Genomic DNA, 115,343 nt, shown 5'->3' with positions numbered 1-115,343 from the left:
ATTGAATTCACCTTTTCTTCTTCTTTCTGCGTATTTCAAACCATGTTTGTCCATAACAGTCGTAAGAAACCTCAATACGGTCTCATCTCTTCTGAAATTTATCTCATACTTCTGAATTGCAGATGGATCAGCTTTGTACTCAACCAATACATAAAATCCGGTAGTTTTCTTTTGGATAGGATAAGCCAATTTTTTTAGGCCCCAGTTCTCAACATTTACTACCTCTGCTCCCAATTCCTTTAACAAGCCTACATACTTGTCTACGGTATCCTTCATCTGAACTTCAGACAAAACGGGAGTAAGGATGAATACCGTTTCATAATTTTTTTGGAACATTCTTTTTAACTTTTGTTTAATAATTTAAAACAGTTTGCAAAATTAAGCTAAATGCCCAAATAATCAAAAAAATACGCTTTTATTTTATTTCAAAACTACTTTCACCTATTTCCCAACCATCGGAAAAAATTTTGACCACATAGTTTCCCTTGACATAATCGGACCCTTTCTCATAAAAATAAGTCAATTGCTGTTGGGTATTATTAAAAACAAAATCTTGCTTCAAAGTATAAAAATGCTCTTTACCATTTAACTCAAAGGTACCCGAACCCTTGGCTATGTCAAATATCACTTGCCCATTGGGAGACAAAACCTGAATGAAAACATCTCTCATACCGGTTTCAGCCACTTTATTGTCTGAAATATTAAAAGAAACCTTCAATTTTGAAAGTTGTCTGTTCCTAAATTCTCCTTCCCTCTCTCTACCCCTGGAATTTACAGCAGCCACAACAATGTTTTCGGCTTTCAGTTGAGAAGCAAGATTCACTTTTTTTTCAAGATCATCTGTCTTCTTGTTTATTTTGGCCATTTCCTCCTCAATCTCAAACTTGTCTGATTTTAACTCTTTATTCTCAGAAAAAAGCTGCACATTTTGGGCTTTCAATCGAACAATATCTGCATCCTTTTCTTCCAATAAGGTTAAATAACTATCGATTTGAGCATTCAACCTGGCAATATCATTGGCGGACCTGTTTTTATCTAGCTTTCGCTCTCTTTCCAACTGCTGTTTGACCTTAACCAGGGCTTCAACATCCCCATTAAGGCTGATAATTTCGTTAATTCTAACATCCAATTCTCTTGTAACAGAATCAAGTCTGGTATTCAACTGATTGTTTTCTTCAGTCAAATGAGTTACCTCTTCATTGATTCTAGATTTTTCACGGTGATCATTTAAAAGTCTCCACCCACTAAGAATTACTAAAATTACCAAAACGATAATTAGAATATTTTTTCCTTTGTCTACATTTATACTGCTTTTATTATTATTCTCTCCTTCACTCATACAAATAAAAACACTTTACAATTGCATACTTCATTTTTACCGCGACATTTACTTACGTTCATATATCTTACTAAGCCTATCAATTATCAGACCAATATTTTTTTCGCTTTCTGCTTTAAATATTCCTCATAAATCAACATCAGCCTCTTTTTATCCTTACGATTAACCAGCAATTTACATGGCATATCAAGGAATCAAGCTAAATGACCAAATTATAATGTTTTTACAAAGTATGCAACCCAATAGCATGGTAAAAAAAGCTGGCATTTTTTTACCATGCCTAAAGGTTCATAGATTACTAAAGTTGATTTCCACTGCTACATTAAAACAATAATACCAACTAGCAACCAAGGACTTTAAAATCATCCAGATTTGACTAAAATTGAAAAAAGGATGAATTAGGCATAGAAAACCAAGTCAAGTTTTACCTATACCTAATTTAAATATTTAGGATATAGTCATTTCTAACTCCATGCTTACCAAAAAATAATACACCACAGTCAAAAAAATCAATGCTTTCGGTTACAGATGGGTAATTTTTTAATTCTTGCCAGGCTTTTTTCATCTGCTTCGACCAGTGGATGTCTGCAATTACCAAAATACTTTCCGCATGTAATTTCGGTACTATTTGTTTAAAATAATCTATTGTGGGAACATACCTATGGTTGGCATCTATCAAAACAAAATCTACGCTATTCAAGGCCAATAAGGACATCCTAAGGGTCTCATTTAGATTCCCTGTCACCAAGTTTATATGGGATTCTTGGGACAGGTGCTCACGCGCCAACCCCGTCAGTATGGGATCCCCTTCATAGCTATACAGTTCCCCTTTGCAAACAGCTGCGAGGTAAGCCGTATTGATCCCCAAAGATGTTCCAAGTTCCAAAACAGTATTGGCCGGACTAAGTTTACAAAGAAACTGATACAAAAGTGAAAATTTCAGAGGGCTACTTACATGTTTTGCAATAACAGCCACTTTTTGCTTTTGTCCCTTACTCCACCTGGATCCTGCACCATAATCGGTTCGAAGAATTTCTTGATTAGAGGAAAGAAATTTCTTTCTTAGTCTTTCAATTTTCGGGTTACCGCTTTTATTTTCTTTCAGGTAAGATTTTAAATCTTTATACAAATTAAAATAATAAGGTGAATGTAAGCTGTGTTGATCTTCTTTGTGCAAAAAATAAAGAAAATACTCCCGAATGTGGAAAAGCATTATTGAAAGATCAATTGTTGAAAATATTGGCGATAAGTTGGAATTCCGGAATGGTTACAGTTAGCATTTTACCATCGTTTAATTTTTCAACATAAAAATTACCTTTCATTTTACCCATTCCTGATTTGATTGTACATCCAGATAAATAGGTATGCGTATTTCCGGGTTCCAATACAGGCTGCTGACCAACCACACCTTCTCCTTCCACAAGCTTAAGACTTTCTGCAGCATCATGAATTTCCCACCTTCTTCGAAGCAATTGTACCGTAAAAGGATTGCAATTTTGAATGGTCACCTTATAGGTGAACACAAAATGATGCATATTAGGGTTCGAAAACTCTTTCTGGTAGCTTGCTTCCACACTTATTTTTATCCCTTCTGTTATTGCAGTTGCCATTTAGTTTTTTTAATACAAAACTTATCCGAAATTTGAATCCTTAATTCAAATATACCAATAGAAAACCTATTTATGAACGTCAAAATAGAAAATAGTTGGAAACAATTAATGGGAGATGAGTTTTCAAAGCCTTACTTTGAATCATTGGTGAATTTTGTTAAAACAGAATATGAAACCAAAACGATCTATCCCAAGGGTGATTCCATCTTTAAAGCTTTTGACTTGTGTCCGGTAGAAAAAGTCAAAGTAGTTATTCTAGGGCAAGATCCTTATCACGGTCCCGGACAGGCGCATGGTTTGGCATTTTCTGTGAAGGAGGGAATTCCCTTTCCTCCATCACTGTTGAATATTTTTAAGGAGCTAAAGAGTGATCTCAATCTACCTTTTCCTTCCAATGGGAATCTGGAAAGATGGGCTAAACAAGGGGTCTTATTGCTGAATGCTACACTTACAGTGGAAGCACACAAGGCGGGGAGCCATCAGAAAAAAGGCTGGGAAACCTTTACTACTGCGGTGATTGAAAAATTGGCTGCACATAAATCCAACCTAGTGTTTTTGCTTTGGGGGGCTTATGCCCAAAAGAAGGCAGTAGTCATACCCGCTGATAAACACTTCAAATTACAATCTCCGCATCCAAGTCCATTATCTGCTCATAGGGGATTTTTAGGTTGCAAACATTTTAGCCAAACCAATGCTTACTTGACTAAAAATGGAGTAGCCCCAATTCAATGGTAACCCATACTTTTGATAATAATGATTAAAACAAAACAGCCAATATGATTTAATTAACTAAAAACCAGCTATTTACCTCTTTTTTACAATTTCACCATAGCAATGCTATGCTATAATCCCTATACAGCTGATTTTCTTGTGATTGCAACCCTCCCCTTAAGAAAGTTCAGCAGATATCATTAACACTATGGCTTAATCCGGGTTTAATAGACGCTAAACACAAAATCCCCAGACCATTGTATCGTCCGGGGATTTGTTTGTTGTGAACTAGCAATTTATTTTAGAATTGAACTTTTAAATTGCTACACCAAGATATATTATCAATTAATGGGTTTAAAAAATCTGTCCCATCTGATTTTGTTAAACATGGTTTTGTGTTTTTCTAAAGACAACCAGAGGAACCAGGCCTTTCCTACTACGTGATCTTCAGGCACAAATCCCCAAAACCTTGAATCTAGGGAATCGTGTCTGTTATCTCCCATCATGAAATAATAATTTTGATTAAAGGTATAGGTCTGTTGTTCCACCCCATCGATAAACAATTTATTGTCTTCTACAGTAACATTTTCATGCCCTTCAAACTTTTCAATGGTAAAAGAGTATTTCCTAACATTCTCTTCATCAAGGGTGATGGTTTTCCCTTTTGCCGGTACTTCTAGGGGACCAAAATTATCCTTATTCCATTTAAAGTAGGCTCCATCGGGGAATATATTGGCATCCCCTTGCCCCGGTTTACTGATCCTTTTTTGAATGGAAGATATGGCCGGAGATTGTTCAAGCTCCTTGATCATTGCATCTGTAGCAAAGACAAAATAGCCAGAATTATCAGAAAATGGATAGTAGCTATCAGGGTTAATGCCATACCTGTCAAAAAACTCCGCATTCAAAGGTCTATTGACAATGACATCATATGAAAACTGCATTTCTTCCGGGTTTTCACTGGCCTTTCCATTGACATACAATTGCGCTTCCTTTATTTCCAGGACATCTCCCGGAATAGCCACAGCCCGCTTGATATAATTGGTCTTCAAATCCACGGGGTATTGAAATTCCTCCGGAAAGTTAAATACCACCACATCATTTCTTTTGATGGAAGTAAAGCCGGGTAACCTGTAATAGGGCAATTGAATGGCTTCAGAATAAGACTTTAGCTCTGTACCCCAAATTTTTTGGTGGGTCAGCGGAACTTGAAGAATGGTTTTCGGTACCCTGGTACCATAGTGCATTTTACTTACAAATAGAAAATCCCCCACCAACAGAGATTTTTCCATTGAAGCTGTGGGGATGGTAAAAGGTTCCAATAGCAACCACCTGATTAAACTTGCTGCAATAACGGCAAAAAGCAATGCATCAATCCATTCTCTGGAAGCTGATTTTTTGTTTTTTTCTTGACTCATTTTTTATTAATTAAAAATCCAAAAAATCATTCATTGATAAAACACCTTTATTACCGGGTAGCCATTCTGCCACCAATACAGCCCCCAACGCGAAACCTTTTCTATTGTGTGCGGTATGGTTTATGGTAATATCATCAATTTCGGACGTATAGGATACAATATGTGTTCCCGGAGCCGGGTCAATTCTTTTAGAAGTAATGGGCAGCACTCCTTCATCAGTTTGGCCATCACCTTCTTTTAATTTCCACTTGGAATATCTTTTGTTATTATTGATCAATCCTTCAGCCAAGGTTATGGCAGTACCGCTTGGCGCATCTTTCTTTTCTGTATGATGGATTTCTTCCAGGTCGGCTTGATATGCTGTCTGATCATTCATCAATTTGGCAAGGAAGGCATTGACCTTAAAAAAGATATTTACACCTATGCTGAAATTTGAAGCATAGAAGAGAGCGCCGTTCTTTTGGGCACATAGCTCAGTCATCGCCTCTTTCTCATCCATCCACCCTGTTGTTCCCACCACCACCGGCACATGGTGTTGCATGCACCAGGTAATATTACCTACTGCAGAACTTGGTTGGCTAAATTCGATGGCAACATCTATTTCATCTGTATTCAAATGATCCAGATCTGCCACATTTTCAATATTAATTTTGGCCACAATACGATGGCCTCTTTCCTCAGCCATTTGGGAGATAATTTTCCCCATTTTTCCGTAGCCTAATATCAGAATATTCATATTAAAATTTTATTTTTAATGAAAGCCCAATGGCATTATTATTGGCCAACATGGGCTCCATACTTGGTTCAAGATTGAAGGTAAGGTCATCACTAACATCGAATCCCGAGAGATGGGCATCTACAAAAGCATCTACAGCCCCTAAAGCATATATGGCTCCAAAAACCATGTACATGGCATCTCTGTTTCTCCTCCAGTAATTGACATTTCTTATAATTCCATCTTCATTTAAATTGGGAAAAGGGTTGGTTTCTGTACCCTCCCTTACTATCTCCAAGGCAGCAATAAATTCTTTGTACCTTCTATTGTTAAAGTTCAAAAAATAAATTGCCGTAGAAACGCCACTGTAAAGTAAAGGTAATTTCCAGACTTTTTCATTATAAACCTGACCTGCTCCAGGGAAAATTAAAGACAAATAGATCGCTTTTTTAGGATCTTTAACATTTTTAGGCGCTTCAATACCTATAGAGTCGGTCAGGGATGTATTGCTATCTATTTCTTGAGCATTTACAGAATGAACCAGAAAAAGACACAAAAATCCTAAAACAATATGCAATTGGTTTGTTTTAGGATTAATTTTATTTGCCATAATGAAAAATCGGCATTTCACTTAGATCAATTCTAAAATTTCCAAGATCCTGTTAAGGTCACTGGTAGAGTGAAAGGGAATCTTAATTTCACCCTTGTCTTTTTTGTCGGACTTTAAAGAAACCTTGGTACCAAAATGTGAAGCCAATTTCTGCTGAAGCTTATTGATCTCATATTTTTTTACAGGATCTAAAGCTTCTTTCTCTTTATCTGCTTTTTTAGGGGATCCATCATTCAATTCCTTAACCAAGGCTTCCACCTTCCTTACACTCAACTCTTCTTCCACCGTCTTTTTAAAGATGGCAAGTTGTTTGTCTACATCCTCAATATTAATCAATGCCCTGGCATGACCCATACTGATTTTTTGATCCCTAATACCGGCTTGAATATCCGGTGGCAATTTCAATAAACGAAGGTAATTGTTTACGGTAGTCCGATTCTTACCTACCCTATCCCCAAGTTGTTCTTGTTTAAGTTCACATTCTGCCAATAGTCTCTGGTAGGAATGCGCAATTTCCAAGGCATTAAGATTTTCCCTTTGAATGTTTTCAATTAGGGCCATTTCCAGCATTTGCTGGTCATTGGCTGTCCGAACGTAGGCAGGGATCTGTTTGAGTCCGGCGAGTTTGGAAGCTTGAAACCTTCTTTCCCCTGAAATCAACTGATATTCATTATCAGCAAGTCTTCTTACAGTAATGGGCTGAATAATCCCTTGTACTTTTATAGAGTCCGACAGCTCTTCTAAGGCCGTCTTATCAAAATGGGTTCTAGGTTGGTAAGGGTTTACCTGAACTTCTTCTAAAGGCACTTCAAAAATTCCTGCTACAGGGTTTTGTTTTTCACTATTGTCGCCACTTTTCTCCTTTCCGGGAGAATCTTTCAACAAGGCACCCAAACCTTTACCCAAGGCACCTCTTTTTTTAACATTTGATTTATTAACAGCCATTGTTATTATTTATTCAATTTTCTTTCGCCATACCATTTTTAATGGCAATTTCATTGGCCAAATTTAAGTAGGCAACAGCTCCTTTCCCTGTGGCATCAAAAGCCACTACCGGCATACCAAAGCTAGGTGACTCACTTAATTTAACATTCCTAGGAATAATGGTATCGAAAGTCATGTCCTTAAAATGCATGCGTACTTCTTCCACAACTTGGTTGGATAGTCTTAGTCTAACGTCATACATTGTCAATAGTATACCTTCAATCTCAAGTTCTTGATTTAACCTGGTTTGAATAATTTTGATTGTATTCAATAATTTACCCAAACCCTCCAATGCAAAGTATTCACATTGAACAGGTATTACTACAGAATTTGAAGCGGTCAATGCATTGATTGTGATTAGCCCTAGAGAGGGTGAACAATCGATGATGATGAAATCATATCGATCCCTTACTTCCTGAATCACACTCCGCATCTTCTCCTCCCTGTCCTCCAGGTTTACCATTTCCACTTCCGCTCCTACCAGGTCTATATGTGAAGGCACCAAATCCAAATGATCGATTTCAGTAGATATAATGATTTCATTGATATCACTTTCATTGACCATACATTCATAAATGCTTGTTTCTATTTCCTTAGGATCAAAGCCTAGCCCAGACGTGGTATTGGCCTGGGGATCTGCATCGATCACCAAGGTTTTGTACTCTAACACAGCCAAACTGGCTGCAAGATTCATGGCAGTAGTGGTTTTTCCTACGCCTCCTTTTTGGTTGGCTATTGCGATTACTTTTCCCATTGTCTTTTATAGCGAAATACTTTCTCCTATGTTTAGCAAAATCAATTCTTTCCCACTTTTTTCTGCCTCTCTTTTTACTTTAATTTTATCTATTCTAATTGGTTCAAATGTATCATAGTGCATGCCAATAATTTTATCGGTCCCAACAAATTCAGCAGCCTTTAATGCATCGGTAATACCCATGGTAAAGTTATCCCCAATTGGTAAAATTGCAAAATCAATGTCAAATGATTCTCCAATTAATTTCATGTCATAACTCAAAGCGGTATCACCTGCGAAATAAAAGGTGCCCTGCGCCGACTCAATTACAAACCCACCGGGATTTCCACCGTATGAACCATCCGGAAGGGCGCTGCTATGGATGGCATTCACATACTTGACATTTCCAAAATCGAATGCCTTGGCCCCACCATGATTCATCCCCCATACATTTTTGACTCCTTTGTTCTGATACCAGGTTACGATTTCAAAATTTGAAACCAATGTGGCCTTGTTGTTTGTAACAATTTTTTCCACATCGAAAACATGATCTTCATGTCCATGACTGACCAAAACATAATCTGCTTTGATCTTATCAATTTCAATGTTGGAGGCAAGGGAATTGGGTGAAATAAAGGGATCAAATATCAGTGATTTCCCTCCTATTTCCACCAAGAAAGTCGAATGACCAAAATACTTCAGTTCAATCATAGATTATTTTGAATTTCGATTTTTCATGCGATTACAAATATATCATTTTAATCCGAACTATGACCAGCCAGCCCAATGGATCCGAAAGTTAATAATAGATAAAAAGGGAAAGAATCTTAACAACAACCCTATTAAGCACTTAATTATTAACTCTTTACAACAAGCATTAAAGAATTACACAGAAGGCGAAATTGCTAAGACTTTGAGCGATTCTATTGAAGCTCATTTTTAATCAACAATTGCACCCGGAATCAATTCTAGAACATCCATATGGGTTAAAGTTTATTGTCTAAAACTTGAATCCTGATCAAAAAGCTATTTTTATTCTGTAACCAATAATGTCCAATCCTATGTAAAAAAATTCTAGATAAGAAAATCCGGCCATGGATACAACAAAAAAGGCATGGAATAAACCATGCCTTATTGAAATATAGTTGAGAAATTGCCTTTTATTTTTTTCCTTTTTTCTTCTTGGTTTCAGTCTTATTATTTTCTGCGGCTTTCATGGCCTGCTCTATTTTCATCTGAAACTTGGATTTTTTCTTATTTGCATTTTTAAGTTTGCTTTCTTCCACTTTAGCTCTGATTTTATCATCATCCACAAACTGTTTGATCAAGTATTGTTGACCAAAAGTAACCATGTTGGATACAAAATAGTAGAAACTAAGTGCTGCAGGGAAAGAGTTTAAAACAAACATAAAAACCACAGGCATTACATAACCAATATTTTTCATAGGCCCTTGCGCAGTCGTCAACTGATTGTTGAAGTGCGTATAGGCTATTTGAGAAACGGTCATTAATAAAGTAAATAAACTTACATGCGAGCCATAAAATGGTATGGTAAAAGGCAGGTTAAGTATTGAATCATACGTAGAAAGATCATGTGCCCATAAAAACGATTCCTGTCTCAATTCAATAGAATTTGGAAAGAAAAAGAACATGGCCAATAAGAAGGGCATTTGTAACACCATAGGTAAACAACCTGAAATAGGACTCACCCCGAGTTGACTAAAGAGCTTCATTTGCTCTTGTTGCATCTTGGTTTGATCTTCTCCGTATTTTTCCTTTAACTCATCAATTTCAGGCTTAATCACCCGCATCTTAGCCATTCCAATGTAGGACTTATAAGTCAAAGGCAACAAGAACAACTTAATGATGAATACGATCAATATGATGATTACTCCATAGTTATTGAAGAAATTCTCAAGCCAGTGAAACAAGTTTACAATGATGTATTTGTTTACCCAGCTAACAAAAATATAGCCCATGTCTACATTTTTATCAAACTCAGGCGTCACATTTTTAAGCACCTTATAATTATTAGGGCCGAAATAATAACTAACTTCTCCATTTATAGGGAGTTGTAAGGTAGCCGACATGTTTTTCACATAAGATGAATCTATGGGAGTTTCTTGGGCAAGGTTACCGCTGTTAAATTGCTCCTTTGCAATTATACCGGAGGTAAAAAACCGTTGTTTGAAGGCCACCCATTTTATAGGTTCACCTACTTGTTCCGAGTCATCACCTTCCCCGGTTGATAAATAATCATAGGTTTCATCTGAAGTATAGAAATTCATATAGGTTTTCCTTCGGGACTCTCCCATATCTTCCTCTAACCTTTTGAGTTCACTCTGCCAATTGATGGTCAAAACTTCCTCATTAACCAAGTTGGCCAACCTATCACCCTCGATTTTATGGGAAAGCTGATAACCTGATGATGGCAATTGGTATTTTCTTACTATACTACCCGAACCGGCATTGGCTGTAAAAGTTACGGTGCTTACCTGCACCTCGTCTACAACTTCACTAGATTCATTTACTTCAAAGAAAAGATCATTTAAGCTTAATTCACCATTGGTAGCCTTAATTTTATAATCTATTGCACCTGTTTCGCTATCAAAAATAATGAGGGGTTGTTGGTCATAGGTTTTGAAACCTTTGACTTCGACTTTTTGAATTTCCCCACCTTTATTAGATAGTGTGATTTTTACATCATCATTCTCAAGTATTGTTTCACTTTCCTGTCCATTGACAAGGCCTGAAAAGTCACCGTATTTCTGCTTGGCTGCAATATTTTGTAGACTATCAGTATATACACTTTCAACTTCTTGTGTGCCTTGCTCAGCCTCATCCGCACTAGATTGTACTTGTGTACTTCCATTGCTTGTTTGGGGTTCGATAACTGGCTGGGGATCACTCGCAAAAAAGAGCGAATAAACCAAAATTACCGCCGCGAAAAGAATTAGTCCTGTCGCTTGATTTTTATCCATAATTCAATCGGTTGTTTGATACAGGCTTAAACCTGTCACTAAATAATAATTTTATGATTTATTCCTTTTATTGTCACTAACTGCCTTGATAAATCGCACAAACAATGGGTGGGGATTTAAAACAGTACTTTTGTATTCCGGATGAAATTGGGTACCAACAAACCAAGGGTGATCTTTCAATTCAATAATTTCTACCAAGCCTTTGTCAGGGTTTTTTCCGGAAGCAACCATTCCATGGTCTTCAAACTCCTTGAGGTACTTGTTATTGAATTCATATCTGTGTCTATGCCGCTCTGTTACCTTTGGTTTTCCATAGGCTTTATAAGCTTTGGAACCTTTTTTCATCTCACAAGGATAAGCACCTAGACGCATGGTTCCTCCCATTTGCTTGACACCTTTTTGCTCTTCCATAAGAAAAATTACCGGATCCTTACAATCAGGTTCTAATTCACCGGAAGAAGCGTCAGCTTTGCCCAAGACATTTCTTGCAAACTCAATGACAGCAACTTGCATTCCTAAACAAATACCAAAGAAAGGAATTAAATTCTCCCTGGCATATTTGGTGGCAATTAGTTTTCCTGCAAGTCCCCTAACTCCAAAACCAGGTGCTACCAAAACACCATCCATTAGTTCAAGTTTCTTACCAATATTCCCTTCGTTTAATTCCTCAGAAGAAACCAAATGTAAGTTTACTTTGCATTCTAAAGAAGTGCCTGCGTGAATAAAAGATTCAATTATTGATTTATAGGCATCAGGAAGTGAAACATATTTCCCAATAAGCGCTATATCCACCTCCATGGTTGGGTTTTTGAGCTTACCCAAAAATTCTTTCCATTGTTCCAATTCAGTATTGGTCTTAGAGGATATTTTTAATTTGGTCATCACCCGCTCATCAAGACGTTCTTTTTTCATCAATAGCGGAACATCGTAAATTGAATCAGCATCCATTGCTTCAATGACACAATTCAATTGTACGTTGCAGAATTGGGCAATTTTCTTTTTGACATCAACAGGTAAATGGTGTTCTGTCCTGCAAACTAAAATATCAGGTTGCACCCCAGCCTCCAATAATTGCTTAACCGAATGCTGAGTTGGCTTGGTTTTCAACTCCTTTGCAGCAGAAAGAAAAGGAATTAAAGTGAGATGGATCACCAAAAAGTTATTGGGACCTAAATCCCACCTTGCCTGCCTCACTGCTTCCACAAATGGCAGGGATTCAATATCACCCACGCAACCACCAATTTCAGTAATGATTACATCATACTTACCATCATTACCAAGTTTGTAAAAGTTGTTTTTTATTTCATCTGTAATGTGAGGAATTACCTGCACAGTTTTACCTAAAAATTCACCATTTCTTTCTTTGGTGATGACATTATTGTATATCCTTCCTGTGGTTACATTGTTTCCCTGAGAAGTAGTTGAGTTTAAGAATCTTTCGTAGTGCCCTAAATCCAGATCAGTTTCTGCGCCATCCTCAGTAACATAGCATTCGCCATGTTCATAGGGGTTCAAAGTTCCTGGATCAATGTTTAGGTAGGGATCAAATTTTTGGATGGTGACAGAAATTCCTCTTGATTGAAGAAGCTTGGCCAATGAGGCAGCTATAATTCCTTTTCCAAGTGAGGAAGTAACTCCTCCGGTAATAAATATATGTTTTGTAGACGCAGCCATAAGAATGGTTATATGAAATTTTGTTTATATTCTTATGGGATTCAAAATTAGGTAAAATAATTGACTTGAAGGCTTTGAATTGCTTTAAAATTTTGATTTCAAAAGTGATTTGTTAGTCACATAAGATTAACTAGCCCACTAGCAAAGCTTTAGCAAAAGGCACATCAATCAAACTTCATTTTCTTGATTTTTATTCTACAGGGTTTATTAAGGTACCTATTCCACTAATCTGAATTTTAACTACATCTTTAGAGGCTAGAGTGAAATCGTTTCCCGGTACAATTCCTGTTCCTGTCATTAAAAATGACCCTGAATGGAAATCGTACTCTGCATACAAGTAAGTAACCAACTCCTTGAGTTCCCTTTTGATTTGATCTATGGTGATGGTATCACTAAAAATCAAATTACTACCTCTGATAACTTCTAGTTTTATTTCTGTGTCTCTCGGTAGAGGTTGATCGGTGACCAGTATGCATGGACCTATAGCAGCACTTCCTTTGTAAACTTTAGCTTGAGGGAGATACAATGGGTTCTCCCCCTCTATACTCCTGGAGCTCATGTCATTCCCTATGGTATAGCCTAAGATTTTTCCGGAAGAACTTATCAGTAAGGTTAATTCCGGTTCAGGTACATCCCAAGTAGAATCTTTTCTAATTCGCACCTTTTGCAAATGCCCCCTAACATTGGGACCTGTAGCTTTCATGAACAATTCCGGTCTGGCAGCATTGTAAACCTTTTCATAAAAGGTCCCTCCGCCACTGTCCTTAGATTCTTCTTGTCTTCCCAATTTACTTTTATAATAGGTCACACCACTAGCCCATACTTCCTGATTCTCAACAGGCGCCATTAATCCTTCCTTGATCCAATGGTGCCCATCCTCAGAGATATTAGATGATTGGGTAATGTTTTGGACCTTATTATACAAGTTGTCGTCATTAATAAACGCATCCCAATTTTCATCGGGTAAAGTATAAAAATGATTGCTTTCTTCTATTACAATACCTTTCTTGGTTCTATAAACTTTCATAAGGAACAAACTTAAAATATGTAGTGTAAAAAAGCGAATTTAAATTGATTTATACCATGCCTTATTTATTTTTTATCTCTTACTGCTCAGTCCTGTAGATGCTATTTCAGGCCAGTGTGTATTTTTAATTTAAAATAAGCAAAAAAATGTCCCGTATTTTAACGAGACATTTTTTTGTAGATTGCTGAATAGATAATTAAGGATTAACGATAAGCCTTTGCTTACTGATGATTGACTTTTCGTTGCTAATACTTACAAGGTAAACACCTTGAGACAGATTATCCAGAGGAATATTAAACTGATTGTCGGAAGTTTTAATGCTAGCCAAATCAAAATGGCTAACCAATTGACCATTCATATTGTGGATCAACACTCTTCCCAATCCAATTTCAGCATTGAGTTCTAAAGTAGCTCTTCCTTTGGCTGGATTTGGAAAAATTTTAACTTCCTCCTGAGCAACAGTTTCAGTATAAACGTCCATTTCTTTATAGCCTCTTTCTTTCATTTCTTTATACCCTCTTGAAACAGTTCTTAGGTTTGCAGCGACTTCACCACCCTTGGCAGCACTACCTACAATTGCAATTCCTGAGATACTTGCATTGTTTACAGATGCATTCAACGCTAATGTCAACTGACCATTGGTAACTTGAATGTTATCGAAAGACAACATGGTTGGAGCATTTTTATTTTCAACAAATAAATCAAAGTCATTTTTCAATACTTCACCTTGCAAAGCGATATCGTAAACTCTTTTTCCGGCTTTGGCAGTACGTCCTCCATATCCAAACCATACTTCATGATGCATGGTAAATACGGTATAAGTTCCATTGGGAACAGGAATGGTATATACCAAGCTTTTTCCACTTCTTTCTGTTTGAAATAGTCTTTCAACATCTGCTTTCGTGTTGTTATATCGACCGGTACCATCATTAAAATATTGATCTGTTTTTGATTCTGCCAGATATGTGATGCCACCCAAAGTTGCATCCGAATCACTACCGGTATTTAAGAAAAACAGGTGATCAGAACCGGCAGTTTGGTTTGAATTGTTGCCCTCTTCTATAATAGAAATCCCTGAGATGGAAGCATTGTTAGCACTTGCACTTAAATCGAGGTTTAAAACTCCATCTTTTACTTCAATCCCTTTAAAGGTAAGAATGGTTTGGTTATTATTATTGTATTCATATATGTCAAAGTTATCAGCTACTAATTGATCTTCTAAAAAGATGTCATACACCCTTCTTCCTTCTCTAGCAGTAGCGCCTCCTTTTCCAAAATACAACTCATTGTGGTAAGTTTTAATAGTATAAGTTGCGTTCTCTACAGGGATTTCAAAAGTTAATTCTTTGGCATACCTCTCAGATTGGAAGATTTTTTCATTACTTGCCTTAGTATTGGTTGAAGTATTGCTACTTGAAGAACTGATGTATTTGGCACTGGAAACAAAACTATTTTCTTGATAAATAACTTCGTTTTGATTCGTTGTATTAAGATGCAAAACATATCCTACCTCGCCAAGAGAAAGTGATGTATCAGGAATAATAGCTATCGCAGAAATCAATGCATTATTGGACGAAGCCTTAAGATCCAGATTCAAATAACCATCAGAAATTTTAATTGATTTAAAAGTAAGCTCAGTTTCTTGATTATTGTATTCCAGATAAAGGTCCAGGTTATTTTTTACTACTTTACCTTCAATGCTAATGTCAAAAACACGTTGGCCGGCTTTTTCAGCCCTTCCATTTTCTCCAAAATACAATTCATTGTGATAAGTAACTACTGTATAGGTTCCATTTTCCACAGGAATTTTGAATAAAAGCTCGTTATCGAACCTTGCAGATTGAAATAATTTTTCCTCGCTACCTTCCTCATAAACGGAAACATTTGATCCTGATGACACTAAAAAATCTCGATTTAAATTAATAAATTCTTTTCCTTTGTAAGCGATATTACCACCATAACCTAAATGGTAATATTGTCCTTCCAGCACTTCAATAGGACTTTTCTCTATTGAGGTGCTTCCCTCTTCTATAGCCACATTTTTGCTGGCAGTAAATTCAATTTCTTCAGAAGTGTTAACATTTCCATTTTTATCTGTCACAGTAGCCCACACATAATTATCTCCTGAAGGAATTTCGTCAATAACAGCTTGAAAAGGTTTTTCAACACAGGTTCCAACCAATTTTAAACCACAATAGAACTCAACTTTTTCAATATTATCATCCAGGTTGGTAATTTCACTAAGCAAGGTAAGCTGGTCCCCTTCGGTTAGTTGAGAAGTATTCTCTATGGTAGATATGTTTATGCTAGGTTTTAAAATCTCTTTATTTTCTCGAATAATGGCAATTGCAGATATCGAGGCATTGTTAACAGAGGCTTTGAGGTCAAGGTTTAAATAACCGTCATTTACAATAATTTCATTAAAGGAAAGCGTAGTTTCTTGATTTCTATTTTCCAAATAAAGGTCAAAATTATCTTTTACTAATTCGCCTTCTAAAATTATATCATATACCCTTTGCCCGGCTCTTTGAGACCTTCCGTTTTGACCATAATACAACTCATTGTGATAAGTCACTACAGTGTATCTACCATTTGCTACAGGTATCTTAAACAATAGTTCATTGTCAAATCTTTCTGATTGGAACAAGGTCTCTTCACTGGCACTTGGTTCATTAGAAACATTGGAACCTGAAGATAAAAAGAATTCAGAATTTAGTTTCTCAAATACATTTCCGTTATAAGTTACAGGACCTTTATCCCCAAAATGGTAATACAAAGCTTCGGTCTCTTCTGTAATATTTTCTACCTTCTCAACATTATCAACCAGCACATTTTTGGAAACACGAATTAGCACTACAGAACCATAAGCAGGAATAGTAACTGTTCCGGAAAATTTTTCAAGTTTGGCATTAACATATTCACCTGACAAAGCAATAGTCTTGCTGTTTTTGGTTGGGTTGAATTCAAAAACAATTTCTTCATTGGGATCGATAAATGATGCTTCAACTTCTACAAACTCTAAGTCGTCCATCCAGTACGTGAAATTATCTTCAGAAGCTGTGACCAAAAGGGATACTTCCTCAGCATCTACAAATGGAGACACCAATACCTCATAAGTATCCAGCTCTTTCTTAATCTCGAATGTGGTCACTCCTGATAATTTCTCCCAAGGAGTTCCTGTGTACCTTAAATAGGTTTGGATATTTGCTTCTTTACTGCCTAAAGCTTTAAACTTTAATAAGTAAGTCTTATCTTTCTTTAATTTGCCTAAATTCATTTTTAGAGCGCCATTTCCTGAATTGGTAACTTTAATGCTTCCACCATTCATTTTACTATTTGTATCCCATTTCTGAGAGCAATTGCTGCAAGAAATACCATTCGTATTCTTATCAAACGAAACGTTTGGATAAAGACTAGATCCAATTTTTTTATCAATGGTATATGTGGCCAAGTCTATGGAGTTACTAACAGAGTTTTTGTCCTTACCAAATTTCTCAGTCCATTGCTTCAGGTTGTCAATGGCTGCGATGGACTTTCCGTATTTTGAATATTCATTAAATATACTGAACTCATCTCCCAATGGTCTGAAAAAATAGTTGTGATCAAACTCAGCCATAATTTCTATATCATCTTTGTAAGTATTGATATTATAGGTATTCTGATTTGCAGTTTTAGCAAAAAGTTGGTTATTGTTTATTGTAACTTCTCTGGTATCCTCTCCAATGACATTATTACCTAATGTAATGGATGTATGTGAGTTAAAAAATGTATTGTTTTCAACATGTATATTATTAACATTTGACATTTTCAAGCCATTGTTCTCGGTATTGGCCACTGTATTCCCTATAATCTCAATATTATTAGAGTGGTCATCTAGAAAAATACCTTCTGCCAAAGGTCTATAGTTTACGCCTTTGTCGGGAATACCACCTCTACTACCAATACTGTTAACCACAATATTTCCTTCAATTTTCCTTCCTTTAAACCCTTGATATTTAACACCACCAAAAGTATAAATTCCTCCTCCATCACCTTTAATCTGGCAAAAGGTATCTATATAATTATTTTTAACTACCGAGTAGTTTCCACTAAATTGTATTCCATTAAACCCTGAATTGATTACCACGTTGTTTTGAACCAAAACTTTCTCCCCATAAGCAAAAATACCGATTCCTGCAGCATCCTGATTTTGTGTCCTTCCCGCAATTAATGCAGTCTTTCTAATTTCATTGTCCTTAATGATTGCATTGTCATTTCCATAGCGAAGATACATGCCATTGTTGTAAGTGTTATTGAAGTTATTTCTCTCAATTTTTAAATCAACCACACTTAAAGCAAGGATTCCATTTACACCCACAAAATTTATTTCAGAATCGAGGATTTTAATGTTTTTACCTCCTTCTAGCCTAATGGCATCAGCATTTACTCCTTTAAAATTAATATTCTCGACTGTTATATTTGTATCCCTATAATCTTTAATCAACAGGTTATCAAGTGTACTTACTTCTACCTTCATGGAAGAAGGATTCCGGTTTCCAAAGTATATATTTATTTTCTTTGTGGATGGATTAAAATACCATTCTCCAAAAGTATCAAGGGTTTTGATATGGTTTTGGATGAAAAAACCAAAGTCCTTCTCAACCGGATAGGCACTATTACTGGCATTAAATTTTACTTGCCCCCCACTGTGTGAAGTAATTTCATGTGTATCAATAATCCATTGATTCTTCTTTATAACAACCTCTCCACCATTCCAATTTGGTGAACCACCTAATTCGCTGCTGGAAAGCAAGTAATTTCCTTTTACGCTTTCTATTTTTAAATACCCTTCATTAGCTATATCACTATTTGGATACCTTCCCAACTCATAAATTTCCCCATTAATTAAAACCACTTCAATAGATTTAGTATCTATTGTTTTGGTGCTTTCATAAACTCCGTTCCCTAAGGATCTCCAACCACTTACAGTTTTCAGTGAAGTAATGACCGGTTTTGAACCGGAGCCGTAAGCTCCAATTCTAATGGGAGAAGTAGTAGACCCAGAAGATTTAATATGTAATGTACCATAAAAAACTTCTCCTCTATTAAATAAGACAGCATCACCTGGCTTTAAATAATTAAATATAGAATTAACTTTATCAATTGATTTCCATGGAGTGCTTGGGTTTTGCGCTTCTTTATAAGTCCTGTTGTCATTTCCTCTTTCTTGAGAAACATAATAATTTGCAGCATATCCCTGACTAAACGACATTGCTAACGAAAACAAAATAATGAGAGTAAGAAGTGAAGCTTTCATGGTAATTTATTTTAAAGTTTATATTTCTTCATGTTTCAGGATTCGCCTTGTTATTCAAAGCTCTGTTCATTTTATCCTACTTTTTTTGATTTATGAATTCTCAAAACGGTATTTCAATTAAAAGAATCTTGTTTTTTGATTTTCATATATATCAAAATGAAATTCTAAATATGAATCTCATTTCAAAAATTAACGATATATTATACTTAAAAACAAATACTTATCGGATCACAAATCTTGTGAAAAACTGCAGCTGGTTGAACAATTTCAACAGGTAAATGAGATATTGTTTTTGGAAACCCAAATTTTGCAGGTAGTCTTAAAAAAGAGTGATAAAAAAAATTGAAAAAAAATTAAAATATTTTACAAGCAGTGTTATAAAACATATTACTCATAAATATTAGGATCTATAAATAGATGATAAAAAATATATAAATCAGTCATTTTCAAAACAAATAAAAATTTATATAACAAATTAGATACTTTTTTAATTATACAAAAAGCAATTCATTTTTAGGTTATGAATGAAGATGTATTATATACCCAAATAATTGTAGTAAAAAGAATTATAGCTAAAAAACTCGGTTGATTTGGACACCAGAACTACAACCCAAACTTGGGATTGAACCCTAAGGCTGATACAGCAACAAAAAACCAGAACCCATTTGGCAGGTAGAGGTTAGTGCTTATTTTTTAAAACTAAAAGGGAAATAGCTCATTAAATATCAATGAAAAATAAATGAGTAAGGATAAAAAAAAGCTCCGAACAAATGTCCGAAGCTTTCTGAAATGGTCCTTAATCTATCCTTTTAATGAATAAAAATCTTTTTGGAAATTATTTTATCTCCGTTATTGACATGAATCAGATACAAGCCCGATCCAAAAGGCTCAAAATTAAAGCCTGACGTATTACCCTTCTGGGAGCCATGAATCAGTTGCCCATTGCCTTTGTAAATCATTATCATTTCATTTTCACTGATATTGGAAGGGTAGATGATATGAACGTAGTTTTTGGATGGCTGGGGATAAACGATAAGCTCTTCGGTCAAAACCCTATTTTGAAAATCACTTTCAATAATGTCCCCCTCTTCCTGATTAAGAGACCCACTAATAACTCTCAAATTTTCTCCAATATCATAGCCAACACTAAAGTTAACCGTAAAGGATTGCCCCTTTTCATTATTACTATTATAAGGAGTCACTATTAAATTGTACAAACCTTCCTTGAAGTATTTACCATTATAATCGACACCTTGTGCGTCACCAAAAATGGCATATGGGGCCTTTCTTTCTGTCCAAGAATAATTCTTTGCTCCCGATAACTGAAAGGCCATGGCAGCTAAGTGCTCCCCTTTTCCCTCAGCTCTAATATTTAACTTTACATCCTCATATAGGTTTAAGTCAATGTAACTTCCTTCCACCAATGGCATAACATCCTCCTCGGTATCAGCATTTACTAAAGTCAGCTTATCCACTCTACTGTTATGAATTACGCTAAAATTAATGGTATAAGGTTCCCCTCCTATTCCTCTTGTACTGCTGGATTGAAAGGGGTAAGCCCTTGCGGATATAGTATATTCTCCTTCAGGTAAATCTTTTCCTGAATAATCACCGCCAACATCCGTAAAAAGCGCCAATGGCTCAACTTTTTCAAATTGAGAAAATGTAACAGGCCCATCAATGAACATGCCTACACCTCCTTGGGTTTGGTTGTTTGGCACATTGGCTCTGATATTGAATTTTTTACCTTTATAAGTTGACAAATCAATCGTAGCCCCGTCTTTTATTGTTATAATATCCTTGTTATCTGTTGCATTGACAAGCGTGAAACTTTCTATACTACTTTCATAAAAGATTTCAAAGTTGATAGAAGCCTTTACTCCCTGATTACCTGTTTGGCCTCTAAATTCATATGGAGTGGCAGTTAACTTATAATCACCCGGAAAAAAATTATACCCAAGGTAGTTGCCTTTAATATCCCCAAAAAGAGCGAAAGGCTCTACATTTTCAGTAATATCATGAAATGTTTTAGGACAGGAACTACATTGCGTTAATGATTCCAACTCTAAATTAATACTACCGACATTTTCAGGATCTGGAATTGCAATAATAGACAATTTCTTATCCTTGATGGTACCGTAAGCAAGTTTATCATTATTCTTGATTTCTCTTATCGTGGTATTTGTACTTGCATCTATTAACAAGAACCTGTCAATTAATATACTTTCTAAAATAGCAACAACCGAAATGGTTGCTTCAGCATTTGTGTTTTCATCAATATAGGCCTTTACTTCTAAATCTCCTTCTTGCTTAGGCAATTGGCAAAATGTAATTTTACCGTCTTCATCTGATATGATTTTATTAAAAAAGGTTCCATTAACATCAAAGGAAACCTCAGCATTCCCAATTGGAATTCCAAACTGATCCAATACAGTCGCATTCAAACAAGTTTCTTCACCTACTATTCCATTCACAACATAATCGAGAAAAGTAATCGTTGCAGGCACGGGCTTATTGCTGTCCACCTCTATTGTATCTATAATGGAAGGACCCACACTTGCAATTACTCTATCAACACCTTTGTTACTTGCATCAAAGCAAAAATGGGCCATACCATTTTCATTTGTAATACTGAAACCATTTTGTTGATTTGGCCCTTGAACTTCAAAATCTACTTTAACACCGAAAAGCGGATTTTCCTTTCCATCAGTTAATAGGGCTTTTACGCAATAGGTAGATTCTTTTTGACCTTCTTCGTTAATTATAAGTTGTAGATTTTGAATTTCAGCAATTTCCCCCAAGCCCTGGCCTACTGGGTTACCATATGCATTAAAACTACTAAACCCATACATTAATGCTGCAAAAGGTAAGTCTGATGAAATATGATGACTTCCTTCTGTAACTTGAATTTGAGCTCCTGCATAACTGCTATTTGGTATATCAACAAAAATTGAGGATCCCATAAGACTTCCATCTATTCGTACTTTATTTTTTTGTGAAATAGGTACAGCGATATTTATAAAATGATTTTCAAACTCGGTTTGGAGCGTGCTTACCTGATACTGATTTTGGTATTGTTCTACAGGAGGAACTAGCATTAAAAAAGGATCCGCAGATACGTTGTCTGTGGCCTGACCTTTTGAAAGTTGGGCCACCATTACTGAATAATTGGATTCAATTTGAGTATAAACATTACTTGGAATATTTAATATTTCAAAATCCCCTTTGTCAAGAGTAAACTCCTCAGAAAACCCATTGGTCCCTTCAACTTTTATATAGGTATCATCCATTGTGGCTAGAACTCTAAAAACATCTCCCTCCTCTCTGGATGCTAAGGGAACAGTAATGAATTTTTTACCCAAAGTAGTCACAGGAGGCATCTGTTCAATCATTTGATCACAACCATTTGTGAAAAGTGGTACATTACCGCAAGTATGCCCACTAAATACAGCAACAGGATTATTTGAAGTGATAGAAGTTCCGGTGAGATCTGAAAAATAAGCATCTGCTGTCAACTGATAAGATTCTCCTTTTTGCAAAAGTATTTGATATGGTATGCCGGATTGTCTGTTTTGAGTGGTTGTGGTTGGAAGAATCGTTATTTCCGTATTGTCCATAGTCGCTACTACTCCAAAAACAGGGGAAGCCGTGCTGTTTGGTGCATAGGAATTATTTGCCATCACTATGTATTCGTTTCCCAACACATCAATAGGGAGCGCTAAAAAGGAATCTGTTGAAGAGGACTTTTGATTGAGCCCATAAACCGACACCTCTTCTTCTGCTACAATTTCAATCCCATTTTTTTCAACCCCATCTTCCTCTGAAGCTATGAAGGTATCGGGAATCAAAACAGAAGTAGTTTTATTAGGTAGAACTTCAAAATTTATAATGCTGCTATCCGGTAATTTTACATAACCAGAGGTTTCAATTGTACCGGTAATAAATAGTTCTAATTTGACATCAACATTGTCATTGTTTCGATTGAACATCAACCAAAATTCTTTGCCCTTATTGTCCGGAATATCATCCTGGGCCATAGATTTATTAAAAGGAAAAGCAATAAGTGTAAAAATTAAGCATAAAACAAAGCAGACATTTTTCATAAAAGGCAATTTTTTGAATATTTAATGCACAAATTAACTTGTATAAATTAAATATCACAACAAATCTTCCTGTAAGCTTCAGTTATTTTTAAATATACCTGATTGGTCATACACCTTACAATAATTAAGACAGGTTGAAAAAATATTTCTTTCAATTAAAAAAACACACCAGCTTCCTTTCAAATAAACAGTCCAATCTAACGGTATTGCTAGATTAATTATTCTGGCTGATAATACAATTAAAACATCCTTCAAGAATAAACTTGTGGCTAATACATATAATATTATTCTATCAACGTGTCGGTAACAATTTCTTCTAAAAAGTAAAGGCGAATAACGAAATCCTCAAAAAATCCTTTGTGATGAGGTTCTTAAATAAGTTCAATTTCACCAATAAGAAAAAAAGCTCCGAACTAATGTCCGGAGCTTTAATTGAAATATTAAATAAATAACAAGCTAATAAATAAATACTTTCTTGGAAATTATCTTGTCACCATTGGATACATGGATAAGGTACAAACCGGAACCAAAGCTTCCGAAATTGAAGCTAGGGGTATTGCCTAGTTGGGCTCCATGAATCAACTGCCCGTTGCCTTTGTAGATCATAACCCTTGCATCTTCTCTCATAGAAGATGGATATAGGAAATTCACTACATTTTGAGAAGGTTGAGGATAGACTTTTAGGTCTTCCACTAAACTTCCATTATCGGCTACACCATTTGAGGAACTGGCCTCTAATTGATCTAGGGATGCATTAGCAATCCTTAAATTTTCTCCATTATCAAAGCCGGCCATAAAATTAACGGTCAAACTTTCCCCCATAGTATTGTCAGCATTATAAGGAGTAACCATCAATTTATAATTACCTTCATTGAGGTACTTGCCTGCATAATCATTGGCAGGTAAATCTCCAAAAATGGCGTATGGTGCTTTTCTCTCTGTCCAGTTGTAATTCTTAGCGCCGGACAATTGGAAAGTCATGGCTGCGATATGATCTCCTTTGCCATCTGCTCTAATATTCAGCTTGACATCTTTGTACAGATTCAAATCAATAAAGCTACCTTCCATAAGCTCCATAATATCTTCATCGGTATCTGCATTTACCAGCGTAAATTTATCAATTTTACTATCATGAATCACCTCAAAATTCACTGTAACTGTCTTTCCACCGATACCTCTATTTGCACTAGACTTAAATGGGAACGAGGTCGAAGATAGTTTATAGAATCCTTCCGGTAAATCTTTACCAATATAATCACCGTTATTATCTCCGAATAAGGCCATAGGCATCTCTTTCTCAAATCTTGAGAAGTTTACAGGCCCTTCAATCATCATGTCTAGTCCACCTTCTTGTTCCCATGGCACATTGGCTCTAATGTTGAATTTGACATCTTTATATTTTGAGAGATCAATTACATCTCCATCCTTAATTTCACGGATATCTGTATCATCAGTAGCATTGACCAAGGTAAAGCTGTCAATCGTTCCTTCAAATTCTATTTCAAAGTTAACCATTGCCATTAGACCTTTATCACCAGCCAAATGTTTCATTTCATAAGGAACAGCACTAAACATATAAGAACCCGGTAAAACCTCTTTACCTGTGTAATCTCCATTTATGTCACCAAATAAAGCATAAGGGATTACATTTTCAGTATTTACCCTAGTATCCCAAGCACAAGTAGAACATAAGGTCAAGGATTTCATCTCTAATTCAACACTACCTACCTTTTCAGGATCTGTGATTACCATAAAGTTTACCATTTTACCTTTTACTGTAGCGTATGGAATTTTATCTCCATCCATTACTTCTCTGATTACAGTGTTCGTTTCAGCATCAACAAGCCAGAAACTCTCAATTGCCAATCCCTCATTTTCAGCTACAACCATAACAGTTGCCTCCGCTTCATCTCCACCTTCATAAATGGCAGTAACCATTATATCACCTAGCTCATCTGGCATTAGACATAACTCTACCCTACCATTTTCATCTGTGATACCTTTTCCATAGTAAACACCATTCACATCAAAAGAAACTTCCACACCTGCTAGAGGCATTCCGAATTGATCCAGGATAGTGGCTGCCAAACATACTTCTTCACCTAGCACTACCTCCACTTCGTTTTCTTCAAATGAAATAATGGTAGGGATTGGGACATTGTCTGTAACGGTGATCATGGCGGTAACTATATTCTCGATTGTATAATAAAATCCGAACTCAAAATCACCTTCCATATCCGGATTGAAGCAATAATTCAATATTCCGTCCTCATTAGTCATCATAGAACCGGCGGGTTCTCCATTTTTGGTAATGAATACTTCTATGGCTCCGACAGGATCATCGAATTGATCCAATACCTCTACTTCCAAACAGGTTTCCTCATTAAGGACTACTTCTGCCTCAGATGGATTTACCGAAATGGTGGTAGCTACCAATACCACTTGAATGACCTTAACCGTACCTGTAGCAGGTGTTCCTCCTGCATAATTTACAGCAAAACTTAAATCACCTAAATCTTCAGTAACAATACAATAGGCTACAATTCCATTTTCATCACTCATCAAGGTGGCAACAACTTCTCCATTGATTTCAATTGTTACTTCTGTATTTGGAAGGGGATCACCATTTTGATCCAATACCAGAGATTCTATACAGGCTTCCTCCCCAAGATTGACTTCAGTAGATATATTGGTGATTGAAATGGCACTGGCAACGAGGTCACCACCTCCGCCTCCGTCTCCGCCGCCTCCGGAATTGAGGACTTTAATATTGGTTGAAGCAGGGCCTCCTCCTCCGATATAATTGACTGTGAAAATCAGCAGTTCACCATCTTCGGCTTCAGCAGTCTTACAAAATTCAGCCACACCATTTTCATCCGTCATCTCCGAACCGGCTGGCTTTCCATTGATTTCCAGTTGGACCTCTACCCCTTCCATTACTTCGCCAAACTGATCTTTAACTGTAGCAGTCACACACACCTGTTGGCCTAGATTGACTTCATTAGATCCCGCATCAATACTAATAGCGGTAGGAACAGAGGCAGGAACCTCTACCATAACGGTAGTTTCGGTTTTATCTCCACCCTCATAATAACTATTAAATAAAAGGTCTCCACCTTCTTCCGGTGTGAAGCAATATTCAACCATTCCGTTCTCATCAGAATCACCGCTATAGATTATATTGTCCATATATTCAAAAAACAGCTCTTCACTCTCCATAGGATTACCAAATTGATCCAAAACCTGACTGGTAAGGCATATCTGTTCTCCCAAAGTCACCGATTCAGGCAAAGCGGAAAGCAGCACCTGATCAGGTCTAGGAATAGTGGTGGTAACTGTAGCTTCTGCAGTAGTACTTCCAACTGAAGCCATAATTTTATCGGTTCCTTCATTGATAGCATCAAAACAGAAATTGGCAATACCCTGCTCATCCGTCACTGCAAAGCCTATTTTATTATTGACACCTTCCACTTCAAAGTCTACCCTAACACCAAAAATAGGCACCCCTTCATCGTCAGTAACCGTAGAGTTAAAACAATAGGTAGTTCCTTGCTGAATTTCTTGCTCCAAATCCAAATTAATATTTCGCACTTGCTCCACGCTAGCCAGTGCCTGACCACCGGGGTATCCATAGGAATCATAGCTACCAAAGCCATACATAAAAGCCCCAAAAGCCAAGTTTCCAGAAATATTATGCGTTCCTTGATCAACTTCTACCTGTGCCCCCGCAAAAGTAGATCCGGGTATATCTGTAAAAATACTTGGATCCAACAAACTTCCATCTACGTTAATTTTACCCTTTTGAGAAATAGGGACAGCAAGGTTAATAAAATGCTTATTGAAACCAATAGAAGGTGTACTTACTGTATATTGATTTTGAAACTGTTCAAAAGGTGGTATCAGCATCATAAATGGATCTGAAATCACACGATCTGAGGTTTGACCTTTTGAATATTGGGCTACCAAAATTGCCTGATTGGACTTTATATTTGTATAAACATTGCTGGGAATACTTAATTCCTTAAACTCCCCTTTAGAAATTGTAAAATTCTCAGAAAATCCTTGAGTTCCTACCACTGATACATTTGTTCCATCTTTAGTCGCTAAGATTCTAAAAATATCACCGGACCTTCTCGTTGATAAGGGTGTAGTAACAAAACTTTGCCCCAGAGAAGATACTGGTGGAATTTGTTCAATTAAGTGGTCACAATAAGTTGTCCCAAAAGGTACATTACTACAAGTGTGTCCACTAAAAACAGAAACAGGAGCATTAGATTTAATGATAGTACCTGTGAGATCATTTCCATTGATCGCAGCCGCTAACTGATAAGTTTGACCTTTTTGTAAAGTAATTTCATAGGGCACTCCTGCGGATCTTAACCTGGTTCCATTGGCTGGAATTATTGTCACCGTAGTATTATCTTCTGTTGCTACTACCCCGAGAACGGAAGCTAACGTAACTGTTGATCTCCAGGAAGTATAGGACATAATAATATATTCATTGCCTAGAATATCAATGGGTAGTCCCAAAAAGGCATCCGTTGAAGCAGACCTTTGGTTTAGACCGTATACAGTAATTTCTTTCTCAGCTATGATGTGTACCCCTTTATCACTAATCTCATCGTCCTGATTAGCCAATAAGCTTGTGGGTAAATCAATCTTGGTAATCTCACCAGGTGTTACTGAAAAATCTATAACAACATTATTGGGCAAATTTACCTTTCCATTTGTTGGTACATCACCTGATATAAACAGGTCTAAATTAACTCCTGAGTTATCATTATTCCGGTTAAACATTAACCAAAATTCCTTTCCCTTATTATCGGGAATCCCATTCTGAGAATATACTAAGCCCATTGGCAGTATAAATAGCAGAAAAATAAAGCTTAAAACACTGTAGGATTGTTTCATAACATACATATTTATGGGTTATATATACATAAATATATATTTAAAATTTAATATAACAAACTCAACCTACTAGTTTTTAATTAATTACATAAAAATAATGGAAATAGTAAGAACAATTAAAAATCCTGTTAGGGATATTATTGTTTCTAATGTAGTCCAGGTCTGTAAGGTTTCTTTTTCACTTATATTTAAATATTTCTTAACCAACCAAAACCCAGAATCATTAACATGAGATAATATACACGCTCCTGCTGCTATAGCAATCCCAATTAAAGCTTTATGGGGATCAGACATGTCCATATCAATTATTATTGGAGAGATCATACCTGCAGCGGTAACCATGGCCACAGTAGCCGACCCTTGAATGATCCGAATAATGACCGCAATCAGATAAGCCATAACAATGGGAGCTACATTATAGGCTATAAATACTTCTGCAAGTGCTTCTCCTGCACCACTTTGCACCAAAATCTCTTTGAACATCCCACCAGCACCTGTGATCACAATAATAAGTCCTGCCGGAGCAAGGGCCCTGTCCGAAAATTCAAGCAATTGCTTGGCCTTGTAACCTTTTCTATACCCTAAAAAATATAGGGCCACAAGCGTTGCTATGGTCAAGGCAATAAATGGATGTCCTAAAAATTGGGCTATTTCTAGCAAATAATTATCTCCCTTAATATAACCCGTCTCTACTAATAAATTGGAGGTGGTAGCAATTAAAATTAATATCAATGGCAGAATAATTATAAATGCTATTAAATAAAAGTCACTTTTAGAAGCATTACTTGTCGCTTCATCCTTAAACTCTATATGTGATGGAACAGGTACAAATATTTTCTTAGAAATATACTCACCAAAAATAGGCCCTGCCAATATCGCACAAGGCAAGCCCACGATCACCCCAAAAATTATCATCCAACCTAAAGGAGCATTTAATATTTCCGCAACAGCCACCGGCCCGGGAGTAGGTGGTATAAAAGCATGTGTAACAGCCATTCCTGCTAATAGAGGAATGGCATAATGTAATAATGAATTCCCTGATTTATTGGCTAAGGCATAAACCAATGGAATTAAGATAATAAAGCCTACATCCAAAAATACCGGTATAGATACAATAAAACCCGTTAGCATTAATGCCCAAGAAGTTCTCTTTTCCCCAAACCCTTTAATTAAAAAATGAGCCATGGTTTGTGCACCCCCGGAGACCTCTAACAATTTACCTAAAATAGCTCCAAGGCCAACAACAATGGTTATAAAACCTAAAATATCACCCATGCCTTTTTGAAGACTACCTATAAGTTCCATAAATGGCATACCTGATGCCAAGCCTACAAAACAACTGGCCAATAATAAAGAAATAAAGGCATGCACCTTTAATTTCATCACTAATACCAACAACAACAATATAGACAAAGAGGTAATAATAAATAGATAGAGCGTTTGATCCATGGGTTTATTAAATAAAATATAATGGGGGAAATATAAAATAGCCGAAATAGTAGAATTAATTCGGCATATTAATCAGTATCCTGATAGGCTTTTAAAAATTGACTTAGGTGTTTTTTAAGACCTTCCCAATCTTTGTTCTGTAAGAAAGATTTTGGCACCACTGCACTGCCAACACCTACACCAGATGCACCTGCTTTAAAATAGGCCGAAATATTGTCCTTACTGACACCACCGGTAGGCAACAATTTAATAGTATCCAAAGGTCCTAATAAGTCCTTGATATAACTCGGCCCTAATGCGGAAGAAGGAAAGACCTTGACCATATTGGCTCCTAATTTCCATGCTTTATAAACTTCTGTGGGGGTGAAAGCTCCCGGGAATACCGGAACCTGATTGGCCACGCAATATTGAATTACCTCTTGATCTAATATTGGAGTAACGATAAACTGAGCCCCTGCACCTAAAGCAGCATGCAAGTCATTGATATCACAAACGGTTCCAGCCCCTATATTTAGTTCATCGCCGTATTCATTGACCAAGCGAGTGATATCCTCTGTGGCATTTTTCGAGTTCAATGTGATTTCCATAGTGGAAAGGCCTGAAACTTTAAAACATTCAGCGACCTGAAGCAAATCATCGCTATCTAAATTTCTGAAAATGGCTACGATGGGAGCTTTATCAAAAGCTTCCCAGGAAAATGTTTTTTTCATTGTTAATATTTTGATTCAATATTTGAATTTGACCATGAATGACTGATTTGCGAACCCACTCTCGAGGTAAAACTTCAGCTTTGATTCCCAATGTTTCCATTCCAATCGCATAATTTGAATGCAATCTACCCTCGGAACAGAGATAAATACTGGAATCCTTTTCTTCCACCAAATTACTCAGTTCATTTCCAATCAACAAACCGCTTAAATAATGAAAGTTTTCTTCTTTGGTATAGCGGCCAAATAATTCGTTTGTTCTCGTCTTAAAAAACACAGATAATAAAGCATTTGAAGCACCCTCTTCAACGCCAACTTTAAATACCTCTTCGTAACTTTCATTGGAGTCGGTTTTTACACTTTTTGATAAAATACTTTGATAAGCCATTAACTGAAATACTTCCCCAGTCATATAGGTTTTGAAATCGCTTACCTTATAGTCTTCTACCCTAATATGCTTGGAATGAGTCCCCGGAAAAATAAAAACACCCTCGCCTGAGAAATTTTCCAACTGCCTCACCACACCTATCAGTTGGGTCTCCTCCCCTCTCATAACATTGTCCGAACTCCTTAGCCCGGACACCAACAGCAAGGAATGGTCAAAATCATTAGAAATAGGAAAGTAATCCAACCCTACCGAATTACCTTTAACATCAATTGGCAAATCTGCATAAGGCAGTTCTTTAAACCCTATACTTGAAGAGGCCATACCCGAGCAAACGATCAACATACCTTCTAAATTGACATGAAGATTTTCACCCATTTGCTTAATCTCCTTTTTTAATTGGTCGAAATAAAATTTAACTCTATCGACCTCTTTACCAGCTTCTAAGAACTTATGATAGGTAGCTTGTATGCCCATTTCATTTAAATGCTCACCTTCTATACTTCCATCATTTAGATTGACAATCCGTAACCTAAAAGAACTTGTTCCCCAGTCACAACTCAAAAACCTCATCATATTTTATCAAAATTTATCTTAACTCAGATTCATCAATACACCTTCAATCTTCTACCCGATCAAGGTTTTAACAATAAGAAATATGTCGATTGACGTTTAAAATTAGGTAAAAATATTATTTATTACTTGAAAAATATAATCATTAATAGACCTTACCCAAAAAACTCTTAATCCTGATATAATTAAAATATTGCCTATGCCTAATTGTTAATAAATGCATGTACCTGTTTATAAAACTAAATTGTATCTGATAAGCAATACAATTAGCAATGGAGGAAACAGTTAAAAAATGGTTTCTCTGACAGCAATGAAAAATTATACAATTCTTAATTTTCACTATCCCCCTTAAATATACCTTCAAAAAAGCCTGTACTACTTTCCTTTTCCTCAATATTATTTAAATTAATAGACTGCTCAATTGATGGCCTTAAAGCTTGAACAAAAGCATTTCTCAATATTATCATTATGGCCTGACCGGTATGAATGTCGGGATTCTCGAAGGTATTTTCTATGGTGATTTTCGAACCCAATTGATCTTCTTTCTGGTTTTCAAATAGTTCTGCAGCTCCCGCAACGAGGGTCTCCCACAAAACTTGAAGCATATTCCCCTCTTCTTTGTTCCATTGTACCACATTCAAATCTTTTATTAATGGCTTTACATAGCCTTTAAAGTTACCATCCTTAGCAGCAAACTCTGTGAAAACATTGAACTCTCCTTTTTTCACATCAAAATTTCCATAAGCTCTCAAAAAATCATTCAATCCGACCATATCCACTTTTTCAATTTCAGCATTCATATCAAAAGTAGGCTGATCTGCTAAGGCATTTAATTTCACATCTAAATTGAATACACCACCATATGTACTGCCATTTGCATTCAGGGAAGAGGGTAGAGAATCTCCTTCCACCGGATTATTGGTTAAATGAGTTGCAAGAATATTTAAATCTGAAATAAATACATCCACTTCCGGTTTAGATAAGTTGTCTATATAGTGAACTTCTGCTTGTTTGATCTCAAACCGGTTGATATCCAAAGGCATCAATTCCCTGATTAAACCTCTCAAGTCGGAAGTATCTTGCTTTACTTCGGGGTCAACACTTGGGGTATGCACAAAATTTAACTTGGGTTGATTCACCAAAAGCTCACCTACTATTTTCCCTTCAAACAAAGCCTTCCAATGAATTGATAAATCAATATTTGGACATGAAAAAAAGGGTACGGTGTCTACAGCTGCTGTTTGACCAGTGTCTCTTTTTAAGATTTCAATTCCATCAATGACATAAGCACCTCTGATTAAAGCAATATCTATGTCCTCCACTTTACCGGTATATTCGTCCATATCCTTCAACTCTTTATTGACGAAATGAAGTACAATGCTTGGTAGAAACAATCTTAATATGAGTAATAAACTAATAATTATCCCTATACTGATTATCGTTTTTTTTCGCATTTGAGTTATTATTTTGAATATATAAACATTACCACTTGGGGAACTTCGTGAAAATAAAGTTTTTTATTTACTAAAAATTTAATTGAATCTAACCTAAGCCATTCAAAAATTTACTTCACGCAAACGTCTAAATCCAAACCTCTTTAAACCCAAACTTCCCCCAACTCTGAACATTAATTGGCTTCCTTACCACTTTCAACGTTAAGCCCTAAAAGGATTTGGATTTATATTCCCTTAATGAACTTTTAAGGTTTATCCAAATATCATGCCGAAAGTTACATGTATCATATTTGGATTATCCCACAACCGTTTAGATTAAATTTTGAAAAAATATGTACAAAATTTCCACTTATCTTTATTTGTCATTATAATAAAAAAATAACATATTATTAAATTATATCAATACCAATTAAATTTTTACTATTGTTATAATTATAAAATAATTGTTTTATTAAAAAATCAATAAAACAATTGGTTCTCAAAAACTAAAAAATTCAGCTTTTCAATATTATCAAAATCATTACACCTTTTTTATTTTAAATTATTTTTTTATAATTACCTTTTAATCTAGTATTAATTTTCCAACTAATCATTGTACTTAAACACTAAATTCAATTTTAACCATATACCAAATAACTCATTTTGTGAACGTTACCATCATATAATATAGAAATATATTGGTGAAGAATATTCCAATGATTATAAAAAATAAGTAATTAAAAATATCCGATACCATTTATCACATAACAAACTGATATTCATGTAAATATTATAACATCAAATTTAACTATAAACCCAAATGCTATGAAAAAAAGTATACCTCTACGGTGCATAGGACGTAGAAATTTATTCACAGGCCTCCTACTGGCCTCATTAACCGGTAGCACGATGTCTCTTAATCCGGCATTAGCAAAGCCAGATTTTAGTTCATCTACCACAATTAGTAAGGAACATAAATCATTGTACAAATTCCTTTTAGCCGATATAACCATAAAGGGAGTTGTAACAGATCCTGACGGCGAACCATTGCCTGGAGTAACAGTATCTATACCAGGAACTTCTGTAGGCACTGTTACGGACATTGATGGGAGCTATTCAATGTCTGTACCCGAAAATGCCACTTTGGTTTTCTCATTTATAGGATTTGAAAAACAAACCATCGCAATCGGAAGTCGTACCATACTGAATGTTACATTAAAGGAAAACATATCAGCACTTGACGAAGTAGTGGTAATTGGTTATGGTACACAGGAAAGAAAAGATATTTCTACTGCTATCTCCTCAGCATCCGCAGAAGATCTTAAAGACCGACCTTCCTCCAATTTTGTACAATCCTTGCAAGGAAAAATGCCGGGAGTGAGAATATCCAACAATAATTCGGCACCGGGAGGGGGATCCAACATTGTGATCAGAGGAGTAAGTTCAATTAATGCGAGCAACAGTCCTCTGATTGTAATTGACGGCTTTCCAATTAAAGATGGCTACAATAAATCTGAAAACCCATTAAATTCAATTAATCCTGCAGATATCGAATCCATAGAGGTATTAAAAGATGCTTCATCAAGTGCCATCTATGGTACTCAGGCTGCCAATGGTGTCATCTTGGTTACTACTAAAAAAGGTAAATCCGGTAAGCCCAGCATTTCCATCAATGCAACATCAGGTATTCAATCCATGCTAAATAAAGTGGAAGTATTGAATCGGGATCAATTTTTACAAATGATGGATGAATCAAGGGCAGCTGCCTATGTAATCGAAGATCCTAATTTCGGTACCAATGACCCCGAGGCTCCGCTTTGGCAATGGACAGATTCTGATGAAACAAGGATCAGTAATTGGACCAATTACTCTCAGTATTCAGCAGGAATGCAGGACCCATATCAAATGTTTTACCGGTGGATTACGGTTACGGATACCACAAAAAACAGTCCTCACAATACCGATTGGCAGGATGTAATAAGTCAAATGGGTAAAACAAATGATATTCAACTTTCTGCATCCGGGGGAACAGAGGATATCACTTATCGGGTTTCAGGAGGTTACTTTAACCAAGAAGGAATTGTAAAATCCTCAGGTTACGACCGTTTTTCTTTCCGAGCCAACGTGGATATGAAAGTCAATAATTACCTAAAATTGGGTTTGATGTTGGCCCCTTCACTGGAAAACACACAAGTATTGGCCAATACCGAAGGCGGAGGTACAAGAAACCCATTTTACAACGCTTTAGGATTGCCTCCGATTTGGGCACCTACAGACGAAAATGGGGTCCCTCACTATTATGGAACAGAGGCTACCTATGAGAACCCATGGTTTTGGAACTTGGATTTTGCAGTCAATCCTTTGGCGAATTTTCAAATTGAAGACAAGCGAAGAACAGTTAAGAATTTAGCCACTTTGTATACGGAAATCAATTTAATGGAAGGTTTAACATTTCGTTCAGAATTTCATACACAATTTAGATTTTGGGAGAGAAACTACTTCCTTCCTAACTCCATGCCTACAGTTTCACAGCCCTTTTCAAGGTCAAGAGGGATTAATCAGGTCACCTCAAGCTTTAATTGGAATTCTCAAAACTTCCTGACTTATACCAAAAATTTTGATGCCCACTCTTTAAATGCAATGGTGGGGTATTCAGTAGATGAGGCCAGTTATAGAAGTACTTATATCAACAAGTACGATTACCCCACAGATTTAATTCCTACATTGAACCAAGGGACGACCATTGTAAATGCACAAAATGATGCGCGAACGAATCGTTCCAGTGAATCCATGATCGGTAGTTTTGCACGTGTAATCTATAATTATGACAGTAAATATTATTTTACCGGTAGTATCAGAAGAGATGGCTCATCAAAATTCGGTAAAGACAACCGATGGGGTATTTTTCCTTCCATGTCTGTAGCTTGGAGAGCATCCGATGAAAACTTCTTTGAACCTTTCAGAGCTGTAGTGAATGATCTTAAAATCAGAGGAGGTTGGGGAGTAATCGGAAATGCAGGCATAAGTAATTATCTCGCACTTAGCACATTGAATTCAGGAGCCTATGTCTTTGGTGCCGGATCAACACTCGCACCTTCTTATGTGGATGGAAAAGTAGCCAACTCTTCTTTAGGATGGGAAGAAACCACAGATTTCAGTTTGGGTACGGATGTAGAGTTCTTCGATAGCAGAGTGATGTTAAGTGTTGACTATTTCCATAGACTTACTGAAAACATGCTATTTAACCTCCCATTACCGGTGGTTACAGGTTTTAGTTCTTTTATGGCCAATGCGGGCTCCATGAGGAACAGAGGATATGAATATGCTATTTCAACCAGAAATATTGATGGGATTTTCACTTGGAGTACATCGGCCAATCTCTCCTACTACCGAAACCGAGTACTGGATATAGGCAAAGATAAACGACCTATCATTAATAATAATGGTTATACCGCGGAGAACAGACCATTGGCCGGAATCTGGGGCTATTCAAATCTTGGTGCATTCGATGACTGGGAAGATGTAAAAACATCCCCTATTTTCAATCCACACCAGGCCTTATGGAGCAAACGTTCCAATCCCGGCACACCAAAAGCCGCAGACGTCAATGGTGATGGTATTTTAGATAGCAATGACCAAACTGTAATCGGACAAAACAACCCTTCATTTGTATGGGGAATGACCAATAACTTCGGTTACAAAGATTTTGATTTTTCTGTTCATGTGAATGGGGTACAAGGAGGAGACCTGTCCATGGTTGAATTTGAAAGTATGCTTGGAAGAGGAGGAGGAAGAAGGAGTATGACAACTGAGTATTTTAATAATTACTGGACTCCTTACAGAACTGACGGAGCCTATGCTTCTCCAACCAGGAAAAGTGCGGATGGTTCCAGTGTCTCCGGTAGCTTGGTTTTTAAGGGAACTTATGTAAATATCCAAAATGTGGTTTTGGGCTATACCTTACCTAACGAAATTGCAAGTAGAGCAAACATAAATAATTTGCGCGTTTATTTGAGTGTACAGAATGCTTTCTTCTTTACCAAATACCCTGGATACAATCCAGAGGTTAACTACCGAGGAAACTCTGCATTGTCTCAAGGCATAGACAGGGGAGCCTATCCTTTGGCCAGGACCATCAGTTTAGGAATCAACTTAGCATTGTAAAAAACTCTAAATCATGAAAAAAATATTAAACCTACTTATAATAGTTAGCCTCCTCTTCTCTTGCTCGGAAGAATTTCTTGACAGGCAACCTGAGGATGCACTTTCAACAGGAGCATTTTATAACAACCCTTCAGAAATAAAAGCCGGTTTGGCAGCTTGCTATGCACCTTTTCAAAATATATACTCCCGGAATCAGGTTCCTCAATATTTGGAAATCTCTTCTGACGATGGAAAAGATGTGTTATGGCAGAGCAATGACTACCTGATGAAAAAGAATACAGGAAATTCTCGTTCCAATTTTTGGAGAGACCATTATAAAGTCATTGTCAACTCTAATAATATTATTGACATAATTGACAATTATACCCCATTGAATACTGATGAGGAAGAGTTGGTTAAAGTCTACCAAGCAGAAGCTAAATTCCTGCGAGCTTTGGCTTATTTTAACCTAGTTAGGCTTTATGGAGATGTTCCAAAAGTAGTGGAAAGATTAGACGACCCAAACCAGGCCATCGGTATAGGAAGGACTTCAATAGACGAGATTTATTCTTCTGTGATTATTCCTGACTTGGAAGCAGCCATTGCCGGTTGTTTGAAAAAGGATGACGTTGGTTTGCAAGGAGAAGAAGCCAGGGCTACCAAAGGAGCTGCTATGACAATTTTGGGAAAGGTTCATTTAACGATGAATAATCCTACACAAGCTGAAGCCGTATTGAAAAGACTGATCGTAGACAAAGAGGCAGGCAATTATTCTTTATTAAATGATTTTGATGCCATTCATAAGCCGGATAACAAATTCAACGATGAATCCATTTTTGAGATCAATTATAATGCGACTTTGGGTCAACCTAACTTTCTCTTTAAATGGATGACCAACGAAAATGGATACCTGTACGGCATTGCTTCAGGGGGTGGGCCAATTGTTATGTTCAATTTTATGCAAGAATTTGTGGAAGACAATGACTGGATTGATGAGCCTGATTGGACAAGATACAATACTACCTTAGATTCAGGTAAACTGGAAGGGGGAAGCCCAGAATTACAACCTTGGCCTAAAAAGTTTACCCCGGAAACAAGCACCTTAGCACAATACAACATCACAGGTACCGATTTTAATTATATGGTCACAAGATATGCAGATGCATTATTGATGTATGGTGAAGCCTTGGTAGCGAATAATAAAGCAAGTGAAGCCCTACCCTACTTTAACAGGGTAAGAGAAAGAGCAGGTTTGAAAGGTTTGACTGTGGACCAACTCGATATTGAACAAATCTTACATGAAAGAAGGGTTGAATTGGCATTTGAAGGACATCGGTTTTTTGATTTGGTAAGAACCGGAAAAGCAGTAGAAAAAATCTCCTGGGCACTAATGAATGTGGTTGGTTTTGATGCCAGAATATTTACTACAGAACCAATTGAAGAATACCAGCTTTTGTTACCTATCCCGGTTACTGAGATTCAAAAGGATGCTTCACTTAATCAAAACCCAGGCTACTAAATAAAATATAAGAAAATGAAAAAGACATATAATTTAATCCTCATGGGCATGCTTGCCCCATTGGTTCTTTTTTCCTGTTTACAGGAAGACATTGTGCCCAATCCTACCGTTCAAAGCGTAGAAATGTACATGATGGATATAGAAGGAAATGATTCTTTAATCACTCAACCTACGGTGAACAAAGCCTTCCGTTTTGTAGTGAATACTGATGCGGACATTGCTACAGTTTGGCCGGGGGGAGAACGTAGAATCGTAAAGAAAGTAAATACGGAAACAGACTCTTTGGATATGTTCGGCAATCCCGTGCTAATTGTAAGTGATTATTACTCTGATTATGGACTCGTAAAAGCAAGAGGTTTTAAAACCGCTTTGGGAGAAACCGGTTGGTACACTTCCTATACCTATAAAGAAGTTGGAGAATTTGACTTAACGATTCTGGTAACCAACCATGGGTACAATAGTGCAGATTACAAACAAGTGGTTTATGAGGCCGGAAAAGTAACAGTTGTAGAAGAATAAATATTTCATCAAATAGTGAACGAATAAAAAAGGACCTTTTCAAATACATAGAAAAGGTCCTTTTTATTGTACTGGTAAAATTGAAATTAAGCCTCAGGAATCAATTTAATAGGGGGAAATTTAGCTCAGGTCAATGGACAACTCTCCTCCCATCAATGGATCTGAGATACTGTCTTTTCCTAATTCTATGCGTCCACAGTACCGTCTACTAAAAGCTTTATTTCCTTGTGCAACCAAGGTAAAATCGTACCAACCTTGGCTTTTTACCGTTGGCACGCGTACAGGCTTTTTCTCTCTCGGCTTGAGGTCTATGGATTTTTCACCATGTTTGTAGGCATTATCAGTCACCTTCACTGATAATACTACATTAGAAATGTTTTCAATTTCTATTAAGTAAACACCGTTTTTACTTTCGCCACCATCTGCCGTAAACGAAGATACCAAAGACAATTTGGGATCATTTTTATTGCCCTTAAACTCTCTGAAGAAACCATTTGGGCCATATACCTGCAGATGATACATCTCTCCCCCAAAAGCATCCAAAGGCCATTCATAATCCAATACGTCCCCTGCTTTTACTGCAAAAGACCAATTCATTGCGGACTCATAGGCACTAGTTTTAGGATTTCTATATGATCCGGGTGCATAGACCAAAAACGGTGCTCCTAGCGCTTTGTCGCCAAATTTCTTTTTCGATGCCTCTAAGTTTAGCACAATGGCTTTTCGGGAACGATCAATCTCCCCTTCCACATACAATTCATAGGCAAGGGCATTGGAGGGTTTGGTTCCCGGCTCTTGCTTTGGCAATAATGGCGACTGCAAAAAGCTGTTATTGACCTGACTTATTTCACTGTCTGTTAAAATTTTAAAATTGTCAGGAATGTCTTTATAACTTGCATTAAGAATTTTCTTCACATGCCCTTCCATGGTTAGGAAATTAGGTAGATCAATTTCTTCTCCATTAAAAGGTCTAAATACTGAAGTAAGATCCCCACTTATGGTTCTTCTCCAAGAGCTGATATTCTCCTCTTCAATTTTTTTCCCAGTTTTATGGGATAAAAACTTTTCCATAAACATAATGGTGGAAGAAATATCACAAACTTGAGAATTGACCCATCCACCTCTACTCCAAGGCGAAGCCACAATTAAAGGCACCCTATATCCCAATCCAACAGGACTTTCACGCACATCTTCTACATCCATGCCTGGATAATTTTCCTCTTGTTCTTTGAATACAAATTCTGTTCTGGCGTCTATTCCATTGGAAACTTTACCTGTTGTAGGGTCATAAGGTTTTGGTGGAACAAATGGTGGTACATGATCAAAGTACCCGTCATTTTCATCATAATTCAGGATAAAAATAGTTTTTTTCCAAACTTCAGGATTTTTAGTTAGAATCTCCAAAGCTTCTGAAACATACCAAGCCCCATACCAAGGAGCACTCGGGTGGTCTGAGAAGTTTTTTGGTGCGACCAAATACGAAACTGTGGGGAGCTTACCGGAGTTTACATCCTTTCTAAATTCGTGGAAAATATCTCCTTTAGGAATTTTAGTCGCTCTTTTTTCTCCATCTTCCTCATATTCCAAGATCTCCGTTTTGTGGTAATCAGGATCTGCAATATTCGTTGTAAATGCGCGCTGATGCATTTCCTTTTCCCGAGATGTTAACTTTTCAAAAGCCTTAGGCCCAAATTTCTCTATGGACGCTTTGACAAAAACAAGGGCCTCTCTTTTGGAAGCGATTTCTTTTTTAATACCGGCTTTATCGGTTTCCACTGCTTCCTTAAGGGAAGCTTCTAACTTTGAAATTTCAGCCGGCAGGCTATTTTGTTTGTGTATTAAAAACTCATAATGTCCCGGAGTAAAGCGAACCTCAAACTGTTTGAACCATTCCAGGTTATTGTCTGTGAAATTTGCAAGCCAAGACCTATCATCACCTTCCAACATGGTAGGTAAACTTACCTCATTTTGGTATACCTTCCAAGACACGCCATTGTCTTGCAAGCGATCAGGAAAGGTTTTCCACTCCACTTCTTTTCCGTAAGTATGCTCTCCGTTTCTTACCAGAGGCTTTTCACCAACTTTCCCTACCGTTTTTCCAGCCCAGTGATAATTTCGATTGGTAGTGGTACCGGTAAGGGCTGCGCAAAAATGTTGGTCACAAACAGTAAATGCATCTGCAAAGGCATAATAAAATGGAATGTCCTGCCTTTCATAAAAACCCATGGTCATCGGTACATGTTTGTATTCTTTTCTTCCGGGTCTCTTGGCTTCAATCCAACCGTCATACTTTCCGTTATTTCGCGCATCTACTTGATTTTCCCAAGAATGAGGAATATCACTCATCCAGGTCGCTTTGGTCTCATTTATATTAAACCTAAAAGGAGTAAAAGCATTTCCTTGATTGTCTCTTTGAATCCAAACTTTGTCTTTGTTAGGCAATGAAATGGTCCTTGGGTCATTGTATCCTCTAACTCCTTTTAATTTACCAAAACAATGGTCAAAGGAGCGATTTTCTTGCATCAATAAGACTACATGCTCTGCGTCAAGATAGGTAGTTCCGGGGTCCGGATTAATGGCCATGGCTTTTTCTATGGAAGCAGGTAAAACTCCCCATAGTCCCATGCCTCCGGAAAAAAGTGCTGCTTTTTTCAGAAAATCTCTTCTGTTCTCATTCATAATTTAAATACGATATAAAACACTAATAAAATCTTAATCCTCATAGTTATACTATGGGATAATCCATCCGCTTTAGTCTCCAATTTTCTTTTGCTCAAGCGTAAAATTAAAGTTTTACGGAGCAAACCGTAGAGATAAATTATTGCCAAATGGTTAATTCTCTACTAAGCCAATAAATTAATAAAGACTGAACTTGAATGAAAATCAAAAGAATTATTACTAAAACTAAAGATTGCTAGATTTAAAGCCGGCTACCCCCTCAATTGATACGCTTTAGGCTGGGTAAATGCCCTTATGCCCATATAAGATAAGGTCACTCCCAAACCGGAATTTTTCCTCCCAGTCCAAGGGAGATTTGGGCTTACCCTATCACAACAATTGACATAGACTGTTCCTGAAGGCAAACTTTCTAACAATTGTTTGGCCCTTGGTTCATCACCTGAGAATACGGCTGCAGTAAGACCAAAAGCAGTGTCTTTCATCAATTTAAGAGCCTCTTCATCATTTTTGACTTTTTGAATGCCGATAACAGGTCCAAAAGACTCCTCTTTCATAAGCTCCATACTGTGATTGACTTCAGTCAATACCGCCGGTTCTAGGAAATACCCTTTTTCTCCCCATTGTTTTCCTCCTGTGAGTAACTTGGCACCTTTTTCCTTGGCATCAGCTATCTGAGAAAGGATGAAATTCATTTGATCTTTTCTGGTGAGTGCGCCTATAAAGGTTTCCTCTGCCAATGGATCCCCAATTTTATAAGTAGAAACCTCACTTACGAAAGCCTCTACAAATGCATCATAAATGTCTTCATGAACATATATTCTTTCCACCGCACAGCAACTTTGACCATTATTATAAAATGCTCCCTCTGCTGCATTGATGGCTGCTTGTTTCACATCCGCCACATCATTCATTACATACAAAGGGTCTTTTCCGCCGAGTTCCAACTGAACAGGAACTAGTTTCGAAGCCACTTTTTGGGCAATGTACTTTCCGGTTTTATAAGAACCTGTAAAAAAGTAACCTTCCAGGTCTGCCTCTAGCAATAACTCCCCCACTTCAGCTCCACCAATAAAACATTCAAAAGCATCCTTAGGAATGCCGGCTTCCCAAAGCAGTTCTCTAAACTTAAGCCCAGTGAGGGTAGCGTATTCTGATGGCTTATAGGCCACTGCATTGCCCGCCAGCAAAGCATATAAGAACACGTTGTAACCAACATTATAAGGGAAATTCCAAGCAGAAATATTTGCAATTACCCCCAGGGGCTCAAAAGAGATTTCTTCTCGCGTATCTCCTTCTTCAGTAATGACTTCCTTCTTGAGGTATTTCAATGCATCCTTTTGAATATGTGCGATTCGATTTTGCGCTCCTGTGATTTCATTTTTAGCTTGCTGAATAGGTTTACCTGTTTCGGAAGTTAATATAAGTGCCAATTCCTCCAAATTGTCCATCACTAGGTCACCATATTTTTTAATAATGGCAACTCTCTCTTCCAAAGGTACACGTGCCCACTTAATTTGTCCTTCTTTTAGCGCAGCAATTCTACTACTAACTTCAACGGCAGTATCTTCTTTTAAATGTTTTATAACACCTTCGGTAGCAGGGTTGATAATTTCCATTCTTATTGATTTTTAACTTTTTCTATAAAATATTCATACAGTTTTAAGGGGTCCAATAATGGAGCTCCTTTACCCACCGAAAACTCAGGGTGCCATTGCACTCCTAACACATTTCCTTCTTTGTTTTGCAGGGCTTCTATTATTCCATCATTTTTGCTAACGGCCAAGATCTCCAAACCATTCCCTATGCTTTTTACGCCTTGATGATGAACAGAATTTACAACAGCCCGATCAGTATCATCATAAATTAAATCCAAGGTTTTACCTTGTTCAAAAACAATTTCGTGAACCAAGGAATCATATTTCTCAGCATCCCTGTGCTGCATGGCCTCCGGTTTCTGCATAGAGATATCTTGGTATAAGTTACCACCAAAACACACATTCATCAACTGGAAGCCTCTACAAATTGCCAAAACCGGCTTATGATGCTTAACAGCGTATTCCATTATCCTCATTTCATAGGTATCCCTATAGGCATCACCCAGCCATTTGCCGGGTACTATAGGCGTCTCATTATAAGTTTCCGGAGCCAAATCTGTTCCACCTTGAAAAACAAATCCATCTAGTTCTGCCAAGATATCCTCTAATTGACTCATGGGTAGGTCTGGCAGCAATACTGGAAGAATACCTTTTTGTGACACATAACTGAACATATCACATTCCACATAGGCCAAATTTTTAGGACCAAACACAATCCGAGAAGGCTCCTTATACATGAAGCATGCACTTATTCCAATTTTCAACATATTCTATAGGGCACCTTTATAAATTGATTTAAAGTCAGCTTCAGTGACAGGTTTTGGATTGTTTGGATGACAGAAATCTGCAATAGCAAGTGACGCCAATGTATCAATATGATCTTCTTTAACGCCAATTGCTGAAAGATTTGATGGCAAGCCCAGGGTATTGTTTAAGTCATTGATGTATTGGATAAATTTCTTACCCTCTCCTTGTTTTAATCCAACCATAAGGCCCATTTGCTCATACCTATCCTCAAACCCTTCATAGTTGAATTCAAGTCCATAGGGTAAATTAATGGCATTTGCCAAGCCATGGTGTGTGTCTAGCAAACTGGATAATGGGTGGGCCAAACTGTGAACGATTCCCAAACCTTTTTGAAAAGCTATCGCTCCCATCATGGATGCCATTAACATCTTGCTCCTTGACTCCAAATCTGGTTTCAAGGTAGCTGTTTCTATGGATTCACCAATCAGCTTAATGCCTTCCAATGCTATCCCACTACACATAGGATTCCAATTTTTAGAGAGATAGGCTTCAATATTGTGTGTAAAAGCATCCATGCCCGTAGCTGCAGTAACAAATGAAGGCAAGTCCATAGTAAGTTCCGGATCTGCAAATACTATTTTTGCCATAAGGGTAGGTGCAAATAGTATTCTTTTCTTCTTGCTTTCATCTTCAGATATAATGGCACTTCTTCCTACTTCACTCCCAGTACCGGAAGTGGTAGGTACGGTAACAAAATGTGGAATTGGCTCGGTTACGTATTTATCTCCCCCAATTAAATCATCATAAACAAATAGATCACTATGGTGATTAATGCTTAAAGCAATTGCCCTTGCTACATCCAAAGCCACTCCACCACCAATGCCCACAATTACATCTCTATCGGTGGACTGATACGAAGTCTTACCTTTAAGAACATCTGACTTGACAGGGTTTTTATGAACATCAGAAAAAACCTCAACAGACAAACCTGATTGACTCAATTGACCTTCTATTTTTTTAAAGAAATCGAGTTCTCTAACAATTGGGTCAGTTACCAATAGTGGCCGAGACAATTGATTTTGCTTTAAATAATCAGCCAGTTCACTGATAACACCTACACCAAATCTTATGGTCGTAGGAAAACTAAAATTATATTTTTGAAGAATATCCATTATGATAAATGAAAACTATAGTGATTAAATGTATTGAAGTCGAGATTAAATAATTTCAAAATAACGTTTCCTTTCCCAATCTGTCACATTGGAGGCAAATTCGCGACATTCCCATTCGCGCGTTTTGCAAAAATGATCGACAAAGGCCTCTCCAAACAATGACTTGGCAATGCTTGAATTTTTCATGGCTTCTGTGGCTTCTTTTAGTGAGGAAGGAATTGAACCATTGGAATAATCTTCATAACCATTGCCTACGGTGGCAGGTTTATCCAAAGCCAATTTGTTCTGAATACCATATAAGCCGGAAGCCAGACAAGCTGCCATGGCCAGATAAGGGTTAACATCGGATCCTATAACCCTGGTTTCTAGACGAGTAGATTTAGCTCCACCGGAAAGTATTCTTAAAGCAGTGGTTCTATTGTCCTTTGCCCATGTCAAAGTGGTAGGTGCCCAGGCTCCCTCTACCAACCTCTTGTAACTATTGATAGTGGGGGCAAACATTGGCAAAATATAGGGTAAACATTTAAGTTGACCTGCCACGTAATGACGCATGGTACTACTCATGTTCCATTCTGCATTGGCATCATAGAACAAGTTATTCTTTAGGTCCATGTCCCAAATACTTTGGTGTACATGTCCACCATTTCCAGGCAATTCCTCAGACCATTTGGCCATAAAGGTAGCCATGACACCGTGTCTATAGGCAATTTCTTTAACACTACTTTTGAATAGTACTGCACGGTCTGCTGCCAGTAAAATATCACTGTACTGTATGGCAGCTTCATAAACACCCGGACCGGTTTCTGTGTGCAGGCCTTCCAATGGTATGTCAAATTTATGACACAGGTCAAACAAGTCATTGAAAAACTCACTTTTCAATGATGATCTTAAAATAGAGTAACCGAACATTCCCGGGGTCATGGGTTTGGTATCTGCACAATTTTTACTTTCATAACCATCGGGTGTACTTTCAAAGTTAAACCATTCAAATTCTTGAGAAAATTGAGGAATAAAACCAGCCTCTAATGCTTCCTTTTGCACATTTTTCAATAAGGTTCTTGGACAAACTAAGGCCCCATTTTCCTTGTCATTACTGAAATCAGCCAAAAAGAAGGGAAGGTCATTCTCCCATGGTATTTTTCTGTAGGTAGAAGAATCAATATTGGCTTGAAAATCGGGATAGCCGGTATGCCAGCCAGTAACAGATACATTGTCATAGGATTTGTCTTGCATGTCCCAGCCAAAGACAACCGCACAAAATCCCAATCCTCCATCCAATATGGAAAAGAATTTGTCCAGAGAAACAACTTTCCCGCGGAGGACTCCATCAATGTCCACAATGGCTAATTTTACTTTATTAAATGAACTGTTTTTTAAACTTGATTTGACTTCTTCTTTACTTAATTTCATGAAGTTTTTGTCTTGTTAAGGAATAATACAAAGAATAAATAAGCTCCTAATAGCATGGCGAAAAAAATCACGGCCAAATTAAAGTTATAAATGATCATGGCAATTAGTGAAAGACTAGCAATGATCAGGGCTATCATAGGAAACAAAGGGTAATAGGGCACCTTAAAAGGCCTTTCCAGCTCCGGTTCATTTTTTCTTAGCTTGAGAAAAGCAAGCATAGACAATATATACAAACACAAGGCACCAAACACAGCAATCGTGATTATTTCCCCGGTTTTGCCCGTAAATAAAGCAATAATCCCGATCAGCATATTAAAAATAAGGGCATTGACTGGGGTTTTAAATTTTTTATTTACCGCTCCGATGGCCTTAGGAGCATAGCCCACACGACCGAATTCAAAGGTGGTACGTCCTGCCGCAAGAATGATCCCATTAAAGGACGCCACCAAGCCGAAGAGCGCTATAAAGGCCAACAGGTGATAATAAAACTGGTTATCACCCGTGACCAATCCCATGGCCAATGGCAGGGGTGAATCAGAAGCAACTCCGGAACTATCAGGATAAACAATGGCTTCCCAGCCTCCAACACCAACGGCCGCCATAAATGTAAGCACACATAAAATAACCAATGTCAGTAAGGCAAAGCCAAAGCCTTTTAATATATTTTTTTGTGGGTTAATCGTCTCCTCGGCAACATTGGCAACCCCTTCTATGGCTAGAAAAAACCAAATAGCAAATGGAATGGCTGCAACCACTCCCATATAACCATTGGGCAAGGCATTGATTTGCAAATTTTCCATTTTGAATGCAGGTAAAGTCACTCCTGCAAAAAACAACAATCCCAATACAGCGATAATTGTTATAAATAGTTCAAAGGTAGCTGCCACTTGCAGACCTACAATATTTAATCCTGTAAAAATCAAATAGGCGACGACTCCTATCAATAAGGCGTCCAACTCAGGAAAAAATATCCCAAAATAAGCACCTATGGCAGAAGCTATTGCAGGTGGTGCAAAAATAAATTCAATATTCTGGGACATCCCTGCCAAAAAACCCAAATGTTTTCCTAAACCACGCTCAGCATATGAAAAAGCTCCTCCGGCTTTAGGAATAGCACAGGCCATTTCTGTGTAACTGAAGGTGAAAGTAACATACATGATTATGATAAAAAATATGGCGATACCCGCACCTAATGTTCCACCTTCAGCAAGCCCTAAATTCCATCCAAAATAATTCCCTGATATGACGTATCCGACACCCAAACCCCACAGCATAAAAGGGCCTAATGTCTTCTTTAATTCTTGTTCATTTCCTTTGGATTCTTGATTCATATAGTGTTTACTTTTGGATGAGAAAATGGGCCATGTCCAAACTATTTCATGACAGGAAAAAGACCAAGCTCATGCATTAAGTTTGATTTTTTTAAAAAAGGACCTCCTAAAATTAAAAATTAATTTGAAATAACATGTAATTGATCAAAATTAATTAGTGAAAAAAATGCCTTTAAAAAAAAATTAGAGGGGATTTTAAGAAATTTCGGAAGAAAAATATCTTAAACCCAACAAGCCAAGAGTTAAATGTTTTTTACCATTTACCTTCTCTAAATCAGGTATAAATATTGTATTTAAAAGGTTTAGGTAATGGAAAATTAATCGAGTATAATCAACCATTTGGATCTAGTACCCGTTGAACGATAATCAATTAATAAAATATTGGCTAGATTCCCCAAAAGTCAACAGGAAAATTCAATTTTAGATTAATTTTATGTTATGGTAATGGTATAGGATAGGGTTTATATTCAAAACAATAAAAAACAAGTAAAAATTATGCATATCGCAATCTCAGGAAATATTGGAAGTGGAAAAACCACCTTGGCATCAAAACTAGCTGCTCATTATGGTTGGCAAATTGAATTAGAATCAGTAGAGGAAAACCCTTATTTGTCGGACTTTTATGGAGACATGCCAAAATGGGCTTTTCATTTGCAGGTTTACTTCCTACATAGCAGGTTCAATCAAGTGAAAAGAATTCAGGAAAATGCAAATTCCACCATTCAAGATAGAACGATCTATGAAGATTCCCATATTTTTGCTACCAACCTTTATGAGTCAAATTTGATCAACAAGAGGGATTATGAAAACTACAGGATGCTTTACCACTCCATGGTAGATTATATCAATCCTCCGGATTTATTGATTTTTTTGAAGGCAGACATACCCAAATTGGTAGATCAAATTGAAAAGAGAGGAAGAGAATATGAACGGAGCATTCAAATTGCTTACCTAAAAAACTTAAACAACCTCTACGAAGATTGGATCTCGGGCTATAAACTCGGAAAACTCCTAATCATAGATGTGAATGACATGAATTTCGTCCATAATCCTGAAGATTTTTCCACCATTGTTGGCAAAATTGACCGGGAAATTTTTGGCTTGTTCAACTAATCCATTTTTCTAACAAGCCAAGAACCTACAGATTTTAAGGTTTCTCTGTTTGGTCGTAACAATAATTTATCGATTCGTTGCAACTTACCTCCCAACATAAGGTTTTCATAAGCAGGGATCCTTATAAGTTTGTACCCCATTAACCTGCTGATCAAGTCATATTGAAGATCATTGTATGCGTTTAACTTCCACCCTGCAGCTCCATTTCCTGAAAGGTCGGGTGATATTTCTGATTTTCCAAAGCATCTTGAGGCTATTGGTGGGCCATTCCAAATCCTGTCCTGAGCTCCTGACAAAAGACATTCTCTTTCAAAAGTTCTGCACATGCGCAAATAACTGCCATGCCAAGAAAAATTAAATGTATCGTAAACATCTGATTTTAAGGTTTTTAGCCTGTATCTGTTGAAATGATAAGCATCATCAAAAAGAAATAAAAACTTCTCTATTTTAAAGTCAAGCTTCAATTGATTCAGTAAGGGAATATCACCGGCCCCATTTAAATCATTGTATCCATCTGAAAGTAACTTTTCTCCCTTTCCTTCAATCAAATTTCTTTTAAAGGGAATATTGATATCCGTTTCACAGCGAATTTCAATCTCTTCTAAGGCATTAATTAATTGATCCGTTTTTTGTTGATGCATTAGCTAACTCTATTAATATTTAGGGCGATCCATAAAACATGGAAAGGCTATTCATTTTCAATCCTTTCTTTCAAATTAGGTTTTGAACCGGGAAATGTGGTTTTAGTGGACATATCGTAACCTATCCACAGCATAATAACCAAAAAAACGATTCCAAAAATGAGAAAAATCAACTTGTTTCTATTCATCTCTACTTTGAATTTATTTGCAAAACTAATCAAGTATTTAAATAAAAAGTTCCATACAATTACATACTTTTTGGGCAATTTAAAACTACAAACATGCAATGATTACTGTCAAACTTAAAAGTCTAACATTCGTATAATTGAAGATTATATGAAAAATTTTCTAATAAAATGTAAAATCATACCTTTCCAGCCCTATTTTTGCATTAGAGTAATGTAACTAATTATTCATTGCTTAAATTTTGGCCATCACTGCTTTCAACAGAAAAAATTTTATGTATAAACAGATCAAACCCGATATGATTTATCATTATTTCGATCAGGATATAGAACTTATCCATGAAATCATAGAGTTGGTTTTGGAACTGAATGTACAAGACTTAAGGACTTTATTGCCACTTTACGAGTCAGGGAAGTTTAATATAATCAAAAAGAAATTTCATAAGTCTAAGCCCGTATTTAGTCTACTGGGAGCCAATTTGGTAAATAAAAATATTAATGCGCTGGAAAAAGAGATTACCAATAATTTCCCTGAAATTTATCCGGAATTTTTAAAGTCTTTGGATGAACTGGAACAAGATCTACACTCCTTCCTAAAAAGTACACCACATTAATTTCCTATTTCTTCAATACAGTATATTTTTCAATAATTAATTCAATCGACAGATTTACAGTTATTAATGACAAACCTATCTTATCCATCACAAAATCAGGCCTTTATATTTTTTCTATTACTGGTATTTGGGTTTTCTTGTAAACCGCAAAAACACCAAACAGGACTATTAGTAGATAAGGCTATGGTGGTCAGTGCACACCCATTGGCTTCAGAGGTAGGCAAAACTATCCTTCTGAAAGGTGGCAATGCAGTGGATGCAGCCATCGCAGTGCATATGGCACTTGCCGTAGTATACCCTCAGGCAGGAAATATTGGAGGTGGGGGCTTTATGGTCATCAGAGAAAATGATGGTACTGTTCATTCTTTAGATTATCGAGAGAAGGCTCCAATAAATGCTGACAAAGACATGTACCTTGATGCAGAAGGCAATGCCTTACCAGAAAAAAGTCAAAATGGCCATTTGGCTTCGGGAGTACCCGGAGCAGTAGATGGAATGGTCAGGGCTTATGAAAAATTTGGTTCACTTCCTTGGGAGCAATTGATAAATCCAGCAATTAAACTTGCTGAGAAGGGTTTTGAATTATCCGAAATAGAGGCCGATTTTTTTACAGCTTATGCAAGTAAACTGAAAAAATATTCTACAATAGACCCTACTCATTTTACTGCAACTTCATTTAAAAAAGGGGATCTCTTAATCCAAAAAGACCTGGCGAGAACCCTCACCTATATCCGAGACAAAGGAAGAGATGGTTTTTATACAGGAGAAGTGGCCGATCTATTAGTAGAAGAAATGAAAAGAGGCGGTGGAATCATCAATCATCAAGATTTAAACCAATATAAGAGCAAATGGAGAGCACCATTGAGAGGCTCTTATAAAGACTATGGCATTATAACCATGGGTCCTCCAAGCGGCGGCGGAATAATATTACTTCAGATGTTAGGTACAATAGCAGATTATAAAGTTTCCAATAGCAAAGATAAATTTGTTGATTACCTACATTTAAAAACAGAAATAGAGCGAAGAATATTTGCAGATCGAGCAGCTTATATGGCCGATTCAGACTTTTATCCAGTGCCCATCAATCAATTAATTGCCAAAAACTATTTATTAGAAAGATTTAAAAATTTCAACCCTGATATGGCTACACCATCATCAGAAATTAAAGAGGGAGAAATCATTCAAGAAAGTGAAGAAACCACCCATTTTTCTATTATTGACCCGGATGGAAATGCCGTTTCAAGTACAACAACCTTAAATGGTAACATGGGGTCCAAAGTGTTGGTCGCAGGTGCAGGCTTTATCCTCAACAATGAAATGGATGATTTTTCTATCAAACCGGGATTTCCAAATATGTTTGGTGTGCTGGGAGGAGAGGCCAATAAAATTGAACCTGAGAAAAGGATGCTTAGCTCCATGAGTCCCACTATTTTAGAGAAAGATGGTGAGTTATTTATGGTTGTAGGTACGCCAGGTGGATCCACAATTCCAACATCTGTATTTCAGACCATTATCAACGTGGTTGAATTTGATATGGGAATGCAACAGGCGGTTGACGAACCTAGGTTTCATAGTCAATGGAAACCCGATTTAATCAGCTATGAGAAAAGCTTTTCTAACAAACGTTTATTTGAAGATTTGAGAAAAAAAGGCCATAGGCTTACAGAAAGAGGCTCAATCGGAAAAGTCGATGCCATTTTGGTACGTGAGGATGGCACTTTGGAGGCAGGGGCTGATTCCCGAGGGATGGATTCAGCGGCAGGATTTTAACTAGTAAACTCATTGCCAAACTCATCCTTCGCTGCTTTGAAAATAATTCATGCTTTTTTGGCGCACAATCTTACATAATGTGGGCTTTTTCCCGGAATCCTTTCAATTATATTTCTAGCCTCCAAATCCAGCTTTACCGATACCAAATACCAAGGAATTGATCCCTCAAAATCATCCTTCAAGGAGGTAATGGCCAATTCATTAAGTTCCTTATAGGAAATTTCTTTTCTGTCTTGAAGCGTTTTTAAAATAAATTCACGGATTACAGTATACTTAGAGGTCAAGATATTTACCCCTTTCTTACCTTCCGGGTGCAATGTTAATAGTCTATCTTCCATAAAAGATAAAGTTATTTCTCAGGATTTATTTAGGATTGTAATCACTTCATAAAGTTATAAAATCCTAATAATCTTTTTAGTACCCTCTATAATTTATAATGAACTATAGAGATAAAACCGGGTACTCATTCTATCCCATGTTGTTGCAATAAATAATCCAATGCCTTTTCCACAACAAGGTCTGTGTTATTATTTACAGTATATTCTGTATTCTTAACATAAATTTCAGGCACATGACCAATACCGTCTAAACTGCGTCCATTGGGTAATAAAAATTGCTGAATGGAATATACATACCTCCACCCATTGAGAAGAAATCGCATATTACTTACCGTAGAAAAGTCACCGGCTGTGGTATCTCCTATTTGAATGACCTGATCAAAAGCCTTCATATGTAGCAAGAAAACTTCACCTGCACTGATGGTTTTTCTGTCCGTAAGTACAATAACGGGCTTAGTGTATGAATTGTCACCATCAAATTGAGTATAGTATATATTCTTCTCATCAAAATCATTATAACCTTTTCCATTCCTAGTCTGTACACTATATATTTCGTGAACTCCATCAGAAAAGGCTTGAGCAATTCTTGCTGAATACCTGTCATCTCCCCCACTATTTTGTCTTAAATCCAAAATAATGGCTTCAGTATTTTCAAAGTTTTTAATTATTTCATCCATTACTGAAGGATTATCACCATCCATGGTACCCAAATAAATGTAGCCTATATTTTTGTCTTTGACTTTCCCAAAGAAGAGTTCATCTTCTGACCCCACCTCGGTTTTGTTAGCTATATACTTTGAGAGTAATAATTCAGGGCTAAATTCAGCTGTAGACTGCTCATTGAGCGCATAGCCGGATTTATACTTAATGTTTCCATTGTAGAGTGTTGTATGGCTGTCGTCTAAGTGTTCCACCATTTCCGTCATTACTTTCCAAAGTTCCTCATCAGAAAGATCATCGGTAACTTTTGGGCGATAAATTTGATACAGCTGTTTCCAATTGATCCCTCTCACCTCAAAGAGACTGTAATGCCGGTCGAAATCATTCCATAAGATTTCAAAATTTTGCAAAGGACTATTGGGTGCCTCTTCACCTAAAATTACCTCTTCACAGCTATATAAAAAAATGGAAATCATTATTAACCAAAGGTTTTGACGCCTCACAGAAGTATGATAATTAATAGTCAAGGATTTTATTATTTTCTTAATATTAACTTTAAGAAAGCCTGTCATTAGCTTAAAATTTTAAGGTTATTCCGCTTTCGGCAGACATTGTCATCCGCTTGAATGAGTGTAAATTGTTTACTTTTTGGAAGGAAATTGAATAGGCCAAGTTCCAAGCCAAACGTGGTGAAATTTGGTAGGCATAAACCAAACCCCAATCCAAGCCTAAATAATGACCTAAAGAGGCAGGTTCTCCTTGAAGCATAATTTTTACGGGATTATCCTGATTCTCTATTATAAACTCATCGATTCCATTGTAAGGAGGTCTTCCTAAAAATTGGACTATCGGTATGTCAAAAGAAGTTTGCATGCTATGTCTGTCATTAATCCTTTGGGTCAACAAACCCCTAATTGCCATTCCTTGAGTGGAAGTATAACTAAATGCATCTAAATCATTCCATTCAATAAAAAAAGCATTGGTTTCATAAGCTCCTCCCAAATAAATGTCTAAGGATTCACTATTATTTTTTATTCGAAATAAGTATTCCACGTCAATATTAATGTCTAAAAAAGTATTGGTAAATCCACTTGTTTCATTGGAACGCATCTCTCCTGCTCCATAGGCTACTGATATCCCAAAAATATTTTTACCTATTCTCCGATAAGAAAGGCCGTATTGAATTCCTGATCCTTGATAGTGTAAGGGGGATAAAGCATTGTCTTTTAGATAATTTCCTTGATACCCTGCCCTAATACTAAGGAGTTTGCCTGCAGACTCAATTAAATCCTGCGCTTTTACTATACCCCCCAATAGGAGAAAGCAAAAAGTATAAAAGAGAAACTTTTTCATTTTAGAATAGAAAGTTTTTAAAAATATTCCCGGTTAATAATAAAAAGACAACTATGAAGGGGAACACCCTTGGTCGACTTACGAAATATTTTAAAATATAGATATGGTTAAAATTAACTTCTCCTCAGAAGTAAAATACCACTTGCATTAGTTACACAAAAGAAGCTGGAAAACTATCTTTAAAAGAGGGTCAATAAAAAAACTTCAAAATGAGAAATAGAAGGCAGCTTAGAATTATTTTTTTAATAGATCATTAATGGCCTTCATCAATACCCCTTCTACTTCAGGAGCAACATTCGATGCGCGCTCACTGACCTCATACCCTCCTTTTTCATAAGCCAATGAGGTTCCAATATACCCCATACCAAGATCGCCATAAGCGGCCATGGTTACAAATAAATCCGTGCGACTTGCTTTAGCGGCAAGTTGATATTCTACAAAAAGTTCTCCGGGCATATGTAAAATTCTAGCATCATTAAGACTTAGGCAACTGATATCAATGGTTTTACCCGTCTGTGTCCTACGCAACCATGCCATTTTTCGTGCGATTCCACTATTTTTCTTTAGTAGCTCGTTGCTTAATTTTAACTCCTCTTGTATTTTAAACAAATAGGGAGCCGGAGGCAAAGCCACCTTTTCTACTGACCAAGAAACATTGGCAGCAGTTATAGGTTTTTTCTTTGTAGTCTCCCAAGCTTTTTCCATTCCATTTGCCAAACGTTGCGCAAAAACAAGTCTGTTCTCATGGGATCCATCATTGTATTTACCTGCAGCAATATTTCCTCCTGCCCCATTAAAATGTATATGAAGGGCATCAGGAACAGCCAATTGACGAAAAAATCTGGCAACCCCTACAAAATCAGGGTTAGGAATACCTGTACGGTAATAACTCTGTGGATGGGTCGCATAATAACTCATAATAGCGACCGGCTTGTTTTCATTCCAAAAACTAATAAGCGATAGTTCAGGGTCAATCAGCCCTTCAGGTTCGGCACGTATATCAGGATCTTTAGTAGTAGACATTCTCGTAACACGTACTTTACCATCATGCCCATAAATATTTCTATTTGAAGCTACTCTATCAACAATTGCTTTACCAATACCTAAATGTGTTACAGGTTGTGGAGACGATAAAGCGCTTTTAACAGCCACTGTTAAACGTCTAAGCGCTTCACGAGGAAATGTTCCATCAAAGTTGGTAGGGTTAATTATTGCCGGATCTATCCCCGCTTCCAAAAGAATTTGCTCTGCTCCTGCATCAAACCTTGGGGCATCGTGCTGATGCAAAACATTCACTGAAATCCGCTCCGGCGTAGACCCAACAGCTGCCGCCAATGCTCTCTTAAATTCATCCATGCCTTCATTACCAATGGCAAGCCAATCTATGGAACATAAAACTATAGGTAATCCAGCTCCTTGTAACACTATTCCTTTAGCCCTTAAACCTAGATCCCATTTGTTTATAGAAACATCATAAGCCAAAGGACTTCCTACCGGAGGGGTAACATCTATATCAAAAGTGGACAAACGAAGCCCTTCTTGTGGGTTTTTCTGGCATTCACTATGGCTGTAGGTTTCCCCTTCTACTTTGAGGATAGAAAGATAAAAAAGAGAAACCACCAAAAGTAATAGGGGAATACCATTATTAAAACCTTTCATACTTTCTAAGAATTTAAAATTCAATACCTTTATTTATTATAAAAAAAATGGCTACACTCTACCAAATAGAATATAAAGGGGAGAAACCTTAAGTTTCTCCCCTTTAATGTAGCATTTAATTGATTCCAATTAAAATTATCTTGGAATATAAATTTAGTAGCCGGGATTTTGAGGGAAATTAGCATCTACATTTAGATCAATCTGTGCCTGAGGTATCGGCCAACGGAAATTATGTTCCTCAATAGCTGCTCCAGGAACAAGAGGGTTATCGTTGTATTTACGAACCCTTTCTAAAAGTTTACCGGTACGTCTCAATATTAATAGCCTCCATTCTTCTCCGTACAATTCTCTTACACGTTCATCCAACAAGAAATCCATATCAATATCGGATGCAGAGACAGGAGTTGCATTGGCACGTTCTCTTATTCTGTTCACATCTGCTGCTGCCAAGGCATTATTGCCCAACTCTAAATTTGCCTCGGCTCGAATTAGCAAGGTTTCAGCAAAACGCAATGCATACCAATCTTTGTGCGTAATCCCTCCTCCTGAACGGTTAGGCTGCAAGAAATAATTTAAAGGATCAGTAAATTTAGTATGGATAGGGAAAATAATTTTAGTAGAATCCGCTATTGGGTCAGGTCTTGGTGGATCATAAAGGCTGAAGTCGATTTTTTGTTTGTCGAAAGCTGACTCAGGATTATCATAATAAAAATTGCGTTTTAAATTATGTTCAGCATTCCTGATATCAATGTCCCAATTGTCCTGCCATACTCCATAATAAACCAGACTGGTTCCTCTCCCATTTGCAGTTGGCCGACCAAGACTATCGGAATACCCCGTATACAAGCCATTATATAGTTCTCCTTGAAAACCTTTTTTTCCATCAGGTGTAAGCCCGATATCAAAATAACGTGGTCCAAAAATATAGGCACTTGCTATTTGTCCTCCGCCGATTATAAAAGGCTCCACTTGAATGACCCACATTGCTTCCTTATTTTCCGGAAGATTATGATTTCCAAAACCAAAAAGGTCAAAAAACACATCTCCGGAGCCCCATACATCGTTGCCAAGCTTTGTTCCAAAACGGCTTAACATCAAATCGTAATCATAATCTTCAATAACATTTGAAGCTGCTTCTACGGCATTTTCGAAATCATCCTGTTCAAGGTAGGTTTCTGCCAGGTAATGCCAAGCAGGTCCTTGGGTAATTCTTCCCGGAGCATCTTCTTCGCCCGGTTTAGGTAAATTATTGGCGGCATATTGAAAATCTTCAACCATCAAGTTATGAATGTCTGCTACCGGGTTTCTAATAAAATCCGCTTTAGCAGAATTGATAGGCTCTGTCAAAAGTGGAATATCTCCATAAGTAGAAACCAAATATCTGTAGGCAAAGCCCCTAAAAAAGCGGGCTTCTGCGATGTACTTGTTTTTACCTGCTTCACCCTCTGCAAACACTTCAGGATCGGCGCTTTCCACCCTATCAATCAAAACATTTGCCCATTGGATAATTTCAAAACCTACATTCCATGTAGCAATCACATTTCGCCAAACAGGAGTCATGTCAGTATAGGAATTCAAATAAGAACCTCCAGGGCCGGGGGTTTCACCATTGTAACCAATATCTGAGCCATGTGTAGCCCAATTCATCACCCCAAATTCACCAAATGAATAATAGGCAACCCGAACACGGTCATGAATAGCAGTTATACCTTGCAAGGCACCTGCTTCAGTTAAGTATGCATTGTCCGGTGAAAGAAAATCCAGTGGTTTTTCGTCCAGAATATCATCATTACAAGACGGAAATATAAACAGCACAACCGCAGCCATCAGCAAAGATTTAACTGCAAGATTTTTTATATTTATTTTCATCATTTTTTTTATATTTTTCAGGTTTTACTTAATAAAATAAGTTGAACGCTTATAGGCTAAGGTTCAAACCTAGAATGAAATTCCTCATCAGTGGGGTATCACTTACACCTGTTTCTGGATCCCAGCCTTGCCAGTTGGTCCACACATAAGGATTTTTACTGGAGATATAAACCTGTGCAGACTGCAAATTTAATTTATCCAAAAAGCTTTTATTGAAAGTGTAACCAAGAGAAATATCCTGCAACCTTACAAAACTTCGGCTTTGATAAATTCCACTTTGTCGAAGGGGTACATTGTAAATCCCTGTTGTATTGGCAGTTGGATTTCCCGGGGTCCAATAGGGGTTTACCGCTGAATTGTTTCTTCTATCAGGAAAATAAAAGAGGGGATTTATGATGTCAGCATTATTAGCTTGGTAATAGTTTTTACCGCCTTGTATTGAGTTGATAAAAACAGAGAGGGTAAAATTATTGTAGGTAAAGCTATTGTTTAAACTAAACCTGTAGCTGGGAGATTCATAACCAATTACCTTCCTATCGTTGGTAGGGTCAATTTCCCCATCTCCATTCAGATCCACATACCGAAACTGGCCCGGATACCATCCATTCAGGATATTGCCGCTAAAAAACTCTTCTTCAGTCCAAACTCCTCCAGCCATTTCATAATCATAAATCGCACTGAGTGATTCACCAACAAACCATCCATTACCAATGTCATTGTCGTCCTCTCCTCCATACAATTTGGTGATCTCATCTCTATTGAGCGCAAAAGTGAAATTGGTTTCCCACCTAAGAGGTCCATCCATATTGATCGATCGTAAATCAAACTCAATTCCTTTATTTTTCAAACCTCCAATATTTGTCCAGATATTGGCATAGCCTGCAGCCCTGGGGAGTTGTCTCAAAACCAGAACATCTGTCGTTTTTGCGGTATACGCATTGACCGTACCTGTAATCCTGTTCTGCCAGAAACCAAAGTCAAGTCCAAGGTTATAAGAAGTAGTGGTTTCCCATGCCAAGTCTACATTACCCAGGTTACTTGGATACAATCCAATGGCTGTAGATTGACCATAAACATAATAGCGCGTACCCATCCTGGACAAACTTGAATACCTACCAATTCCCTGATTACCGTTCATACCATAAGATGTTCTCAACTTTAAGTAAACATCGGTATCATTAAGGAAAGGCTCATCGGTAAGCACCCATGCTAAAGACGCTGAAGGGAAAGTTGCCCATTTATTTCCTGCCCCAAATCCTGAAAAACCATCTCGTCGAACGGTACCTGTAAACATGTATTTGGATAAAAAACTATAATTGACACGAGCCATATAGGAAAGGCTATTTTCTTCGTAAGCTGAAGAACTTCCTGTGACAACTTCTGCCAAACCAATATTATTATAACCAAGGATTTCATTTTCAAAACCGGAAGCTGAGAGGGTTGAAGCATTTCCTGTTCTACCCTCCCTGCTAAATAGGAATGTTCCATTGACTTGGTGATCTCCAAAAGTTCTAGAGTAATTGATAATATTATTAAGGTTCCAATCCCTCGATTCCGAAGGGTTTTTAATGGCTAATCCCCTGTTTGAAACTCCGGATGGGGTTGAACTCGAATGGAAGGTATTGTTGTTTCTATTGGAGTAAACGTGGGAATAATTGAATTCATAATTAAGTCCTTCTATCCAAGGAACCGAAACCTTTAGCCGACCAACAGCAAATAATTCATTGGTAATGTCTGAATTGTCAATGTATTGGTACACCAGTGGATACGGTTGAAACAACTCGCCTCCCAGGTAAATATCATAATTGGGTTCTCCTATATAATTGTTCACCAAAGGACTTGCCACCCGAGCATTGCTTAGGCTGGTTGGAATCCCTGAATTATCCCTCGTGCTGTAACTTGCATTCAAACCAAAAGTCAGCCAGTCGGTAATCTCACTTTCTACATTACTACGCAAAGTGATTCTTTTGAACTTGTCATTAATCTGTATTCCTTCCACATCAGTAAAGGATCCTGAGACGTAATAAGTAGAGCGATCCGTCATCCCTTGAAGGCTCAGGTTGTAATTTTGCATGGGCGCCTTTTGTAAGACTTGATCTACCCAGTCGATTTCGTTACCCGCCAAGTAATTCTGTTGCTCTTCATAAGTTTTCAGATAAGATCCTACTATTTCGGGGTTGCTTAAATCAGGTCTTTGGGGTCTACCTTCCGCACTGGTTGGGTCGGTTTTGTACCAAGCATAAACCTTACTTTGATGGTCCCAGTCTACTAGGCGGTTGGCAAATTCATTAGCATTCATCACCCGCATAGGATTGTTGGTCATGTCCTGAAAACCAGTGTACATTCCAAATGAAATGATAGGTTTTTCAGTTTTCCCTTTCTTGGTAGTAATCAGTAAAACACCATTGGCCGACCTGGAACCATATACTGCCGCAGCACTTGCATCCTTAAGTATATCTATTGATTCTACGTCATTTACGTTGATGTTAGAAATACTTCCATTATAAATTACTCCATCTAAAACGATCAATGGACCATCAGATGCAGATAGAGAGGTCCTACCCCTAATGGATATATCAGGCTCACTAGATGCACCGCCTCTTCCTTCAAGATTCACACCGGCTGAGGCTCCAATTAATGCCTGAAATAAGTTTACATTGGCTTGATTGGATTTATCCTCCATATTAATTCGAGCAACAGACCCTGTCAAATCACTCTTCTTTGCCGTTCCATAACCTATGACCAAGACCTCATCCATGGAAGTCACATCCTCTTCCAAAACAACATCCAATACCGTTCTATTTCCTATATCAATGTTTTGGGTAACGTACCCAATATAGGAAAAAGATAAAGTTGATCCCTCCGGTACGGTAATGGAGTATTTCCCCATCAAATCAGTTGCTGTTCCTGTGGTGGTACCCGGTACGAACACTGTAACACCTGGAATGGATTCACCGTTAGCATCAGTAACGGTACCGCTAACGGTAATGTCCGCAAAAACATTTTCACTAGTTGAAAAGCGATTGTTTTCAACCTTTTTAGAAGTTTCATTCTTTGGGTCAGACACTGGCATTTTTCCTATGCCATAAGCCGAAGACACCAAATGAAAGGAAAAAACGAGAATTATAATCCCAGCTTTCGCGATCAAAGTCTCTTGTAGTGGTCTATTCATCTTTCAGGGTTTTAGTACAACAATTTTTTATAATCATAATTAAACATATTTAATTCTTTCATTCATTAAGTTATGAAAATTATTAATTACTTAACTCAATATCAAGAGACTTATATTATTTTTATTTTAAGTGGTGAAATAGAAAGAGTTTCGGACATATATTCTTTTGAAATTTTACCTACCCTTTTGGAAAAAGGACAAAACTATCTTACCAAATTTCAGTTGCAAAGCATTTAAATACCTTGATAATATCTGATTTTATGACAATGAGAATATTGCGCAGGTACATCTTTCTAATAATAAACTGACTTTATTTAAGTTTGAACTTATCTAATTCTCCAATTCAACACCACCACTTACAATTTTAGGTGTTTTCAAATTAGAAAACATGAATCTTAATAAGAGGAATTACTTTTAATTACTGTAGTTTTGTTTCTTTCGGAATTAGTTTAGCAGAATATTCCTTACCAGCCACCTATTCCACATATTAGCTATTAAGGAATACAATCCATTAAGGAAAAATTTTCACCTTTTAATGATCTTGCCATCAAAGAAGTGTAGTTTTTTACTTGTCATACTAATAATTACCTTTTGGTTTGCCCAAAATCTTTCGCAATAGGAGGTCATTGGAAAGGTTGAGACTTACCAAACGCTATACTTTTATATCTACCTATAGGCTAAAACCGACTTTACCTTATTAAGTATAGCTTCATTAATAATAATGCCTGCTACGGTAACCAACAATTAACTTTCTTTAATGTAAAGGAAGAAGTAAAAACATTTTAAACTTTTGAGATAATACTTATAATCCTATTTGTTCGACCTTCATATCTTTCAAAAACCAATTATTAGACATTTAATACTTAAAACTGTATTTAAAATCATAATTAGATTTTTTGAAAACAAGCTTCACCCCATTAACAAGCATCCTCACGAAATAATAATTGGCGTTCACGAAAACAAAGCTATAGTGTATCTTTTTTCAATTAAAATTAAGGGAAGTAAGCATTAAAACTCGTGATTTTCAAAATATATAACGCTGATAATATTCAAGGAAATCAGCTTTTGTTTAAAACCCGATCTTAATGCGTGGCTATTACATGTTTCGCCTAAACGAATTCTAATTAAGCAAAAAGTATCACTTAAACACTAAAAAATGAAATTACAACAAGGATTAACCATGGCCTGCCTTTTCCTATACTTAAGTATTTATAACGGAAATTCGCTACTAGCACAAAGCATGACCTCAAGTATGGACACCTTGTACCACTGGGTCAATTCCAACCAGTCCATAGAAGGAAAAGTGTTAAATCTACCCCACTTACAATATGAGACCGACAATCACCTATTGACAGCCGACTCTAAAATGACAATAGACACGCTGGTGATGGGCCTTTTAGAGGTAGAAAATATCGCCATTAGCATTGAGGGTTACACGGACGATATTGGAGACGATGATTACAACTTAGAATTAAGTAAAAAAAGAGCGGAATCAGTATACAATTATTTGATTCAAAATGAAATTGTTGCTGAACGACTCAATTTTAATGGTTTTGGAAAATCTAACCCTATTGTTCCAAATACATCTCCAGAAAACAGGGCACTAAATAGACGAGTAGAAATCGTGTTGAAATTGAGAGATGACATACAAGTTGAGCAAGTTTCTCAAAAAGTATTTCTCAATAGCGGCAAGGTTATTCCAGTCAAAGAATACACCATCGAGGAGGCCTACTAATCTTATCTACAATATGGAAGCAGCTCCATAAAAACCGAACCACTGGAAAATGTAAACTATATCGTAGGCACAGATGGAACTAGAAAATATGATAACCAAATGGCAGGATTCAATGATAATGTACCTGAGCCTGCTCCTGAACCTGTGCCAGCGCCCAAAGTACCAATCGATCCTAATATTTACTCCGGTTACTATTTAGGTATTGGATCCAGATCAACTAACCTAGAGGAATCCTTGATGTGGCTTAACTATGTAGATGAAAGTCCTAGTATGGATTCCTTTCTTGGAGAGAAGGCTATTAAGGAGCAAAAATATGGAATCTCTTTTGATTTTGGTATCCAAATGGGAAATTTGAAAGGCTATCATTTTGAACTGGGAGGAAGTGGAATTACCGGATCAGTTAATTTCCTAGCCTTTCATACTGCATATGGTTATAATTTTTCACTTGGGGCATCTAAAAAAATAATTTTCAGACCAGTTCTTGGTATAGAATTCGGTAGGGCAAAGGCCCCTTTGGGAGACATCATCAACAATGATCTGTATATCAGAGTAAATGATTCAGATTTTTACAGCGATGATGTTTCAATAAAAATAATCTCTAATCAAGGGACAGTTAAACCAAGATTTGATTTTGCATTTCCTTTTCAGAAGGCTGAAGGCTATTCTATGTTAACTATAACTGCCGGATATTCATACAATATTTACTCCAATAGCCCAATGATTAAGTTTAGTGGAACAGATGAGAACAATGAAACCCTATATGCCAAAGAGAATCTAGACGAATCAAATATTGATTTTAGGTTAAATAACATAAGGAGTACAGACAAATTACCCTTTGATTTGAATGGTCCATTTATTGGCCTGGCTTTTCAATTTTAATGATGATTTGTTCTTATCTTATAAACGCCAGCTATATTAAATTTAATGAAATCTTTCAACATTATTGAATTGTCTAATCTATTATCCAAAAGTCATTAGGACATAAAAAGCCACGAAGACCAAAAGTATTTGGTTTGAAACTTAAAAAATTCCTGTAGCTAAAGGAATCTCTTTAGCTACAGGAATAAAATTGTACTTCTAACAGCAAATAAACCAGACAAAATTGAGTGCCACCTTGGACACCATTTGTTTAGAGTAAATAGCTTTATTGAAAAAATCCAAACCTTTATTACCATTACCAGCTTGTAGGCTTGTAATCTTTTAGGAATTTGCCACACCAGTGTTTACCCACATTGATTCCATCGAATAAGGGATCTAAAACCCGGGCTGCGCCATCAACAATATCTAGTGGGGGCTGGAAATCATGAATTTTTTCTTTTTTCTTGGCCAATTCAATTGGATCCTCATCAGTAACCCATCCCGTATCTACGGCATTGGTATAGATACCAAACTTGGCAAATTCTGCTGCAGAAGTTAGGGTCATCATGTTCAGAGCTGCTTTGGCCATATTGGTATGGGGATGACGAGACTCTTTGTGATATTTATGGAATTTACCTTCCATGGCAGAAACGTTGATGATGTGTTTTTGACCGGTATTTTCTTTTTTCATCAAATGAATCAGGCGGTTATTGAGCACAAAGGGGGCAATGGAATTGACAAGTTGAACCTCCAGCATTTCATTGGTAGGAATCTCACCCAACTTTAATCTCCAACTGTTAGTTTTTCTTAAATCAACTTGTTGAAGGTCAGCGTCCAGCTTCCCGGTAGGAAAAACAGCATCAGGCTCCAAGGCATGATCTATTGTATAAGGAATCTGAGATAATTTTGCTGAGGAACTCAAGCCAATCCCCAGTTGGCTCCCATGCCAGGTAACCGGTAAATTTCGGTTGGAATCTTCAATTGTAGCACTTAAGGCTCCTAACTCCTGTAAACAAACTTGATGATCTGAAAGGAGATTATTTATCAATGAAGGCAAATTGGTATGATCTGTTTCTTCATTGGATAATAAATGTTTGTAAAATCCGGCGGGACGTCTTACTGTTTGTGCTGCATTATTGATCAATACATCCAGCCTAATGTATTGGGAGGTTATAAAATTACAGAACAATTCCACACTTGGAATATGTCTCAAGTCTAATCCATGGATTTTAAGTCGTAAATCCCAGGTTAAAAAATCATCCTCCTTGGAAAAACGTAGGGCAGCATCAACCGGAAATCTTGTCGTTGCGATGACAGTGGCGCCTGCCCGTAACATCATCAGGCAAATGTGATAACCAATTTTAAGCCTCGCTCCTGTCACCAAGGCCACCTGACCAGTAAGATCTGCCGTTTGAAAACGCTTGGCATAATTGAAATCCCCACAGGCGGTGCACATGGTATCATAGAAATGGTGAAGGGAGGTAAAAACCTCCTTACAAACATAACATTCTCGAGGAGTGATTGAAGCGCTATTGCTCCTTTTTTCTTTTCCTTCATAAGTCACTATTTTTGGCGCTACAAAGACATGGGACTCTCTGGCACTACGGATACCTGTTTGATTTCGTGCAAACTTGTCTTGGAATGCTCTTTCTTTCTTGACCTTTTTCTTAGCGTTTTTCTTTCGCTTTATCAGCTCCTCTTTTTGAGGTCTAGAGAGTCGGCCTGCTTGGGTAATTAATTCAATTCTACGATCCAAAGGAATATTAAATATCTGGTCCGTATCATTGTTTAATATTTCTAAAATTGCAATGCATTGCTCAATCTGGTCTTTGCCTAGCTGACCATTGTCTTTCTTGGTTTCCATTTATGCGCTTGGTACTTGAGCGGAATAGGTAGCATCTTTGCTTGGTTCATTCCGAGCTGTAAAGGTACACCCTTTTCTAGGATACCTTTTGGAAATACCATTATACTGTCCATTGTTAATGTACAACAGGGATTTTCAATAAACGAAGGGGAATTGATCAGAATTGAACCATACCATAAAAAAATATCGAGCAAATTATAAAGTAAATACAAACTTACCTACCCCTCATATTCATCACGAAAGATTTGATGCTTATTTTTTCTTAGTTGCTTATTCCGTTGGGATTTCATTTTAGCCGAAGCTTTATTTTTATCAGATTTAAAATGCATACTCGCTTCCGATAAACTTGATCCCTGCTTGATCATCAAACCGTTATAAGGGCAGTGGTCGTAGCCACAATCGTGTTTAGAATAAGCTCCAAAATTTCTATGCTTAATTTTTTTATCTGTTAGTATTTTCTCTTGGTTGAAACGAATATCAGACCAAATTTGTCTTTCATCAGCTACTGTTAGTTCTAGCCCTAGCGTAATTAGATCAAAATAGGTTTTAGGGTCTTTTAATTGATAAAAATTAAATGTCTTTTCAAAAACCCTATTGGCATGATCTCGAACTTCAATTTGGTCCCTTAATTCAAGATTTTCATTTTCACAAATGGAACGGTACAATCCCAAGGTATTGAAATCTGAATATTTCTTATAATTATCGATAAAGTAAAAATATTCGTCCTTACTTAACTGATTGAACTTTCTGTCAATTTTCATTTATTCAAATCTAAATTAGGTTTTACCCAATTATTGATGCCCCCGGACGCCTTTTGTTTTTGGTAATCAATCCAGTACGGCTTTTCTTCAGCCAATGGAGCTTTTTCATTAACCATCAACGGCCTGACATCAGACCACCAAGCCTCATAGGCTGCTCTCATCTCTGCTATCAGTTCAGGCTGCTCCTCTACTATATTCCGTGTTTCTCCCGGGTCTTGAGACAAGTCATACAACTCACTGTTGTTTACAAATCGATACCGTTCATTTCTCACAGCAAACTTCTTGTATTTTGAATTATCCGGATTGGATGTTTCTTCAGTCCCTACCCAACGTTCTGTTCCTTCCTGGCCGGAAATATTGTTGGGATTTAAGGGCCATCTACCTCCATGAAAAAATCGAAACCTATCTTCAGATGGTATACTGTCATTTATTAAATTGGAATAAAAGCTTTTGCCATCCAAGTCAGTAATGTCGGAAATGTCGATATTGGCTATCTCAGCAAAAGTGGGAAGAATATCATAATGATTGAGCATCACATCTACCTCCTCACCTTTATTAAAAACATTTGGCCACCTGATAAAGAAAGGGACTCTGGTACCCCCTTCATTTACACTTCCTTTAAATCCTTTCATTCCAGCATTGTAGGTTTCTCCATGTACTTTATTTCGACCTCCTCCATAGGTTTTACCATTGTCCGTCATAAAAATTAAAATGGTATTGTCAGCAATCTCCCAAGCGTCTAATTTATCCATTAATACTCCTAAATTCATATCGATATTTTCTACCATCCCATAAAAACCCTGAGCATCTTCCGGATAGCCCTGATCTATAAATTTTTTCTTGTATTCCTCAGGAGCTATAAAAGGACCGTGGGGAGCATTTGTAGTGATATAAGCAAAAAATGGTTCCTCATTCAAAGATTTCTCCTTTATCCAGGACATGGCCTGCGTAAAAAACACATCGGTACAAAACCCTTCTGTTTTCAGAAAGGTACCATTGTGTTTGATCACAGGGTCAAAATACCCATTGTTAGGTACATCTGCACAAGAACCGGCATAAGCCTGGCCAATCCCGCCGGCTCCATGAATAAACACCTCATCAAATCCACGACTATCAGGTTGATACTCCTGTTCATCTCCCAAATGCCATTTACCGAAAATTCCACTCGTATAACCTCCCCTTTTTAACACCTGAGGCAAAGTAGTTAAACCCAGTGCCATTCTTTCTCTTTCCAAAATAGTATGGGTTATTCCATTTTTAAAAGGGTGTCGTCCGGTCATAAGGGCTGATCTGGTAGGCGCACAAGTAGGGCTGACCTGAAAATCTTCCAAACTAATACTCTGTGTTTTTAACTTGTCCATATTTGGTGTAGACACATCAGGGCTTCCATGGGCTGATATGTCTCCATACCCTTGATCATCTGTCATCACCAATATGATATTCGGTGGAATTGGTTCTTCCTCAATTTCCTGTTTACAACTTAGGATTAAAATTGCAAGACCAAAGAATAAAAGTAAATAATATAAGAAAGTGTTTTTCATGGTAATTACTATTAATGATTTGTTTACAATAATAGCGATAAGATGCGAAATACAGGTATATTTTGCTTTTTTACAGCAATATAGATGATGGTTAATTATTAATTGTTAATGTGAGAATGGTTAATTATTAATTGTTAATATGGGAATGGTTAATTATTAATTGTTAATGTGGGAATGGTTAATTATTAATTGTTAATGGAATAATGGTTAATTATTAAATTTTTTTTGGGGGGGGGTGAGTGAATAAATTTCAATTATCTCATTGCTAGGCATGTACTTCTCAAAGGTAAAGGTTCTTGAATTTGCTGAAGCCTCCCAATGCTTGCTGAGCCATTCTAAGCCAAAGGTTATTGAATCCAAATGTTTTGCCCCACTCATCACCACATCACAGATCACAAAATCACTTATCCCTAAATTACCGCTCAACCAATATATCATGAGGCCTGTATCCCAGTAATATAGCAGATTTATAGATTTATTGACTCTGTATTGAAAATTATAGATTAAATAACAGTAGAACCTTTTCTCTAAAAAAAATAATATATATTTTAAAGAAAAGTTATAGTAGATAGTGGCAAATTGCATGATAAGTTGTTCCCCCTACATGATGAATAATTAATAATAGATTATATGTTCAAAACCTCCTATTTTGCTGACCAAAGACTAGAGATTGTCATTTTAGGCCCAATGAGGGGTGAAAAGAATGACAGCAGTATTCAAATCAGAGATGCATTAATAGAAATTCTCCAAGAAAGGAAAAGCAGGGATTATTTAGAAAAACATGCCGTACTTGATAAAAACATCGCCATTACTTTTCCGGAGGAATGGAAGGGATCCAGCATAGAACGTGATGTTTTTTCCAAACTTGACACGGCAGATCTGGTCGTGTTTAATATTACTCCTCGAGAAGGAGAGACAAACCCATCCCCCAATGTGTTTTATGAGCTTGGACTTGTACATTCGCTGGGTTTACCTTACTTAATTTTAGTTCAAGATGAAATAGAAATTCCTTTTTATTTAAGAGGTATTCGTTGCTATGTAGTCAAAGCTTTTGAGAAGGAAAAACTTATTAAAACCCTGCATCAACCAATAGAAAACTTTCTCTCGGACAATTCTCCTTATTCCTTTACAGAAAATATTATTTCTCGCTTTTACGAGGGATTGCCCGTTGTAGACATTTCAGCTGCAGTCGGATTGGCTACCGGCTATTACATGAATTTTGTAAGGAGAATTCTAAAAGATGGTGGTTTTATTTCCCATTACCCTGATAAGATAAAAAGGCTTATTGTAGTTAGGCCCATAAGCGTCTTTAATACTTATGAAGAAGATGTAAGCACGATGAAGGAGAAGCTTAAAGCTGCCGGTTTTGAATTGGAATTCGAAAAGTTAGCCCCTATCCTTTCCGATAAAGACGGTGGAATTTGGTTTGATCATATTAATGGTACTGTAATCGATATTCCCCGTACCATTTACCCATTAAAGCGTTCTCCACGGTTACTCAGTCTCCGGAAACGAATACATCAAGACCCCAACCAACAAGATGGCCAACTAAGGGTATCCCTTCTTAATGAAGCTGCTGAAAAATTGGTAAACAAAATTGAATCCATCATCAAATACCATATCCGAAATGATTCGGAACGGGTGAGGGAGAGGTTGTTGGAATTTGTATCAGTTGATGAATTGGTAGATAAAATAAAGTAGCTGCAACATTTATCATCATAAGCCACAGCATTTCCTCAAAGTACTTGCCTAATGGTTAGGTATACTTAGACCAATTGTCCCCCTCAATTAACCTAAATGTCTTTTTCACCAAATGACATACTTAGGTAGGGACAGCCTTAGCTAGGAACAATTCTATTTAATTAAGGTTTGTTTTCCGTATTGATCTAAATTCATCAATGCAATAAAATAAGGAATCCCCTCTATTTGATGGTAATCCTTCACCTGTTCATTTTCAGGTAAATCCTTAAAGCTAAGCAATAGGTTATGAAGTTTCTGTGCTTTGTAGGTCTCTTTATAAGTTTTCCAATCTGTTCCTACAAATGGTCTCCATCCATCCAGAATTTTCATGGTATTCCATCTACGGTGTTCCACCACTCCCAGAACTTCAACCTCCCTTTTGGTCCAAAAATTTTCAAAACTTTTTTTCTCCGGAACTTGATCCGATAGCACCCACTTTTTATCGTAGGCTGTTACCTTTATCCAAAGGTGATCGGCTGCCTGTCTGTTCCCCTCCCGATCTGTTTCGGACAGGCTTTTCCAACAGTAACGCATCATATTCCCCATCCCTTCCAAAACAAAACTGTCAGTTAAAGCTTGAAACCACAGGTCTTTTAACCCCTCGATTTTGAGTTTTAATTCTTCGTCATATGGAAGTGCTTCCTTATTGGAAGCATACCCTCGCTTCAATGCGCTTACCTTTAAAATCAATTTTGTAAACCATTTTTCTACTTTAATAGAGGTCCTTACAGATCGGTTCCCAAAATCATATAGGAGGTAGTACCATAAGGCTATTTGTTTGGCCAAGTGGTCTGCTTCCTTATTTTGGATCGCCTTACAGGAAAATTCATATAGGTAATTGCCAAAGCATTTTACAGGAATATGCGGGGCCTGGGCATTGAGTTTTTGTTCCAAATAGACCTCTTCTTCCGCATCCGGAAAATTATAAAAGCAATAGGCCTGTAAATCATAAGTTGGGTTTTCAAGTTTCATTCGTTCCAAACCGGGTAATACCGAAGTTAAAATGGAAGCACTTTCCAAGCCAGAATGAAGGCATGCGAAAAACTTTAACTTTTTATAGTGATTTAAGTTTTGTATCAAAGGGCCGTGAGGATGGGTAATTTGTTGGGGAATCAATGGTAAAGGATAAAAAAGTATCCGGTCGCTTGTCCTACACTCATCCTGTTCTTCATAAAATGTCCAATCGGTAACGCTATTAAAAATGGTTTCTGTTTGATTTTCACTTTCTTTAAACAAATAAGGATATTCTTTTTTAAAATCCTCAACAGCTTTGGCATCTGAATCCGGATAAAATACCAAGATTCTGGGCAAGGGGGGTTTTGAAAAAACCATTTGTTGAATGGATTTTAATGCAAGAGACCTCCCTAGTGAACCAAATCCAACGATTAATATGGAGCAACTAAGAGGGGTTCCTCTTAACTCAGGGAAACCTGCCAACATGCGGCGAGCGGTATTGTCCGCATGGCTAAATACCGTGAGTGCATAATTGGTACGTCCACTAATAGATTGTTGCAGCAATTGCTTAAGCTTTCTGTCTTGTATATGGACAAACCAATCCTCATTTTTATGCTTTTTGATACTTGAAATCATTTGGTCCATTTCCATTACGCAACGGACGTTTGCCTCCTCTGAATCAGTCACTATAAATACTTGAGATGCTTTTTGAAAATAGGTTTTCTTTAGAGATGTGGAACTTGTAGGAATACCATCAACTATCCATACTCCCTCATTTCTGGCTAGCTCCACAAGGGCTGTTGTTGGGTCTGGGTTCAAAACCACAACTTTAACTCCTTTAGTATCTTTCGTTGAAGGATTTCTTAGGTCTTTTAAAATATCATATGCCATTTCATTGAGACCTATAACAACGGCAAAATTATTAGTCCATGTGGGACGTAATCTCCTGAAAGAAACCCACGAAATGAAATCTGAAATCACCTCTTTAAACCGGTTCCAGGCCCTAAACTTGAAAAACAAAAACCGATAAAAAACCTCCTTCCCTGAGGCAAAATATAGGGCAATGAAAAAAACTACGACTGTAAAACTACCTCCCAAAATCCTTGCTACTTCCACTTGCCAGTTGTAAGGATTATCAAAGACAGATCCATCTAAGGTGATCAAATTAGCGGAAAAAAATAAACTATTTAAAAATTCAGTCCAAGTTTTTTCTTTAATCCCATAATGTCCAATCACTCCCAAAACAAGAACAAAACACACCAATATTAAAGGAAGTAAAAATCGCAAAAAAATACCCGTTGATATAGGAATAACATTTTTAAAAAAACTGGAAATGGATTTAGTCGTAAGCAGTCCAAAATTTTTAGAATAATTGCAGCATTCGATTGTTTCCCAATCGTAATTACCTCTAGGAATAATGGGCTGATTTTTATAAGCTTGGGCAGAGGGGATCGTATTTTTTTCACGGGGAGTATATAAATGATGTAGGGTGTATTGCACTTTTCTTTTCCAAAAGATCCCCTTGGTGGATGGTTTATTTATAAAATTAGTTACTACTTGCCAGGTACCTCCAGGCTTTCCGGTGTCTATGCCATCCCATAAAGCCATTAAGTGAGTGGCGTGTTTAACCAATATTTCTTCAAGAATTTCGTAAGGGGTTTGATCTTCGAGCGATTTGGAGGGCATTAATTTAAAGGTATAACAACCTCCTTTACTCTCTAATCCCTTCGCTCGATCTAAATCACCCTGCCCAAAAGAGGGGAAGATTCCTTCGTCGATAAGTAGAAGGACTACTACAATCCCCAGACTGGCGGCTTCTTTTGCAACCAGTTCATCCGCACCCTTCGCAAAGCCGGTAATAAGAACAATTTTTTCCGGTTTCCCATTTACAATTTCTTCCAGTTTGCCTCTGACTTTTTTTTGGATCATTTGAAAATCCTTAGTCAAAATGTCTTGATGGCCGGAATGGCCGATAACAGTTTTACCTTCCAACAAATACTTGAATTCCCGAGACGATATTTGATTCATTTGTTATAACAACAAGTTTTCATTGAATTTATAATAACTATTAGTAGCTAATCCCACCGGCATTGCTTTCATCTATTTGATTAAAGAAAAAACCTATCGCCTTCACTTAAATATTTCTTATATAATTAATTTTTATTTAATGATTTACCCCTATTATTTTTTTCCAAATACACCTTTCATTTACAATAAAAATGCAACACCCTCTACTTTAATGGGTCCTTGAACATTAATAAAACTAATCTATTGACCTTATGACTCGGAAGCCGAATTATAAAATCTCCCAGTTTTTTACTAAAGTTTTATTATCTGACAAGTAGGAGCTTTCCAGAAAATAATCAAGAAATTCATTAGAAATTTTGGCAGCTCCATCTCTGCAAATCCTATAATATTTTGGATGAGGAGACAAGTCAGAACCTGTTAAGCTTTTTCCTTTATACATTCTTTCCGGACAAGTTAATGTATAAGCCAAAATAGGGTCTTTTTCATGATCATTCCAATCCAAACAAATAATCGGTATCAAATCATAGCCAACTTCGTTTTTTCTTAATTTGGCAATATCCGAAATATCAATATCGAACAAAACCCCATTAACTGTATCTGATATAGAACCTGTAAATTTAACGTTGAATAGCCCTCTAGCATTAGGCCCAGTCAATGGTTGGTATATTGGCCGATACAGTATTTCATCAGGAATATTATAATTGAGCAACCTTCTTATTCCAAAACCTATGGCTGTTTTATAGGGATAAATGGACTTAGTATTATTAGAAGGGGTATCCGAAAACATATTATGAATACTGCCATAGCTAAAAAGTTTAATCGACGTTTGCCCTTTCTCCGCAGTGAAATTTTCAATAGAGCCCCATGGGTATTCAAACATCATTTCACGTAGTGAAAACTGAATTTTATTAAATAAGTTTATACATGTTTGAGAACTAAGTTTAATTTTAGATATTGAACTAGGTGGGTTAACAACCACACCTTTTGTATAATCCTCCGACACCTCAGCTTTGGTGTTGAATTTTGTTTCCCAATGTTTAATAAGTAGAATTAAAGAAACAAAATCCTTCCTTACCTTCTCAATTTCGGAGGATTCATTAATCCCCAATTTAATTGTTAATCTTTGAGCGATAACAATGGATTCCCAAAGGAGGTCATCCTTGGATAGCTCTTTAGCAATTTTGGCCATAACAATCAAATTACAAAAATGCCGATGTTCATTAGTCGATCCGATGGCACGTTCAATAGAAATGGCATCATTGGTTTTAGCAAATGCCTTTTCTAAATTACCATTTAAAAAGTATGCCCTACCAAGGTCTCCTGAATGAAAAGCAATATTTTCCGGATAAAAGATTTTCCTTGATACTTTTTCAGCTTTTTCTAAGAATTGAATGGATTCCTGAATATTTTCTTTCCCATTATTCTTCATCATAAGGGTTCTACCCCATCCCCCATTGTTTACAGCTTCCCAATGAACCGTCCCTCTTTTATTGTGTATTTCTCCTGCTTTTTTAAATGATTCAATGGCTTCATCATATTGTCCCAAGTCGGATAAAATCAGACCTTTAGTGGTTAAATGCCCTGGTTTCATAAAATCATTGCCTATATCTTCTGCTAAATCTTGAGCACTACACATAAATTCAAGCCCTTTTTTCACTTTGCCATGATGCCAATAGGCCAAACTTTTTCTATAAAATATTTCTTCCTTTTGAATCGTATCAGCATTATCATCAGCTATTTCTTCTGCTAGTTCAAACCTTTCTAAAGATTCATCAAAAAAACCTAGTCGCTCCTTAATGCTTCCAATAATAATAAGTGTTATGGCTATATATTTTGAATCATCTAAATCCTTATACAAGGAAAAAGATTCTTCAATATAAACTAAAGCTAGGTATTTATACCCTCGTAAATTCTTCATCTTCCCTAGCTGTAAGAGTGAATGTGCCAATAAACTATTATCTTCAATTTTACGTGCTATTGAAACAGACATTTCACCAAATCTATCTCCCTCGTCATATTGCCCCCTACTTTGGTAGGCTTTAGACAACTCAATGGCCAATCGGCAACTATAATCATTATTTTTATCAATAATATTGTCATAAGAATATTTTAGTTTATCAATTCTTATAAGTTCAGGCCCTTTTATGGACAAGACGTCAGCAAAAAATGAAATGATTTCAGCAGCTTTTTTAAATGATTTGTTTTTAATCAATAGCTCTTGAATGCTAAAAATATTTTCAAGTTCTGCATGCATTCTTTTTAGTGACTTACTCGTTAATATGTTTTTTGACTTTTGATTCTCAATAATCAAAAATGAAATGTAAGTATCACCATACCGTTCAATAAGATCTGAAATATAGGCAGCATCTTTAGATTCATATAGAACTTTGTTCCCAAAATTATATACAGTTATGGGAAAACTAAATCTAGTAGGTTTACTATTAACATTCGCTTTTAAAAGACTACTTTTAACTAAGGCATCAAGGGTTTTAGTGAAATTCAGGCTATAAGTCGTATTTTCTATTATTACAATTTTCTTTGCCAATTCAGCAGTAAAACTTGTTTTAAAAATGGCTAGTTGAATAAACAAGTCCTTTTCATTATCTGTCAGTAAATTAAAACTCCAATTGACAGCAGAATACAAGCTGTGATGCTTCTTTTGTCTATCATGGGAGTAGTCTTCTAAGTCTTGATAATTGTTGCTTTTAATACCCTCAAAAATTTCTTCAATATTTAATAGATCTGATCTACTTGCAGCTAATTCTATCCCTAAAGGTATACCTTGAAGCTCGTTACATATTTTATTAATTAGTATCAGATCGTCAATGTCTTTATCAAATTCCCTATTTATTTTTGAAGATCTATTTAAAAATAGTTGAATACTTTCATTTCTTTTAAGTTCATCAGGGTCTTTTACCGAAACATCAATAGTTTCAAGTGGCTCAATCTCCACTAGATTCGCATAGGAAAGCTTTAACCTTCTTGTAGAAGTAACTAAAATTTGAGCTTTTGGTAAATGAGACAACATAAAATCTAAGGTCTCAGAGCATTCGTCAACTATTTGTTCAAAATTATCAAGAATAAGCAATACATTTTCTCTTTGCTCCAATAATAGAAGAATCGCTTCTCTTGCTGATATTTGTGAACTAGTCATTTCTTGATTAAACGCATCATAAATTGATTTAGCCACACCAGTTTCTGTTTCAGCATCCACCAAATTTACAAACCAGACCCCTCCTGAATATTTGTGATTCAATTCTTTACCTATTTCTAAAGCAAGCCTAGTTTTCCCAAATCCTCCTGTTCCTACGATCGTTACTAATCGATTCTTCTCATTAATAAGTATTTTCTTTAGTTCATCAATTTTATTCTCTCTTCCAATAAATTCCTCGCCAACTGTTTTAATATTGGTTTCATTTTTGTTTTTTAGTAGGTAATGAAGAATTCTATTTTTAAAATTGGAAAATTTAATAACTTCATATACCTTAAGAACTGGAGGAATTTCTTCTATTTTAACATCATCTGTGACCACTAAAATAATATTGCCTACCTTATCATTTTCTTTTTTATTGTTTAAGAATAATTGCCATTCATGCTGAACCCAACCAGAATTAATATTATCAATGGAACTAAAAATTAAAATAAAGTTCTTAGATATAGGTATAGTTTGATCAATTACCTTTCCATATTCTGTTTCGCCTATACGTTCTAAAGAATAAGAAGAATCAAAAACATCAAACCCTTTAGCAGTTAAAAATTGATATATTTCATCAGATAGGTGAAAGTCTTCTGTTTTCCGTGATAAAAAAACATCAAATTCATTTTTCATAATACTTCAATTTATTCATTCCCTAATATCTTTTTTTTCAATTGGCAACCCTATTTCTAAGAATTTATTTGTATAGCAATACCTATCAAATAAATATTCTATAAACAAACAGTTCGGGGTGACTAAAGCCCTTACCATTTCGATTAAATTTATTGAACTTAATATTACAGGTACTTATATTTTCCCTTAGAATATCTTGGACTACTTTTAATTAGGGATTTGTTTTCACTATGGATGCTCATTAACTAAATCAAATGACATCTTGAAAGGAAATAATAATTGTCTATTACCAAACAATTACAAATAGAATTTTCCTTAATACAATTAAAAGCAGTACTTTCTCGAAAACCTTTGGTATACTTCAGTTAAGAAAGATAGTTGGTATAATTATTACGAATAAACACTTATGGGTAAATGTTTCATTCTATTTTCAAAGTAATAAATAAAAATTAATTTTGTGAATATAATACAAAAAAAACATATGTAAATGGAAAATATAATATTCATTTTCTACTAGCTACCCATGTGGACGAATATCAAAAATGATTAACATTATATAAAATCTAAGAAGAAAATAATACGTTCACCACATCCCCCACTAACCTGCTTACCGGACCTCTTTTTCTTGCTCTTCCACTGGTAAATAAAAAAGACATCGTATATTTCCGGTAAAACTTCTAATCTTCTACTCAATCAAAACCACCATGCGTAAATCATATGTAATTGCCATTCTGATTAGCACCTTATTTATTTTTGCTGGCTTTAATAGATTAATTGATCCACCTCAGGCGGTGATTAGTAATGGGATTATTACTGCAAATCTCTACCTTCCGGACCATGAAAACGGCTATTACCGGGCCTCTAGGTTTGATTGGTCAGGAGTTATTTCAAGCCTTGAATACAAAGGACATCAATACTTTGGACAGTGGTATGATAAATACAACCCCCTGATCAATGATGCCATAATGGGGCCTGTCGAAGATTTTAGTCCCTTGGGGTATGAGGAAGCGAAAGAAGGCGGCCTGTTTGTTAAGATTGGTATAGGGGCATTAGAAAAAATTAAGGAAGAAGAGTACCGTTTCTCCCATACCTACGATTTAATAAACGGCGGGGAATGGAAAGTAAAAACCTACCAAAACCGAGTGGAGTTCAGTCATGAATTATCTGATGCGGAGGGCTATGCCTATTTATACACCAAAGTCGTGGAGTTAGTGGATGACCAGCCAATTCTTTTATTAAGCCATACCTTAAAAAACACAGGCAAAAAATCAATCAAAACAAGTGTCTACAACCATAATTTCTTTGTAATCGATCAAGAACTTACAGGGCCCAATATAAAAACCACATTCCCTTATGACATATATCTCAGCAACAGTGAAGAAAAGAGAGTGGTTAATTTTGACTCTTTAGGAATGGTTTCCGATCGTAGCATTGGCTTTAGCAGGTATTTTAACATGGGGGAAAACGTTTATACAGATGCCTTGATCGGCTTCAGCGATTCACCTGAAGATTACCAATTTTCAGTAATGAACACCAAAACCGGCGCCGGAGTAAAAATCACAGGGGACAAAAGCTTGGAAAAGATTGTATATTGGGCCAACGCAAGAACTTATTGCGCTGAACCCTATATCAGACTTGAATTGGAACCCGGAGAAACCGTCAACTGGAAAAACGAGTACAACTTCTTCACTTTTGAAAAAAAATAATATCCACGCTTGTTAAGCGTGGATATTATTTACCTTCTCCTATATCGCCAAAGTAATAAAGCATAACAACCTTTGAGTACCTCAAATTCCAAGGAGTGCTTAAAATGGTAGGAATAAAAATAGAAACATAATATACCCATAGTGGAGGATCATTAAAAGCCACATAAGTAAGGAAACCAAATATGACAAAAATGGCTACTCCTACCATATAGGTAAAAAACATGGATATTTGGTAAAAGCCGGGTTCAGGCATAAAACCAAATCCACATGTTTCACAATTTTTGTTCAACTCATTGAACTGACTAATGTTTAATGCTGAACTTTTAAACATATCCCCTTCTTTGCAAATAGGACATTTACATTGCAACATGGCATTAAATTTCCTGTTACTTTTCCCCATAGGTTTATGGGTATTTCCATGCTTAATCTCCTGACTTAAATTTTTCATTTGGGTTCATTAAGGTTTCACGAATCTAAACTTCTCCTTTGAAAGCTAAATTTAACTAAAAACCATAATCGCATTTATTACTTTAAAGTTCAGAGGTTCAAAAAATAATTAACCAATACTTAAAATAGAAAAATCCACGAGTACTAACCCGTGGATTTTCAACTAAATCAAAAAACAATCCATTAACCAAGGTTTCTGATTTTTCAAACTTTACTTAGTCCAACCTTTTACCATTTTCATCCCAGCCTAAGGAGCAAAAGTGAGACGCATTAGGGGTTTGGTAACTGACTTCTGCAAGTTGCGGTGTGTTTAACTTTTTGTGTCCCTGAATTCTTGACTCTAAGGCAAAGTCCAGAATCCCACTGCTGAGCATTGTGCGCTCAACAGGATAAGGGGGCTCTCCTGATTCAAACAAAATTTCAATGTTCTTTACAAGGCAACCGAAATGATGGTGAGGTTTTCCTTGCAAACGCATAAAAGTGGAAAATGGCTTCGGATTATCTTCCAATTCAACTGCTATAGTAAAGTCCTGAACCAAACCTGTTAAAAGGAAAGCAGCCACTTTAAGCCCGTCATTGTAATCTACCACAAATACCGCAGGAGATTTCACCAATTCCTTCATATCTCCTTCAACTTTGGTGAGACTATGTGCAATGGCTTCGTTAAACAACTTACTCGCCCATTTGTTCTTTTCCAAGAATTGCCAGCAATCCTCTCCTTCCAAACACTGAACAGATTTAACCCCTGTTTCTCCTCCTTTTCTTCGCTCTACCACTGCCTGAAGGGAATCTAACAAATGAAAACCATAGATATCCAATCCACTATAAGAAATCCCTACCGCATATTTTTGTGCTTCTCCATATGGTGTATCAATTGCGGGAATCCGCCAAGCTACCGGTACTGATGAACCTGCCAACATAGGAAAGTCAAGTTCTTTAGAAATATCTACCATCCGTTTGGCCTGTCTCCAACTGTAAGAAAGATGTTTGTCATTGAAGACTGGTACTGAAGTTTTGGTTTCTCTAAAGACATCAGTAATTTTCAAAAACATCTCAAACCTAGGATAAAGCTTTTGTAATTTTTCATTCATGGGATAGACGCCATGCTCACCTATAAGTAAAACTGCATCAACAGCTAATTCGTCACCGCCAAGGGTAAGCGCATCGGCAACTGTGCCAAATATGGGCACACCATGTTTTTTTGCCATAGCACGGCTCATGTCATTGTCCGGAACCTGCTCGGTAAAAATGGACACGATCTTTGAACGCGGATACGGGTCCATTTCATCTTGATTGTACCCCTCAAGATACTTACCAACAATCACATCTGCATGAGAATTTGGTCTGTATTCGGTAAGTATGGCAGCTATTCTTTTTGGCTTATTCAACTGTTGGGGATGATCACCTTTGAAAAAAGGACTTTCCTCTTTTTCCGGAGTCATGGATAAGAGTTGTCCAGGGAGTAGAGGTGTTATGGCTAAGTATCTAAGAAGTTCGCGACGTTTCATGTTGTGGTTGTGGTTAAATTACTGATTTAATTCTAATTGCTAGAATGCTGTGCTATGGAAAATATTTTAATGAGTATTAGGAATCAGATTGCCATAATTTTATTGGAATTTTAAAGTGCCAAAGAACTGTGGCAAATGAAAATTTGGTTTTGGATTGTCAACAAATGACCATGTTAGGAAGTTGGGGTTACTTGTCCTACTTCCTGTCTTATAAAAGTTTGCTTTCCATACCACACCTTTTTTAGGTTGGGTGACATTGGAATGCTTTTTTAGCATGGAAATTGGGATCCTGTACTCTATGGTCCATGTTGTAGGCGCCGAAATCTCAGGGTCTACCACCTCGGGCAAAGAATGAGCTATTTCAATTTGATCAATATCTTCTTTGCCTAACTTTGTGAAGTCGTCCCAAGGTTTGGTTATGTGAAAAATCAATGGAGTTCCTCCGGCATTGATTTCAAGATTAAAATAACTTAGAGGCTTCTCTGAATCCGGTGAAAAGAAAAACTCCACACAAGAATCGCCAGAAACATTGCCATTGTATTCCTGAACCACAGAACGAACATAACGGTCTTCTACTTTGAAAATCCCATAAATGTTCTTTTCGTCATACATCAATTTGGCCTGTACTTTGGGTAGAAATTTTGGATCTTTGCCCATATGGTAATCAAGAGTCACGGCTTTAATTCCTTTCCATTGTGCCTTTTCCCAATTGGCATCAATCGGATTTGGACCCTTCTTTAGCTTTTTCACCAAGTACTCAGCGTCTTCCTTGATTGGAGCTGAATCAGTCTTTTCGGGAGCTATCCCTACCCTATTTGAGAGACTGAAGAATAGCGGTAAGGTTAACAATGATAATGATAAAATTATTGCTTTCATGAAATTGATAGTTTGTGCTAATAAGGAAATTAGCTTTGGTCCTTAGACCCTTTAATTGAATAAATGGATAAGAAATTAAGTGCAATAAGCAAAATTGGGCAATTTTTCTCTTTAAACTCGAGGAAAATGGTTGTCAATATGGCTATTATTGCTTGAATATATGTAAAACTTCAAAAAGTTGGCTAAACAGTAGGCAACTTTTTGAAGTTTTATTATTTCTACGGTAAATACTGGTAAAATTTAATAAGAAAGCCTTGCGGTTTCTCTTCTTAATAGTTAAAATCATTAAAGCTGCGAATACCTCTTAATTGCCATAAGCTTCCCTACTCAAAACAAATGGAACTAAAGAACTTTCGTAATTAAGTGATGCGCTAAAAAAACTGCCCCTTTCCTAAAATTAAAGCTGTTGATCTTTTAAACCTATTGGATTAGGATAAGTTGTGGTGACTTCTAATACTAAGAATATAAGAACTATACTGCCTTGTCCAAACATTATATCGTCGAAAAATATTGAATTTTAAGGAAATAAAGGGTATAATTGATGAATTTACTTTAACACAACCACCTATTTAAGTCATTCAATAAATGATTTAAATCTTATTAAAAACCAAAATGAAAAAATCCACTTTCTTAAGAATTACTTTAGTCTTACCACTCGCGCTGCTTTTCTTATTGACAGCTAATGCACAAATAAAACCAATTATAGGGGTAGCAGGAATTGCCCACGAATCAAACTCATTTAGCAGTCAATTAACGACCCTTGATTTATTTGATTATAAACAGGGGGAATCTCAGGAAGAACTGGCCAAAAAGTTCTTCTCCTTTGCAAATTCACAAACCATAAGTTCAGGCTATATTGAAGGTTCAAAACGTTTTGGTTTAGAACTTTACCCAACAGTGGTCACCAGAGCAAGGCCTATGGGACCTGTTACAGACAATGCCTTCAATACCATAATGGATGAAATAATTAAGCAATTAAAAGCCGGACCTAAACTGGATGGTATATTGCTTAATCTTCATGGTGCAATGGTAGTTGAGAGCTACCCTAGCGGTGACGAAGAAATTGTCAAAAGGGTTAGAGAAGCTTTTGGTCCTAAAATGCCAATCATTGTTACCCATGATTTTCATGCCAATGTCACCCCTGAATTGGTCGAATATTCTAACGTCCTTATCACTTTTAAGGAAAACCCACATCTTGACACTTTTGACCGTGGATTACAAGCTGCAAAAATCATGGCTGAAATGGTAAAGGAAGGGGTTAAACCTACCCAAGCCATCGTAAAGGCCCCTATGGTATACAATATCGTATATCAAAGTACTTATTCTAACCCCTTACTTCCTATCACTACTGAGAGCAAAGAAATGGAGAAAAATGATAAAATTCTTGCCGTTAGTGTTTCAGGAGGTTATCAATACGCCGATGTACCATGGATGGGCCCATCAGTAATTGTCGTTACTGACAATGATCCAGAACTAGCACAAAAGGAAGCCCAAAGGCTATCGGATAAATTATGGGCCACTCGGCATGAAACTGTACTTGATAGCCCCCAGCCTGCAGAAGCCGTTAAAATGGCCATGGAACATGAAGGCCGTCCGGTTGTTTTGATAGATATGGGAGACAATATTGGAGGTGGATCTACTGGTGATAGTTCGTTTTTATTGGAAGAATTAATCAAGCAAGGAGCCCAAGGTTGGGTGATGGTAATAGCAGACCCTGAAGCCTATGCTGTGGCCGAAAAAGCAGGTATTGGCAATGATTTTGATTTTGAAGTTGGTGGGAAAACAGATGATATGCATGGCAAGCCTGTAAGAATCAAAGGCCATGTTCGCTCTTTAAATGTGGGGAGGTATTTGGAAACTGAAGTACGACACGGTGGTGGAAGATACTGGAACATGGGCCATACTGCCGTTATTCAGTTGGATGGGTCTACTTTGGATGAACCTAACTTGGTTTTGCTTACAACTTTGGCTTCCAGCCCTAATAGTGCCCACCAATTAATCTCTAATGGAGTGTATGTTAAGCGCCAAAAAATAATTGTAGCCAAAGGTAATATTGCTCCTAGAGCAGCCTACGAACCCTTTGCATCTAAATTAATCCAGGTGGACAGTCCGGGTTCTACCGCTGTTAACCCTTCATGGTTTACTTTCAAGCGTGCAAGAAAAGGAATGTTTGGCATGGGGGATTACTAATTGGTCTTCTTGAAGGAGATAATTTGGTAATCAACAACTATGATAATTTCTGACAGTTGAAGATGTGGGTAAACGCCCTCTTGACAGAGCCAAGAGGGCGTTTACATTTAGCAGCTTTTTAGTGCATCTTGTGACCGGTTAGGAGTTCCTTTCTTCATCACAAAATTATTCAATTGCTCCATACCATAAGTTTTTTACCAATGGATTGAATTGATTTTTAAGGCAAAACCTCGACAAAACATCCACTACCACGGACCATAGCCAAATAACAGAGCTCAGCCCTTGAATATAGCTATTTCTGGCATTCAAGCTAAATATTAAACCCTTTTCGGTAGGAAATAAAAGTGAATTTGCTTCTTTAGATTAACACTCAAGTCAATAAACATTTAAGCCATTTTTTCCTAAAAATTTAAAACCGTTACAGGCATTTATAAATCAAACTTTATTTTTCAATTTCTTTTAGAGGGTGAGGATCATCAGATGGTTTAGAAACTCCATTTTCATCGGATGGTTCGGTTCGCCACCAATTGGCAAGGAAGGAACCAGATATATCCATCCATGTGCCAAAAATTGCAGGGAAAAGCCCTAAGGTAGCTGCCTTGCCTAATTCAGAAGCTATTCCTGCAGCCATTCCTCCATTTTGCATTCCCACTTCAATGGCTATCGTTCTGCTGTCAATTTTATTCATCTTGAATAGCCTGCAACCCCAATAACCCAACACATAGCCACTTGCATTATGAATTATGGCCGCTAGCAAAAGTAAAAGACCAATTTCCAAAAGACTATCTCGACCTGCAGCTACAATCACAGCGATAATAATTACATTGGCGGCCATGGCCACAAAAGGCATGGCGGTATGCATCCACCCTGCCTTGTCTTTAAATATCTTATTGAAAACCATTCCCGCTACTATGGGAATAAATATCATTTTGATAATACTAATCATCATTTGAAAAGAGTCAATAGGAATAAATTGGCCTGCCAAGAGTTTCATTAACAATGGCGTTAAAAAAGGTGCCAATATGGTTGTAAAAGCCGTTAGGGTAATGGATAAGGCAAGATTCCCCTTGGCTAGAAAAGTGATAATATTGGAGGACACACCACTTGGTGATGAACCTATTAGGACAATTCCTGCTGCTATTTCTGGCGGAAAGCCCATAAGAAGAGCCAAACTAATGGCTAAAATAGGCATGATGGTAAACTGAGAAACCAATCCAACGATCACCCCTTTAGGCATTTTCAGAACCCCTTGAAAATCCCTTATGCCCATGGTAGTCCCCATACCAAACATGATAAGTTGTATTAAAGGAACAATAAACCCCTCTGTATCGTACCCTCCTACTTCAGTAATATAACCTGGATAAATCATGCTTATGGCCACAGCAGCAATTACCCAGACAGTAAATGAAAAGCCTTTTAAACGTGAATAGCCTTGCATCCCAACAAGCAGAAAAGTGAAAAAGGCCAACACAAATAAACCGGCCAAATCTTGGTTGGCCATTACAAGCATCAAAATAATTCCTAATAAAGATATTCCTGCCAGTACAAGTGACGTACTCCATAGTTTATGCCTATTATTCATGGTTGTTTTTCTATGTGGTTTTGAAATGGTTGTTGGTACCTTTTCTTAAATTGCACCTAAGCTTAAGGCAAATTGCCTTTTCTGTAAAGATAGAAGGGTTTTCAATAATTAGGGGCATATGCAAAACCTTTTACTTTAAAAAATTGGTTTTAAGGTAAATAATAGGGTCTTCAGGTAGGATATTGGGAAGAGTGATGGGTGAGATCGGTGATGGGCTGAGTGGGTGATTTAGTGATTGGTGATGGGGTGAGCGGGGATTGGTGTTTTTTTTGCGTATTTCGTTAATAGATCGCTTAATAACAGACGTTAATGGAAAGTTGTTGCTTTCCAGAATTCAGAAAAACATAATAGGACTCGGGTTTGGAATTTTTATTTCCACAGTAAAATTCTCCCGAAAAACCATACCCTTCCTTGGGCTTACCTAATAGGTTATAATCCATCTTTCCATTCTTATTGCTATCGTGAAAAACAGAAATCATGTATTCTCCAGGTTCCAGAGTAGGAAGATTAATATGTCCGGCGCTGATCAATGGGATTTGGATTTTCTCAATAGGCTCCAATTCCACCAGCAAATTTATGGGTTGTTTTTTAAAAACCTGCACCCGAACATCTCCTCCAAGATCTAAATTCAAATTACTTAAATTCAGGGTTGTTTGATTATAATCGTATAAAGTAAAGGAAGAGAGGATGAGGGTACAAAGGATTGTTAAGGGAATTTTCATTTTTTATCAATTAGAATTTAAGCACTTTTTATTAAATCAATATTTTATTTATACCCAACCTTTTGAAACCATACATCTGCTAGGTTTATATTTAAGACAATAGCATGGGTCGTCTCTCTGGAAAGGAGTGAAGTACTTCCTTGCTTTTCAAACTGGTATGATAAATTCAACCTTGTGAAACCTTGAATGGGAATCCCAATACCGGCAGTAAGTCCCCAGCGATTTACCGCTTGATTTTGAAATTGGTAGTTTCCGGTATCATAGTACCCTCCTAAAGCGTAACTTAATTTTTGAGGAAATCGATAGCCACTAGAAATCGGTACATACTCTATCCCTAGGTTAACTTGATGTGCAGCTACATAATCTTCCCAAGAATCAGGAAATAATTTGTAGTTATAATCTGCGGCAAAAATCCAACTTTTATTCTGATAGGATAATCCTGCTTTTATTGTCTGATAAAAATCAATCTTCTCCTTATCCCCTGAAGAATCAAACAATAAGGTATCTGAACCCGAAAGTTGAATTTCTTCAGAGATGGTTTCCACCATATATGCAGGAGCTTGGTAAACCAAGCCCATCAATAGTTTTTTGTCTTTATTTTGATAAGCTACATATTGTAAACCCAAATCCACCCCTGCACCACTATAGCTATTCTTTATGTTCAACTGAAAATCATCTATTGCCCCCTCTCCATCACCTTCTAGAGCGTAGGAATTATTATTATTGATAATTCCGAAAGCATAATATGGTCTTATACCCAAAGAGAGCCGAGGATGTAAAGCATAAACGTAATTAATATAAACTTTACTTATGTCACCATAATTTTTGGTCAATTTAGAATAAGGGTCATCAGAGCCCACAAAATAGGTGGTTTCCATAAAACTGTTGTCAACACTACTAAGAGGTGTAATACCAAAATTGATCGCAGATTTTTTTGAAAGCCGCAACCAAAAAGAAACATGAGACAGATTCGTCCTATTCACATCAATATTTTCATCAGATGTTGCGATGTTCATCATCTGATACTTTACATCTGCATCGACCATAAAATTATAACCTCCGAAAATCATAATATTAGATGCGGGGTTAACTAGATTTAGGAAATAAGGAGATTGCACTGCCACTCCGGTTCCCCCAAGCCTTGCAGCATGTCCTACATTGTCATTATTTATCAAGCCAATTCCATAGGAAGAATACAAAGAACCATCTCCCCTTTGTGCCAACAAATTTCCTGTTAGCAGTAGGGACATAAGACATAAACACAGCGATCGAATAGGAAAAGTCATTTTGAATTTTTCGGAAAGCTAGGCTTACAAAATGAATCATGCTTCTATAATAGCCCTAGAACTAATTTGTATAGATGAATTCATCTTTTTTACCGCCCAACAAGGAAAATCAACCCTATTACTACTTTTTGAAGGATCATAGATAACAAAAGGCCTTTCGTCGAGAAGATTGACACTTATGTCTATTTTATCTTATTAATCGAGGAAGATTGATTTGGTTTGAGGCAAAAATTAACGCTATGCAATCAATCTTCAGATCAATCAAATACTTCTGCATGTCTGCTTTGGCTTTATTAATGACAGGGTGTTTTGAAAATGACATCCTTGTCCAACCTGAGGTTATAAAGGACGATGATCAGCTGGATGTCAGTTTGATCGAAAGCACAGATATTCTATTGTATAGTTATTTTAAAGACAGTTTAGTAACCAATGATAGAAGTAGTTTTTTATTGGGTTCGTATGAAGACACCATTAGAGGAAAGATTGATGCAGTACCTTATATACAATTTGGTGCAGAAAGTAATATCGAGATGAACGATGAGGCACAAATGGACTCCGTAGTACTTGTACTTTTCTACGAAAGTTTTCACTATGACACTATCCCTGTTTTTGATCTCAATATTTATGAACTACAAGAAAGCCCGGAGTCTGATGATGACGGATATATTTATAATTTTCAAACATTTAGTTACGAGTCCAGTCCATTGGTAAGCAAAGCAATTCAAGCTTTGCCCCACAAAGACTCGCTTACAATCAAACTACCTTACCAGTTTGGTCTTGAGCTTTTTGAGCAATCAAAATCCAGTAGCTCTATCTTCAAAACAAACGATGATTTGGAAGAATATTTCAAAGGATTTAGACTTGAGTCAGTAGGCACAGGACCTTTGCTGACATTTGGGGAGACGTCCTATATCGGTTTTTATTATAAATCCTCAACGGACATTGCTCAAACCAATTCCTTCTTTAAAATTACAGTGCAAAGTGGTACAGAACAATTCACTAACCTGACAATAGATAAATCCTATGGGATTTTTCAAGGATTTGAAGCCTATACCAATATAAGTTCGGAGGAAACTTCAGGGACTTTAATGGTGGACCCACTCTACAATTCAGGAATAAGAATCGAGTTCCCGGAAACCCAAAGCCTTAAAGAGATTTCCGAGAGTTTCTTTATTTCTTCGGCCCTACTTCACCTACCGGTGAAGCCGGGAACTTATAATAATTATTTCAATACGCCATCCTTTTCAATCAGTGTATACGTCGTGGATAAAGACAACGATATCATTGGTTCTTTGGGTACTGTAGGCATGACCGCTTTTGATGATCAATTTCACGAAAACACCTACTTTGAAATTCCTGTAAAGAATTTTATTGACAGCCAGTTAAACACGAATTACGACAATGGAAATGCTTTATGGATTACCATCCCTCAGAGCACATCATTTACCACAAGTTATTTGGCTTTTTCTTCCCAATCAACACAACAAAAAATAAAACTAGATATTGTATTTCTTCCTTTAAATTAAATTATTATGAATAAAACACGTTTGTTAATAGGAGCTATTGTAGGAGTTTTCTTACTAGGAGGTTGTATCAGCGATGATGAAACCACTTCAGAGGGTAATTGGGTCCAGAGATCTTATTTTGAAGGTAGCAACCGCTCCAATGCTGCCTCTTTCTCAATTGATAGCAGAGCCTTTATTATGGGAGGTTATACCGGAGATGAATATTTAAATGATTTCTGGGAATACAATGCCACAGGAGATTATTGGATCAAGAAAGCAGATTTCCCAGGAGAAGCACGTAGCAATGCCGTAGCTTTTTCGATTGATGGAAAAGGCTATGTAGGAACCGGCTATGATGGCACTGATAAACTTAATGATTTTTGGGAATACGATCCGGAATCGGACACCTGGAAAGAGGTGGCTTCATTTGGAGGAACAGCCAGATACAATGCCATTGGATTTTCTCTTGTTGACAAAGGTTATATAGGGACTGGATATGATGGAAGTGAACAAAAAGATTTTTGGCAGTATGACCCTGCTACTGATTCCTGGACGCAAATAATCTCTATGGGAGGTGCCAAACGCCAAGGAGCATCTGTATTTGTAATCGATGATACCGCTTATATTGGAACAGGCATTAACAACGGGTCATATGAATATGATTTCTGGGCTTTGGATGGCAACACCTTAGAGTGGACAAGAAAAAATGACCTGGACTATAGTGATGACTATGGGATCGTAAGAAGTGAAGCCAGTGCATTTTCTATAGATTCCTATGGTTATATTGTAGCCGGATCTATTGGTTCAGTGATGGGAAGTACCTGGGAGTACCATCCTAGCGATGACACATGGGAAGAAAAAACTCCAATTGAAGCTGTGTATAGAGCCGGTGCTTCAGCTTTCTCTGTCAATAGTAGGGCGTATGTTTTATTAGGTAGAAGTTCTAGCCTTAGGTTTGATGATATCTATGAATTTCAGCCTTTTATATATTATGATGAAGAGGATTAAATTGATCAAAGCCATATAAATGCTTCAAATTGAAAAAAAAGTGATCTTAAAGACATTGGTTCATGTCTTAATACTGGGAATAATTTTATTCCCAGTATTTTTTATTATTTCAAATAAAAGTGAAGTTACCAGGCCAAACTTTCACCTTAACATTCCAAATAGCAGCATTGCTATTTTCTATCTAATAAATATTTTTTGGTTACTCCCAAAATTAATTTTTGAAAGAAAATATTTGAAATATACGCTATTTATCCTCTTTTTTTTAGCCTTATACCTAACTTTTCAATATACCTTTTTAGATTTTATTTCTTTAGAAGGTGACCGACCCCCATCAAGGTTTGATTCGAGAAGAAGTCAAATGTTTATTTTGATTCCTTCTATTTTCAGGTTTGTATTGATTATGGCTTTGGGCACGGCCATTGAACTGATTGCCAAGTTTGAACAGGAGCACAAAAGGTATGATGAATTAGAACGGCAAAAAATCATCAAGGAGCTTAGTTTTTTAAAAAATCAATTTAACCCTCATTTCCTCTTCAACGCCTTAAATAATATTTATTCACTGGCCAGTAAGCAATCCAAAAACACCACCCCTTCTATCATGCTGCTGTCAAACATGTTGAGGTATGTATTGTATGAGTCGGGTAAAGAAAAAGTACCCATTCACCAAGAAATCGATTTTATTAAAAATTACATTGACCTCGAAAAACTTAAATTTTCGGACAGTAATGCTCCACAAATTAAATGTTACTTTTCTCTATTAAATGAAGATTATGCTGTAGAACCACTGCTATTCATTACATTGATTGAAAATGCTTTCAAGCACGGGATCAGTTACGTTACCCCATCCTTTATCCTAATTTCATTCACCGAAAACAACGATGAAATACTGCTTTCCGTTATCAATAGTGTGGGTAAAAGGGATGATGAAAACATCAACACCAACAAAACCGGTGTAGGCCTAGAGAACTTAAAGAAAAGGTTGGAATTGTTGTACCCCGGTATGCACAGTTTTAAGCAAATATATGAAAACAGTACTTTCAAGTCTTTTCTAAAAATAAAGAAATGAAAATCAATTGTATAATCATTGACGATGAGGTATTGGCATTGGATATTTTGGAGGATTATATCTCTAGGATGCCGATGTTGGAGTTAAAAGGTAGATTTGACTCTCCTTTGAAAGCATTGGATTGTGTTGTCCATGATGACATCAAATTAATGTTTTTGGACATCAATATGCCCGATATCAATGGCATTAAATTTTATGAAAGCCTATCCAACAAACCCAAAGTAATATTCACCACTGCTTATAGTGAATATGCAGTGAAAGGATTTGAAATCAACGCCATTGATTATTTATTGAAACCAATCAGTTTCAGTCGGTTTTTTCAAGCCGTAAGTAAAGTAATTTATATTCCTGAAGTTCAGCCAAACCTAAGCCCCCAACCAAGTTTTCAAGAAACCCAAAATGATGAATCATCTAAGTTTATCTTTGTAAAAGTAGAGCATTTCACCATTAAAGTGGAGCTTAAAGACATTGCCTACCTGCAAGGGTATAAAGATTATGTGAAAATTTATCTGATAGGAAAAGAGCAGCCAATACTTACTCTAAATTCCATCAAGCATTATGAAATGAGCCTTTTTTCTAAAGGCTTTATTCGAATCCATAAATCCTATATTGTCTCGGTCAATCAAATTGAGATTATTAGTCGCAACAAGGTCAAACTAATTGACAAAGACCTTCACATTACCATTGGAGGTAATTACAGGGATTTTTTCTATGAACTTGTGGTCAATAAAAATATATAAGCCCTTTTCGCTCAAATTCATCAGACTAGCCTAATTTTAATTCCTTGTAAAATACCTATAAAAAGGCTTTGGCAAAAGCATAAGTATTGATGGTATACTTACCAAAAACAAAATTAAATGTCTATGAAATAATAAATGAGGATTGAAATCCGCAACGATTCCTACGGATAATATCAGTAGAGCAATGATAAAATACTTCTTATTTTCGAGTAAAAAGTGCTCAAAATTTTCTGAAATCCTAGAATTTCTATCAAAATAAAAATAAACGATATAGGGCAAAAACACTAAGACGTGAAGTGTGAAAGGTATATTTACTGTTAGAAGTACTCCTAAATGAAACATAACCGCCACTCCCACGGCTCTTAAATATACAGCCGACCAAAATATAGTGAGAATAAAACCTAGTTCAAATATCAAGGTGCTGTAATCAAACACTTTATTGATAAACAAACTGTTTATTTTAACAAACATTTCATTCAAATACAAAGGACCTGAACTTGAATAATATCTTCGCAATATAAACCCGGCTGTACTCGAATAAGATGGATCCAACCATCCACCTATCAGTTTCGGTAATCCGGCTGTAAAATAACCCCAACCCAATAAAAAGGAAAGAAAAGTCAATGGCCAACCTTTAGGTGTTATTTTTAAATTTTGTTTTCTAATCGAATCTATCGACAATGCACCACCCCAGTTGGTAAATGCCATGATTAGAGGGAAAATCACCGGAAAAATATTGTGATTTATTTTCCCATAACTATAATCATAAGTAAATCCGAACAGTAAAAGCAGGCCTAATATGATTGAGGATTCCTTCGTACGAAAACCTGCCAATACACCAACAAAAACTACTCGTGAAATTAAATCAAAAGTCCACCAAAATTCTCCCGATGTAATGGGGCCAATCAATAATGAAAGCCCAGGAGGTGGATCAAAAAACACCAAATCAAATGTAGAAATTTGGTGAAAATGTGGGAAACCAACAATAAAATAGCCCAAACAAAACAATATTCTTGTAAGCCCTAATTGAAAAAACGTGGGCTTCCAGGTATTATGAAGCCAATCTGTGACTTTCTGATTAATTTTTAACAGTATCATTAAATTTAAATTCTTTCTGTCTAACAATCTCCCTATTCTGAAACCCATCCACTAAATGATAGTATTCTTTGTATTCTTTTACAATAAAACCGGTCACGTCTTCGGATTCAAAAGGTCTCTTTTTAAAAATCACTTTAGGTACTTCATTATTTGCCCCGCCTATTACATCATTTGTAGTCCATTCCTTTAAGATTGCATGTAGCTGTACTCCCCCGGGAATTAATGCTATTATTCTTCCCTTTTGTTTTTTGGATGCCTCCAGATTTGTTCCTGCCTGATTGAAAAATGCAAAATGCATATTATTTCTATACCTAATTAAATTATTTGGTTTGACTACCTCCTTTAGGTCTCCTTTCCACACTTCCTTATCATTATTCAAATAAATGATCTCAAAATAACTTGCAGGTAAAACACCTTCATTGATACCGCTTCTTGTAAAGGCCGGCATATTTAAACTTGGATAGGGCTCTCTAACTAATCTAGCAAAGACCATAGACACAAAGAGGAGAATCACGGTAAGGTAAAAGATTAATGTGATTATATATTTCTTTATAAATTCGTACATCATTTATTTTAACAAAAATTTAAAGGCTCAATAAAACTTAAAATAAATCTTTAATGGCTCTTTTGGCCGCATAATAACCTCCCATTCCATGCACTCCTCCTCCGGGAGGGGTTGAGGCAGAGCAAATGTAAATGTTTTTACTTGAAGTTCGGTAGGGAGATATCCTTACGGCCGGTCTGGTAAACAACTGAGACCAATCCTGAACACCCGCATTGATGTCTCCTCCAATATAATTGGGATTATAATCTTCTATCTCTTTGGTGTTAAAAGTATGCTTGCCTATGATGGTTTCCTTAAAGCCCGGTGCATATTTCTCAATTTGGTTCTCAATCACCGGTGACATATCCACTTCAGAACCTGATGGTACATGGCAATAAGCCCATCCGGTATGAAATCCCTCCGGAGAGCGTGTTGCATCAAATAGGCTTTGTTGGGCTAAAAGTACGTATGGGTTATCTGTATACTTCCCTTCCCAGGTCAACCTTTCTGAATTTGAAATATCTTCAATTGTCCCTCCCAGATGAACCGTACCTGCTCCACTTAGCGCTTCTGACTTCCAGGGTATGGGCTGAGATAGGGCAAAGTCCATTTTAAATACGCCCATTCCGTACCGATAACGATTCAGCTGCCAGCGGTATAGACTTGAAAATTTCCCTCCGGCTATTTTCAACAGGTTTTTAGGGCTCAAGTCAAACATTACCATTTTGGCATTGGGGATTTGACTAAAATCAGTAATCATTTTCCCCTTTTCAATTTTACCCCCTAAGGACTCAAAATAGTCGGCCAAAGCATTGGCAAGAGATTGTGAACCGCCCTTAAGCATGGGCCAGCCTGCATGATGACCTGCAGCCATTAGTACCATTCCAATCGCTGAGGTAGTGATATTGGTCAATGGCTGTATCCCATGGGCGGCCATACCGGCCCATAGGGCCTTGGTTTTGGTCTCTTTAAATTTTTTGGCAAGCATTGTTGCTGGTTGCAAGGCATTCAAGCCAAACCGAGCAAGTTTAATTGGATTTTCTGGGATTTTAAGTGGGGACAAAAAATCGGAAGACAAGCCCTCCCAATGCGCAACAAGGGGCTTTAACAAATCTGTATAGGTTTGCTTATCTCTTCCCAATTGATCTGCCGTTTCATTCAGTGACCGATGCAAAGAAGCTACTGTCCCATCAGGCAAAGGATGACCTGCCAAGATTTTAGGATGGATATATTCAAGACCGTATTTATCAAGAGGCAAGGTCTTAAAAAATGGAGCTGCTGCTGCCATGGGATGTATGGCCGAACAAACATCGTGTTTAAAACCGGGAAGGGTTAGCTCCATGGTACGCATGCCACCACCTATTGTTTCCTTCCCTTCAATTAGAAGAACATTTAATCCATGTTTTTGTAAAACAATTGCTGCTGATAGTCCATTAGGCCCTGAGCCAACAACCACAGCATCATAAGTAGCATCCATAGTTAGTTATTTAAAGTAAAGCTACTACAAATATTAGTTCAAAAAAAGGGTAATAAACACAATTCAGTAGCCAAAGTAGAATCAGTACATTAATTTCCCTAGGAACAGAATATCATCCATAAAATTACCAACCCTAAACTGCCAAAGTTCAATCCGGTTTCAATTCTCCACATGTAATAATCAATTATAGCTAAACTAGTAAAATTTCATCCTCCCCTATAAATCGTTTTCTTTTAACCAGGTATTCATAAACCTTACTCCCTCATCCACAATTGCCTCATGGCCTCCCTCATGCAAATTTAGTTCTATTCTTTCAGGCATTTTTAATTTCTGGTAATGAACTATTGATTTGTCATATTCTTCCACTACCTGAGGCCAATGGGCTATTCCATCCTTCTTTCCATGTTGTATCATCAATGGTCGTGGAGCAATTAAGGAAACTATATCGTAATCTGAAAATTCGGATAGCCATCCAGTAAAAAAAGCATGTTCTTCCCTAGGCGAAAAGCTGGAGTAACGCTCATCCGGCACCACCATTTTGTTTCTCCTCTCATTAAACCAAGCTGAAACTACCCCCACTTTAATCCGCGATTCCAGGGGCATCCAGAACATGGTCGCCATACCACCTAAGGAAACACCCCACATACCTACTTTATCCGGCTCAATTCTTGAATCAGCAAGGACAATATCTAAAAGGTGTTGCAAACGAGCCAACTCTATTCCGGGTAAGCTTGTGCCCGCCAATCGTGCAAAACGTTCTACATTATTTCGTCTTTCTATGGATCTAAGGTTCAATGGTAATAATACAGCGAATCCGGCATTCAGCAACCCTTTGGCATATTCATGATAAGGTCCGGGAGAAAAAGGAGATTCAGGAGTACTTCCAATGCCATGTTGAACAATTATGATGGGCACTTTTTTTTGTTCACTCGCACCATCAGGAAAAGCAAGAATGGCCTCCGCGGAAAGCATTCCAAGAGGCAGCTCAAGCCACTCCGCCTGAATTTCCCTCAAAGGGTAAGGCTTTCTTTTAATTGTTCCACTCTTCACAAGCTTTGGGGGACTCAGTACTTTTTCCCACCTTCTTCGGTTTGGTTCCACGCTACGTTTCAAAGCATCAGGACTGCTATAATCCCGGTTCCATGCTTTTTCTGCTCGTTCCTCATATTCTTCTACGAGATAATGTCTGAGATAATTCTCCAGCTGTTTTTCATACCCATCAGTTCGTGCTGTTTCCACTTCAGGTGAAACAAAGTTGTTATTCTGACCTTCTACTTTCAAAGTACTTAGTAATAAGGCAAAAAAAAATAGATACCACCGGTGCTTACAAAGTTTTTTAACCATTTGTCTATGTGTTAATTAGGTTTAATTTTCTAATGTATGAAAAAACAACTTGCGGTATGCCTTAAACATACTGCAAGTCATTCAATTCTTTTAATTTAAATATAAATATTTAATCCTAGTCCCCACCTGGGTTCTGTGTTAGGTTTGGATTCAATTCTCGTTGAACCTGAGGAATAGCATCCAGATAATCTCTGCTTGTATCAAAGCCATACCCATTGGGGATCTGGTTCTTGTAAGGGGTAATTCCCACAATTCAGTATCATCCACGCAAACAGTTATTTTTTTTGAATGGCTTTTCGAGGATATAAATTTAGCAGGATAAATCAACCTATTTTCGAGGTTCTACCCTAACTCAATTGAAATAAAATTAATTAAAAGAACTGGAATACCACCAATAAAACCCCAAATCAAAGACCTTAAACTGAAATTTTAGTCCTAAAAATTTGATTATTTAAAATTTTAGGTCAAATTGAACCTATGAAAATATTCACCCATTTATTAATGGGCATACTGCTATTGTCCTCCTGTAAGCAATCTTCAACATCATCAAGTGGCGTTGATGGCTTTGACATTGCTGTTGACACTGTCATGATCAGTACCGGGGATGATATTATTAACCTGAAATGGGGGATTTATCAGTCCGGTATTAGCCATGATAAAAAATATCTTTTTATTTCCGGTGGTTTTCCCTCTAATTTTATTTAATCCATCCAAATTCTGGAAAGAATAATTTTCCCTTTATAAAATAAACTTAATTCCAAATGATCAAAGTACGTAATCTCCTGATTTTGCTATTGGTGTCGGCCTATGCTTGCACGGATGGAACCAAAACCTCCAACAGTAGCGCGGATTCCAATGAATGGGAACTTGTAATTTTGGACTCTATTCAGGTAGACTATCTAACTGAGGTAAGAGAAGGTATTTTTTCTAATGGAATAGGTCTTATTAAAACTAGCTCCAATAATGGTTTGATGAAATTTGACTCATTAGGAAATATTCTAGTGAATAAAGAATTCCCAAAAGAAGGTCCGGAATCTGTTCTATTTTTAGAAACCTTAATTGAACATAAGGGAGAATATTTTGGGACAACTTCATTTAGTGACATCTATCATTTCGATGCCAATCTTAACATAAAGGACCGTTTGAAAATGCCTTTTATGGGTGAAGCCAGAGGAGGTGCCTATAACCGAAGAAATATTGCTATCTGGAATGAGAAAATACTGCTTTGGTATCCGGGGCGAAACGGTATCAGCCCATACATTGACTATTTTTATAGGGATTACCCTCTTCTCGAACTTTATGACCTTAAAACAAAAACTTCAAAACCGGCCGTAAGAACCCCTCAGGCATCCCAATATAGCAGTGATGCATTTTTTAATAGGCCTGACATTAATTTCATTGTAGAAAAAGACAGTTTGTACCTTACCTTTTCCAATGAACCCCTCATACATGTATATGCAATGGGGGACAGTATCCTTTGGAAAAGGAGTATAGACATGAAGCCAAGTGATTTTAAATTGATACCCGGACAGAATACGCCCGTAACCTATCAAGAAAGAATAAAAATGCGCGAAGCTAGTATTGAAGGTATTTTTTCTGATCAGGATCATGTCATTGTTAATTATCAAGGTGGGATTGATGGAGATACTTTTGTGAATAATGAATTAAAGGAAAGAGAGAATTTCCCTCGCTATCCTGAATTTCTTAAAAATTATCTTAAAATCTACAGGCATGGACAAGGCTGGTCCAATGAGTTGATTATTCCTTCAAAAATCAAAATAATTCTAAATATTGAGTCCGCAGATAAGCCCTTCTACGCCCTCAGAAATGATGACTTTATTGGAGAGGAGCAAGATTTTCTTACTTTCTATAAACTTCAATTGGTAAGAAAATGAAATTTAAGTATTTAGCAATAGTTATTCTTTCAATCTTCCAAATAGCTTGTTCAAAAAAAGAAGTCTCAGATATAGCGGCTTTTACAAACGAATGGGAACTCGTGATTTTGGACTCTATCCAAGTAGACTTTTTGGGGACGGTTGATGGAGGTGATTTTCGAAATGGGAAAGGCGTGTTTTATAATTTTGAGGAAAATAAACTGATTGGGTTTGACTCTAGTGGTAAGATCAATTATGAAATTTCTTATCCAAAAGATGGACCGGAAAAAGTTCAATATCCCACCCAACTAAAATACACAGAGGATGGAAGACTTTTTGCGGCTAGTTTTATGGGCTGGCTGTATGAGTTAAATACGAATTTAACTTTGAAGCAAGAAATAAAGCTTTCATTTCTGAGCCAATCACAGGATGGAGGTGGCTTTATTAAAAATCTGGAATATTATAACGATTCATTGATCAGTTTTTATCCGGGCAGAGATGATGCCAACCCTTATGGCCCACATTTTATTCGGGACAACTTTCTGTTAGAAAAAATTGACCCAAAAACAGGAGGATCAAAACCATTAATTAAGATACCAAGTACCTCGAGGTATTCCACCAACAAATTCTTTGAAAGGCCTATAATCCAATTTGGTGTATCCCGGAATAAACTTCACCTGGCCCTAAGCAATGAGCCATTGATTCATATTTACGACTTAACAAAAGGGGGAAATTACTTAAATACTGTTGATTTTAAACCTTCTAAATTTTTAGACAATGGTGAACATCTAGAAAAAAACCAATACATATCTCATTTTAAAATGCTTGACGGAAGGATCAATCAGCTTTTTGTAACAGAAAAAGGAACAGTGGTTTATTATAAAGAAGGTATTGAGGAAGAAATTTTTATCCAAAATGAATTAAAGCTTCGAGAAAACTACCCTAATTACAAAGACTTTCAAAATCAAGTGCTGAAAATTATATACCAAGATTCTATCCTTTCCAATGAAATCATCGTCCCTTATCATATTGGCTATATTTTAAATATTGAAAACTTAGATAAGCCCTTCTACGCCCTCAGAAATGATGAATTTATCGGTGAGGAACAGGATTTTATTACCTTTTATAAACTACAACTGGAAAGGAAATAGAGGCTAATTATTCACCTTTCAGAAAAGAACCCAAGAAATATCTTTCACGGATTAAACTTAATTCTTACCCATTGCAATTAATTACATTTTAAAATTTTGTATTTGTGTGATTTGTGGATAAAAAGGTTGCTCATAAAGCCTTTTCCCTGTCGCTTTGTAAAGAGAATTTCCCAATGCAGCAAATACCGGTGGAAATAAAGGCTCACCCAAACCGGTAGGGTTCTCATTATTTTCTACAAAGTACACTTCAATATTTTTGGGTGCTTCGCTATGGCGGATCATTCGGTATTTATCAAAATTCCTTTTTGTTGGCGCACCATTTTCAAAGGCCATTTCACCATAAAATGCATTCCCTATTCCATCAACAATTGCTCCTTCTCCCATATTGGCCGCAGCGTCCGGGTTAACTACTACCCCACAGTCAACAGCAGCAAAGACATTTTCAACGACGGGCTGATTGTCAACAATAGAAATATCAATCACCTCGGCCACATACGAATTATGACAGAAATAGGCAGATACACCACGGTGAATTCCGGGTGAAGGTTTCTCCCAATTAGATTTATCCCGAACAAGTTTCAAGACTCCTGCATACCGTTTTGGATCATAATCATTATTATCACCCACAGGGTTGGTCGCTGCTTTTTCAAGCAGTTCAAGACGAAAATCGATGGGATCTTTGTCCATCACTTCCGCAAGTTCATCCAGGAAACTTTGCTCAGCACCTGCAATAAAGTTGGACCTCGGTGCACGAAAAGCTCCTATAGTTATATTCGATTCAATTTGCCAACTTTCGGCAAGGTAGTTTTCTACAGCTCCGGCAGGAAATCTATTTGCATGCAATGGAGATTCAGGAATTCCTCCTGCCTTTACATGAAATGCCAAAAGGTTGTTTTCGTTATCCAATGCAGCCTTATAGGTCGCTGAATAGGTGGGCCGGTATACCCCTGCACTCATGTCGTCTTCACGGGTATAGGTCATTTTTACAGGAGCCTGAATTTTTTGAGAAATCAATGCCGCCTCCACAAAATGATGACTATATGCCCTACGGCCAAAACCTCCCCCCATTCTGGCCAGCTTTATTTGTATATTTTCCCGAGGAATCCCCAAGCTACTGGAAAGCGTTCCCATAATAAAATCCGGCGCTTGTGTAGGCCCGTAAATGACAGCCTTGTCACCTTTCACATCTGCAAAGGCATTCATTGGTTCCATGGTATTGTGTGCCAAAAAAGGAGCGGTATAAGTACGTTCAATCACTTTAGTCGCCCGCTTGAATGCACTTTCGGGATCCCCATCTTTTCTTCGAACCTGTCCCGGATTAGCGTGATAATCGGCCATATTTTTTTTATGAATACTGGAGCTTTCCAATCCTGCCGGAACCTTCATCTCAATATTTTCTCCACCTCTACCTGCCATAGGGAAAGTACCTGTAGAAGCGGGTTCCCATCCTGCTTTAATACTTTTTTTGGCTTGCATGACTTCCCAAGTTGAGTTGCCAACAATGGCTATAAGCTCTGGAAAGGTCGTGGTATCGAAAAAATTTCTTGCATAATCATCTTTAAAAACATTGATCTTAAAGGCATCCTGAATCCCCGGCAATGAGACCACAGAACTCCTGTCAAAATCCACTAGCTTCATCCCAAATGCAGGAGGATGCACAATGGCTGCATACTTCATACCGGAAACTTTATGGTCAATCGAAAAAATTGATTTACCGGTTACAATTTTATCTCCATCAACATTCTTTTTGGATTTCCCGATGATTTTGAAATCAGAAATTTCCTTTAATTTAACGGTTTCAGGATCCGGTGTATCCAGTGTTCCAGCGAATGAGGCCATTTCTCCATACCCCGCTCTCTTCCCAGAGGTTATGTGTTTAACAATTCCTTGATTGGTAGTTATTTCACCTTCCGCCACATTCCAACTTTGGGCTGCAGCCTGCACAATCAGTTTCCTTGCAGTAGCTCCCGCTGTACGTAAAGGAATCCAACCCTGCCTTATCCCCTGACTTCCCCCTGTAAACTGCCTGTCAAACCTTTCAGGATAAAAATCTGCCTGTTCAACGGTGACCATTTTCCAATCTACATCCAACTCTTCAGCCAACAACATAGGTAAAGAAGTTTTTACATTGGAGCCAAATTCAGGGTTGGGGTTAAATAGAGTAACCACCCCATTGTCTCCAATTTTAATATAACTATTCAATTCAAACCATTCATCCGGCATGGTCAGCACATCTTCCGACTTTGGTTGACAACCCGCTAGCCAACTAAAACTAAGCATCATACCTCCTCCGGCCAAGGCAGAAACTTTCAGGAATGATCTTCTATCTAATTTATTATCTGTAAAAGCCATAATTCTAATAGTTTAAGCGATTTGGGAGGCAGTTTTAATTGCAGCTCTAATTCTCGTATAGGTTCCACATCGGCATATATTACCATTCATGGCCTGGTTAATCTCTTCATCATTTGGACTAGGGTTCTTCTTCAAAAGGGCAGAAGCTGACATGATTTGCCCTGCTTGACAATAACCGCATTGCGGTACATCATGTTCCATCCATGCTTTTTGAACGGGATGGTCTCCTTTCTCCGAAAGCCCTTCAATGGTTGTAATCTCAGCCTCTTCAACGGAAGACACAGGTAATTGACAAGCCCTTACAGCATTTCCATCCATATGAATGGTACAGGCACCACATTGGGCAATACCACAGCCAAATTTAGTTCCTACCAGATCCAAATGATCTCTCAAAACCCAAAGCATTGGTGTATTTGGGTCTACGTCTACCTGATGAAATTTCCCGTTAATTTTAAGCTTGAATTGTGCCATTAGTCTATGTATTTGGTTCTAAATTAATGCTTTACAGCATTTAAATCAAATGTATATATTTTTTTTATCAACTTATACCTGAGTTCCTTCACATTATAAAAGCTGGTTTCAGCCACGCAATTGATTGATAAATGGTTGATCATAAAACCTCTTTCCTGTAGCCTTATACAAGGCATTGGCCACCGCTGCGAAAATAGGTGGATAGGCAGGCTCACCTAAACCTGTAGGATCTTCGCCATTTTCTACAAAATAGGTGGCTATGGATTTGGGAGCTTCTTTCATTCGAATCATCCGGTATGTATCAAAATTGGATTTATTTATTACCCCATCCTCAATTCTTAGTTCCCCAAACATGGCTGTCCCAATTCCATCAATTACTGCCCCTTCACAAAGATTTCTTGCTGCATCCGGGTTTACAACAATTCCACAATCTATCACATTTGTCACCTTCTCAAAGTGAACTTCACCATTTATTATCTTCAAATCAACTACCTGAGCAGCATAACTATTGTGGCAATAATAAACTGAAACGCCTTGATGCACTCCTTCAGGGGCATTTCTCCAATTTGCCTTTTCCTTCACCATTTCCAAGACCTTGGCATAGCGGTCCGGGTTGTAATCGTTATTATCGCCAACAGGCTTATCCTTAGCCCTTTGTAGCAATTTCAATCGAAAATCTATAGGGTCCTGTCCAGTCACTTCAGCAATTTCATCTAAAAATGATTGCTCCACACAAGCCATAAAATTTGATCGGGGTGCACGGAAAGAACCGGTGGTAATATTGGAAGGAACTTCCCATCCTTCAGCTAAATAATTGGTCACAGCCCCTGCGGGAAATCTATTGGGATACAATGGATTTTCAGGCAGGCCTCCTGCATTGACGTGAAAAGCTACCAATTCATTATTGATATCAAAACCTGCCCGATAGGTGGCTTGATAACGAGACCGGTATACTCCGGCAGTCATTTCGTCCTCCCTGTTATAAAGAAGTTTTATTGGCGCGCCAGTTTTTTGGGAAATCACGGCGGCTTCAATTAACCAATGGGCATAAGATCTTCGCCCATAGCCCCCACCAAGTCGTGTCATGGTTATTTCGATATTTTCAATTGGAATCCCCAGCCTGTCTGAAAGTGTCTGTTCTGTCAATTCAGGTTTCTGTAAAGGCCCTGCACAAAACACCTTATCGCCTTGAACATGGGCAAAAAAATTCATAGGTTCCATACAATTATGAGCCAGAAATGGTCCGGAAAACCTTCGTTCAATGACCCTAGTAGCCTTTTCGAATTCTTTAGTAGGGTTACCATCCATTCTTTGTATTTGAGGGCTTAAGGCTGCCTGACTCATTTTTCCTTCCTGCTCAGCACTGCTCTCCAAGCCTTTAGGAACCACTCTAACTCCCTCTGTACCAAACATTTCGCGTTTTTCTTCAAAACCTTCCTGAATTTCCCATGAAACAGTTACGGCATTTTTAGCCTGTTGAACTTGCCAGGTACTATCCCCTACCACATCAATTAGATCTGTAAATTGAACCGTATCGAAAAAAGTCTTTTTATAATCATCCTGAATGGATTTTATTTCAAAAACATCCTTTATTCCCGGCATGGAACGCGCTCGGGAGTCATCAAAAGATTTCAATTTTTTACCAATTGCAGGCGGATGAATAATCATCGCATAAAGCATTTCCGGCTTTTTGAAATCTATGCCGAAAAGCGGTTTTCCTGTTATAATTTTATGTAGATCAACGTTCTTTTTAGAAGTTCCAATAATTCTAAAATCCTGGACTTCCTTTAATTTAACATCTTCCGGTATGGGTAAAGTGGCTGCCAATGCGGCTAAACTCCCATAGTCTGCTTTTCTTTTTCCTGAAATATCCAACACAAAACCGGAAGCTGTTTTAATTTCACTATCAGGAATATCCCAGGTTTTTGCAGCTGCTAAGATTAACATCTGGCGTGCAGTTGCTCCTGCCGTTCGCAAGGCTTTCCAACCGGTACGAATAGCCTGGCTTCCCCCAATAAATTGCCGTGTAAAATTGTCCGTATCTAAAGGGGCTTGTTCTACAATAACTTTGTTCCAATCGACATCAAGCTCCTCGGCTATAATCATCGGCATGGAAGTTTTTACATTTTGTCCACCTTCGGGATTGGGAGACATCAAAGTAATACTTCCATTTTCCCCGATTCGAATGTAACCATTCAACCTGAACCAGTTCTTCGACATGCCTAAGCTTTCTTCCTCTTTAGGTTCACATCCAACAATCCAGCTGAAACTCAAAGCCATCCCTCCTCCGGCTAAAGCCGAAACTTTCAGAAAGGACCTTCTATTGAAATTGGTGGCAGGCCTAGACATGTCTTTTTATTTTACAGATAATATAAATAATTAAGCTACTCATTATCAGCCCTAAAAACTAACTTTCCCATGACTTTTCCCCTGGGCCTTATTTTCATATAAAAAAGAAACAGAAGAGAATATTTGAAGACTATCCAACCATTGATTAACTGCTTTTCTTACCTCCATTTCTTTTTCTCCTTCCATAACATATAAAATACCATCACGCTCTATACCACCTTGAGTGGAGAAGCCTTTCAATACCTCACTGTTTGGACAAAGCCTTTTTACAGTTTCAAAACTACTTCCAATGCCAAAACCTGCATTGGTATTAAATGGAATGACGGATTTAGCATCAAAGTCATTTTCACTAAGAAAGGTTTTCATGGGTGGTGGGAGCTGCATGCCCCAGGTAGGAAAACCTACAAATATGGTCTTATATCCTTTAAGGCTAATTTTTGTTTTCAGAGGTGGCAATATATTTTCTTCATTTTCCTTTGCCACCTGAGCAACTATAGCATCATACTCTTTTGGATAAGGGGTCTCGAGCGCTAATTTTACGAGCTTTCCCCCTACTCTTTCATGAATCATTTCGGCTACAGCCCTGGTATTATTGGTCCGTGAAATATAGACAATAAGGATTTCCTCAGAATGCATTTCACCAGGATAATTTGTGGATTCCGAATAGGTTTGTCCCGAACAATTTAAAGAGCAGAACGTCAATATAAACAACAGAAACAATCTCATTTATTTAGGAGTATTAGCGGTTGGCAGTTGCCATCAATTTGGTAAATGAGAGGGCAGCCAATTTCCAGCCATCTGCTTTTTTTATATATACTTCAGTGACTTCAAACGGGTTGGTAACTTCATTCCCTCCCACTTCTGCAATCAAAGTGATCCGATTCAGCAAAATGGCCGTATCGTTTATTAATTCCACAGAAACCTTATGTATTTCGGCGTTTTTATACCAAATGCCACCACTACCAATAATACTCACTTCACGCTCCTTCCCCCAAGAACCTCCCATATGGACAAATACTGCTTTATCGTCAAAGAGTTCAGCCAATTTATCAACCTTCTTTTCTGCCATCCACTGCCATTTGGTTTTAGAAAGTTCAATGATTTCTTGTTCCGTTTCTTCCTCTTGACCAAAGGCAAATGGTGAGGTCAGCAATAGGATTATTAATCCAAAAATCGTCCTTTTCACAGATATAAAATGTAGGGTTAATGTTCAATTTCGTGGGTATCTCTAACACTGCTGAAGGTAAAAACCAGCATTTTCCAGTTTTCTCCCTGCTTTTCATACACTTCTGTTACTGTAAATTCATTTTCTACATCATTGCCTCGAACAAAAGCGGTCAAGGTGATTCTGTTCCATACTACTGCAATGTTGCCTGAAAGCTCCACAACAGAATCATGAACTTCAGCATTTTTATACCAAATGCTTCCCGTTTTGATAATCTCCAATTCACGATCTTTTTTCCAACTTCCACTCATATGGACAAACCTGGCCTTATCGTCAAAGAGGTTTTCCAGTTTCGACACCTCCTTTTCAGCCATCCATTGCCACTTGTCCATAGAGAGTTTTTTTATTTCCTGCTCTATCGCAGATTGAGCAAAAGTGATGGAATTGCATATAAAAATTAGGCCAAACAGGCATAGGTACTTTTTCATATAATTCTGGGTTTTGATGTTTAATTTTCCATTCCTGGAAATAATAAAAGCCATTCATTCATTACGAATAGACAAAAAAATATCCAAATATTTAACCCAAATCAATAGAATGCATGCTTCTCTCATCCGAATGTCAAATTTGATCTACGAATGAATATGGCTTCTATTAAAGCATGGTCGGAAGGTGTGGCCTTTACCACTTATTGGATTAAAACCACCTGCTGTAGATCAGTACTGTCCTTTGGATGATTGCTATAAAATTGTGTTATTTAAAAAGCTATATTTCCAGAATGAAAAATAATTTTATTTCGCGACCGGCCTTCTATGTGCTGCATGTCCTTTTTTGGCTATGCTATGGGACGATTCTGTACGCCTCCTTAGGCAATTGGATCAATTCTTCTCGGGAAATTTCGAGAGCGGTAGTTTCTGATGTCTTAACTTCCTCGGCTATTGCCTATTTGAATTATTACCTTCTGCTACCAAAACTTTATAAAAAAGGTAAATATACCGGATACATTTTGGCTTCCATTGCGGTGGTTGTTACCATCGTCTTATTAAGGGTAAACTTGCTCGGAATGACCCACAGGTCTGTCACCTATACCTATTTTATTAGATCAGTACCGGCTTTTGGCTTTTACCTTATTACCACCGTCGTTTGGTTTTTTGCCAATATGATATCAGCGCAGCGAAATGAAATTGAACTTAGAAACAGTCAATTAGCAACTGAGTTGAAGTTCCTAAAACTTCAATTAAGTCCACATTTTCTTTTCAACACCTTGAATAATATTTATTCAATGGCTTATTTCAAGGAAAACAATACCGCTCCGGCGATTATGAAACTCTCCGAGATGATGCGACATATGCTTTATGAAGACCAAGGCCGCTATGTATCCCTTTCCAGAGAAATCAAATTCATGGAAAATTTCATTGAGTTATGGAGGTTAAAGCTGGATGAAAAGCCACGGATTACGTTTAATTATGAAGGGGTATTGGAAAGGCATAGGGTTGCCCATTTGATTTTTTTGGTTTTCCTTGAGAATGCCTTTAAGCATGGAAATACCATAGACGGACGGATAACAATAAAGCTTAGTATAGATGCAGAAGACATCCTTCACTTTTACATTAGAAATGATGTGATCCTTGCCCGTAAGACAGCTGAGGAAGAAAGTGGGGTTGGCCTTCTGAATGTAGAAAAAAGGCTAAACCTGATTTACCCGAGCAAACACGAGTTGATATTAAATCAAAATAACACCTCCTTTGAAGTAAAATTAACCCTCGACCTAAAATGAAATACCAGATCCTTATCGTAGACGACGAGCCACCTGCCAGAAAATTACTTATGGACTATGTTTCCAAACTTGCTGATTTAGAATTGGTGGGTCTTTGCAGCAACGGTGAAGAAGCCTTAGGGGTATTAAAGAAGCATCCTGTAGATATTCTATTGCTGGACATCCGGATGCCATTGATGACAGGTATAGATTTATTGAATGATCTTAACGATAAGCCGCTAACAATTTTTGTGACAGCCTATGAGGAATATGCAGTAAAAGGCTATGAATTGGATGTGATTGATTACCTGATGAAGCCGGTTTCATTCGAGCGCTTTAAAAAAGCCATTGAAAAGGCCATTGAATACCTGTCAGTACAGAATACTACCAAGCCTGCCAAAGAAGCCACAGACTATTTTTTTATAAAGACCGATACCCGCATTGTCAAAATTAGGTACGAAGAAGTTCAAGCCATTGAAGCACAAAGAGAATACATCAAAATCATCACTCCAAACAGGAAGGTTATGTCTTTGATTTCCCTTACAAATGTGGCCAATGGCTTACCGGAGGAATTTGTCCGTATCCATCGTTCATTTATAATCAATATGAGCCAAATTGATGAAGTTCAATCCAATGAAATCTTAATAGGTAAATCCTTTTACCCCATCAGCAGAAATTACCGGGAAGCGTTTTTCAAGAAATTGGAGGAAAGGAAATTGTAACCATTTAGCATCGAAGGAGAATAATAAATCGTAGAAAAAATGTTAATGCTACAAAGGTTAATCTTGATAGAATGTATAATCAATCATATTTGCCTTATCATTATGTTTCGGCCGTTTTTCATTTTACCTGAAGTACATAACCCCTACCTCGAATATTTTTGAGTTGAATATTCGGATCTTGCAGTAGTTTTTTCCGGAGTTTGGAGACAAACATGTCCAGGCTTCTGCTCACAAATACACCCTCATCTTCCCAAATTTCTTTGAGCAAGCGATCTCTCTCAAGGGTTTCATTTTGGTGTAAAGCAAAAAGTGTAAGCAACTTATTTTCTTTTTGGGAAAGTTGGATTTCTTCATTTTCGATCTTCAAAAGCTGTTTACCGGTATACAGTTCAAACTTTCCAATTTCCACGAATTGACTATTGTCCTTGTTTTTATTCCCATTTGCCTTGGTTGACTTTTTATAGAAAAGAAATAAAAATCCAAAAGTCAAAACCCCAAAGATGATCGGTACTGAAAAGTTGGATGCCCTTATTGCGTTTTGTTCAAACCGGATTTTGATGCTATAGCAATCTTTTGGCTGCACGCGTCCCTGACAGGGAATGAGCGTTTTGTCTTTGTGATTGGACATTTGATAACTGTAAACAATCTGATTGGCCTTGCATTCCATCACATTCACCTGATACTTGTCTTCAGCTTCTTTGTTTATTAAGCCCTCCCCCAAACTCTTATGAATGACTTTAACTAAACTGTCCGGATCAAATTGGAAAGGGTTTTCAAATACGAGAATGAATTCATTCTCGCTTATTTTCTTGATTGGCAAAACCCTTGAAGTGCTATCACCTGAGGCAAGCAAGATTTGGTGCCCCACATTCCTCAACCTGATTTCCCTGTTTTCTGCAAAATCGTCTGACTTCCATGGCCACAGGAGTACCATCGTAAAAAGCATGGTAATTATTCCGATTCCGGCAGGTTGTATCAGTTTTTTCATTGCTCAAATATAAGGTTTAATACAGGTCAAATTTCAGTTTTACCTTGATTTACATTCTTTTTACATTCCATTTACCCTATTGACTTTAGATAGCTTTAGGTTTGGACATGCTTAACAAATAAAAAATGAAAAAACACCTAAGATTATTTTCCTGGCTAATGCTATTTGTTTGTATCACTTCATGTAAAGATCAAGTCAAATCTGACTTTTCAAAAGACCAATCCAATTCCCTAACCAATGAGTTTAACACTTCCAAAGCGCCTAATTCAATTGTACGTAATTTGGTGCAGGATGGTGATGGCAACATCTGGATGGCTACCTGGGAAGGAGTGTTTCGATATGATGGAAAATCTTTTACCAATGTAACAAAGGATGTAAGTTCAGCCCGCTTCTTTTCTATTTTGGAAGACAGCAAAGGCAATATGTGGTTTGGAAGTATTGGCTCAGGTGTTTATTATTTTGATGGAAAAGCCTTTCAAAATTTCACCACCAAAGAAGGACTTCCGAATAATGAGATTACCAGCATTTTTGAGGACAAAGCCGGCAACATTTGGCTTGGCACAAATGGGGGCATTAGCTTGTACAATGGGAAATCATTTCAAAATTATATATTGGCTGAAAACACCATAGTTGAAGACAATACAGGAAAAACTGTTCCAGATTTTACACGTCCCCCTAACGAGGTCAATTCCATCATTGAAGACAATACGGGTACTTTTTGGTTTGCCACAAGGGGCAACACCTATCTATATGACGGAAAAACATTTACCATTGTAAGCCAAAAGGACAAGCCGTTTACCAATGTTCGATCTATAATCGAAGATAAAAAAGGCACTATCTGGCTAGGTGGAAATGATGGCTTATGGCGCTATGACCCATCGACTTCGCTCAAGGCTGGTGAGGGTAAATTCACCAACATCAGCAAGAATTTTATTGGATACATTCATGAGGATAAGAAAGGAAATATCTGGACAAGTTCAGAAACTAAAGAAGGATCTTGGGTACTTACACATTATTATTCCCAGACCTTTTTAAATAAAACACCCGCAGCAACCGAAATAAATACCAAAGAAAGAAAGATGCTATTTGGGATTTTAGCAGCCAAGGATGGCAGTATTTGGTTCGGTTCGGATGGAGTATATCGATACAATGGAAAAACCATAACCGATTTTAGAAGCAAATAGGCTGCATCCCACCTGTGTTTAATTTACCCCCCTTCTATCCTTTCCAATTGGCTAATGAAGGATAGATGAAATTACCAAAACAGAACAAAGTAGTGATTGGAAATCCGTCTACTCAGCAGTTGCGGTAAACCTAGGTCCATCTTTTATACAGTATGTCTTTGATTCCGAAAGGACTTACTGACACACCTATAAAACTATAATAATAAGCGCCCGTTTTAGTGACTGACTTTTTGCTTCATAGTGATGAAAATCGCAACTTTTAATCCGGTAGCATGTAGGCGGGTTGGCTATTATGGTTTGGGTTGAGAGTTTGGGAACGGTTTATTGATCAAGTTTAGCTGGGTCATCTTTATTTGGCCACAAAAGCAATACTTCTAACCTTTCTGTATTGTAGCTATAAAAAAGTGTATTGTGAGGACTTAATTGGAACTTTCTTGCTCCTTCTTTTCTTTCAGATTTCTTAAAACGTTGAGGGTGCTGACTTAATTGTTTTAGTGCTTCTTCTAAACGTTTGAAGAATTTTTCTATTTCTTTTTCGGTCCAGTTTTCTTCAGATAGTCAACAATTCCGTCTAACTGGTTCTCGGCTTCTTCTGACCAAACTATTTCTAAAGCCATTTTTCATATCTTTTTCGCACCTCACTATGAGGCTTTACCTTACCTTCCCTAACTTGTTGCATAGCTTTTTCCAACTTCGCTTCAAGCTCTGATTCTTCCTTTAGCATTTCTTCTATTTTTGATAATTTCTCATCAGAAGATTGCATTACTTTTTGTATGATTTTGTATTTCCTTGTCTCTATGTTCATTGTACTGGTAATTAATAACCTATAGTAAATATAACATTTTTTATCATTTTTAAATTTAATCTCTAATAAACGCATGATATCTTTCTATCGTTTATTTGAGGCATTCGGTTTTGGCCTGATGTTACTTTTCCGCTGGGGTTAAATACTTGTAACTACCAAATCCATGGATGCCCCTCTGGTTAATCAACGTTTTCAAAAGGATGGTAAAGAAACGCTACCATTGCCAGGAAGGTATTCAACAGTAAATTAGGTGAATTTAGCTCAGGGCTTTTCTATACTTTCTCATCATTTTAACTTTTTCCAAAGAAATCCCAACCTGGGTTAGTTAGATTAATCACCCAAAACCCATGGTCCAAAGTACTGACTGCAAAAACCCATTCTTTTAAGGTATTTATAAACCAATGTAGAGGAATACCCCCACAAAACAATTTCTTGAATTTTATTTCCCCTTACAACCTTTTCCCGTACTCTACAGGTTTCCTGTTCTCTTATTTGATAAGCCTCTCCCATAACTAAAAATAGTCTATCCTTGAATGCATTACAAATAAATGCTGCCCGAGTAACTGAATAAAGTGTCGTTGATTTGGATGGGGTCTCAAATTAAAGAAAAACAGTATTCGACATTTTTGTCCATTTGTTTACTTAGAAAAGGAGGTATATCAGAAGCCATTGCAAATGGCATATAAAAGATTTCGACTTTAAGGGAGCTTAAGAATAAAAGGGTGTAGAGAATTCTACACCCAGCCGGGGTGTAGTTTGCAAAACACCCTTCTATTATTTTCAATTTGCAATTGGAATTGGACGGAATTACCAATGATCCACAGTTATCAAACCTTCTAATCCAGCATAAATCCGTGCACTCGAACACATGTAATCCTCCCGTTTTTCCAAGATTCCTGCCCTTACCGGATTCTCATGAATACAATTGAAATGTGAAAAAATAGGGCATTTCATCTGTTTCTAATTGTTTTTCAAACTTACAGGTTTATTGGAAAGTCAACCCAAATCCACAATACAAAAGATACCGTAGAAGTCTACCATTACCACAATAGAATAGCTCTGTATATAAGAAACCAATCAAAAGACTGTTACAATACCAATAGGGAACACTTTAGCAGTACACATAAAAAATACCTGGACTGGAGCCCTGACTACCTCAAGAAGCAGGCTGCTCCTCTGGTAACCAATGTAAAAGCATGTATTACCGAACTTTTTACCGAATCTGATTATCGGGGAACAGTCTACAAAAGAACCATAGAGATAATAATGCTTGTTAAACTTTATGGCAAATAAAAGTTGGACGCTGCATGTAGCAGAGCAATATACGCCAAGGCCATATCCTATTACAGGATCAAAAATAGACTTGAAAACAACCTGGATAAAATTACCACAGATGATCTGGACAATAAAGAGCCTCCTATTCCTACCCACGAAAACATCAGGGGCATCTACTTACCAATAAACAAAACAATTATGATCAGTAACCAAACAGCGTAAAATCTCAGACAGATGAGACTTAGTGGCATGGCAGAACTCCACCATCAGAACATCGGTAGCAACAGGTTTACCGACTTTACAGCCAATGAATACATCGTCCTGATGGCAGACCCTGAGTGGGAGGACCGGCAGAGCAAAAAATGGGCAGGCTGATAAAAGGGGCAGTTTTTAAACAAAAAGCTATGGTTGCAGACATCGATTACAGCCATGGGCGCAATCTTGACTAATACCTGTTCACCAAACTTGCAACCATTGATTTTATACGTAAAAAAGAAAACATCATCATTACCGGTCAATCAGGAGTGGGAAAAGTTACCTCGTTCAAGCCCTAGGTAACCAAGCATGCCTGATGGGGCATAGAACAATATACAGCAATACCTTTCAAACTCTCCAAAGTGATGGTACCTATCTCAAGGAACTGCAGAAACTCCAGAACAGAGCCGTGCTTATTCTCGATAACTTAGAGCTACAAGCTTTTGATACGGCTGCAAGAGAAATAATATTGGATATCATTGATGACAGGCTTACCGAAAAATCAACTCAGGTATCTTCACAATTATCTGTATCGAAGTGGAATGATATTATTGGATCGCTGATGCAATCCTGGACAGACTCGTAAACTCTTCTCACAGAATAGATCTCAAAAGAGAATCTTTAAGCAAAGGAATCTTGAAAAATGAATAAAATTCACCTACTTTAAATAATCTTTCTTAGAGGAACGATTTGGCCGAAATCACTGGCATGGTCAGACCGAAATAGCCAGCAAAGAAGCGAACTCTTTTTCAGTTGGGAGCGAACTCACTACACGTGCTGAAAATCAGGAATAAGATTGGTCAAAGTATTCAAATAAAAATATCAATCAATTGTTTCATAATGACCTAATGGGCATTACTAAATTGTATTGAAGAAATCCTTCTGGATGAGTATGCAGCAGATCCCGATTAAAATATTTGTTTTGAAGGTTTCAGATGTCTTAATGGATTCGGAAAATCTTCTACCCTTTCTGAAGAAAGATGAAAGGAATAAATCTAAAGAGTTCATCAACCTTGACCTGGAAAGAAACTATGTTGTTCATAAGGCATTTGAAAGGATAATTCTACAGCACTCCTTGAAAAAACGAACATTGAATATCAAACATGGAAAATACGGAAAGCCCTTCATTGATGATCCAAATACATTTTTTTACAACAAATCCCATTCAGGTGACTGGGTGGCTTTAGCTATCTCCACAATTGACCTTGGCATAGATATTGAAATGATCACCTCAAATAGTAATGAGGACCTAGTCCAGATAGTGTACAATGAAAAGGACTTCAATAATTTTGGAGCAACTGATGATTTTTTCACCGTTTGGAGTTTGAAGGAAGCGTACAGCAAACTGCTTGGGTTAGGTTTAAATCTTAACTTAAATCAGCTTCATATTATACCTGAGAACGGTGTATTTTCCATTCGAAAAGAAAATGTATTGTTAGCGAATGGTTATCAAATAGGTATTGACAGAGATTACAAATGTCATCTAGTAGTCGGTGTGGATTATAATCCTTCAATCTCTATAATATCCTCTACTCAATCATTAAAGATTATTAATGAACATCTACACTAAATAACCGAAAAATTACTTTCAATTTTGGACAGAATTCTCTTTTTACATGTAATGATGATTCAAAAACAAAAATAATAGTGTGTCAAGTAGGCAAATTTTGCGAAAAAATAAATGCCTCTCGCTAGTCAAGTAGGTAAAGGGGAATCCCACCCCTAAACTGCTCATCCCGGTCAATCGAGATACGTGAACCTTTCAATTGTTTATTCATTTTTTTTAGCGGAAATCACGGATGCTGGCGCATTTCAAACGGCTCTTAATGTGCAGTCGGCTAATGGTCCATTAGGTTAGACTAAATTGTATCCCCGTCCATAATGGTAAAAAAGGTTTGGATAAAAACAGTAACTTTTCTATGGCATTTCAAAGCTTTGACCTTCCTTTCTTTAAAGTTATTGTACTTATTCATAATCCCCCTTAGGTGTAGTTTATGCCTTCGTGAGCTGGGCGTAGGTTTGCAAAAAACCCTTCTATCCTATCCAATTTGCAATTGGAATTGGACGGAATTACCAATGATCCACGGTTATCAAACCTTCTAATCCAGCATAATTCCTTGAACTCGAACACATATAATCCTCCCGTTTTTCCACGATTCCGGCCCTTACCGGATTCTCATGAATACATTTGGAATGTGAAAAAATAGGGCATTTCAACTGTTTATATTTGTCCAAAGGTCAGAACTTGCCCCGGTTTATCGGGGTGGAATCTCGTCAAGATAATCATTCCTTGGCCTGACGATTTCGGCATGCCTGTCTGCCTCTGGCAGGTTCGATTTCCTGATTTCTTATTTGATAAGCCTCTCCCAAAACTAAAAATAGTCTATCCTTGATTGAATTACAAATAAATGCTGCCCGAGTAACTGAATAAAGTATCGTTGATTTGGATGGGGTCTCAAAATTTGTCCATTTGTTTACTTGGATAAGGAGGACTTTCAGAAGCCATTGCAAATGGCATATAACAGAATACGACTTTAAAGGAGGTTAAGAATAACAGGGTGTAGCCGATTCTACACTTAGCCGTGGTCTTGCTCGGTGGTTATTTATTCCTTTTCGGTTTCCTGGTAGGTTTCTGATAGTTGCTAAAAATATCCGTTACAATAACGATTTCTCTATCAACTTTGTAAATGATTTTGTAATGATATTCCTGCAAATATCGGTGCCCTTTCCCAAGAGATATCAGGTCATCTTCTACTCTCCCTCTATCCGGATAGTTTTCAAGCGTTTCTGCTCTGTCAATTATTTTATTTACAATCTCAGTCGCTTTTTCGGGACTGACTTCCCCTGAATAATGATCGTAAATCTCTTTCAAGCACATTTTCGCCCACTCTGAAAACCTAACCTCCATGGATTACCAATTCTTTAATTCTTCCCTGACCTGTTTTGACGTTTTTACACGGCCTTCTCTAATGTCCTTTTCAGACCTTTCCGCCCTGGATATTAGTTCCTCTTTTGTGATAGCTGTGCCATCGGGTTTATATCCAACAGGTGAAGCTATTTGGTCTGCTTTAATCAGCCCATGAATAAGCTTTAACACACGATCATCTGCATGTTGAAGGTATTGGCTTATTTCTTCTCGTATTTTAACTGTGTCCATCGGTTTTTTCTTTTCGTTCCCTAAAGTTAACGATTCCGTATTACAATTTGATTTGTTCCAATGGATGATATTTCAGTATTTATTTTTTTTAGAGCTGTAAACCTCATAGTTCCACCCGATGTATTTAGTGATGTCTTCGGCTGTCATCAGAAAAATATTCTACATAGATTCAATTGGATGGTTTTCATGAGTCCATAATTGTATCCCCCCTAGGTGTAGTTTATGCCTTCGTGAGCTGGGTGAGTTTGTAACTACACCCTTCTATTATTTTCAAGTCATTAT

Annotated in this window: 83 protein-coding genes and 1 pseudogene (1 of these 84 cut by a window edge); 26 read left to right on the top strand and 58 right to left on the bottom strand. The window is 37.1% G+C overall.

The window, feature by feature from the left end:
• The 4 genes from rpsF to apaG all read right to left on the bottom strand — a co-directional run.
• A protein-coding gene (gene rpsF, locus ACYVHJ_RS23990) for a 30S ribosomal protein S6 (RefSeq protein ID WP_339901960.1) crosses the window boundary here: on the bottom strand, nt 1-336 show its 5' portion. 36 nt of this gene lie to the left of the window's left edge; the window shows 336 of its 372 coding nt (coding positions 1-336); it begins with the start codon at nt 334-336; its stop codon lies beyond the left edge, outside the window.
• Between the two features lie 79 nt (nt 337-415).
• Nucleotides 416-1,339 carry a coiled-coil domain-containing protein gene (locus ACYVHJ_RS23985; RefSeq protein ID WP_339901959.1) on the bottom strand — a complete coding sequence of 308 codons (924 nt, stop codon included), beginning with the start codon at nt 1,337-1,339 and terminating at the stop codon, nt 416-418.
• A gap of 439 nt (nt 1,340-1,778) precedes the next feature.
• Entirely contained in the window at nt 1,779-2,468 is a 690-nt protein-coding gene (locus ACYVHJ_RS23980; RefSeq protein ID WP_460520319.1) for an O-methyltransferase, read from the bottom strand.
• Between the two features lie 94 nt (nt 2,469-2,562).
• Entirely contained in the window at nt 2,563-2,949 is a 387-nt protein-coding gene (gene apaG, locus ACYVHJ_RS23975) for a Co2+/Mg2+ efflux protein ApaG (protein ID WP_339901957.1), read from the bottom strand.
• A 72-nt stretch (nt 2,950-3,021) separates the two neighbouring features.
• Here apaG and ung point away from each other — a divergent pair, with 72 nt between their 5' ends.
• Nucleotides 3,022-3,684 (top strand): uracil-DNA glycosylase, encoded by a 663-nt coding sequence (ung, locus tag ACYVHJ_RS23970; RefSeq protein ID WP_460520316.1) that lies wholly within the window; start codon nt 3,022-3,024, stop codon nt 3,682-3,684.
• A 317-nt stretch (nt 3,685-4,001) separates the two neighbouring features.
• Here ung and lepB read toward each other — a convergent pair whose 3' ends face one another.
• The 16 genes from lepB to ACYVHJ_RS23890 all read right to left on the bottom strand — a co-directional run bounded on the left by lepB (nt 4,002) and on the right by ACYVHJ_RS23890 (nt 32,680).
• Entirely contained in the window at nt 4,002-5,078 is a 1,077-nt protein-coding gene (gene lepB, locus ACYVHJ_RS23965) for a S26 family signal peptidase (protein ID WP_460520313.1), read from the bottom strand.
• A 10-nt stretch (nt 5,079-5,088) separates the two neighbouring features.
• A complete protein-coding gene (dapB, locus tag ACYVHJ_RS23960; RefSeq protein ID WP_339901954.1) occupies nt 5,089-5,814 on the bottom strand; it encodes a 4-hydroxy-tetrahydrodipicolinate reductase in 726 nt (241 codons plus the stop codon).
• A 1-nt stretch (nt 5,815) separates the two neighbouring features.
• The gene (locus tag ACYVHJ_RS23955; protein ID WP_339901953.1) at nt 5,816-6,403 is read right to left on the bottom strand and encodes a DUF5683 domain-containing protein; all 588 of its coding nucleotides are present in this window, start codon (nt 6,401-6,403) and stop codon (nt 5,816-5,818) included.
• Between the two features lie 21 nt (nt 6,404-6,424).
• Nucleotides 6,425-7,348: a ParB/RepB/Spo0J family partition protein gene (locus tag ACYVHJ_RS23950; protein WP_339901952.1), complete on the bottom strand. Its 924-nt coding sequence runs from the start codon at nt 7,346-7,348 to the stop codon at nt 6,425-6,427.
• Between the two features lie 13 nt (nt 7,349-7,361).
• A complete protein-coding gene (locus ACYVHJ_RS23945; protein WP_339901951.1) occupies nt 7,362-8,141 on the bottom strand; it encodes a ParA family protein in 780 nt (259 codons plus the stop codon).
• A gap of 6 nt (nt 8,142-8,147) precedes the next feature.
• Nucleotides 8,148-8,831, bottom strand: a complete 684-nt coding sequence (locus tag ACYVHJ_RS23940) for an MBL fold metallo-hydrolase (protein WP_460520307.1) — start codon at nt 8,829-8,831, stop codon at nt 8,148-8,150.
• A 449-nt stretch (nt 8,832-9,280) separates the two neighbouring features.
• Nucleotides 9,281-11,101 (bottom strand): membrane protein insertase YidC, encoded by a 1,821-nt coding sequence (gene yidC, locus ACYVHJ_RS23935; protein ID WP_460520304.1) that lies wholly within the window; start codon nt 11,099-11,101, stop codon nt 9,281-9,283.
• Nucleotides 11,102-11,152: 51 nt separating this feature from the next.
• Nucleotides 11,153-12,775 carry a CTP synthase gene (locus ACYVHJ_RS23930; RefSeq protein WP_460520301.1) on the bottom strand — a complete coding sequence of 541 codons (1,623 nt, stop codon included), beginning with the start codon at nt 12,773-12,775 and terminating at the stop codon, nt 11,153-11,155.
• Nucleotides 12,776-12,965: 190 nt separating this feature from the next.
• Entirely contained in the window at nt 12,966-13,802 is an 837-nt protein-coding gene (locus tag ACYVHJ_RS23925; protein WP_460520298.1) for a fumarylacetoacetate hydrolase family protein, read from the bottom strand.
• A 196-nt stretch (nt 13,803-13,998) separates the two neighbouring features.
• Nucleotides 13,999-19,098 carry a malectin domain-containing carbohydrate-binding protein gene (locus ACYVHJ_RS23920; protein ID WP_460520295.1) on the bottom strand — a complete coding sequence of 1,700 codons (5,100 nt, stop codon included), beginning with the start codon at nt 19,096-19,098 and terminating at the stop codon, nt 13,999-14,001.
• An 809-nt stretch (nt 19,099-19,907) separates the two neighbouring features.
• Nucleotides 19,908-23,201, bottom strand: a complete 3,294-nt coding sequence (locus ACYVHJ_RS23915; protein WP_460520292.1) for a T9SS type A sorting domain-containing protein — start codon at nt 23,199-23,201, stop codon at nt 19,908-19,910.
• A gap of 456 nt (nt 23,202-23,657) precedes the next feature.
• Nucleotides 23,658-28,112 carry a T9SS type A sorting domain-containing protein gene (locus ACYVHJ_RS23910; RefSeq protein WP_460520290.1) on the bottom strand — a complete coding sequence of 1,485 codons (4,455 nt, stop codon included), beginning with the start codon at nt 28,110-28,112 and terminating at the stop codon, nt 23,658-23,660.
• An 84-nt stretch (nt 28,113-28,196) separates the two neighbouring features.
• Nucleotides 28,197-29,561 (bottom strand): GntT/GntP/DsdX family permease, encoded by a 1,365-nt coding sequence (locus ACYVHJ_RS23905; RefSeq protein WP_339901330.1) that lies wholly within the window; start codon nt 29,559-29,561, stop codon nt 28,197-28,199.
• Between the two features lie 68 nt (nt 29,562-29,629).
• Nucleotides 29,630-30,271: a bifunctional 4-hydroxy-2-oxoglutarate aldolase/2-dehydro-3-deoxy-phosphogluconate aldolase gene (locus ACYVHJ_RS23900; protein WP_339901329.1), complete on the bottom strand. Its 642-nt coding sequence runs from the start codon at nt 30,269-30,271 to the stop codon at nt 29,630-29,632.
• Nucleotides 30,240-31,229, bottom strand: a complete 990-nt coding sequence (locus ACYVHJ_RS23895) for a 2-dehydro-3-deoxygalactonokinase (RefSeq protein WP_460520285.1) — start codon at nt 31,227-31,229, stop codon at nt 30,240-30,242. The genes ACYVHJ_RS23900 and ACYVHJ_RS23895 overlap by 32 nt, the downstream gene beginning before the upstream one ends.
• 326 nt (nt 31,230-31,555) lie before the next feature.
• Nucleotides 31,556-32,680 carry a DUF748 domain-containing protein gene (locus tag ACYVHJ_RS23890; protein ID WP_460520282.1) on the bottom strand — a complete coding sequence of 375 codons (1,125 nt, stop codon included), beginning with the start codon at nt 32,678-32,680 and terminating at the stop codon, nt 31,556-31,558.
• Nucleotides 32,681-33,484: 804 nt separating this feature from the next.
• Between ACYVHJ_RS23890 and ACYVHJ_RS23885 the strand changes: the two genes are divergently transcribed.
• From ACYVHJ_RS23885 to ACYVHJ_RS23875, 3 genes are read left to right on the top strand one after another with little or no spacing between them, the layout of a single operon-like run.
• Nucleotides 33,485-36,823, top strand: coding sequence for a SusC/RagA family TonB-linked outer membrane protein (locus ACYVHJ_RS23885; protein ID WP_460520279.1), 3,339 nt, complete (start codon nt 33,485-33,487; stop codon nt 36,821-36,823).
• A gap of 13 nt (nt 36,824-36,836) precedes the next feature.
• On the top strand, nt 36,837-38,321 hold the full coding sequence (locus tag ACYVHJ_RS23880) for a RagB/SusD family nutrient uptake outer membrane protein (protein ID WP_339903866.1): 1,485 nt from the start codon (nt 36,837-36,839) through the stop codon (nt 38,319-38,321).
• 15 nt (nt 38,322-38,336) lie between these two features.
• Nucleotides 38,337-38,840, top strand: coding sequence for a hypothetical protein (locus ACYVHJ_RS23875; RefSeq protein ID WP_339903865.1), 504 nt, complete (start codon nt 38,337-38,339; stop codon nt 38,838-38,840).
• A gap of 120 nt (nt 38,841-38,960) precedes the next feature.
• On the opposite strand, the gene ACYVHJ_RS23870 is transcribed toward ACYVHJ_RS23875, so the two are convergent.
• The 6 genes from ACYVHJ_RS23870 to eat form a co-directional block, all read right to left on the bottom strand.
• The gene (locus tag ACYVHJ_RS23870; RefSeq protein ID WP_460520274.1) at nt 38,961-41,519 is read right to left on the bottom strand and encodes a phosphocholine-specific phospholipase C; all 2,559 of its coding nucleotides are present in this window, start codon (nt 41,517-41,519) and stop codon (nt 38,961-38,963) included.
• A gap of 251 nt (nt 41,520-41,770) precedes the next feature.
• A complete protein-coding gene (locus ACYVHJ_RS23865; protein ID WP_460520271.1) occupies nt 41,771-43,135 on the bottom strand; it encodes an aldehyde dehydrogenase family protein in 1,365 nt (454 codons plus the stop codon).
• Nucleotides 43,136-43,137: 2 nt separating this feature from the next.
• The gene (locus ACYVHJ_RS23860) at nt 43,138-43,881 is read right to left on the bottom strand and encodes a gamma-glutamyl-gamma-aminobutyrate hydrolase family protein (protein ID WP_460520268.1); all 744 of its coding nucleotides are present in this window, start codon (nt 43,879-43,881) and stop codon (nt 43,138-43,140) included.
• Between the two features lie 3 nt (nt 43,882-43,884).
• Nucleotides 43,885-45,033, bottom strand: a complete 1,149-nt coding sequence (locus ACYVHJ_RS23855; RefSeq protein ID WP_460520265.1) for an iron-containing alcohol dehydrogenase — start codon at nt 45,031-45,033, stop codon at nt 43,885-43,887.
• A 45-nt stretch (nt 45,034-45,078) separates the two neighbouring features.
• Nucleotides 45,079-46,443, bottom strand: a complete 1,365-nt coding sequence (locus ACYVHJ_RS23850) for a glutamine synthetase family protein (RefSeq protein WP_460520262.1) — start codon at nt 46,441-46,443, stop codon at nt 45,079-45,081.
• Complete coding sequence (gene eat, locus ACYVHJ_RS23845; RefSeq protein ID WP_339904755.1) at nt 46,440-47,774, bottom strand: ethanolamine permease; 1,335 nt, start codon at nt 47,772-47,774, stop codon at nt 46,440-46,442. The genes ACYVHJ_RS23850 and eat overlap by 4 nt, the downstream gene beginning before the upstream one ends.
• 495 nt (nt 47,775-48,269) lie before the next feature.
• Here eat and ACYVHJ_RS23840 point away from each other — a divergent pair, with 495 nt between their 5' ends.
• A complete protein-coding gene (locus ACYVHJ_RS23840) occupies nt 48,270-48,887 on the top strand; it encodes a deoxynucleoside kinase (RefSeq protein WP_460520258.1) in 618 nt (205 codons plus the stop codon).
• Here ACYVHJ_RS23840 and ACYVHJ_RS23835 read toward each other — a convergent pair.
• On the bottom strand, nt 48,884-49,528 hold the full coding sequence (locus tag ACYVHJ_RS23835; RefSeq protein WP_460520255.1) for a DUF7255 family protein: 645 nt from the start codon (nt 49,526-49,528) through the stop codon (nt 48,884-48,886). The genes ACYVHJ_RS23840 and ACYVHJ_RS23835 overlap by 4 nt on opposite strands.
• A gap of 460 nt (nt 49,529-49,988) precedes the next feature.
• Between ACYVHJ_RS23835 and ACYVHJ_RS23830 the strand changes: the two genes are divergently transcribed.
• Together ACYVHJ_RS23830 and ggt are read left to right on the top strand one after the other, a co-directional pair.
• Nucleotides 49,989-50,327, top strand: coding sequence for a hypothetical protein (locus tag ACYVHJ_RS23830; RefSeq protein WP_460520252.1), 339 nt, complete (start codon nt 49,989-49,991; stop codon nt 50,325-50,327).
• Between the two features lie 66 nt (nt 50,328-50,393).
• Complete coding sequence (ggt, locus tag ACYVHJ_RS23825) at nt 50,394-52,097, top strand: gamma-glutamyltransferase (RefSeq protein WP_460520249.1); 1,704 nt, start codon at nt 50,394-50,396, stop codon at nt 52,095-52,097.
• 47 nt (nt 52,098-52,144) lie between these two features.
• Here the strand turns inward: ggt and ACYVHJ_RS23820 are convergent, their stop codons facing one another.
• From ACYVHJ_RS23820 to ACYVHJ_RS23795, 6 genes are all read right to left on the bottom strand, one after another.
• Complete coding sequence (locus ACYVHJ_RS23820) at nt 52,145-52,435, bottom strand: DUF6958 family protein (RefSeq protein WP_460520246.1); 291 nt, start codon at nt 52,433-52,435, stop codon at nt 52,145-52,147.
• A 125-nt stretch (nt 52,436-52,560) separates the two neighbouring features.
• Nucleotides 52,561-53,571 (bottom strand): S41 family peptidase, encoded by a 1,011-nt coding sequence (locus ACYVHJ_RS23815; protein ID WP_460520243.1) that lies wholly within the window; start codon nt 53,569-53,571, stop codon nt 52,561-52,563.
• A 100-nt stretch (nt 53,572-53,671) separates the two neighbouring features.
• On the bottom strand, nt 53,672-54,448 hold the full coding sequence (locus tag ACYVHJ_RS23810; protein WP_460520240.1) for a hypothetical protein: 777 nt from the start codon (nt 54,446-54,448) through the stop codon (nt 53,672-53,674).
• Nucleotides 54,449-54,682: 234 nt separating this feature from the next.
• On the bottom strand, nt 54,683-56,107 hold the full coding sequence (locus ACYVHJ_RS23805; RefSeq protein ID WP_460520237.1) for a hypothetical protein: 1,425 nt from the start codon (nt 56,105-56,107) through the stop codon (nt 54,683-54,685).
• Between the two features lie 153 nt (nt 56,108-56,260).
• Complete coding sequence (locus tag ACYVHJ_RS23800; RefSeq protein WP_339903888.1) at nt 56,261-57,979, bottom strand: RagB/SusD family nutrient uptake outer membrane protein; 1,719 nt, start codon at nt 57,977-57,979, stop codon at nt 56,261-56,263.
• Between the two features lie 46 nt (nt 57,980-58,025).
• Complete coding sequence (locus tag ACYVHJ_RS23795) at nt 58,026-61,148, bottom strand: SusC/RagA family TonB-linked outer membrane protein (protein WP_460520232.1); 3,123 nt, start codon at nt 61,146-61,148, stop codon at nt 58,026-58,028.
• Between the two features lie 1,156 nt (nt 61,149-62,304).
• On the opposite strand from ACYVHJ_RS23795, the gene ACYVHJ_RS23790 reads away from it, so the two are divergent.
• Nucleotides 62,305-62,883: an OmpA family protein gene (locus ACYVHJ_RS23790; protein WP_460520228.1), complete on the top strand. Its 579-nt coding sequence runs from the start codon at nt 62,305-62,307 to the stop codon at nt 62,881-62,883.
• 99 nt (nt 62,884-62,982) lie between these two features.
• On the top strand, nt 62,983-63,762 hold the full coding sequence (locus tag ACYVHJ_RS23785) for a hypothetical protein (RefSeq protein ID WP_460520225.1): 780 nt from the start codon (nt 62,983-62,985) through the stop codon (nt 63,760-63,762).
• A gap of 295 nt (nt 63,763-64,057) precedes the next feature.
• Here ACYVHJ_RS23785 and ACYVHJ_RS23780 read toward each other — a convergent pair whose 3' ends face one another.
• From ACYVHJ_RS23780 to ACYVHJ_RS23770, 3 genes are all read right to left on the bottom strand, one after another.
• On the bottom strand, nt 64,058-65,605 hold the full coding sequence (locus ACYVHJ_RS23780) for an SDR family NAD(P)-dependent oxidoreductase (RefSeq protein ID WP_460520222.1): 1,548 nt from the start codon (nt 65,603-65,605) through the stop codon (nt 64,058-64,060).
• Between the two features lie 218 nt (nt 65,606-65,823).
• Nucleotides 65,824-66,366 carry a hypothetical protein gene (locus ACYVHJ_RS23775; RefSeq protein ID WP_339904935.1) on the bottom strand — a complete coding sequence of 181 codons (543 nt, stop codon included), beginning with the start codon at nt 66,364-66,366 and terminating at the stop codon, nt 65,824-65,826.
• Nucleotides 66,363-67,907: an arylsulfatase gene (locus ACYVHJ_RS23770; RefSeq protein ID WP_460520218.1), complete on the bottom strand. Its 1,545-nt coding sequence runs from the start codon at nt 67,905-67,907 to the stop codon at nt 66,363-66,365. The genes ACYVHJ_RS23775 and ACYVHJ_RS23770 overlap by 4 nt, the downstream gene beginning before the upstream one ends.
• Before the next feature lie 630 nt (nt 67,908-68,537).
• Here ACYVHJ_RS23770 and ACYVHJ_RS23765 point away from each other — a divergent pair.
• Nucleotides 68,538-69,608: an STING domain-containing protein gene (locus ACYVHJ_RS23765; protein ID WP_460520215.1), complete on the top strand. Its 1,071-nt coding sequence runs from the start codon at nt 68,538-68,540 to the stop codon at nt 69,606-69,608.
• Nucleotides 69,609-69,761: 153 nt separating this feature from the next.
• Here ACYVHJ_RS23765 and ACYVHJ_RS23760 read toward each other — a convergent pair whose 3' ends face one another.
• Nucleotides 69,762-72,629: an NAD-binding protein gene (locus tag ACYVHJ_RS23760; RefSeq protein ID WP_460520211.1), complete on the bottom strand. Its 2,868-nt coding sequence runs from the start codon at nt 72,627-72,629 to the stop codon at nt 69,762-69,764.
• Between the two features lie 268 nt (nt 72,630-72,897).
• The gene (locus ACYVHJ_RS23755; RefSeq protein ID WP_460520208.1) at nt 72,898-76,458 is read right to left on the bottom strand and encodes an NB-ARC domain-containing protein; all 3,561 of its coding nucleotides are present in this window, start codon (nt 76,456-76,458) and stop codon (nt 72,898-72,900) included.
• Between the two features lie 704 nt (nt 76,459-77,162).
• Here ACYVHJ_RS23755 and ACYVHJ_RS23750 point away from each other — a divergent pair.
• Complete coding sequence (locus ACYVHJ_RS23750) at nt 77,163-78,164, top strand: hypothetical protein (protein ID WP_460520205.1); 1,002 nt, start codon at nt 77,163-77,165, stop codon at nt 78,162-78,164.
• Nucleotides 78,165-78,189: 25 nt separating this feature from the next.
• Here ACYVHJ_RS23750 and ACYVHJ_RS23745 read toward each other — a convergent pair whose 3' ends face one another.
• The 3 genes from ACYVHJ_RS23745 to ACYVHJ_RS23735 form a co-directional block, all read right to left on the bottom strand.
• Complete coding sequence (locus ACYVHJ_RS23745; RefSeq protein WP_339901733.1) at nt 78,190-78,612, bottom strand: DUF983 domain-containing protein; 423 nt, start codon at nt 78,610-78,612, stop codon at nt 78,190-78,192.
• A 214-nt stretch (nt 78,613-78,826) separates the two neighbouring features.
• A complete protein-coding gene (locus ACYVHJ_RS23740; protein ID WP_460520201.1) occupies nt 78,827-80,119 on the bottom strand; it encodes a hypothetical protein in 1,293 nt (430 codons plus the stop codon).
• Nucleotides 80,120-80,218: 99 nt separating this feature from the next.
• Entirely contained in the window at nt 80,219-80,995 is a 777-nt protein-coding gene (locus tag ACYVHJ_RS23735) for a carbohydrate-binding family 9-like protein (protein WP_460520198.1), read from the bottom strand.
• Nucleotides 80,996-81,607: 612 nt separating this feature from the next.
• On the opposite strand from ACYVHJ_RS23735, the gene ACYVHJ_RS23730 reads away from it, so the two are divergent.
• On the top strand, nt 81,608-83,185 hold the full coding sequence (locus ACYVHJ_RS23730; protein ID WP_460520195.1) for a M81 family metallopeptidase: 1,578 nt from the start codon (nt 81,608-81,610) through the stop codon (nt 83,183-83,185).
• A gap of 442 nt (nt 83,186-83,627) precedes the next feature.
• On the opposite strand, the gene ACYVHJ_RS23725 is transcribed toward ACYVHJ_RS23730, so the two are convergent.
• The 3 genes from ACYVHJ_RS23725 to ACYVHJ_RS23715 form a co-directional block, all read right to left on the bottom strand.
• Nucleotides 83,628-84,767 (bottom strand): bile acid:sodium symporter family protein, encoded by a 1,140-nt coding sequence (locus tag ACYVHJ_RS23725; protein WP_460520192.1) that lies wholly within the window; start codon nt 84,765-84,767, stop codon nt 83,628-83,630.
• Between the two features lie 293 nt (nt 84,768-85,060).
• The gene (locus ACYVHJ_RS23720; RefSeq protein ID WP_460520189.1) at nt 85,061-85,489 is read right to left on the bottom strand and encodes a DUF2141 domain-containing protein; all 429 of its coding nucleotides are present in this window, start codon (nt 85,487-85,489) and stop codon (nt 85,061-85,063) included.
• Between the two features lie 44 nt (nt 85,490-85,533).
• Complete coding sequence (locus ACYVHJ_RS23715; protein WP_460520186.1) at nt 85,534-86,739, bottom strand: hypothetical protein; 1,206 nt, start codon at nt 86,737-86,739, stop codon at nt 85,534-85,536.
• 275 nt (nt 86,740-87,014) lie between these two features.
• Between ACYVHJ_RS23715 and ACYVHJ_RS23710 the strand changes: the two genes are divergently transcribed.
• The 4 genes from ACYVHJ_RS23710 (at nt 87,015) to ACYVHJ_RS23695 (ending at nt 91,094) form a co-directional block, all read left to right on the top strand.
• Nucleotides 87,015-88,301: a DUF4270 family protein gene (locus tag ACYVHJ_RS23710; protein WP_460520183.1), complete on the top strand. Its 1,287-nt coding sequence runs from the start codon at nt 87,015-87,017 to the stop codon at nt 88,299-88,301.
• A 6-nt stretch (nt 88,302-88,307) separates the two neighbouring features.
• Complete coding sequence (locus tag ACYVHJ_RS23705; protein ID WP_460520180.1) at nt 88,308-89,288, top strand: Kelch repeat-containing protein; 981 nt, start codon at nt 88,308-88,310, stop codon at nt 89,286-89,288.
• A gap of 232 nt (nt 89,289-89,520) precedes the next feature.
• Entirely contained in the window at nt 89,521-90,354 is an 834-nt protein-coding gene (locus tag ACYVHJ_RS23700) for a sensor histidine kinase (protein WP_460520177.1), read from the top strand.
• Complete coding sequence (locus ACYVHJ_RS23695) at nt 90,351-91,094, top strand: LytR/AlgR family response regulator transcription factor (RefSeq protein WP_339901723.1); 744 nt, start codon at nt 90,351-90,353, stop codon at nt 91,092-91,094. The genes ACYVHJ_RS23700 and ACYVHJ_RS23695 overlap by 4 nt, the downstream gene beginning before the upstream one ends.
• Before the next feature lie 36 nt (nt 91,095-91,130).
• On the opposite strand, the gene ACYVHJ_RS23690 is transcribed toward ACYVHJ_RS23695, so the two are convergent.
• From ACYVHJ_RS23690 to ACYVHJ_RS23675, 4 genes are all read right to left on the bottom strand, one after another.
• Nucleotides 91,131-92,192 (bottom strand): restriction endonuclease subunit S, encoded by a 1,062-nt coding sequence (locus ACYVHJ_RS23690; protein WP_460520173.1) that lies wholly within the window; start codon nt 92,190-92,192, stop codon nt 91,131-91,133.
• A complete protein-coding gene (locus tag ACYVHJ_RS23685) occupies nt 92,173-92,760 on the bottom strand; it encodes a hypothetical protein (protein WP_460520170.1) in 588 nt (195 codons plus the stop codon). Before ACYVHJ_RS23685 ends, ACYVHJ_RS23690 begins: the two co-directional genes overlap by 20 nt.
• A 34-nt stretch (nt 92,761-92,794) precedes the next feature.
• Entirely contained in the window at nt 92,795-94,213 is a 1,419-nt protein-coding gene (locus tag ACYVHJ_RS23680) for a phytoene desaturase family protein (protein WP_460520167.1), read from the bottom strand.
• Nucleotides 94,214-94,429: 216 nt separating this feature from the next.
• A complete protein-coding gene (locus tag ACYVHJ_RS23675) occupies nt 94,430-95,557 on the bottom strand; it encodes an alpha/beta hydrolase family protein (protein ID WP_460520164.1) in 1,128 nt (375 codons plus the stop codon).
• Nucleotides 95,558-96,034: 477 nt separating this feature from the next.
• Between ACYVHJ_RS23675 and ACYVHJ_RS23670 the strand changes: the two genes are divergently transcribed.
• The 3 genes from ACYVHJ_RS23670 to ACYVHJ_RS23660 are packed head-to-tail and all read left to right on the top strand — an operon-like array spanning nt 96,035 to nt 98,582.
• Complete coding sequence (locus ACYVHJ_RS23670; protein ID WP_460520161.1) at nt 96,035-96,262, top strand: hypothetical protein; 228 nt, start codon at nt 96,035-96,037, stop codon at nt 96,260-96,262.
• Between the two features lie 56 nt (nt 96,263-96,318).
• On the top strand, nt 96,319-97,452 hold the full coding sequence (locus ACYVHJ_RS23665) for a hypothetical protein (protein WP_460520158.1): 1,134 nt from the start codon (nt 96,319-96,321) through the stop codon (nt 97,450-97,452).
• Entirely contained in the window at nt 97,449-98,582 is a 1,134-nt protein-coding gene (locus ACYVHJ_RS23660; protein WP_460520154.1) for a hypothetical protein, read from the top strand. The genes ACYVHJ_RS23665 and ACYVHJ_RS23660 overlap by 4 nt, the downstream gene beginning before the upstream one ends.
• Before the next feature lie 81 nt (nt 98,583-98,663).
• Here ACYVHJ_RS23660 and ACYVHJ_RS23655 read toward each other — a convergent pair whose 3' ends face one another.
• The 6 genes from ACYVHJ_RS23655 to ACYVHJ_RS23630 all read right to left on the bottom strand — a co-directional run bounded on the left by ACYVHJ_RS23655 (nt 98,664) and on the right by ACYVHJ_RS23630 (nt 105,407).
• A complete protein-coding gene (locus ACYVHJ_RS23655; RefSeq protein ID WP_460520151.1) occupies nt 98,664-100,934 on the bottom strand; it encodes a xanthine dehydrogenase family protein molybdopterin-binding subunit in 2,271 nt (756 codons plus the stop codon).
• Between the two features lie 12 nt (nt 100,935-100,946).
• Nucleotides 100,947-101,405, bottom strand: coding sequence for a (2Fe-2S)-binding protein (locus tag ACYVHJ_RS23650; RefSeq protein WP_460520148.1), 459 nt, complete (start codon nt 101,403-101,405; stop codon nt 100,947-100,949).
• Nucleotides 101,406-101,513: 108 nt separating this feature from the next.
• Nucleotides 101,514-103,754, bottom strand: a complete 2,241-nt coding sequence (locus tag ACYVHJ_RS23645) for a molybdopterin cofactor-binding domain-containing protein (protein WP_460520145.1) — start codon at nt 103,752-103,754, stop codon at nt 101,514-101,516.
• 51 nt (nt 103,755-103,805) lie between these two features.
• On the bottom strand, nt 103,806-104,390 hold the full coding sequence (locus ACYVHJ_RS23640) for a flavodoxin family protein (RefSeq protein WP_460520142.1): 585 nt from the start codon (nt 104,388-104,390) through the stop codon (nt 103,806-103,808).
• A gap of 103 nt (nt 104,391-104,493) precedes the next feature.
• On the bottom strand, nt 104,494-104,940 hold the full coding sequence (locus tag ACYVHJ_RS23635) for a nuclear transport factor 2 family protein (RefSeq protein ID WP_460520140.1): 447 nt from the start codon (nt 104,938-104,940) through the stop codon (nt 104,494-104,496).
• A 17-nt stretch (nt 104,941-104,957) separates the two neighbouring features.
• A complete protein-coding gene (locus ACYVHJ_RS23630) occupies nt 104,958-105,407 on the bottom strand; it encodes a nuclear transport factor 2 family protein (protein WP_460520138.1) in 450 nt (149 codons plus the stop codon).
• A gap of 290 nt (nt 105,408-105,697) precedes the next feature.
• On the opposite strand from ACYVHJ_RS23630, the gene ACYVHJ_RS23625 reads away from it, so the two are divergent.
• Complete coding sequence (locus ACYVHJ_RS23625) at nt 105,698-106,696, top strand: sensor histidine kinase (RefSeq protein WP_460520136.1); 999 nt, start codon at nt 105,698-105,700, stop codon at nt 106,694-106,696.
• On the top strand, nt 106,693-107,397 hold the full coding sequence (locus ACYVHJ_RS23620) for a LytR/AlgR family response regulator transcription factor (protein ID WP_460520133.1): 705 nt from the start codon (nt 106,693-106,695) through the stop codon (nt 107,395-107,397). Before ACYVHJ_RS23625 ends, ACYVHJ_RS23620 begins: the two co-directional genes overlap by 4 nt.
• Before the next feature lie 118 nt (nt 107,398-107,515).
• On the opposite strand, the gene ACYVHJ_RS23615 is transcribed toward ACYVHJ_RS23620, so the two are convergent.
• On the bottom strand, nt 107,516-108,385 hold the full coding sequence (locus ACYVHJ_RS23615) for a winged helix-turn-helix domain-containing protein (RefSeq protein ID WP_460520130.1): 870 nt from the start codon (nt 108,383-108,385) through the stop codon (nt 107,516-107,518).
• 125 nt (nt 108,386-108,510) lie between these two features.
• On the opposite strand from ACYVHJ_RS23615, the gene ACYVHJ_RS23610 reads away from it, so the two are divergent.
• Complete coding sequence (locus tag ACYVHJ_RS23610) at nt 108,511-109,569, top strand: ligand-binding sensor domain-containing protein (RefSeq protein WP_460520127.1); 1,059 nt, start codon at nt 108,511-108,513, stop codon at nt 109,567-109,569.
• Between the two features lie 607 nt (nt 109,570-110,176).
• Here ACYVHJ_RS23610 and ACYVHJ_RS23605 read toward each other — a convergent pair.
• A complete protein-coding gene (locus ACYVHJ_RS23605) occupies nt 110,177-110,449 on the bottom strand; it encodes a hypothetical protein (RefSeq protein ID WP_460520124.1) in 273 nt (90 codons plus the stop codon).
• A 1,221-nt stretch (nt 110,450-111,670) separates the two neighbouring features.
• On the opposite strand from ACYVHJ_RS23605, the gene ACYVHJ_RS23600 reads away from it, so the two are divergent.
• The 4 genes and pseudogenes from ACYVHJ_RS23600 to ACYVHJ_RS23585 all read left to right on the top strand — a co-directional run bounded on the left by ACYVHJ_RS23600 (nt 111,671) and on the right by ACYVHJ_RS23585 (nt 113,474).
• Nucleotides 111,671-111,871, top strand: a complete 201-nt coding sequence (locus ACYVHJ_RS23600; RefSeq protein ID WP_460520121.1) for a hypothetical protein — start codon at nt 111,671-111,673, stop codon at nt 111,869-111,871.
• Nucleotides 111,872-111,883: 12 nt separating this feature from the next.
• A complete protein-coding gene (locus ACYVHJ_RS23595; protein ID WP_460520118.1) occupies nt 111,884-112,024 on the top strand; it encodes a hypothetical protein in 141 nt (46 codons plus the stop codon).
• Nucleotides 112,025-112,101: 77 nt separating this feature from the next.
• Nucleotides 112,102-112,490: pseudogene (locus ACYVHJ_RS23590) on the top strand (ATP-binding protein).
• 282 nt (nt 112,491-112,772) lie between these two features.
• Complete coding sequence (locus tag ACYVHJ_RS23585) at nt 112,773-113,474, top strand: 4'-phosphopantetheinyl transferase family protein (protein WP_460520115.1); 702 nt, start codon at nt 112,773-112,775, stop codon at nt 113,472-113,474.
• Between the two features lie 1,029 nt (nt 113,475-114,503).
• Here ACYVHJ_RS23585 and ACYVHJ_RS23580 read toward each other — a convergent pair.
• Together ACYVHJ_RS23580 and ACYVHJ_RS23575 are read right to left on the bottom strand one after the other, a co-directional pair.
• The gene (locus ACYVHJ_RS23580) at nt 114,504-114,812 is read right to left on the bottom strand and encodes a type II toxin-antitoxin system RelE/ParE family toxin (RefSeq protein WP_460520112.1); all 309 of its coding nucleotides are present in this window, start codon (nt 114,810-114,812) and stop codon (nt 114,504-114,506) included.
• Nucleotides 114,813-114,815: 3 nt separating this feature from the next.
• Nucleotides 114,816-115,061: a hypothetical protein gene (locus tag ACYVHJ_RS23575; RefSeq protein ID WP_460520109.1), complete on the bottom strand. Its 246-nt coding sequence runs from the start codon at nt 115,059-115,061 to the stop codon at nt 114,816-114,818.
• Nucleotides 115,062-115,343 lie beyond the last annotated feature (282 nt).

The organism is Cyclobacterium sediminis (genome assembly GCF_054781075.1).
This window is presented reverse-complemented; position numbering and strand designations above follow the sequence as displayed.

Coding starts and splice junctions, on each gene's coding strand:
- lepB (WP_460520313.1), bottom strand. CDS start 5,078: ATGAGTCAAGAAAAAAACAAAAAATCAGCTTCCAGAGAATGGATTGAT.
- ACYVHJ_RS23670 (WP_460520161.1), top strand. CDS start 96,035: ATGAAAATATTCACCCATTTATTAATGGGCATACTGCTATTGTCCTCC.
- ACYVHJ_RS23690 (WP_460520173.1), bottom strand. CDS start 92,192: ATGATACTGTTAAAAATTAATCAGAAAGTCACAGATTGGCTTCATAAT.
- ACYVHJ_RS23955 (WP_339901953.1), bottom strand. CDS start 6,403: ATGGCAAATAAAATTAATCCTAAAACAAACCAATTGCATATTGTTTTA.
- ACYVHJ_RS23840 (WP_460520258.1), top strand. CDS start 48,270: ATGCATATCGCAATCTCAGGAAATATTGGAAGTGGAAAAACCACCTTG.
- ACYVHJ_RS23945 (WP_339901951.1), bottom strand. CDS start 8,141: ATGGGAAAAGTAATCGCAATAGCCAACCAAAAAGGAGGCGTAGGAAAA.
- ACYVHJ_RS23660 (WP_460520154.1), top strand. CDS start 97,449: ATGAAATTTAAGTATTTAGCAATAGTTATTCTTTCAATCTTCCAAATA.
- ACYVHJ_RS23580 (WP_460520112.1), bottom strand. CDS start 114,812: ATGGAGGTTAGGTTTTCAGAGTGGGCGAAAATGTGCTTGAAAGAGATT.
- ACYVHJ_RS23930 (WP_460520301.1), bottom strand. CDS start 12,775: ATGGCTGCGTCTACAAAACATATATTTATTACCGGAGGAGTTACTTCC.
- ACYVHJ_RS23880 (WP_339903866.1), top strand. CDS start 36,837: ATGAAAAAAATATTAAACCTACTTATAATAGTTAGCCTCCTCTTCTCT.
- ACYVHJ_RS23720 (WP_460520189.1), bottom strand. CDS start 85,489: ATGAAAATTCCCTTAACAATCCTTTGTACCCTCATCCTCTCTTCCTTT.
- ACYVHJ_RS23755 (WP_460520208.1), bottom strand. CDS start 76,458: ATGAAAAATGAATTTGATGTTTTTTTATCACGGAAAACAGAAGACTTT.
- ACYVHJ_RS23905 (WP_339901330.1), bottom strand. CDS start 29,561: ATGGATCAAACGCTCTATCTATTTATTATTACCTCTTTGTCTATATTG.
- ACYVHJ_RS23680 (WP_460520167.1), bottom strand. CDS start 94,213: ATGGATGCTACTTATGATGCTGTGGTTGTTGGCTCAGGGCCTAATGGA.
- ACYVHJ_RS23940 (WP_460520307.1), bottom strand. CDS start 8,831: ATGATTGAACTGAAGTATTTTGGTCATTCGACTTTCTTGGTGGAAATA.
- ACYVHJ_RS23705 (WP_460520180.1), top strand. CDS start 88,308: ATGAATAAAACACGTTTGTTAATAGGAGCTATTGTAGGAGTTTTCTTA.
- ACYVHJ_RS23760 (WP_460520211.1), bottom strand. CDS start 72,629: ATGAATCAAATATCGTCTCGGGAATTCAAGTATTTGTTGGAAGGTAAA.
- ACYVHJ_RS23835 (WP_460520255.1), bottom strand. CDS start 49,528: ATGCATCAACAAAAAACGGATCAATTAATTAATGCCTTAGAAGAGATT.
- ACYVHJ_RS23715 (WP_460520186.1), bottom strand. CDS start 86,739: ATGTCCCTACTGCTAACAGGAAATTTGTTGGCACAAAGGGGAGATGGT.
- ung (WP_460520316.1), top strand. CDS start 3,022: ATGAACGTCAAAATAGAAAATAGTTGGAAACAATTAATGGGAGATGAG.
- ACYVHJ_RS23860 (WP_460520268.1), bottom strand. CDS start 43,881: ATGTTGAAAATTGGAATAAGTGCATGCTTCATGTATAAGGAGCCTTCT.
- ACYVHJ_RS23665 (WP_460520158.1), top strand. CDS start 96,319: ATGATCAAAGTACGTAATCTCCTGATTTTGCTATTGGTGTCGGCCTAT.
- ACYVHJ_RS23735 (WP_460520198.1), bottom strand. CDS start 80,995: ATGAAAGCAATAATTTTATCATTATCATTGTTAACCTTACCGCTATTC.
- ACYVHJ_RS23730 (WP_460520195.1), top strand. CDS start 81,608: ATGAAAAAATCCACTTTCTTAAGAATTACTTTAGTCTTACCACTCGCG.
- ACYVHJ_RS23675 (WP_460520164.1), bottom strand. CDS start 95,557: ATGGTTAAAAAACTTTGTAAGCACCGGTGGTATCTATTTTTTTTTGCC.
- ACYVHJ_RS23800 (WP_339903888.1), bottom strand. CDS start 57,979: ATGATGAAAATAAATATAAAAAATCTTGCAGTTAAATCTTTGCTGATG.
- ACYVHJ_RS23620 (WP_460520133.1), top strand. CDS start 106,693: ATGAAATACCAGATCCTTATCGTAGACGACGAGCCACCTGCCAGAAAA.
- ACYVHJ_RS23645 (WP_460520145.1), bottom strand. CDS start 103,754: ATGTCTAGGCCTGCCACCAATTTCAATAGAAGGTCCTTTCTGAAAGTT.
- ACYVHJ_RS23775 (WP_339904935.1), bottom strand. CDS start 66,366: ATGAAAATTGACAGAAAGTTCAATCAGTTAAGTAAGGACGAATATTTT.
- ACYVHJ_RS23805 (WP_460520237.1), bottom strand. CDS start 56,107: ATGAAAGGTTTTAATAATGGTATTCCCCTATTACTTTTGGTGGTTTCT.
- ACYVHJ_RS23895 (WP_460520285.1), bottom strand. CDS start 31,229: ATGATGAGGTTTTTGAGTTGTGACTGGGGAACAAGTTCTTTTAGGTTA.
- ACYVHJ_RS23815 (WP_460520243.1), bottom strand. CDS start 53,571: ATGATTTCCATTTTTTTATATAGCTGTGAAGAGGTAATTTTAGGTGAA.
- ACYVHJ_RS23950 (WP_339901952.1), bottom strand. CDS start 7,348: ATGGCTGTTAATAAATCAAATGTTAAAAAAAGAGGTGCCTTGGGTAAA.
- apaG (WP_339901957.1), bottom strand. CDS start 2,949: ATGGCAACTGCAATAACAGAAGGGATAAAAATAAGTGTGGAAGCAAGC.
- ACYVHJ_RS23920 (WP_460520295.1), bottom strand. CDS start 19,098: ATGAAAGCTTCACTTCTTACTCTCATTATTTTGTTTTCGTTAGCAATG.
- ACYVHJ_RS23740 (WP_460520201.1), bottom strand. CDS start 80,119: ATGAAACGTCGCGAACTTCTTAGATACTTAGCCATAACACCTCTACTC.
- ACYVHJ_RS23900 (WP_339901329.1), bottom strand. CDS start 30,271: ATGAAAAAAACATTTTCCTGGGAAGCTTTTGATAAAGCTCCCATCGTA.
- ggt (WP_460520249.1), top strand. CDS start 50,394: ATGACAAACCTATCTTATCCATCACAAAATCAGGCCTTTATATTTTTT.
- ACYVHJ_RS23630 (WP_460520138.1), bottom strand. CDS start 105,407: ATGAAAAAGTACCTATGCCTGTTTGGCCTAATTTTTATATGCAATTCC.
- ACYVHJ_RS23795 (WP_460520232.1), bottom strand. CDS start 61,148: ATGAATAGACCACTACAAGAGACTTTGATCGCGAAAGCTGGGATTATA.
- ACYVHJ_RS23725 (WP_460520192.1), bottom strand. CDS start 84,767: ATGAATAATAGGCATAAACTATGGAGTACGTCACTTGTACTGGCAGGA.
- ACYVHJ_RS23650 (WP_460520148.1), bottom strand. CDS start 101,405: ATGGCACAATTCAAGCTTAAAATTAACGGGAAATTTCATCAGGTAGAC.
- ACYVHJ_RS23610 (WP_460520127.1), top strand. CDS start 108,511: ATGAAAAAACACCTAAGATTATTTTCCTGGCTAATGCTATTTGTTTGT.
- eat (WP_339904755.1), bottom strand. CDS start 47,774: ATGAATCAAGAATCCAAAGGAAATGAACAAGAATTAAAGAAGACATTA.
- yidC (WP_460520304.1), bottom strand. CDS start 11,101: ATGGATAAAAATCAAGCGACAGGACTAATTCTTTTCGCGGCGGTAATT.
- dapB (WP_339901954.1), bottom strand. CDS start 5,814: ATGAATATTCTGATATTAGGCTACGGAAAAATGGGGAAAATTATCTCC.
- ACYVHJ_RS23655 (WP_460520151.1), bottom strand. CDS start 100,934: ATGGCTTTTACAGATAATAAATTAGATAGAAGATCATTCCTGAAAGTT.
- ACYVHJ_RS23625 (WP_460520136.1), top strand. CDS start 105,698: ATGAAAAATAATTTTATTTCGCGACCGGCCTTCTATGTGCTGCATGTC.
- ACYVHJ_RS23870 (WP_460520274.1), bottom strand. CDS start 41,519: ATGAATGAGAACAGAAGAGATTTTCTGAAAAAAGCAGCACTTTTTTCC.
- ACYVHJ_RS23770 (WP_460520218.1), bottom strand. CDS start 67,907: ATGAAAAACACTTTCTTATATTATTTACTTTTATTCTTTGGTCTTGCA.
- ACYVHJ_RS23750 (WP_460520205.1), top strand. CDS start 77,163: ATGCGTAAATCATATGTAATTGCCATTCTGATTAGCACCTTATTTATT.
- ACYVHJ_RS23790 (WP_460520228.1), top strand. CDS start 62,305: ATGAAATTACAACAAGGATTAACCATGGCCTGCCTTTTCCTATACTTA.
- ACYVHJ_RS23640 (WP_460520142.1), bottom strand. CDS start 104,390: ATGCATTCTGAGGAAATCCTTATTGTCTATATTTCACGGACCAATAAT.
- ACYVHJ_RS23885 (WP_460520279.1), top strand. CDS start 33,485: ATGAAAAAAAGTATACCTCTACGGTGCATAGGACGTAGAAATTTATTC.
- ACYVHJ_RS23575 (WP_460520109.1), bottom strand. CDS start 115,061: ATGGACACAGTTAAAATACGAGAAGAAATAAGCCAATACCTTCAACAT.
- ACYVHJ_RS23875 (WP_339903865.1), top strand. CDS start 38,337: ATGAAAAAGACATATAATTTAATCCTCATGGGCATGCTTGCCCCATTG.
- ACYVHJ_RS23745 (WP_339901733.1), bottom strand. CDS start 78,612: ATGAAAAATTTAAGTCAGGAGATTAAGCATGGAAATACCCATAAACCT.
- ACYVHJ_RS23855 (WP_460520265.1), bottom strand. CDS start 45,033: ATGGATATTCTTCAAAAATATAATTTTAGTTTTCCTACGACCATAAGA.
- ACYVHJ_RS23785 (WP_460520225.1), top strand. CDS start 62,983: ATGGCAGGATTCAATGATAATGTACCTGAGCCTGCTCCTGAACCTGTG.
- ACYVHJ_RS23865 (WP_460520271.1), bottom strand. CDS start 43,135: ATGGAAATTATCAACCCTGCTACCGAAGGTGTTATAAAACATTTAAAA.
- ACYVHJ_RS23830 (WP_460520252.1), top strand. CDS start 49,989: ATGTATAAACAGATCAAACCCGATATGATTTATCATTATTTCGATCAG.
- ACYVHJ_RS23605 (WP_460520124.1), bottom strand. CDS start 110,449: ATGCGTTTATTAGAGATTAAATTTAAAAATGATAAAAAATGTTATATT.
- ACYVHJ_RS23595 (WP_460520118.1), top strand. CDS start 111,884: ATGAGACTTAGTGGCATGGCAGAACTCCACCATCAGAACATCGGTAGC.
- ACYVHJ_RS23765 (WP_460520215.1), top strand. CDS start 68,538: ATGTTCAAAACCTCCTATTTTGCTGACCAAAGACTAGAGATTGTCATT.
- ACYVHJ_RS23925 (WP_460520298.1), bottom strand. CDS start 13,802: ATGAAAGTTTATAGAACCAAGAAAGGTATTGTAATAGAAGAAAGCAAT.
- ACYVHJ_RS23890 (WP_460520282.1), bottom strand. CDS start 32,680: ATGCGAAAAAAAACGATAATCAGTATAGGGATAATTATTAGTTTATTA.
- ACYVHJ_RS23820 (WP_460520246.1), bottom strand. CDS start 52,435: ATGGAAGATAGACTATTAACATTGCACCCGGAAGGTAAGAAAGGGGTA.
- ACYVHJ_RS23685 (WP_460520170.1), bottom strand. CDS start 92,760: ATGATGTACGAATTTATAAAGAAATATATAATCACATTAATCTTTTAC.
- ACYVHJ_RS23780 (WP_460520222.1), bottom strand. CDS start 65,605: ATGGAAACCAAGAAAGACAATGGTCAGCTAGGCAAAGACCAGATTGAG.
- ACYVHJ_RS23710 (WP_460520183.1), top strand. CDS start 87,015: ATGCAATCAATCTTCAGATCAATCAAATACTTCTGCATGTCTGCTTTG.
- ACYVHJ_RS23915 (WP_460520292.1), bottom strand. CDS start 23,201: ATGAAAAATGTCTGCTTTGTTTTATGCTTAATTTTTACACTTATTGCT.
- ACYVHJ_RS23810 (WP_460520240.1), bottom strand. CDS start 54,448: ATGAAAAAGTTTCTCTTTTATACTTTTTGCTTTCTCCTATTGGGGGGT.
- ACYVHJ_RS23615 (WP_460520130.1), bottom strand. CDS start 108,385: ATGAAAAAACTGATACAACCTGCCGGAATCGGAATAATTACCATGCTT.
- ACYVHJ_RS23695 (WP_339901723.1), top strand. CDS start 90,351: ATGAAAATCAATTGTATAATCATTGACGATGAGGTATTGGCATTGGAT.
- ACYVHJ_RS23910 (WP_460520290.1), bottom strand. CDS start 28,112: ATGAAACAATCCTACAGTGTTTTAAGCTTTATTTTTCTGCTATTTATA.
- ACYVHJ_RS23850 (WP_460520262.1), bottom strand. CDS start 46,443: ATGAAATTAAGTAAAGAAGAAGTCAAATCAAGTTTAAAAAACAGTTCA.
- ACYVHJ_RS23985 (WP_339901959.1), bottom strand. CDS start 1,339: ATGAGTGAAGGAGAGAATAATAATAAAAGCAGTATAAATGTAGACAAA.